Origin of the sequence: Salinimicrobium maris (assembly GCF_049680855.1) — a bacterium.
GTDB lineage: Bacteria > Bacteroidota > Bacteroidia > Flavobacteriales > Flavobacteriaceae > Salinimicrobium.
This window is the reverse complement of the sequence record NZ_JBMPGS010000004.1, coordinates 1-115,343: the sequence shown is the minus strand read 5'-3', so window position 1 is coordinate 115,343 and position 115,343 is coordinate 1. Positions and strand designations below refer to the sequence as shown.

The window sequence follows — 115,343 nt, the reverse complement described above, 5'->3', positions numbered from 1 at the left end:
TACATCGTATCCCCGCTGGGATGTTTCCATTCGTTGAAAAGCTCAAAACCGTATCTGCGATAGGCAAGGCTTATTCGTCTAATCCTGGTTTCGGCATAAATTGGCAACTGTAAATCCTGGGCGATCTCATAGAATCTATTTTTCATATGATAAGCAGTTTTGCCGTCATCACTTCCCCTTGAATCTGGAAGAATGCCCCAAAACCAGCAGTAAAGATAGTCTCCTTCACTGGGACGTTGGCTTTTAACATACTTCTGATTTTTCATGGCGCTTAAACCTTTAGTTATCCCGGTGACATTGATTGCCAGTTTCACGTCCATTATAAGATCCTTCCAGAAATTCTTGTCCTTGCTGTTGGTACGAAACAAAATAGCGATTCCTTTCCCGTCTTCAGAAGTAATTAAAGCATCCTTTTCAATGGCTTTTTCTACCATATAGGTGGCTAAATAGCGGAAACGCTGCTCCTTTTTATGGTCATCTTTCACGATCTCCATGGAAGTGGGAATTTCCTGGAGTAACGTGGAAACGTTCTCTATAATTTGTTGCTTGTCCACAATCGGTAATAATTTGGCGAAAGATAAAAAAAAATAGTTTCCTGTAAGCTATAGTTAATGCAGAGTGGCCGAAAATATGATATTGAGCCACCTTTATTTGTCATCAAAAAAATATGAAAAATCCACTTTTAGAAGAAAGGTTTTTTATTTTTGTTTTTACTGAAAATAAGGAAGATAAACAGAATAATATGAACAAAAATTTATTTGCATTATTGGTTCTAATGAGCTTTTTCAATACCAATGCACAATTCTCGCAGGAACAAGTAGATTCCTTATCCCTTAGAAATTTGTACGACATGTCTTTGCTGAATGGGAAAAGCTATAGCTGGCTGGATCATCTTTCTAATGAAATTGGTGGAAGGCTGTCGGGCTCTGTAGACGCCGAAAGAGCAGTGCAATATACGAAAGCCGAACTTGAAAAGCTGGGGTTGGATAAGGTTTGGCTGCAACCCGTAATGGTTCCAAAATGGACGCGGGGTCAGGCCGAATATGCTTATGTGCAAACAGAAGGCAATACGAATACTGTAAACATTGTAGCTTTGGGAGGTTCGGTAGCTACACCCGCAACAGGTTTACGTGCACAGGTGATAGAAGTGAAGGGGCTTGAGGATCTTAAGAATTACGGAAAGGAGCAGATAGAAGGAAAGATTGTTTTCTATAATCGCCCAATGCGGCCTGAATTGATTCATACTTTTCAGGCTTATGGAGGCTGTGTGGACCAACGTTATTCCGGAGCCGAGGAAGCTGCAAAATACGGTGCTGCCGGAGTGATTGTGCGTTCATTATCACATAAAATAGATGAGTATCCTCATACGGGTTCTATGAGTTATGGAGATTTGACTAATGAACAAAAAATACCTGCGGCAGCTATAAGTACGAAAGATGCAGATTATTTAAGCAGTATGCTGAAACTCGATAAAGACTTGCAGTTTTACTATAAAATGAGCTGTAAAAACTATCCCGATGTACAGTCGCACAATGTTATTGGAGAAATAACCGGAAGCGAATTTCCGAATGAGATTATCGTAGTTGGGGGGCATCTTGATTCGTGGGATCTAGGTGATGGGGCACACGACGATGGAGCGGGAGTGGTGCAGTCTATGGAAGTATTGCGTTTATTTAAAGAAACTGGAATACGTCCAAAACGAACACTAAGAGTCGTTCTTTTTATGAATGAAGAAAATGGACTTCGCGGCGGAAACAAATATGCAGAGGTTGCTAAAATCAATGGTGAAAACCACATTTTTGCGCTGGAAAGCGATTCGGGTGGTTTCACCCCTCGAGGATTCTCTTTTGATGCTACAGATGCCCAGTTTGAACAGGTAGAGCGCTGGAAATCGCTTTTTGAACCTTATCTTATTCATTATTTTGCGCAGGGAGGAAGTGGTGCAGACATTGGGCCTTTAAAAAATGGAACCACTGTACTTGCAGGTCTGCGACCAGATTCTCAGCGCTATTTTGATTACCACCATGCCGCGACCGATACTTTTGAGGCGGTGAACAAACGTGAACTTGAACTTGGCGCTGCTACCATGGCTTCACTGGTTTACCTGGTAGACAAGTATGGCTTTAACTCCATTGCAATGGAGCAGCCGTTAAAGGATTAGGATCCTTTCGCAAGATAGCCTGTTTAGAATCTGCACATTTAAAAAAGCTGAAGTTTGTCTGAGTTTTATAGACAAATTTCAGCTTTTGTTTTATAGCTTTTTTCCAATTACTCCTCTAATTATCTTTCTATCTTTGCGAGCTTAATTTTGAAACGTGCGACTAACAGCCTACACAAAAGAATTTGGAACAAACCTGCAGCTGGCATACCCGGTAATGCTCGGGCAGCTGGGGCATGTACTGGTAGGCCTGGCAGATAACCTCATGGTGGGCCAGCTGGGTGCTGCACCTTTAGCTGCAGTTTCTTTGGGGAATACTTTGGTTTTTATAGCATTATCTCTGGGAATAGGATTTTCTTTTGCGATTACCCCTTTGGTTGCAGAAGCCGATGGCGCCGGAAATATTGAGCAGGGAAAAAGCTATTTTCACCATGGGATCATGATGTGTACCATAAATGGCATTCTTCTGTTTCTGTTGCTATTGTTTGCCAAACCTGTGCTCTATTTTCTTAATCAACCGCCAGAGGTGGTGGAGCTTGCCATTCCGTATCTCGAGATTGTAGCCTTTTCTATGATTCCGTTGATGATATTTCAGGCATACAAGCAGTTTGCAGATGGTTTGTCTCAAACAAAATATGCGATGTATGCTACCATTCTTGCGAACGCAGTAAATGTTCTGTTTAACTATCTCCTTATCTACGGAATATGGATTTTTCCACGTCTGGAGCTGGAAGGAGCTGCCCTGGGAACCCTCATTTCTAGATTTTTCATGTTGTGGTTCGTGTGGGAGATAATGAGACGAAAGAAAAAATTTAGAAAATATTTCCAGTGGTCCAGAAAAAAAATGCTGCAGCCTGAAGTCTTTAAAAGGCTGTTTTTGCTTGGCTTTCCTACAGCCCTTCAAATGTTGTTTGAAGTTGCTATTTTTACGGCTACCGTATTTCTCGCAGGTACTTTGGGAACAAATCCGCAGGCCGCGAACCAAATTGCGCTCAACCTCGCTTCCATGACTTTTATGATCGCCGTGGGACTGGGAGTTACAGCCACAATTCGGGTAGGAAATCAAAAGGGGAGTGCTAATTATCATGCCCTTCGGCGTATTGCGTTTTCAACCTTTCTACTGGTGTTTATTATAGAAGCCGTTTTTGCAGTGGCTTTCATCCTTTTAAAAGATTGGCTGCCAACCTTCTATATTGATAACGCCGAGGTAATTATGCTGGCTTCACAATTATTAATTGTAGCAGCACTGTTTCAGCTAAGTGATGGTCTTCAGGTTGTTATCTTGGGAGCGTTAAGAGGTCTTCAGGATGTGAAGATCCCAACGGTGATATGCTTTATCTCTTACTGGATCATTGCCTTTCCGGTTTCATGGTACTTTGGTAAAGCCGAAGTTCTTGGAAGTATGGGGATTTGGCTGGGACTTTTGGCAGGCCTTACTGCTTCGGCATTAATGTTGTATCTTCGATTTCGGTATTTAAGTAAAAAACTATTGCTTCAGGCACATCCTGAACTTCATAATAAAAACTAATTTCAATGGAATTTCCAAAGTTTCTTCTGGGGGATAATACAGATTATCCAGATGCTATTTTTGTAATTCATACAGAGTTTCCCAGGTTCATCATTAATCTGGAAAACGACGAAGTAGAATGGCTCGAGGATTTCGATGCTTCCGATGAAAAAGAACTTTCATCCGAAGCTGAAGGTTTGATCCAGCAGGCGAACGAATTCTACGATAGGGAAGTTTCCCGGTACGAAGAATAACAGCTTTCAGCATGGAGCAGATTTTAGAACTTGATCACGAACTTTTTCTTTTCTTAAATAACCTGGGATCTCCGGCCTGGGATGCTTTCTGGAACTTCATTACCAATAAGTGGTCATCAATTCCACTTTATGCGGTGCTGCTATATTTGATTTACAGGAGCTTTGGTTTAAAGGGAATGGCTGTCACACTTGTATTAGTAGCGGGATTGATTAGCATTACAGACCAATTGGCAAATGTTTTTAAAGCTGGTTTTGAAAGAGCACGACCCTGTAGACAGGAAGGCGTCATGGAATATGCACGTTTTGTGGCGGTAAGGTGCGGCAAATATGGTTATTTTTCGGCGCATGCAGCCAGCTCGGCGGCGCTAACCATGTTCCTTGGTTTTGCGATGAAGACCAATTATCCAAAATTACTTTATTTTTTGATGGTTTGGGCGCTTATGGTTGCTTACAGCAGGATTTATGTGGGTGTGCATTATCCGCTGGATATTTTTACCGGATTTTTAATTGGAGGCGGCTTCGGATTTTTGTTCTATAAGCTTCACGCTTTTATTCTGGAAAAGTATTTTAATCATTCAGGTGCGTAAAATGGCATTTTCAACACATTTTTTTGCTGAAGTTTTAGGTTAAGCTAAGCAAATATTTTGCTGCGGAAAAAGGAGTGGTTTCATTATTCTCTACCGCCTTCATTTGTAACTGCAGTTCCTTTTTAATTTCAGGATTGTTATAAAAACGGTTCTTGAGATGCTCATTGATGGTCTGCTGTAACCAAAATTTATTCTGCTCCTGGCGCCGAATGTAGAAATGTTGGTTTTTCTCTACAGAAGTACGAAATTCCTCTACCATTTGCCAGATTTCTTCAATCCCTTCCTCATGAAGTGCGCTGCATAAAGAAACTTTTGGTCGCCACCCACTTGTTTTTGCAGGATAAAGGTGCAATGCCCTTCGGAATTCAGATTTTGCTTTTTCAGCCGGTTTTCTGTTTTCACCGTCGGCTTTATTAATAACGATGGCATCGGCCATTTCAATGATTCCACGTTTTATTCCCTGCAGTTCATCGCCTGCTCCGGCAAGTTTGAGTAGTAGGAAAAAGTCGGTCATGCTGTGCACCGTTGTTTCACTCTGTCCTACTCCCACCGTTTCTATGAGCAGCGTGTCAAAGCCTGCAGCCTCGCATAAAATGATGGTTTCCCGCGTCTTTTTTGCCACTCCGCCAAGAGAATCACCGGAAGGGGAGGGACGAATGAAAGCATTTTCATGATTCACCAGGGTTTCCATTCGGGTTTTGTCGCCCAGAATACTCCCGCCCGAAATTGTACTTGTAGGATCTACTGCAAGCACCGCTACCTTTTTGCCATTGTTGGCGAGGTAATTTCCAAAAGCTTCAATAAAAGTGCTTTTTCCCACTCCGGGTACACCCGTAATTCCTATTCTAATGGATTTATTAGCATATGGCAGGCATTTCTCCACTAGTTCTCCTGCTTTTTCCTGGTGGTTGGGCTGGTTACTTTCCACCAAAGTTATGGCTCTGCTTAATGCCGCCTGATCCTTCTTCAGGATCTTCTGAAAAAGCTGTTCCACAGTAGTTGCTTTTTTGCGAGATTTTTTAATTCTGCTAGCCGAGGCCGCACTCACATTAGAGCGTGAATTACCGCTTTCAGATTGTTTTAAAGGCGATTTGCTGACCAATGGGAAAAACTTTTTTAGGTGAAAATGTAATTCGTATATTGAAGTACTAAATTAATAAAATAAAAATTCATTATGAAGACATTGTATACTGCAAGCGCAACCACCGCAGGTGGCCGTTCGGGGCACGTAAAAAGTGACGACGGGGTTCTTGATCTGGAGTTGAGCATTCCCAAGGAAATGGGGGGTGCCGGAGGTAATAAAACCAATCCGGAACAACTTTTTGCAGCGGGATATTCTGCTTGCTATGGCAGTGCTTTACAAGCAGTCGCCAAAGAAAGAAAGGTAGATCTGGGAGATTTTACTGTGACAGCTGAAGTTTCTATAGGTAAGACTGAAGAAGACGATTTTCAGCTTAGCGTGGTTCTTGACACTTATATTCCCGGAGTAGATGTGGAGACAGGAGAAGAACTGGTGAATGCCGCGCATGAAGTGTGTCCTTATTCAAGGGCGACTCGTGATAATATTGATGTTACACTAAATTTAATGTTAGACGAAGACGAAGAAGAGTAGTTGGTTGAACTTTCTTCAATAAAAAAGCACCTTTTAAGGTGCTTTTTTTATACCATTTTGGCTAGACATCATTTTAAATTTATTTCCGGACCTCATGTTTTGAAATTAAAAAATTAGAGTTTGTTTTATTCTTCCTTTATTTTCCAAATTCAGATTTAAAAAAAGGCTTGTAAAATGCCATTTTGGAGACTACATTTGAGCAAAAATTTCAGCATGCATTCTTCCGGATTTTCAGATTATCTTTCTTCTTTAACTACAGACTTCACGCCTGTACTTGATATCAAGTATAAAGCCGAAGATTATGTTTCCATAGATCTTTCTAAAACCAGCGATGAATTGGTGAAGACAGATATTTCTTCTTCCGAAGATTTTTCAGAATATATGGAGGAATTTCTACAGAAAAGAGGTGCAAAAGCGGCTTTTGGAGGATATAATGAAACGAGGGATTTATACCGCCGCAGTGTCCTGTTCACGGCTTCTCCTGAAAAGGATCTTAACAGGAACATACATTTGGGAGTAGATCTTTGGGCACCGCATGGAACCGCCGTTCTTGCGGTTCTTGATGGAAAGGTACATAGTTTTCAGGATAATAAGGCTTTTGGAGATTATGGACCTACCATTATTCTTGAACATGCCGTTGAAAACCAGACATTTTATAGTCTTTACGGACACCTAAGCCGAAGATCATTAGATGAATTAGTCGTAGGACAGATTTTCAAAAAAGGAGAAAAAATAGCTGAACTTGGGGAACCCCTTGAAAATGGAGATTACGCACCGCATTTACATTTTCAGCTTATTAAGGATCTTCAGGGGAGAAGCGGGGATTATCCAGGAGTGGCCTGTCGCAGGGAGATAGAGTCTTACCTTAAAAATTGTCCTAACCCCAATCTTCTGTTAAAATTTTCTAGCTAGAAATAGATTCGGGCATCATGGTTTGAGAGGCCTCGATTATTGGGATAGAGATTACTGTCATATCCCAGGCTAAAATCATTTCAATAAGCTCGTTGGTCTCCTGGAAATATATGCTGAATTGTTCAATGGAAGATCCAGGTTCTTCAACCGGTACTTCAATGGTGAGAACATCATGCTCGGGCAGGCGCGAAGGGACTTTATCAAGAGTAATTCCCCATGGATACATTTCAGAATTAAAGATTACTTTCCACGAATCTTCACCTGGAATCGTCCACAGCGTATATTTTCCGGCAGGTAAGAACGAGCCGTCTACCATAATATTTTCATTGGTTTGAAAAGTAGTTGCTTCATTTGCGCCCGTTCGCCACACCTCCCCGTAAGGTACGAGGCCGCCGAAAATCTCCCGGTTCTTCTTATATGGGCGGTTGTAGAAAACTTCCATTTGCAAGTCGTCCTGCTGATAGGCCACGGTATCTTCGGGACTGTAAGATTTAGTCTGAAGTCTCTGCAGGTAATAACCGGCAAGAACCACAAGGCAAAGCACACCGGTACCAAAAATAATGCGTTTCAGATTTTTCTTCATACCTCTTAAATAACAAAAGTTGTGCCGTCAAAAAAAAGCACCATTTTGGATTAAATGGTGCTTTTCTTGAATATCGAAATAAGGGCTCTATATCGCTTTCAGTTTTCTTACTTTTGGCTCTTTATTAGGCTCTAGTCCTTTAATAGAAGTGCGAAATTTCTCAGCTTCCCCGAGGCTTTTTAGTATCACCAGGCGTTGCTTCTTTAAAATTTGAAGTACCTCTTTAGGGAAACGGGTATCGCTAAGAATTTCTTCATATAATTTCAGATTCTCTTCATCTTTTGAGGTACATTTTTTAAGTAACTTCAACGGGCGCGTTTTTGTAAGTGCTTTCTTCTCCTGCCTCCAATCTCTGTCGAGGTTTCCTTTTTGAACCCACTGCTTTTTAGGCTCAATTCCCGCCTGTACCAGTTGTTCTGAGATTTCATGGCTAAATCTATTACGGTTCACGGTTTCATGATTGAAAAACCGCTTAAGATTAACCTCTTGTACATCTTCACTGGCATTGTAGTACAAACGTTCAGCTTCAAAACTGTCTTCCAGAAGCCAGTTCAATTTTTTAAACTTTGAGTAACGATCTTCCATAACTTTTAAATTAATTCTAATAACAAGATAAAAACCAGTATTTTAATGTGTTTAGAAGTTCTTGTTAATATTTGATTTTTTAATATTATTTTGCCACTTCTTTAAGAAGAAAGTCAATTTATTAAGAAATAGGTGATGTGGGAATCTTCTTTCTCCGCGAGTTTGAAGGACACTTCTGAGAAAAAATTGAAAAATGAGAATGTTTTGCAACATCTATTATTTTCTCTCGTCTTTATAGTAGACATCAACCAAAACAATGAAATGTGTTACAGCATAAGTTAATCGAAGAATGTAAAGAGAACAGCCGAAGGGCCCAGTTTAAGCTTTACAACCAATACTGCGAAGGGATGTTTTGCGTAGCCCGCAGATTTTTACATGATCCTTTTGAAGCTGAAGATGCTATGCAGGAGGCTTTTGTGAAAGCATTTAAAAAACTGCATCAGTTCAATGGCGAAGTTACTTTTGGAGCCTGGCTTAAAAGAATTGTGATTAACAAATGCATTGATAAGTTAAAATCAAAGAAACTGGAATTGCTCGCGCTTAATGAACAAGTCATGGCCACAGTAGAGGATGAAGAAGACTGGACGGTTGAAAACGACGTTGGGATCAAAGAAGTAAAAGCTGCCATTGAGGACCTACCGGAGAAATATAAATATCCGTTGATGTTGTTTTTGGTAGAAGGTTATGATCACGAAGAAATTTCAGAAATATTAAATATCAGTCAGGTGGCGTCAAGAACGCTGGTGCACAGAGGAAAGAAAAAATTACAGCAAGAACTTAAAAAATTGAGAAATGTCACAGGATCTTAGAGAAATGTTCAGGAATGAAGAGGAGCTAACTTCAGACAGGCTCCAAAAAGGGCATCAAAAAAGATTTGAAGCCAAATTAGACAAAGCTTTGCCGAAGGAAAATCCCGGCAGGAAATATCTATTCCTTAAGATAGCGGCAGTACTAGTGGTGGCCGTTGGAGTTGGATTCATTTTCTTTTCGCCTCAGGCTTTGAACCCAGGTATTGAAAACCAGGTAGTAGAAAATCCGGTTGAAGGAAGTATAGAAGAAAATTCGGAAGAGCCGGTTTCAGAAAAATTTCTGGTGAGTGATGTTTCTCCGGAATATAAGAAGATCGAGAACTATTATTTGGCAAATCTCAATTTTGAATTGTCTAAGCTTGAAGTTACTGATGAAAATAAAGCCTTGCTTGATTCTTTTATGAAGCAGCTGGCCGAACTGGAAAAGGAATATCAACGATTGAATAATGAATTTAGTGAAATAGGTGCCAATGAGCAAACCATTGAAGCTTTGATTGGAAACCTACAGCTTAGGCTGGAATTAATGTACAAATTAAAGAACAAGATAAACGAAATTAAAAAATCTAAAAACGAACAATATGAAAACTATGAAGCTTAAAATTTTAATGTTGTTCTTGCTTAGTGGTACAGTCGTGGCGATTGCACAAACAGAAAAGCTTGAAAAAACATACAAGACCAATGCGGATGTGACATTAGAAGTAGATGCGAGTCATACGAATGTTGTGATAGAAAACTGGGATAGAAATGAGGTGCAAATAGAAGCTTTCCTGGAATCTGGACAGTCCGACAAGGAAACGACAAAAGCTTTGCTCGCAAACTGGAAGGTCCAGACTTCCGGAAACGCAGGGAAAGTCAGCATCACCTCTGGAGGGGGTGGAGGATTAAGTATGCCCCCAATAGATATAGCTGCATTAAACGGTTCTATGGCGAAGTTGCCAGAGATCATTGATCCTGTAATGGAAATGGTTGGACCTTTACTGGAAAGCATTTCTAACAATCCTCTTCCACCGGAATTTTACGAGAACATGAGCGAACTTCATTTTGATTATGAAGCTTATCAAAAAGGAGGAGAGAAGTACATGGAGGAATGGGAAAAGAAGATCGAAAAGAAATTCGGGAAAGAATTCGAAGTTTCTATGGAGAAATGGGCTTCTAATTTTGAAAAGGATACAGTGCTTTGGAAGAAGAACATTGAAGTGGAGATGGAAAAATGGGGAGAAGACTTTGGTAAAAGTATGGAAGCCTGGGGCGAGAGCTTTGGAAAAGAGATGGAAAAATGGGCAGAGCAGGTAGAAATGGAAGTAGAAGCCAAATATGATGATGGAGGAAACAGGGTGATTGTTTTGAATGATAAAATGTCCAAGGCTAAGAAAACCATTCGTGTGAAGGTGCCTGCCAATGCCAGATTAAACCTGGAAGTGCGACATGGAGAGGTGAAATTGAGTGGTAAAAACTCCAACGTCAAAGCTAATCTTTCTCACAGCCGGTTTTCTGCAAATACAATTACGGGAAAGCAAACCAATATTTCGGCAGCTTATACGCCGGTAACAGTAAAAACCTGGGAGTTTGGGGAGTTGAAAACATCCTATGTTCAAAGTTGCGACCTCGGAACTGTGAGAAGTTTAAAGATCACTTCAAATTCCAGCGATGTAAAGATTGGGGAGATCCTGGAAATAGGGATTATTTCCGGCACTTTTGGGGAGCTAAGGATAGATAAGGTTTCACCGAACTTCAATACCTTGGATATTACTCTGGAAAACAGTGATCTTATCCTTGATTTACCCGAAGTAGCCCTGAATTTCAGCTACACCGGTTCTCAAAGTGAAATTGATTATCCTGCTTCTATTAAAGCAAGGCCTGTAAAAAATTATGACACACAAACTATTAATGGATATCAAAAATCAAGAGATGGAAAAGGGAGTGTTTCAATAAAAGCCAGGTACAGCGATGTTCACATCAAATAATCTTCTGTTAAAATGCCCTTTTTGAATGGGCAGGTAAAAAATATCCGAAGTACTAATGCTTCGGATTTTTTTTTTATGCTGAATTTTAAAAACAGGTTCTGAAATTCCATCTTTTACATTTTAGGACATCTTTTCAAAATATTACCCTCGAAAAAGGCAAGAAAAGCAGTTAGGCTTTCAAGAGCAAAATTTCAAAATTATGATTTTTAATTAGTGCTTATTCGGGTTCATGAGGTTCCCGGCCTGTTTCCATCTCGATTTCGATCTCCACATTCACCTCTTTTTTCATAACCTTTCCCTTTGATCTCATCATGCCTGAGGAATTCGGGTGCAGGAATTTCCAGCTGTGCCCTGTACTTTCCTTTTTTTGGAATTTCGAAAAAGCATCAAGCTTTGCTTTTGCTGCTAAAGACCTGTTAAAATGAGCAGCCAAAAAAGTATTTTAGAGGCTTATTTCTCAAACATGTTTTCAAGATGTTAAAATTGTTTCAACAAGACATGTTTCAATTCTCTAAAAAATATTACTGAAGATATTTTCAAGACCATCCACAATTTTATCTATAAGGAGCAGTGCCTTTAACCTGGTGAGGATTCGGTTTCTTGCGCCGGAGAATAAGAGCAGCAATGGCTGCGGTAATAAGTCCTGTGACTGCCGCCCAAACCATGCTCTGCAAGATGTAGTTCTGAAGGTCGAAATAAGCTTCAGCTTCTTCCCGGTTCATTTCTCCTGCTTCTATAGAATATTCAATGACATTGCTAAAATAATGAGGGGATAAAATCTGACTAATCAACAGTTGCACAAAAGGTGAAAGGAGAACTACTCCAAACGTTAAAAATGCTCCAGATTTAAAGCCTTTGGGCCAGTCCATAAAACCGTCATAGTAATTTTTTCGTTTGTCAAAAAGTGCTAAGAGGTAAATACCAATAGCTACAATTCCGAAAAAGCTGGTGTAGAAGGAATGTTCTGCTATATTTTTATCGTGCAGGCCAAAATATTTTTCGCCCAGCATCCAAAGGATCATAGCGACAGAAAATATTATAGCCCATTTGATCTCAATACGGTACTTGTTCATTTTTTTAAAGTTGGTTCTTTAAAATTACTAAAAATTAAACTCTCCGGGGGAATTGAAATAAAAAGCCTGAAAAACAAATCTGTTTTTCAGGCTTTAAAACAATTACTTCAAGTTATTTATGACTACTCGTCAACCAATACCCAGTCTCCTTTGTCAAGAAGCGAAATGGCCTGTTTGTACTTCATACTTTTGTTTTCACCACTCATCACATTCTTAACCGTCACCTTGTCATTTCTTCCAATCTTTGGACGTTCACGAGTGATGGTTTCTGTAACCTGCGGGCGTGGCTGCTGGTTTTGAGAAGCAGCTCTGCTTTGTGCAGCACGTTCATCAAGGTTTGGAATTTCTTCCTTAGAAGTTTCCATAGCCTCTTTTTTTCTCTGCTCCCGGGCTTCATGAATCTGGCTCGTGTTTCGTGCAGGAAGTTCTCCTTTAAACAAGAATGAGATTACGTCTTTATTTACCTGGTCTAGCATTACCTTAAATAGTTCAAATGCTTCAAACTTATAGATCAATAATGGATCTTTTTGTTCATGAACTGCCAGCTGAACGCTTTGTTTTAGTTCATCCATCTTGCGTAGATGTGTTTTCCAGGCATCGTCAATGATTGCAAGCGTAATGTTCTTTTCAAAATCCTTTACGAGTTGTTTTCCTTCAGACTCATAGGCCTTTTCAAGATTGGTCACAACCTGCAGCGTTTTTGCGCCATCGGTAAACGGAACTGAAATTCGTTCAAAATTGTTATTCTGGTCTTCATAGACCTGCTTGATCACAGGGTACGCATCTGCTGCGTTCCTGTTCATTTTCTCATCATAATGCTTATAAGCAGCTCTATAGACCTCTCCGGCAATCTTCTGAGTATCCATCTTCTCAAATTCTTCCTGGGTAATAGGGGAACTCATGGAGAAATAGCGGATAAGCTCAAACTCGAAGTTTTTAAAGTCCATTGCCATTTTGTTCGTATCTGCAATATTTTCGGCAGTGTCAAACAGCATGTTCGCGATGTCTACTCTTAATCGGTCCCCAAAAAGAGCGTGATAACGTCGTTTATAAACTACTTCACGCTGGGCGTTCATGACATCATCATATTCCAGAAGGCGTTTACGAACTCCAAAGTTATTTTCTTCCACTTTTTTCTGAGCGCGTTCTATAGATTTTGAGATCATGGAATGCTGAATCACTTCTCCTTCTTCAAGACCCATACGATCCATAAGTTTTGCGATCTTTTCAGAACCAAATAAACGCATCAGGTTATCTTCCAGAGAGACGTAGAATTGAGAACTTCCGGGATCTCCCTGTCGTCCACTACGTCCTCTTAACTGCCTGTCAACCCTACGGGAATCATGGCGTTCTGTACCCACAATGGCAAGACCACCGGCTTTCTTCACCTCGGGGCTCAACTTAATATCTGTACCACGACCGGCCATATTGGTAGCAATGGTAACAATTCCGGCCTTACCGGCTTCCGCAACAATGTCGGCTTCTTTTTTATGAAGTTTCGCGTTCAAAACGTTATGCGGAACGTTTCTCAACTTCAGCATTCGGCTCAACAATTCCGAAATTTCAACAGAAGTGGTACCAATCAACACCGGTCTTCCTGCTCTCGAAAGCTTCGTAACGTCTTCAATAACCGCATTATATTTTTCGCGCTTGGTCTTGTAGACCATGTCTTCTTTATCCTGACGCGCGATTGGGCGGTTGGTAGGAATTTCTACCACATCAAGTTTGTAGATTTCCCAGAATTCCCCGGCTTCGGTCACGGCTGTACCTGTCATACCCGAAAGTTTGCGGTACATCCTGAAATAATTCTGAAGAGTAACGGTAGCAAAAGTCTGGGTTGCATCCTCGATCTTCACATTTTCCTTCGCTTCAATCGCCTGGTGCAATCCGTCGCTGTAACGACGACCTTCCATGATACGGCCGGTTTGCTCATCAACGATCTTCACCTTATTTTCCATTACCACATACTCAGTGTCTTTTTCAAAAAGCGTGTAGGCTTTTAATAACTGGCGCAGGGTATGTATTCTTTCACTTTTCACGCTGTATTCACGGAAAAGTTCTTCTTTCTTCTCTGCTTCCTCTTCTTTGGAAAGACCTTCTTTTTCGATCTTCGCGATTTCCATTCCAATTTCGGGCATCACGAAGAAATCGGGGTCATCTTTTCCGGAGAGATATTCAACTCCTCTGTCGGTAAGATCGATCTGGTTGTTTTTTTCTTCAATAACGAAATACAGGTCGGCATCAACCTTTGGCATTTCACGGTTGTTGTCCTGCATGTAGAAATTCTCAGTCTTCTGAAGCAACAACTTAATTCCTTCTTCACTCAAAAACTTGATAAGCGCCTTGTTTTTTGGAAGTCCGCGGTGCACCTGCAGCAGTTTAAAACCACCTTCTTTGGTGTCACCGGCAGCAATAAGTTTTTTCGCTTCAGCTAAAACTCCCGTAAGATGTTTTCTCTGAACTTCAACAATATTTGAAACTGCAGGTTTTAATTGATCAAATTCATGAACATTGCCTTTTGGAATAGGTCCCGAAATGATTAACGGAGTACGCGCATCATCAATCAATACAGAATCCACCTCATCTACAATTGCATAGTTATGTGGTTTTTGAACAAGATCATTCGGGGAATGGGACATGTTGTCGCGCAAGTAGTCAAACCCGAATTCATTATTGGTACCATAAGTAATATCTGCATTGTAAGCTTTTCGTCTTGCGGCAGAATTTGGCCTGTGGTAGTCAATACAATCTACCGTCATTCCGTGAAATTGGAAAATTGGCGCCATCCATGCGCTGTCCCTTTTTGCGAGATAGTCGTTGACTGTTACCAGGTGCACTCCATTTCCTGTAAGGGCATTAAGATACATTGGGAGGGTAGCTACTAAAGTTTTACCTTCCCCGGTTTGCATCTCTGCAATTTTTCCCTGGTGCATTGCGACCCCGCCAATAAGCTGAACATCGTAATGAATCATATCCCAAATGATAGGTTTTCCTGCGGCATCCCAGGAATTGTTCCAAATGGCATAATCGCCGTCAAGGTTCACGTAATCCTTCTCTGCGGAAAGTTCCCTGTCAAAAGAAGAAGCAGTAACTTTAAGTTGTGTGTTGTTAACGAAACGCCTGGCAGTTTCTTTAATGGTGGCAAAAGCCTCTGGAAGTATTTCGGCAAGAACGCCTTCAGAAATTTCGTAAGCCCTGTCTTTAAGAGCATCAATTTCGGCGTAAATTTCTTCTTTTCGGGTAATATCTTCAGATTCATCTGCTTCTGAAGTAAGAAGAGCAATCTGGTCATTTACCTCTTTAAGGGCATCTTGTATTTTAGCTTTGAAAATAATTGTTTTGGCGCGAAGTTCGTCGAGAGACAAAGCTTCAAAATCCTTTTCCAAAGACTTTATTTTTTCAACAATGGGTTGAATTTCCTTAATGTCTTTTTTGGATTTGTCACCAACAAAAACTTTTAAAACTGAATCTAAAAAACTCATAGTTTTTATTGTTTTAGTAGTTCAAATGTACGCAAAAAAAAAGCCTCACTTCTGAGACTTTTTTCTTCTATTTCTGTTTGTTTATCTTAATATTCATCCTCGTTCCAAAGATAATCTTCGTCTGTAGGATAATCTGGCCATATTTCCTCAATTGAATCATAGGAATCTCCTTCATCTTCGATTGCCTGAAGGTTCTCCACAACCTCAAGCGGAGCTCCCGTCCTGATGGCGTAATCAATTAACTCATCTTTTGTGGCGGGCCAAGGTGCATCGCTTAAGTAAGATGCTAATTCTAATGTCCAATACATCGGTTAATCGGTTTTGATTTTTTGCAAAAATAAATTTTTTGTTGAGATAGTCAAGAAAAAAATCTATTATTTATCAATATTTTAAAGAACGTTTTCTGAAACCTTAAATTATGGGAAGTTTAATGTTTTAGAAGAATGCCGGCTGGTGGAAGTTTTCAGGACCCTTTCTTCGGAATCCATTGAATTTCCCTGGCGTCTAAATCTTTAGACAACTTTCGTGCCAGCACAAAAAGATAGTCACTCAAGCGGTTCAAATACTGCAAAACCTTCTCATCAAAGGGTTCAAGTTCATGAAGAGCAGCAGCAAGACGCTCGGCGCGACGGCATACACAGCGGCTTATGTGACAGAATGACACAGCCTGGTGGCCGCCTGGAAGTACAAAATGTGTCATAGGAGGAAGCTCGTCATTCATTCTATCAATCTCCTGCTCCAAAAGATGTATATCTTCCACACTTATCTTTGGAATATCAAGGCGTTCCTTTCCGTTTTTTAAAAGGGCTTTTTCAGGGTCTGTTGCGAGAATAGCGCCAAGCGTAAATAAGCGATCCTGGATCTTGAGTAGAATTTGATGACTTTTTTCATCAATTTTCTGGTCCCGTAAAAGGCCAATGTGTGAATTAAGTTCATCCACAGTGCCGTAACTGTCAATCCTTATGTGGTGCTTTGGCACTCTTGTGCCGCCAAACAGTGCGGTAGTGCCTTTATCTCCTGTTCTTGTATATATTTTCAAGTGCTGCTGGTTTTACAATTTCTGAAATTACTCAAAAATGGCATTTTATGCCTTAATTTAGGAAAAAGCTAAAGTAAGGAAAAATTACAGGGTGCAAACTTCAGTTATTTCCGGGGATTGGTGCAGGTTTAAAAAAGTGCTTTAGAAACCTCATTTTTGAGAAGTATAGGTTATTAACTTTTTCAGAAAATCAAATTACTCTTTTACTCCTTTTTCCGCCAGATTTTGGAGTCTTATGCTGAAGATTTTCTCTCTTCCGAAGTTCCTTTTTTCTTCTTCTGCGGCTTCTAATCCAGAATGCAAACGAAAAACATAGGCAGATGAAGCCCAGGTATAGAAGAAATTCATTGGTAAGAAAATCAGTCATTTCACAAAAGAGTTTCTATAAAAATAATAAAACTCCTCAGAAAATCCTATTTCTGAATATAATTAAGTTATTATAATTCAGTTGATTAACTTTTGTGATCCTTGTCCTGTTTTCGATGTTCATAACGCTTTCTGAAACTCCTGTTCTTGCGCTCCCGGTTCTTTTTCGTACGGGCACGGTTCCAAAGGAAAAATCCCAGGAAAAGGATGATTAATCCCAGGTATAAAAGAAAATCATTGTCAAGAAAATCCAATTGAATGAGAATTTACTAGCTGTCTAATGCAGTCATTTTTTTTCTTTCGTCGCTTTCCACGATCCCATCGCGAAGCCTGATGATCCTGTGCGCGTGTTCGGCAATATCTTCTTCGTGCGTAACCAGGATCACCGTATTTCCTGCGGCATGAATGTCGTCAAAAAGATTCATGATCTCTACAGAGGTTTTGGAATCCAGATTTCCGGTAGGTTCATCTGCAAGGATAATGGAAGGATGATTTACCAATGCTCGTCCTACAGCCACCCTTTGGCGCTGTCCTCCAGAAAGCTGATTTGGTTTGTGATCCATTCGGTCGGCAAGACCTACATCTGTAAGTACCTTTTCGGCCCGGGCTTTTCGCTCGCTTTTCGTGGCGCCGGCATACACCATTGGTAAGGCAACGTTGTCTAAAGCTGTGGTTCTAGGCAGCAGGTTAAAGGTTTGAAAAACAAAGCCTATTTCCTTATTTCGGACTTCAGCCAGTTCATCGTCACTCATTTTACTCACGTCTTTTCCGTTGAGAATATATTCACCGGATGTTGGCGTGTCCAGGCAACCCATCAGGTTCATAAGCGTAGACTTCCCTGAACCAGAAGGTCCCATAAAAGCTACATATTCGCCTTTGTCAATATCAATATCAATGCCTTTTAAAACCTTTACGATTTCCTGCCCCAGGTGAAAATCACGGGTGATGTTGCGGATTTTTATAACGCTGCTCATAAATATTATTCAGGTTTACGATCAATATGTAAGACGCAATTTAAAAGGATTTGTTACAACTTCTGAAAAAGAGAATGAATTTAGAATTTTACACACTGCTCAACATTATAATAATCACACCATCACTCCCTCACATCGCCAATTCATTACACTCTAATCACAAAATGCTCTTTTCGCTGCTCTTTCCGGAAGAAAACGAATCCCTGGAAAAAGGTATCTATGGTTACGCTTACTTTTGGGTGTTCTATGATGGCAGACCAGGCTTCTTCCATTCCGCGGGACCAGTGGATATCATCGAAAATCACAACAGAATCATTATGTAGCACTGGCAATAGCTTTTCAAAATATGCGAGTGTGGCCTCTTTTTGGTGATTGCCATCTATAAAAACCATGTCAAAAAGGGGATTTTTATCAGCATTTTTGGTGATTTCCTCTAAAACGGGTTCAAATTTCCCGACTTTCAGGTTTATATTGTCTAGTTCAAATTGTTTAAAACCTTTCTCTGCCACTTTAGCAGTTTCAGGACAGCCCTCAATGGTGGTGAGCTTTACGTCATTTCCTGCCACCATAGAAACACTGCCAATTCCCACAGAAGTGCCCAATTCCAGCGCATTTTTGATATTTAAATAGCGCACCAGCCGGTTCATGAGGCGTCCGCGCTTTGGAGTAATGCCCGAATTCCACGCAATTGCTGCTATTTTTCGCTCATCTGAAGAAAAAACTTTGCTTCCAGCGCCAAAATCGGTGATATTGATGCTGTTTCGGTTTTGTAACATTTTTTTGCGGTAGTTCTCAATGACTTCGTAAGCTGCATGAGGCTTTTTATCGTAGAAGCATCTGGTAACAAGACCAAAAACAAAGGGAGAATGCACTCCATGCTGATTTTTGGATCTGTAAAGAAATCTTATGAAACTGAAAAATCGATACACAATTTAAAGTTTGAATTGCAGAAAAACAGGATTCTGAATATAGTCATTTCAGAATTACTCCCGAGAATGCCATTTTTGGAGTTTCAGCTAAATTTATTCTGCCTTTGCGCCAAGTTCGAACCACCTTTCAGTCTTTTCATCGATCTCATCAATGACCGATTGCAATTCTAATGACGTTTTATCAATCTCTTCGCCGCTGAGTTCCTGCAGGAATTTCTGCTGAATTTCCTCTTTTTTCTTCTCCAGGTTATGGATCTCTTTTTCCAGCCTGTTGTACTCTTTCTGCTCGTTATAATTTAATCCGGGAGAAGTTTTCGCTTCTTTTTTCAGGTCTTTCTTTTCTGTAGGAGTATCGGCTTTTTGCACAATTTCCGGAACTGTACTGGCTTCATATTCTCTATAGTCAGTATAGTTTCCGGGGAAGTCTTCTACTTCAGCATTTCCTCGGAACACAAAAAGGTGATCTACGATCTTATCCATAAAATACCTGTCGTGAGAAACCACCAGTAAATTTCCGGGGAAATCCAGGAGAAAGTTTTCAAGTACATTCAGGGTAACTATATCGAGGTCATTCGTAGGCTCATCGAGGATGAGAAAATTAGGATTCTGAATTAAGACAGTGCACAGGTAAAGTCGCTTTCGCTCCCCACCGCTCAGTTTTTCAACAAAATCGTATTGTTTCTTGCGGTCGAAAAGAAATCTTTCCAGCAGCTGTTGGGCAGAAATTTGCCGCCCTTTTTTCAGCGGAATGTAATCTCCAAACTCCCTAATGACATCAATCACCTTCTGGCCCTGCTTTATTTCAATTCCGCGCTGGGTGTAGTATCCAAATTTTACCGTTTCCCCGATCACAATTTTTCCGGAATCTGGCGGAATGCTACCGGTGAGAATGTTCAGAAAAGTGGATTTTCCGGTACCATTTTTTCCAATGATCCCAAGCCTGTCGCTCGGCTGGAAATTGTAATCAAATTTTTTCAGCAGTTGCTTGTCTTCAAAACTCTTGGAGATGTTGTGCATTTCTACAATTTTGTTCCCCATGCGCTCCATATTGATCTCCAGCTGTACCTGGTGATCGTTTCGGCGTTTGCTGGCGCGATCTTTTATCTCGTGAAAATCCTCAATCCTCGATTTGGATTTTGTGGTTCTTGCCTTGGGCTGCCGGCGCATCCAGTCCAGCTCTTTTTTAAAAAGCTGCTTTGCCTTATCGGTATTGGTTTGCTCCAGGGAAATCCGCTCCTCCTTTTTGTCGAGGTAATAGGAATAATTTCCTTTGTAAGTGTAGAGGTTACCATCTTCCAGCTCCACAATTTCATTACATACGCGTTCCAGGAAATACCGGTCATGCGTGACCATGAAAATGGTGAAATTCTCCTTTCTGAAGAATTCTTCCAGCCATTCAATCATATCGAGATCAAGGTGGTTGGTGGGCTCATCCATTATGATAAGGTTGGGCTTGTTAAGGATCATGGAGGCGAGGGCAAGCCGCTTTTTTTGTCCGCCACTAAGTTCGGCTACCTTTTTATCAAGATCTTCCAGTTTCAGTTTAAAAAGGATTTGCTTATAAGTGGTCTCAAAATCCCAGGCCTGGTGAACCTCCATCTGCTCAAATGCTTTCTGGTAAGCTTCGGCATCTTCAGGATTTAAAAGTGCCTTTTCATAACGTTCAATTACTTTCAGGATCTCATTGTCTGAAGCAAAAATAGTTTGTTCTACCGTTAATTTGGGATCCAGATTTGGTTCCTGCGGAAGAAAAGCAGTGGTAATATCTTTTCGGTACACCACGTTTCCCTCGTCCGGCGAATCGGCTCCGGAAAGGATATTCAGAAGGGAAGTTTTTCCTGTTCCGTTTTTGGCAACAAAGCCCACTTTTTGACCTTCATTAATTCCGAAGGAGATATTTGAGAACAATTCCCGCTCGCCATATGCTTTGGCTATATTTTCAACTGATAAGTAATTCACGCAATAGATCTTTTTGCAAAAGTAGCTTTTTTGATAATCAAATAAGAAGGAATGTTTTTTTTGAGTGAAGAAGTGAAGAAGTGAAGAAGTGATGGTGCGATGAAGTGACCTGTAATGGAGCAAAGGATCAATTACCTACTTTTCCCGACTCCTTTAGGGCTGAGGGAAATTGGGAAGAGAGAACTGAGACATACTTTTGATGTATCGGATCGTTAGAAGATATGTAGAAGTCAATAAGAAAATCCAATTTCTTTTCCCCGGCCCTAAAGGGAGGAAATTGTATTTTCCTTTGTAAGTTTAAGTAATATGAAGAAAAAGAATCCATATTATGATGAAAGCATGTGGAAAGGTGCTCCTTCTGATCATTTTGGTAGAGCAAAAAGACTGAGGGGGAATATGACGGAAGCTGAAATTCTCCTATGGGAAAAACTAATTGTAGGAGAGTTTCGGCAATTTAAGTTCAGGAGACAGCATCCTATACAACAATTTATTGTGGATTTTTATTCCCACAGATTGCAGCTTATTATAGAAGTGGACGGAGGTTATCATGAATTCGCGGAACGACAACAAAAGGATGAAGAACGGAGTGAACTGCTAAAATTCCAGGGATTAGAAATAATAAGGTTTGGCAATGATGAAATTTTGAGCAACTTGAGAGATGTACTTCAAATATTAAAGAAGAAGATACATAAAATAGATTCTACTGCTTTTCCCGACTCCCTTTAGGGTTGGGGGAAATCGGGAAAAGATGTGCCGGGAAGAGGATAACATACCCTTAACAGGAGACAATAATTCTCTAAATGTTTTGTTATTAAGCCACATGGCCTATATTTGTCTCATTCATAGTGTGGTCCCCTGGAAATGAACATAAAACCTCTTTTTGTAATACTTGTTTTGATTTGCGTTTCATCCTGTGTGCCTACAAAGCGCCTGAAGTACCTTCAGGAGAGCGAAACTGCCGTAGACAGTCTTATTAGTGTAGAACGTATTCAGAAGCCATACCGTATTCAAACCAATGACCTGCTGAGTATCAGAGTGAAAGCGCTGGACCAGGAACTGGTGGGAATGTTCAATCCAATTGGGGAAGAAAATCCAAATGCCACAGGGGAAGAAAGGATGTATTACGACGGCTTTTTGGTAGATGCTCATGGAAATATTCGGGTGCCTACTTTAGGAGAGGTCAACGTGCTTGGATATACAGTGGAAGAGGTGCGCGAAAAAATTGAAGATGCGCTGCTGGAGAATTATTTTACTGAAGAAGCTAATATTTTTGTTACTGTAAAACTTGCCGGAATCCGCTATACTACCATTGGAGAAATAGGTTCGGGAAGCCAGGTGATCTATAAAGAACAAGTGACGATCATGGAAGCCATTGCCAATGCAGGCGATATAACTGATTATGGCGATCGTACAGATGTGATCATTCTAAGGCAATATCCCGGCGGACAAAAACGCCACCACATTGACCTTACCAGCATAGATGCGGTGGATTCTCCCTATTATTACATTCAGCCGAATGATCTAATTATTGTAAATCCATTGCCGCAAAAAGCACTTGGACTGGGAACAACTGGGCTGGAAACCTTCAGGACAATTACAACGGTGCTGGCGTTTGTGTCTTCAGCAATTCTTTTAATTACCCGATAGCAGATGGAACATGAAAGCGATCACATATCAGATGTAGGTTCTACTTTTGATTTTAAAGGGTTTGTTCTAAAGGTCTTTAGTTACTGGCAACTCATCATACTTTCCGTAGGGATTAGTTTGGCGGTTGCGTATTACAACAATGTACGAAAGTTGCCGGTGTACCGGTTGGGAAATATGATCTCTATAAAAGACGATCAAAACCCCTTTTTTACGAGTAATACTAGCCTTACTTTTAACTGGGGAGGAACATCAGATAAGGTAAACACGGCAATTACCATTTTGCAGTCCCGAAGCCACAATGAAGAGGTGGTTGAGCGGTTGCAGTATTATATTGGCTACCAGGAAGACGGGGAATACCAGCGCGTGAATGCCTACGGAAAAACTCCTTTTAAAGTAGTGGCAGATACCTCTGCCTACCAGGCACTGGGGAAAACCTTTATCATCACCTTTACAGATCCTACCACCTTCAGGCTTTCTACAAATTTTAGTGGTGGAAGTGTGGGTGTTATGAATTACGATACCAAGGAAAGAGGAAGTGTGGTTGTGGAAGAAGGGGATTTTAGCAGGGAATTCCAGCTGAATGAACCCTTCAATTTGCCATTTTTCAGTGGTGTGCTGGAGCCAACGAGTCATGAACCGGTCATTGGGAAACCATTTTATGTGCAGTTCAAGAACTTTGATGGGGTTGTGGGCAGGTTTAAGAATATTTCGGTAAATACGCAATCGAGGGGAGCTTCGGTCATAAATCTTGCGCTCACAGGAGATAATAAAGCGGAAATTGTGGATTATCTCAATGGTTCGGTGAGAGTTCTTAGCGAAAATATGCTGGAGCGAAAGAACCTTTTTGCCACCAAAACCATTCGTTTTATTGACAGCAGCCTGGCGGTGAAATCAATGGAGCTGCAGAGTGTAGAAGATGAGCTGAATAACTTCAGAAATAAAAATGCCATTATTGACATTTCCGCGGAAAGCAGCCAGCTTAACAGCAAACTCGTAACTCTGGACGTTAGGCGCGAGGAAATCTCCAGGCAGCTTGCTTATTATGAAACCCTGCAGGACTATCTGCAAACCAGAACAGATTATTCCAACGTCCCCGCGCCTTCTGTAGCGGGAATTAATGAAGGAAGCATTGTTAGCGGAGTGGGAAGAATCATTTCTCTTGCTGAAGAACGTAAAAAATACCAGTATTCCCTTCAGGAAAATTCCCCAGTTTTCGCTGATATCGACCGGCAGATCAATGCGGTAAAATCCATACTGCTCGAAAATATGACTTCTTCGAAAGATTTACTTCGGAAGGAGTTGCAGGATATAAGACGGGACATTAGTATAGCCGAAAATGAGATTAGTAAACTTCCGCAGGAGGAGCAGGATCTGCTGAAGATTCAGAGAAAATATTCTTTGAGCGAGAAGACTTATAACATGTTCCTTGAAAAGCGAAGCGAAGCCGGACTCATAAAAGCGGCGAATGTAAGCGACGTGATGGTGATCGACACGGCAAAGGATACCGGTGGCGGGCAGATTGGGCCTAATACCCAGCTAAATTATGTAATGGCTTTGATGGTGGGCGGCGTGATTCCGCTGACATTCGTATTCCTATTGGTATTTCTAAATACCAATGTTCACAACGCTCAGGAAGTGACACGACTATCACCAATTCCGATTCTCGGAATGATAGGGAAGAGCCGGCTCGATACAAATCTGGCGGTTTTCAATAAGCCAAAATCAGCTATTGCTGAAGGTTTCCGGGGGTTAAGATCGAGTCTGCAGTTTATGTACAAGAAGCAGGGCGTCACGGGATCAAAAACTTTATTGATCACATCCTCTGTTTCGGGAGAAGGAAAAACCTTCTGCGCCATGAACCTGGCAACGGTTTTTGCCCTGAGTGAAAAGAAAACAGTGCTGATTGGTGCCGATTTACGAAAGCCAAAGATCTTTGATGATTTCAAGATCAACAATGATGTTGGAATGACCAACTATCTTATTGGGCAGGAACCTTTGGAGAATATTATTCAGACGAGCATGGTTCCGCATTTAGATGTAATTACCGCAGGCCCTATCCCGCCAAACCCTTCCGAATTGCTGATGAATGAACAGATGGAGGCCCTCATGGAGGAACTTAAGGAAAAGTACGATTATATTGTTATGGATACTCCGCCGGTAGGGGTGGTGGCAGATGCGCTCAACCTTGTAAAGTATGCAGATGCGACGCTGTACTTGATACGACAGGATTATACTAAACGCGGAATGCTGGACGTGATCAATGAAAAATATGCCAAGGGAGAGATCAAGAACATCAGTTTTGTTTTAAACCACTTCGTACATCATGCCAAGTACGGTTATGGCTACGGTTATGGTTACGGTTATGGTTACGGCTATTCCTATGGCCGCTACGGCACGGGCTATCATGAAAAAACCCCCACCAAAGGGCTTAAGAAATGGTGGAGGGAGATGAAGCGGAATTTTGAGTAAAGATATACGGTTGTTAGTTGTGCGTTGTGAGTCGTGAGTTTCTTGATTGGTGATATTTTATGTTGGCTTAATCTTTAGTTTTATATTCCCTACATTCTGAATTCCATTTCTTACTTTCATTAAGAAATTTTAATTCGCAACCAATGAAGAGTTATAAAGATCTTGATGTGTATAATTTAGCTTTTAAATATGCCATAGATGTACATAGGGTTTCATTAAAACTACCCAAATTCGAATTATACGAGCAGGGAAGTCAGCTGAGAAGATCTTCGAAAAGCATCAAGGACAATATAGTGGAAGGCTATGGAAGAAGAATATATAAACAGGATTTTTTAAAATTTCTCACATATGCACATGCTTCGCTATTAGAATGTCTGTCCCAGTTAGAAATGCTGGATACTTTATATGGCTTTCCAGAATTAAAAGAATTAAGGAGTAATTATGAATTTTTAGGAGGAAAGCTGTTTTCTTTCAGGCAGTACGTAGAAACGAAATGGAAATCTTGATGGTCACAACTCACAACTCACAACCCACAGTTCAGAACCCATATCCCAAATATCCACACTAAAACACCTGAAAAAAGCGGCTTACCACTCCCTCCCAATCAACTCCGGCAATTGCTTTTCAATTTCAGTTCCTAAAATACCCTTTTTGACACTCAGGTATTCTTGAATTTCTGCAGCAGAAAGATTATACGTTTCCTTTAATCCTTCAATGATGATCTTGAGGTAATGTTCATTGGGTGAATTTATTTCATCAGCAAGAAAATCCATATTTGTAAACGTGAAAATGGGATAACCTTCGTTAGTTCCCAAAAACATCAATTTACTGTACCAGGTTTCCTTTAAAAGGTCCAGTACACCGACTGTAATTGCCTGCTCAAAATTAATAGGCAGATCTCCTTCATGTTTTACTTCCTGTTTTACGAGTTCGATGAATTGTTCTACGCTGATGAGGTGCATTCGGCCGAGAGTGGTGAAACGCTTGTCAATTTTAGGTTTTATAAATGCAGCTCCGCCGCCGCTCCAGGTCCTGGATACCTTCGCGAAATAAAATTCTGCATTTATTCCTATCGGCTTACTGGCAATAGGAGCAGAGGTATCGGTACAACCTACATACGTGCGGTGGGCACCTCTTGGAGTTCCTCCGCTGATATAGCAGGAGAACCTTTCGTCAATTAAGTTTGAGCCGTAGCTGGCGCACCAGAGTTTGGTGAAGTTTTGTTTCATTTAGATTGTTTGTAGTTTTTTGTTTATTGTTCAGGGTTTTCTAATGATATGGAATAACGCAATTTTTAAGTATAATCCAATTGGAGAGCTTTTTATTAACTGAAACAGCAATGTGACCTGTCATTGCGAATTCCGCAGGGGTGTGGCAATCTGTTGTTGGCTAGTCCCCTAACATGATCGTAACTTGCCACAGCAGATTGCGTCATTCGTCCAGAGGGCTCCCTCACAATAATGTTATCACAAGGATGTTTTGCAATGACACTTCACGATAAAAAAATACAAACAAATAACATTTCACTTGCAACACGGGACCGACAACCCACAACCGAAAACCGAAAACTTAGAACTGAGAGAAGCGATAACAACAAACCATAAACACCAGACAACAAATAGAAAAAATCCCTTACCTTCGCACTTTTAAATCCCAAATTATAAACTGTTGAGCGTGAGCGAAACAAACGAAGACTGGCTCTACGAGATTACCCCTAAACGAAAGCTGATCGACCTAAATTTTAAGGAGATCTGGCGCTACCGGGATTTGCTGGTACTGTTTGTGAAGCGGGATATAGTCACTGTTTATAAACAGACTATTTTGGGACCGTTATGGTATTTCATTCAGCCGCTTTTTACCTCGGTTATTTTCACTTTGGTTTTCAATAATATTGCAAATATCCCTACCGGAACTGTTCCCCCTTTCCTGTTTAACCTCGCAGGCATCACGGCCTGGAATTATTTTAGTCAGTGTCTTACCGGGACTTCCAATACCTTTAGGGGAAATGCAGGTTTGTTCGGAAAAGTATATTTCCCCCGCGTGATCATGCCGCTGAGTACCACCATTTCCAATTTATTGAAACTGGGAATTCAATTGTTGATCTTTATTGGGTTCTATGGTTATTTTACCCTGTTTCGTGGTTTTGAAATCTCCCCCAATGCTAATATCGTACTTTTTCCAGTTTATTTATTGATGATGGCTTTAATGGGACTTGGGCTGGGGATGATCATATCTGCCTTTACAACAAAGTACCGGGATTTGACGGTGTTGGTAGGTTTCGCAACCTCTCTGCTGATATACATCTCGGCAGTTCCATATCCGTTAAGTGAGGCTGTAATGCAGCTGGGGGATTATGGATGGGTAGTGGAGTACAACCCGCTGACTTATATCATCGAAGGATTTAGATATATGCTCCTGGATACTGGGGTTTTCTCCTGGACTAGTTTCGGGGTTACGTTTTTAATTTCAATAGTTTTGTTTCTGGTAGGATTGGTTATTTTTAACAGGACAGAGAAGACGTTTATTGATACGGTGTAATTTAGTTGTGGTAATTATGGATCAGATTATTAGATTTTTAAAAAAAAGATATTCTTGGATTTTAAAAACAAAAACGTCTTTAAATTATGAAATGTATGGTAATAAAAACTATGAGAAATATGTTGTCATAAGTAGATCAAGGACCGGTTCCACATGGTTAATGACTCTTTTAAGATATCATCCTAATATAATCTGTGAAGGTGAGCTTTTTAAACAGTTGAAAGGAAAAAGCTGCGTTCGAATCTGGAATGATTTTTTTTATAAAAAGCCAAAGAAAATTGAGCAGGTTGGATTCAAATTATTCTATAATCATCCTTATGATCAAGATCAGGCTGTTTGGGATCTTATTGAAGCAGATAAAGATATAAGGATCATACATTTGGTACGAAGAAACTATTTGCGATCATATTTATCTGAAAAAATTGGAGAAAAAACAAAAAAGTGGACTGAGAGTATTCATAAACCCGACAGATTGTCGATCGACGATAAAAAAGTTTCTTTAGATTATAAAGAATGTCAAAAAGTATTTGAGAGGACGCAGAAATATGAAATAAATACAAGGGAAAGATTTCGAGATCATAATTTTATTGAAGTAGCCTATGAAGATTTGCAGGAGAACAAAGAAGAAGTTCTTTCTAGAATTTTCGGGTTTTTAGAAGTTTCATTCATAGTAGAAGAGGTTCCTAACAAAAAGCAGAATCCGGAGAAGGTTTCTAACTTGTTAATAAACTATAAGGAATTAAAGGCGCAGTTATCTAAAACCCAATGGAGCAATTTTTTTATAGAAAAGTAGATTCAGCTATAGAGTATTTTTCTAAGTTCTAATAAAATTGATATTATCCAATGAGCGTTATATTAAAAGCTGAAAATATATCCAAACAATACCGCCTTGGCACTGTAGGTACAGGTACTTTAAGCCATGATCTTAACCGGTGGTGGCACCAGGTGAGGGGGAAGGAAGATCCTTATTTAAAGGTAGGTGCGTCAAATGACAGTTCCGCCAAAGCTACAGAAGATTATGTCTGGGCTTTGCGGGACATCAATTTTGAAGTAAAACAAGGGGAGGTTTTAGGTATAATTGGCAAAAATGGTGCGGGAAAATCTACTTTGTTAAAAATTTTATCCCGTGTGACTGGGCCAACCACCGGAAGTATAAAAACTAAAGGGCGCATTGCTTCCCTTTTAGAAGTAGGAACAGGTTTTCATGGCGAACTTACCGGCAGGGAAAACATTTTTATGAATGGCGCGGTGTTGGGAATGACTAAAGCAGAAATCAAAAGTAAATTAGATGAAATCATTGCTTTTTCTGGTTGTGAAAGGTACATTGACACCCCAGTTAAACGCTATAGCAGCGGGATGACTGTTCGGCTAGGTTTTGCCGTAGCCGCACATCTGGAGCCTGAAATATTAGTGGTAGATGAGGTATTGGCAGTGGGCGATGCCGAGTTCCAGAAAAAAGCCATAGGGAAGATGCAGGATCTTTCTGCTGGCGAAGGGAGAACAGTTTTGTTTGTAAGTCATAATATGGCGAGTGTTAGTAGCTTATGTTCATGTGGAATAGTACTTGAGGATGGCCAAACTGTATTCAGGGGTGGTGTTAGGGATTCTATTGGCTTTTATCTTAATAATAAAAATCACTATTTGAAGGAAATAAATTTCTATGATTTAGATAAGCAAAAAGGTATTTGTAAGGTAGAATTTCTTGGTAAAGATAATGTACCGGCAAATGTTGTCGTAGTAGGACAGGAAGTAAGGATTAAAATGGGGTATAAAAATCCCGGAGGAAGTAATACAGTTCTTTCTATTGCTTTTTATGATTATCATGAGAATTTTCTTTTTGCCTGTAGAAGTGATGTTGTAAATAAAAAATACTCTCCTAATTGTGGAGAAGGTTTATTAGTTATACATAAATGGCCCCTGAGTACTGGCATCTATACTTATAATACCGGCATGCTAGAAGCGAATATAATGATCGAAAATTTAAAGGATGTTGGAAGGCTTACAGTAGAAAATGGTGATTTTTATGGTTCCGGAAAATTGCCGGCTCCTAGTAAAAGAGGATTTTATACAAATTTTGAATGGCTATAAAAAGTTTTGAATCTTTTTTATATCGTTTAAAGAAAAAAATCACTTTTTTCTTTAAACCCTCATATAGAAGAAAAAGAAGAGAGAAAATTATATTTGTTTTAAGCACTGGAAGATGTGGATCTACAAGTATTACAAAAATGTTCAATCAAAACCCTCGGTTTATAGCATTTCATGAAGTGATTCCAGAGTTGATTGGATTAAGCACAAAACTGGCTGAAAATCCTGATTCCAAAGATGAAATTTTCTCTGAATTAAAAAGAATATTTCGAAAAAAAAAATGGGACGGAAAGAAAGGGCAGGTAGTTGTACATTCCGATCACAGGATGTGGAATTTGGTTGAATTCCTATCTGATTATTTTCCAAACTCTTCTTTTATACATCTAATGCGCAATCCGCATGATTGCGTTCAATCATTTTTGCCTAGAGGCTGGTATACTGAAAATGATATTAAAGGAGAAAAGAATATTTTCGGGAAATATAGATTACAGGGAGATAAAATTGGGGCAATGTCTTCTAAAATGTGGGAAAGTTACTCCCGTTTAGAAAAGTGTACGTGGTACTGGAATTATGTAAACACGTATATTGAAAATGAATTAAAAGATATAGAAGAAGAACGTGTTCAGGTAATTAAGCTAGAGAATTTGCAAAAAGAAATGAATGAAAAAATAGGAATTAAGCACGATATTGAATCTGAATTTAATTTTTGTAATATAATAACTAATCAAGGTAGTGGTATTGAAGGTTTGTTTGAATCTGAAAAAGTATCAATGGCTCTTCGAAAATTTGAAGCTGAATTTTATTCCAAATATTATAGTAATGATTAGGAAATTAAAAAAGGAAATAAAACGATTTGTTGATGCAAGAGTAAATTTGATTAAAGATCAACAACGAAAAAATCAGCAAACTCATTTTAATTACAGTCAACTTTCACAGCTTTTTAGTGAGGATAGTTTTATTCCATTTTCAGCATGGGCCATTTCTCCAAACACGATTTTACATGTTCTAAATGACATTAGTATTAATCAAAGGAAAGGAATCGTTGAATTTGGTGCCGGAGCGTCGACTTTTTATATTGCAAAATTACTTAAGGTGCTGGAAATTGATGCCGTTTTTTTTTCGGTGGAATCGGATGAAAAATGGGCGAAAGAAATACGGAGGCATTTGGAGCTGTATCAACTTGAAAATTATGTAAAAATTGTTTATGCACCTTTGGAAGAAGTGACGGCTGATCTTTCCTACAAGGAGCAAAAGATATGGTATTGTAAAAACATTTTGCAAGAGGAATTTCAATCTTTGACTTATATTGATCTTGTTCTTGTTGATGGCCCTTTTGGTGGAAGCACGCCTTATGCTAGATATTCAGCTATTCCATTTCTACAAAAAAAGTTGCCTGAAGATTGTTCCATCTATCTAGATGATGTCAACCGTCCTCACGAAGAGGAAATAGCAAAAGAATGGAAGCTTATGCTCAAAAGTGATTCTCGTTATATCGATCGATATGTTGTTCTATCCAAAGCACAAAAGTTTGATGTTACCCCCTTCCATTTAGAAAGTTTACCTTTATAACAATTTCAAAGTATATTCTTTTGGATTTAGTTTCTATAATAATTCCCACCTATAATCGTGCTCATTTAATTGGTGAGACTTTGGATTCTGTTTTGGCGCAGACTTATGCTAACTGGGAATGTATAGTGGTAGATGATGGTTCTACGGACACCACTAAGGAGCTTTTAGAGAGGTACTGCAAAAGAGACAAAAGATTTAGATACTATCTTCGCCCAACAAATAGACCTAAAGGAGCAAATGCTTGTCGGAATTATGGGCTCGAAATGAGTAAAGGAGCTTATGTGAATTGGTTTGATAGTGATGATTTAATGACCACTGATCACATCGGTACAAAAGTAATGGCCATAGAAAATTCCCATAAAGATTTTGTGGTTGCGCAAATGGCTAATTTCAATAATGGTACAGTCAATCAGGTTAAATACAAAATTAGAGAACATGGAATTTCTGCAGAAAATTTTATTTTAAGAACAATTCTGTGGTATACCTGTGATATAATTATTCGCAGATCAATAGCTGAAAAAATTTCTTTCAATGAAACAATAATGTTCTGGCAAGATTATAATTATTTCTGCAAGATGCTGCTTTTGACTAATAATGGAATATTTCTGGAAAAGGTTTTGACATACCGGAGAATCCATTCTGATTCCATGACAGCTTCGCAAGAATTAAGAACAAAACGATTAATTCATTTATCATATCTTACGTTTATCGAGATTGATGGATATATATCAGAAACAGTTAGAAAGGAATTGGTTAGAAATCTGATGAATCTTTCTTTTTCCCTTTCGAAAAATCGAGAAAAGAATAAATTTAAAAAGGAAATTCAAAAAATTGTCGTAGAAAATTTTGGAAATACCTCTCATTTATGGTTTTTGGCGGCTCTAAATGCCGCTTATCTTTTTCAGAAAGGAGAGTTCTTTCTTGAATGGTCCAAAAGGAAAGAACATTAGTGGTTATGTAAGTAATTGTTTATCTATTTCATTTAAAATTTCCTCATCCCAATTAAGATCAAATTTTCTGGCAAATAGGTGTGACCTAGAAGCTTCCTGTAATTCCCCGAAATCTTCTAGCTTAAAAGTGACTGGTAATGGACCAGAAGGTCTTTCCCAGTTGACATAAGTAACAGATCTTTCTATTTGAAAATCTTCGTTATTCTTCAAGTACATTAGGATACTATGGAAAAAGATTTCATCAGGTACCAAAGTGTATTTGTGATATTCTAAAAAATCAGTATGTGTATCATGAAAATTTAAGATTTTGTTAACCACCGCAGTAGGTAAAGCCCACCATTGCCCCCCTCCGAAAGGTTCAAGTATTGATGGGAATTTCCTGTTTTTAAAAATTCTGAAAAATTCAGTCCATCTACCAGATTTTCTTAGAAAATTGAGTTTCCCAAGTGTTGCAACAGTATAAAATTCCCTGTGATATATGGAAGGCAGAATCAAAAAGTGTTTACGCTCTGAAGATTTATTTATTTTATACTTATTCAAGCGTAATAATCCACCATTTTCCCATTTGGGATGTGGTATTTTAAATGTACTTATAAAACATTTTCCATAATTTTTTTTAAAAAAAATATTAATGTTCTGGTTGCTCACAATGGGATAATCCTGTGCGCTCAAAAGAATGCAGTATCCATTTTTTTTATCTTTGGATACCTGCTTCATGAGCTCTATGGTAGCTGTGACCATACTAACATCTCCCCAAATTACATTTTCTCTTTGATGAACAAATTTTACATTTTGATAAGTGCTAAGTAATTCTTCAAAAGGTAGTTGATCAGATTTCCTATCGATATGGATATAAAAATATACCTCTGACCCATGCAGTCGTACAATTAGTCGCCATAACTGTTCGGGACTGTTGTGGGCTAGAACTAAATAATTTAGATGCATAGGCTACGATAAATTTTAGAATCAATGTTGTCTCCTTATAATAAATGATGCTTTTAGCTAAACTATGTTTATAATTGTATCAGAATTATAACCTTGAAACTCTTGCTAAATTTAACATACTAAACACAAAAAGCTATAGAACAGTGGCAATAATTTAAAAAAATGGATTTTAAAAATAAAAATATCTTGTTGATTCTACATGCTGGTGTTCTTGGTGGGGCGGAGAGACAAGGATTAGGGCTGGGGAGAATATTAGTGGAGAAATATTCTTGTAATGTTTATCTGTTGTTGACTCATTCAGAGAAAATGTCTGATGAGTTTAAAGAATTTGCAGAAAAATGTCATATCCAAGATATTTTCCACTTCGGTGAACCCTATATTGTTTTAAGACAAGAGTTTAGTTTCAAAAATCTCAAGCGTTTGGTGTGGTCCTCAAAATATTTATTAAGAATGAGAAAGGGCTTACTTCCATATAAAATAGATTTAATTTTTCCCTTTCTAAATTTTCCTAGTAAGATAGCTTTTTATTTATATAAATTACTTCCCACGGCTAAATTTACTTTTTGGCATCAATTGGGTCTGGATGTGTTTAAAGACGATGTTTTTGAGAAATTGGCGGCAAAATATACCCCCGGTGTTATAGCGAATGCTCCAAACGGTATTGAGCTTTTTCGCGAAGCGCATAAGTTAGAGGACAAAAGAGCCTTTGTTCTGCCTCAATTTCTTACAATGAAATATAAATATTTTTCTAGGGAAGAAACACGGCAAAAATATCATATCACTCAGGATTCCGTTGTGATAGGAATGGTATCCCATTATCGCCCAGATAAGAAACACGAATTATTGTTGCAGGCATTTCTTGAATTAACCGAAAATTTTCCAAACATTAATTTAATTTTTCTTGGGTACAAGGATGCGAATCCGGTTACTCTTGAAAAATATGAGAGAATTTTGAAAAGAATTAATAGCCAAAAATTACAAAGTAAGGTTCTTGTTTTATCTGGAAAGCCGGTGGAGGAAATTCTTTCTATAATGGACATAGGTGTGTTAGTTTCAGAAATTGAAGGTACACCGAATGTAGTAATGGAATATATGTTGTACGAATTGCCGATTATTGCATCTAGACATCCCGGTTGTGTCGCTTTACTTGATAATTCGCCTTTTTTAATAGAGAATAATATTATTGAACTGAAAAAAGGTTTAGCAACCTTAATTGCATCTAAGAATTTGAGGAAAAAGGAAGGAATGAAAAATAAGGAAATAATTAACCGCTATACACCAGAAAATTACATGAATGAATTCAATAAAATAATGAATGCTTTGATTGATGGATAATTCTCCAAATATTTCTATAATTCTTCCTGTATTTAATGGAGAAAAATTTTTAGAAGAAGCCATTGTAAGTTGCTTGAGTCAGACCTATGGAAATTTTGAATTTCTTATTATTGACGATTGTTCTACCGACTCATCAATAAAGATTGCCGAAAAATATGAAAGGTTAGACGACCGTATCAGAATTATAAAAAATTCTTTGAATTTGAAGTTACCAGCAAGCTTGAATATAGGGCATAAATTGGCAAAAGGTAATTTTTTATTGTGGACTTCTGATGATAATCGGCTTAAGCCCTTTTTCTTAGAAAAAATTTTAAATGCAATAGTAGAAAAGAAAGTAGATATTGCTTACTGCAATTATGATATAATTTATGAAAGTGGTACATTGAAAAGAGAGCATAAAACTGGACCAATTTCTCACCTTATTTTCGGGAATACTGTAGGTTCAGCCTTCATTTATAATAAAAATGTATTTCAGAAATTAAAGGGTTATGATGAGAATTTACATACAATTGAAGATTACGATTTCTGGATACGCGCTGCTGTAAATTTTAAATTTTTTCATTTGGATGAAAACTTATATGAATACAGAATACATGAGCAAAGTTTAACATCCAACACTCTACAAAATGAGCATGGTTTGATCAATTTAAATGTGAAAGGAAATGAGGTTTTTAAAAAACTTCAATTACTTCTCCATTGGCAGCCGGAAACTACTTTCTTTTTAACCAATTCACCAAGGAATGAAATCTTTAAATTTTTTAAAGCGAACAATCGAACAATTCTTGCTGATGTGAAAAAGTTTAAATTAAGGATTTCAGAAAATATGGATGCAGAAAGTACAGATAAATTATACTTTTTATTACGGCAAAATTTAAAATCAACAACAGCAAAACTGGATTTGCAATTATTACTATGGATTTTATTAAATCATCCTAAAATATTTTTTCAGAAAAACTTTAGTAGAAAAGAAACTCTGAAGTTAATTTTTCGCTTTATTTAAATTAAATGAGACAAAACCCAAAGATCGCAATACTTCTTGCTACATTTAATCGTGCTCATCTAATAGAAGAAACCTTAGACTCTATAATAGCTCAAACCTATGTTAACTGGGAATGTATTATTGTAGATGATTATTCCATAGACAACACAGCCGAAATTGTTGAAGAATATATTCAAAAAGACTCTCGATTTTCTTATTATTTAAAGACTAAAAACTATAAAAAAGGACTTTCAGGAACCAGAAATTATGGTCTTGATATTGCCCAAGCACGGAGAGCAGAATATATCCAATTTTTTGACGACGACGATATAATGCACACAAGAAAACTAGAGTTGCAAATTTCTCCTTTTTTGATAAATGATCAACTAGATTTTACTGTTTGTCAGTACTTAGGATTTACGGAATTGAGAGATATTAATTTTGAATTTCCTACTGATATTCCTATTGAATCAAAAAAATTGGCAGTGGATTTTCTTTTTTCGAGAATACGTATCAATTCAGCGGGTCCTTTGTTCAAATTTAAATTGTTCTTGAATCACAGGTTTGATGAAGAACTGCATTACGCGGAAGAGAGAGAGCTATTCTTGAGGATTTTTTTTAAAGAAAAGCCTAATTATCAGGCTATTAAAAAGAGTTTATTCTTTTATCGTAATCATCCAATATCTATTACGGCACGGAAAGATAAGGAAGCGGAAAAAATAGGCACAAATATAGTAGTTCTTCGTAAACTGTGGGATTTTTTATCTCAGAATGAATTATTGAATAAGAACGTTATTTCATTTTTTCTACGAAATTTTTTGTTTCAATATCGTGACAAGGAATATATAAATAAGATTAGCTTATATATTTCGGGAACAAGAGAATTAAACTTTTTTCAAAAAATTAAACTAAAGACAATTATTAAATTCCATGCATATTATACCAAAGTCATATATAAACTGTTGTTGTTTTAAAAGGATTAAAAATAATTTGTTATGAGAATTGGTGTAAATCCGGAAAAATCAAAATCTGAAAAAAACTTTAAGTATTATCATCGTATTATTATTCCTGTTTATATTCCAAATGACGAAGAACCATATTATATAAAGAGTTTAGATGTTTTTGATGCTTGTCTTAATTCTTTATTCAGAACTATTAATTTTAGAACAACAGCTGTAACTATTATAAACAATGCTTCATTTCCAAAGGCAGGAAAGATCATAGAGAAATATCGGCAAAAGAATCAAATAGATAAAGTTATAAATTACGACAAAAATCGGGGTAAGGTCTATGCAGTGGTAAGCGAGGCCAAAGCTTCTTATGAACCTTTTATTACTATAGCTGATGCGGATGTGTTGTTTTTTAGTGGATGGGAAACAGCAGTTTTTGAAATCTTCAATGAATTTCCCAGCGCTGGTGTTGTTTCACCCGTACCCTTACAAAATTTAGCCTTCAATAAAAACTATTCAGTTTTTTTTGATAATTTTTTGCTTAATAGAATTAAACACGATAAAATAGTTTTAGATAAAGACTGTGAATTATTTCTAAGCGGAATGGGCAATACAGCTCTTTTAAAAAGAAACAACCGAAAATTTTCCTGGAAAGAAAAGCAGTATTTCTTGAAGAAAAAAATGTCAGCTGTAATTGGAGCCGGACATTTTGTGGCTACATACCGGAAGGAAATTTTTAATAAAGACCAGCCGTTTCCTGTTTGGAAATTTGAAAACGGCTTCGAAGATACTTATTTAGATGAGCCTGCTGACAAACTGGGTTGGTACCGTTTATCAACTCCTTCCACTTTTGCTTACCATATGGGAAATGAGATAGACGATTTTGCAGCGAATATTTGCTTCGAAAACAATCGAAAATTAAAAGTAAAACTAGTGTCGAATATAAAAACACCTTCAAAATCTAAAATGCCCTACTGGTTGAAAAGTTATTTTTTTAGAGCACTAAAAAGAATTAAAAAGTTGTAACTAATGTATCTCACAAGGATAAAAAAAAGTCTAAAAAAAATTCTGGTAACGAAGGGGAATGAACATTTCGGTAATTGTAATTATGGGAAATTCGTAGTTATAACACGTTCCAGAACAGGTTCAAACATGTTGATAAAGCTTATTTCATCGCATCGAAGTATCCAAGCTTATGGGGAATTATTTAATCAGACAAAAGATAAAAATTGTGAAAAAATATGGACCCATACTTTCTCAAAGAGATTGAATTATGTGAAATTCGTGGGTTTTAAAATATTTTATGACCATCCTTTAGGCAGTGATGATAAAACAGTATGGGACTTTATCAAATCGGATAGAAGTATTAAAATCATACACCTTAAAAGAGAAAATGTTATCAGATCACAGTTATCTCTATTAATCGCCCATAAAACTCAAACCTGGGGAGTTACACCTACAATGAAAGACACGCCTATTGATCAGAAAAAAATTGCTGTGAATATTGAAGAATTTCTTAAAGATATAAGAAAAACGAAATTATGGGAAAAAGATACAGCTTTAATATTTTCTGAACATCCTTATATGGAGGTTATGTATAAAGACATTATTACAGACAAAGATAAAACCATGGAAAAAATTTTTAAATTTCTAGAGGTTCCCGATCAAAAAACAACTAGCGATTTAAGAAAACAAAACCCGGAAGAAATTAGAGATTTGGTATACAACTACAATGAGCTAGAAAGTGCGCTTCGTAATACAGAGTTCTATCATCTACTCAAGGAATAAGAGCCTTAGTATTTTTGAACACTAAAAAATAGATTTGAAAAAACTCCTCCTCTGTTTTGGCACCCGCCCTGAAGCCATAAAAATGGCGCCGGTAATCCATGAACTTAAGAAGCAGGAAATTGCTTTTAAAGTTTGTGTAACTGCGCAGCATCGTGAAATGCTGGACCAGGTTTTGGATTTCTTTGAAATAACTCCCGATTATGATCTGGATTTAATGAGAGCCGGTCAAACCCTCAATGGTTTAAGTGCATCTATTTTTACCGGAATAGATAAGGTATTTGATGATTGGCTTCGACAGGCTCAACCTGACAGTAATACTCAGTTTGGCGTGGTGCTGGTGCATGGAGACACTACTACAGCATCTATGATTGCCCAGGCAACATTTCACAGGCAGATAAAAGTTGGACATGTGGAGGCGGGGTTACGCACCTATAACAAAACCTCCCCATTTCCAGAAGAGATCAACCGTCAGCTGATAAGTAGAATTGCAGATGTTCATTTTACTCCCACAGAGAAAGCAAGTTCTAACCTTTTAAAAGAAGGAATTCCGGTAGAGCGAATAGCATTGACGGGGAACACGGTGGTGGATTCATTGCACTGGGCTGCAGAGAAACTGGCAGGAAAAAAGCTCAGTCAGGAAATTTTTGGATTAAAGGCTTTATTAAATAATGACAATAAGCTGGTTCTTGTTACCGGACACCGCCGAGAGAATTTTGGGGAAGGTCTGGAAGAGATAGGAGAAGCCCTGCTCAAATTATCAAATCGAACAGACTTGGAGATTCTTTACCCGGTGCATCTTAATCCCAATGTTAAGGATCCGGTGCAAAAGAGGTTGGGGAATAAACCTAACATTCATTTAGTTTCACCAGTCGCTTATCCCACAATGCTATGGTTAATGCAAAGAGCTGTAGTGATTATTTCGGATTCTGGTGGGGTTCAGGAAGAAGCACCGGCTTTTGGAACACCAGTCTTGGTGACCCGCGAATATTCTGAACGAATGGAAGGAGTGGAAGCCGGATTTTCTGTGCTTGTAGGGACGAACAGACAAAAAATTGTGGAGGAAGCAACTCGTTTGCTAAACAATCCTCCTGACCTAAGTAATAGGCAAAATCCTTATGGAGATGGAAAAGCGGCGGAGAGGATTGTACAATTTTTGAAAGGTTTATGAAAAGTATGAGGATTGCTTCAGTCGCCAAAAAGGCTCCTTCGCAAAGACCACGGCCTAAATCCAGGTGAAAGGGAATACTTCAGTCGCGAAAATGCTCCTTCGCTATGATCGAACGCGAATTCAGGTGAAAGGGATCGCTTCAGTCGCGAAAAAGCTCCTTCGCAAAAACTCACAACCCACAACTGAGAACTGAGGTAATTCACTTTAAATCTTTATTTTCGCTTTAAACTCAGTAAAAGTGCCCCGAAAAAAGAAAATCCTTGTAGTTGCTGAATCCATTAATGTGGAGGACAGTAGCGGTTCTAAAGCCAACGTGGCGCTGATCCTGAATTTAAAAGAAGCCGGATTTGAGGTGTTGGTTTATCATTATACGCGAAAAGAAATTCAACTGCCGGGAATACAATGTATTGCCATAAAAGAAAAAAGATCGAATGCAGTTTTCCTCTTGAGCAGGCTTCAGCGAAAACTTCAGCATGGATTGAAGATAAACTTGGCGAAACATCTGGAACCGAAATTTGGCTTTTCGTTTACTTTTTTTAATGATGTAAGAAGTATGGCGGCAGCTTTAAGAAAGGAGAAAGATTTTAGGCCGGATATCGTTTTGACTCTAAGTAAAGGCGCTAGTTTCAGACCTCACTATGCTTTACTGAATACTCCAAATCTTCACGAAAAATGGATGGCTTATATTCATGATCCATACCCTTTTCACTATTATCCTAAACCATATATTTGGTCGGAACCCGGTTATGAACAGAAGATCAAATTTTTTGATCAGGTTTCACGGCAGTGTCGTTGGACCGCTTTTCCGAGTCAGCTGCTAAAGGAATGGATGGAAGGGTTTTATCCTGCTTTTATAGAGAAAGGTGTAGTGATTCCACATCAGATGAGGGAAGAAAATGAGCCGGTGGAGGTATCGGCGTATTTTGATACTGAAAAATTTAATTTATTACACGCAGGAAACCTTATGAAACAAAGGAATCCATTTCCTTTAATACAGGCTTTTCAAAATTTTCTGAGAAAACATCCGGATGCTGCTTCTGAGATCTGTTTACTACTAGTGGGTAGTGCGTCTTATCATATTTCAACTTTAAAAAAGAAAGAACAGAAAATAGAACAACTCGTGGTGAGTGATGGTTATATTCCATATGACCTTGTTCTTAAAATGCAGAAAAAAGCCTCTGCAAATATTATATTAGAGTCGGCTGGTGAAGTGAGTCCTTTTCTGCCGGGAAAATTTCCGCATTGTGTTGCTGCTAATAAACCAATCTTCCATCTGGGGCCGGAGAAAAGCGAAGTGAGAAGATTACTGGGATCCAACTATAAGTATTATGCTGAAGCTGATGATGTGGAAATGATATCTGCAAAACTGGAAAAGCTATATGAAAAATGGAAGGCTGATCCTGAATCTCTAAAGTTAAACAGGGAAGATCTGATTTCGTATCTTTCCATAGATTATTTAAAGAAGGAAATAGATAACCTTATTTAAATAGATGGAGGCTTCAGTATTAATTGTTTCTAAAAACAGGTCAGCAGAACTTCACAAAACACTTGAAGTACTTCAGGAATATCTTAATTTTAAATGTCATGAAATCTTAGTTTTTCTCGACGGGTGTACAGACGATTCAGAAAAGCTCATAGACCTTCATCCTGAGGTGAAGTGGGAGATTTCAGAAGAAAATTTAGGAGCATCAAAAGCCAGGAGCATTCTTTATCAAAAAGCACAGGGAAAGGTTTTCTTTGGTTTTGATGATGATGCCCACCCTTTACAGCATGATTTTATAAAAATATCCAATAAGATTTTTACTGAAAATAGCTGTGTAGGTATTATCGCATTTAAAGAAGTTAAAGGAATATTCGAATCTGATGACGACATTCCTGAGGAGGTGCAAATAAAGAAGGATTATCTTGTAAAGGATTTCCTGGGCTGCGGATTTGCCATAAAAAAGGAGGTATATGAAAAAACCCGTGGATTCCCCGAATGGATTGATATATATGGGGAAGAAGTATGTCTAGCGATGGAGACCTTGGAATTGGGATATGATATTTTATATACACATCAAGTCGTGGTAAATCATCGCACGCAGAAACAAAAGAAAAATACGGGGGGAGCAAACTATTTCCGGTTCGGGAAACAACTAAAAAATACAGCTTTTTTTTATTTAGTATATTATCCTTTTCCGTTATTGCTAAAAAAAATCTTTAGGTTATATTTTTTGAACTTTAAGAAGTATGGGACGAAGGATAAGAGGTTTCTTAAAGAATATACAAGAGCGGCTTATTCAAATATCTATCATTTAAGAAACGTCCTAAAACACAGAAGACCGGTTTCAAAAAAAACGATTGATACATTTAATAGTCTTTCTAATCCTACTTATTAATTACAACTAATCTGAAAAAAGCGATTAACATAACTATAATCCCGGCCCGCGGCGGCTCCAAAAGACTTCCGGGAAAAAATATGTTGCCATTAGGTGGTAAACCCTTAATTGTTCATAGTATTAATTATGCCAAGGCCAATACGCACATTTCAGATCGTATAATTGTTTCAACAGATGATCCCTTTATAAAAGATGTTGCTAAAAGCCAGGGAGTGGAAGTGATAGAACGGCCTGCCCATTTAAGTGATGATAATGCCACCACTGTTTCGGCTTTAAAGGACGTGCTGGAAAACATACAGGAGGAGGTGGAAAATGTGCTTTTGCTACAGCCAACTAATCCCTTACGGCCACAGCGTCTAATGTCAGAAGCTTTTAAGGAATTTGAAGATAGAAATTGCGACAGTCTGATGACTGTTACCCGGAGCTTTCAAAAGTTTGGTAAAATAGAAAACAACCGGTTTTTACCGTTCAATTATCAACCGGGACAGCGCAGTCAGGACCTTTACCCGCTCTATTATGAAAACGGGTTGTTATATATTACAAAAGCATCTTTAATATTAAATGAAAAAATATTAGGGAAAAATAATTTTCCTTTTATTGTGGATCATCCTTTTGCTGAAGTTGATATCGACTTTAAAAAAGATCTTGAATACGCCGAATTCCTGTTGGAAAGAAGAAAAAAGAAATCAGAATAAAATGAAGCCATTCATAGAAATAGCAGGAAGAAAGATTGGAATGGATTATCCTCCTTTGGTGATTGCTGAAATAGGGATCAACCATGAAGGTTCTTTAGAGGTCGCAAAGGAGATGGTTGATGCGGCCAAACGTGCAGGGGCTGAAATGGTAAAGCATCAAACACACATAGTGGAAGATGAAATGTCAGCAGCGGCGAAAAAGGTTATTCCCGGAAATGCAGATGTCTCAATCTATGAAATTATGGAGCGTTGTGCTTTAGATGAAGCAGATGAGTTGAATTTGAAGCAGTATGTAGAAGAAAACGAAATGATTTTTATCTCCACTCCGTTTTCAAGGGCAGCTGCCAATAGATTGCAAAAGTTTGATGTTCCCGCTTTTAAAATTGGAAGCGGGGAATGTAATAATTATCCCCTGTTGGAACACATAGCATCTTTTGGAAAACCGGTAATTTTAAGCACCGGAATGAACAGTATCTCCAGCGTGCAAAAAGCAGCTGCAATTTTTGATGCAGCAAATGTACCTGTAGCGTTATTACATACCACAAATTTATATCCAACTCCGGTTCAACTGGTCAGATTAGGTGCGATGACACAACTTCATGAAGCTTTTCCGGACAAAGTTTTTGGACTCTCAGACCATACGCTGAACAACAATTCCTGTCTTGCAGCAGTAGCATTGGGCGCTTCTATCCTCGAAAGGCATTTTACCGATCATATGCAGCGAACAGGTCCCGATATTACCTGTAGCATGGATGAACAGGCCTGCCGGGAATTGATAAAAAATTCGGCAGAAATTGCACTTATGCGTGGAGGTGAAAAAAAACCGGCTGCGGAAGAAAAAGTGACTATAGATTTTGCCTTTGCTACTGTCTGTACCATAGCATCAGTGAAAAAAGGAGAAGTTTTTACAGAAGAAAACATTTGGGTGAAACGGCCGGGCAACGGTGAGATCCTTGCAGAAAATTTCAAAGAACTTCTTGGTAAAAAAGCTGCGGCAGATATAGGTGATGATGTTCAATTAAGCTGGAAAGACATTGCTGCTTTCTAGTTCTTTCTCTCCGGAAATGTCTTTAATAAGGAAACCCATTACACAAACAATGAAACAAATTGCTTTCTTAACTGGTACCAGGGCAGATTTTGGTAAAATAAAATCCTTATTTCAAATTCTGCAGGACCATCAGAATTTTGAAGCACATATTTTTGTTACAGGAATGCATCTCATAGAGAAATATGGTTATACGCTTTATGAAATCGAAAAATGCCGGTTTAAAAATATCCATGAATTCAGTAATGAAACCTCTGAAGCCACAATGGATCTCACGTTGGCTAAAACCATAGAAGGTTTTTCTGCTTATGTGAAAGACCTGCAACCAGATCTTATTGTCATTCAAGGGGATAGGGTGGAGGCACTGGCCGGGGCCATTGTTGGGTCTTTAAATAATATTCTGGTAGCACATATTGAAGGAGGGGAAGTTTCGGGTACTGTTGATGAACTGATCCGTCATTCTATTAGTAAGTTAAGTCACGTGCATTTTGTTTCGAATGAAACCGCGGAAAACCGACTGGTGCAAATGGGAGAACTCAAAGAATCCATTTATAATATTGGTTCTCCCGATGTGGATATCATGTTTTCAGAAAATCTTTCCACCCTGGAAGAAGTGAAGAGGTATTATGAGATTCCTTTTGAGGAATATGCGGTAGCCATGTTCCACCCTGTCACCACAGAATATGATAAAATGCCGAAGTATGCAAAGAATTTTGGAGATGCATTGTTGGCAGATAATAATAATTATGTAGTGGTTTATCCCAACAATGATCTGGGGAGTGAATTAATTTTGAAGGAGTACGAACGGCTAAAGGATAATGACAGATTTATAATTTTTCCCTCGATACGATTTGAATACTTCTTGGTGCTTTTAAAAAATGCTCAATTCATAATCGGCAATTCCAGTGCAGGTATTCGTGAGGCTCCCTATTATGGAATACCAACTATAAACATAGGCACCCGTCAGGAAAACAGGGCGATGCACACGCATATAATTAATACCTCGTATATGCAGAAAGATATCCTGAACGCCTTAAAAGCACCTCATCCAATTACCGAAAAGTACATTCCGGCTTTTGGTACCGGTAAGAGTGATGAAAAATTCCTGGAGTCCCTAAACTCATCAGAGTTTTGGAGTATTAATCATCAAAAGCAGTTTCGGGATATATGATATTCTCCCGTATCTTCTATAATTCACTGTTAGCAGAATAACTGTTGATTTCTTTTATTTTTGCAGTTAATCTATGTTTCTTTATATATGCGGAACAATCAAAGAACGAATAGAACTCTGGGGCTGGTTATCACAGACGGAGTCGGTTACAGAAACTTCTGTTTAAGCGATTTTATTAAAGAAGCATCTCTCAGGTTTGAAAAAATCGTCATTTACTCCGGATTACCTGCATCAGTTTTTAATTTACAAAACTTCCAAAATATAAAGGTTGTGGAACTTCCAGTTTTTTTGGAGCCTTTTATAACCTGGTTCTGGCGAAAGTTTAAAGAAGTGGCACATTTGCAGTTACACAAAAAGTTCTTCGGAATCAACGATAGTTTAGGGGCAAATAAAAGCACAAGTAGTTCAAATAGAGGAAAGGCTACGAGACTGATTTATAGAATAACGCGAAATTTTAATTCTGAAAAGTTTATCAGGTTTCTTGAGAAGAAACAATTGAATTCCCTCGAAAATCATCAGGTTTCCAGGAAATGTATAGAATTTTTAGAGGCCGATCCACCAGATTTTTTATTCTTTACACATCAACGTCCTCCTTACGTAGTCCCAATGGTGTTTGCCGCAAATAAGCTAAATATCAAAACAGGTTCTTTTATTTTTAGCTGGGATAATCTATCCTCTAAGGGCAGAATGGCAGCGCCCTTTGATTTCTTCCTGGTGTGGAGTGAATTGATGAAACGCGAATTACTATATTTCTATCCCAAAACTTCCAGTAATAAAGTGAGGGTAGTTGGTACTCCACAATTTGAACCTTATGTAATGTCGGAGTATGAAACGGAGAAATCTGTATTTTTTAAAAAGCATGAATTGTCATCAGACAAGAAGACTATCTGTTACAGTTGTGGGGATATTTCAACCAGCAGGAATGATGAGCTTTATGTAGAAATTATAGCTACTGCTATTGCAGAGGGAAAAATTTCTGAACCTGTAAACCTTTTAGTACGGACGTCCCCTGCGGAAGAACCTGAAAGGTTTAGCTTTTTAAAGGATAAGTTTCCTTTTATTCGATGGAACTATCCCGACTGGTTTATTTCTAGAAAAGATCATCCTGAACCCTGGTCACAAAGAGTACCTTCAGAAAGTGATTTGGTAGATTTAAAAGGCGTTTTGAATTACTCTGATTTGAGCATTAATATGTGTTCGACGATGAGCCTGGATTTTATGTTATTTGATAAACCTGTCATTAATCCTGTTTTCGGTAATGAACAAAATGGTTTATACAATGATCAGCGATTTTTAAATTATGCCCATTATGAAAAAGTAGTGCAAAGTGGCGCTGTAGCAATAGTTAAAAATGAAGAGGAACTGCTTCGGGAAATTAACTTCAGTCTGAAAAATCCCGACGCCCGACTTAAAGAACAAAAGGAACTACTAAAGCTACAAATAGGAGAACCGCTCAAAGAAACCAGTCAAAGAATTGCTGAAACTTTAAAACAATTTTCAGGGGCTTGAGCAACCGAAAACACATAGCGGTAGTTTGCAACTACGAATTAAAGCTTGACAGGATTGGGGGTATGGATCGATTCTTTAAAGCTTACAATGAGGAGTTGGTTCAAAAAGGGCATAAGCTGACCTGGTTTTTTTCCGGGGGAGAGAGATTTGATTTTTATTCAGGTTTTGATCTTCATCTGGCGGGACAGCAGGAATCTGTGGAGGTTTTTACATTAAATTTCCTGAAGGAAAATGAAGGTTTTGATATTGTAGTCACTCATTTTCTGGCGCTTTGTACTTCGTTTTTTAAAGAAATAAAAAAGAAGAATCAGCCTTACATTCTTGCGGTAGACCATAATCCGCGTCCGCTGCATGGTTTTCCGTTGAAAAAGCGGATAAAGAATAAGCTGAAAGGCAGGTTCTATTCCAAAAATATCGACTGTTTTGTGGGAGTATCCCAATATACCGCCGATTGTATCCTTCAGGATTACGGCAGTAATCTCAGAAATAAGACGAAGGTTGTTTATAATGGAATTGACACTTCAGTGTATCTTAAACGAGCAGAGGAGAACCGGGGGAAATTTATTGTGGCTTCACATTTAAGAGAGTCCAAAGGCATTCAGGATTTGATAGAAGCTGTAAAATCTTTACCGGAAGCAACCCGGAACCTTTTAGAAATAGACATTTTTGGGGAAGGGCCTATGGAAAAGGATTTAAAAGAAATGGTGTCGGCATATAACCTGCAAGAGCAGTTCAAATTTAGAGGAAGCAGCCCAAAACTGCCGGAGCTTTTCAGGAACTATTTTTATATGCTGCAACCCACGTATATGGAATGTTTTAGCTTATCTATCCTGGAAAGCCTGGCAGCGAATGTGCCGGTGATCACCACTCCGGTAGGGGGGAATCCAGAGATAATTTCCCATGGAAAAAACGGATTTATTTTTGAGACAGGAAATATCGAAGAATTAAGAAAGCTACTGCAAAAGGTGATAACCGGGAAAATAATTGTTTCTCAGGATGTCAGTCGGTTAATTGAGAGGGAGTACAGCCTGGATCAAATGGTGGTAAATCATATAAAGCTGCTTCCATGCACATAGGTTTTTTAACTCCGGAATATCCACATCCCAGGGTGCTTTCTTCCGCCGGGATCGGTACCAGTATTCGTAATTCGGCTGCTGCGATGGTTGGGGAAGGAGTAGCTGTTTCCGTCTTTGTTTATGGGCAGAAAGAAGATGCTGTGTTTTCTGAAAATGGTATTAAATTCCATTTGATCCGGCAACAAAAATTCCGTCTTGGCGGTTGGTTTTTATACCGAAAATTTCTTCAAAATTACCTGAACAAATTTATAACAACAGATAAAATAGAAGCCATTGAAGCACCTGACTGGACGGGAATTACTGCTTTTATGAAGCTGCGTTGCCCCTTGGTGATTAGGATGCATGGCAGTGATGTCTATTTTTGTAAACTGGAGGGGCGGTCACAGAAAAGGAAGAATTTTTGGTTTGAAAAAGAGGCTTTACAAAGTGCAGACCGGCTTTTGTCGGTTAGTAAATTCACGGCAAATCAGACTGCTGACATTTTTAAACTGCAGAAAAACGTCGCTGTCATACCAAATTCTGTGGATACGGATTATTTTAATCCGTCCCCGAAAGTCACGGAACCTGATACCCTGCTTTACTTCGGAAGCTTGATCAGGAAAAAAGGCGTACTGGAGCTGGCAGAGATATTCAACAAGGTGGTCGAGCAAAAACCTGAAGTTAAATTGTTGCTCCTGGGGAAAGATGTAAAGGATATTCTTGAAAACAAATCTACATTAGAGCTTTTCCAACAAAAATTATCTCCCGGAGCAAAGAAACAGGTACAGTATATTCCCGGAGTGGCTTATGAAAAAATCAGGGAATACATAGATTCCGCAGCTGTTATCGTTCTGCCAAGTTTTGCCGAAGCCCTTCCCATGTCCTGGCTGGAAGCCATGGCTATGGAGAAAGCCATGGTAACTTCAAATATAGGCTGGGCAAAAGAAGTTATGGTTGATGGCGAAACAGGTTTTACTGAAGATCCTACCAATCATGCCGCCTATGCTGAAAAAATACTAAGATTTCTAAATAATCCTGACCTGGCACAACAAATGGGAAAAGCTGCACGTGAGCAGGTGGTAAGGAAGTTTTCTACAGAAGTAGTAGTGGAGCAGAATATTAAACTTTATGAAGAGGTACTGGGGAAATGATCTCAATCCAGAGACGTCATTGCGAGGGCGAAGCCCGACGCAATCTCATGAGGTGAGCTGTACACATGGTTGCGATTTCCCCACAACAGATTGCAGCGCTTCGTTTTACTCCGCTCGCAATACCGGTATGCTACGGTCATTTAAATTCAAAAACCGACCCCATCCGACAAATCCTTCCACTCAGGATTCATCTCATTAATTAGTTTCTCTTTCCTCGCCCTATTACCTGCTTTTAATTTCTTTTCATAAGCAATGGCTTCCCTGATGTCAGTGAACTCCTGGTAATAAACTAAATGCTCGCAATTGTACTTTGAGGAGAAACCTTTGTAGAACTTCGTTTTATGCTGATAAATCCTGCGTAATAGATTTGAAGTGACACCCGTGTATAGGACGGTCTTGTTTTTATTGGTCATTATGTATACATGACTAAGCTTCATAATTAAATTTATGTTTTTTTATCGTCATTGCGAAGGGAGCCCCAAAGGGCGACTGAAGCAATCTCATGAAGCAGGTCAGAATTGTGTCCATAGCTCAATTTCATGCGATTGCCACGCTCCGTTTCACTCGCTCGCAATGACAGCTCCCTCTCCAAAGGAGAGGGCGGGGGAGAGGAAAAAATACTACATTTGCCCAAACTCATTCCTCCTTTGAAAATACTTGTCCATCAAAATGCCAAAATCCCTTTAAAAGTTATTTCTTCTAATCCTGAAGAAGTACATCCTACAAGTAAAACCTCCACAGAGGCGTTTTGGGAATTAGCAGAAAAATTTCCTGATGAGATCATCGGCTGGTGTGAAGAGGGTTTACTGGGGAATTTGGAAATGGACCATTGGGAAGGGATCTTTTATCATAATTTAATAATGGCTTCCTATGCTGTTAAAACAACCTTTCTTCCCGCCGGTATAGGTTATGTAGACGAACTGCCTTTCATTAATGTTAAAAGAAACGTCTCTTACGGAACCTGGTTAATGAGCAGTGATGTTGGTGGAATAAAAGGGGGAATTCTATTGAAATTCAGGCAGTTATTCAGGGATGAGAAGGATTTTAATTTCCTGCTGAATTCCATTGCTAAGATCGGGCAACAGAATGGCCTGCTTTGTTATAGTGAGCCGGGATTGGTGCGTTCTTCTGAAAATGCTACTCTGGAAAGCAGAGCAAGTCAGTATGATTTATTCAGGTTTGTTTATCAGCATTATACTACTGCCTGGACATCTGTTTTACTTTTGTGCTTGGTTGTTTATGAAAGGTCATTCCCTCTCTTAGCTTACTTAAAGAGCTTTTTTCATCCCAAGATTTTCCGAAGATCGATTAATTTATCGGGTTTAATGAATCCTTCCCGGAAGAGTATTTCTACTTCAGAAACTATTGATGTGATCATTCCCACCATGGGAAGAGCTCAATATTTATACGATGTTTTAAAAGATTTTTCAGCTCAGACACATCTCCCGAAGAAAATCATCTTAATAGAGCAGAATGCCGATCCTGAAGCCGTTTCTGAACTGGATTTTATAAAGGATGAAAAATGGCCCTTTGAATTAGCACATCATTTTATCCATCGTACCGGTGCCTGTAATGCCAGAAATATTGCTTTGGAAAAGGTTACTTCAGAATATGTATTCTTTGCAGATGATGATATACGGTTCAGTAGAAATCTTTTGAAAGATATCATTTCTGAAATTAATAAATACCATCTATGTGCGGTAAATATGAACTGCAAACAACCAGGCGAAGAGACAGTCTTTGGTAAAATTAAACAATGGGGGAGTTTTGGTTCGGGTACCAGTTTTGTAAGATCTTTATATGCGAAAAAATGCCAGTTTTCAGAAGTATTTGAACATGGCCATGGGGAGGATGCAGATTTTGGAATGCAATTAAGAAAGGTGGGATGTGATATAATTTATCATCCGAACCTGGAAATCCAGCATTTAAAAGCTCCCCTGGGAGGTTTCCGGCAAAAACCTGAGCTAGAATGGGAAAAGGAATGCCCGTTACCAAAACCTTCACCCACTGTTATGGCGTATGCACTTAGAAATTATACTCCACAGCAAATCAGGGGATATAAGGCGTCGTTATTTCTGAAGTTCTATCCACGGCAGAAAATCAAGAATCCCTTTTCTTATATTTCTTCCATGAATAAAAGATGGGAAAAAAGTAAAATCTGGGCGGAAAGGCTAATAAAACAGGGAAACGATTTTTAGAACTTCCACACAGCGTAACTACATCTTCTGACGGCGAAAACGTTTAGTTTTTGGGAACAAACCTATATCTTTACCCCGATGAAATCTAGCTTAATTATTTGCACCTATCAACGTCCCGAACCGCTTAAAAAGTTACTGGATTCCGTAGAGCTCCAAACAATTCTGCCAGATCAAATTTTGATTATAGACGGTTCAGAGGATGACCGGACAAGAACCCTGGTTTATGAAAATTCTTTCACTAATCTGGAATATTATACGGTGGAGGAAAATGACCGCGGACTAACTCGGCAACGAAACTTTGGAGTGAGAAAACTACAGCCTGATGCAGAAGTAGCTTTTTTCCTGGATGATGATACAATATTACATCCTGATTATTTCAAAGAAATTTTGACTACCTACGAAGAATATCCTGAGGCACTGGGTGTTTCCGGTCATATCATAAATGAACAGGAATGGCAACAGGTTCCGGAAGGTTATCAACCCACAGAATCAGAATTTGTTTATGATAATTGGAAAAGGATCGAAGGCTCCAGATTCAGTTTGAGGAGAAAATTCGGACTTTCTCCAAATGTGCCTCCGGGTTTTATGCCGGACTTCTCTCACGGCTATTCTACCGGTTTTTTACCGCCCAGTGGTAAGACGTACGAAGTGGAAATGCTCATGGGCGGTATCGCAAGCTACAAAACAGAAGTGTTTGAAAAATTACAGTTTTCATCCTATTTTGAAGGTTATGGACTTTATGAGGATGCCGATTTTGCCCTTAGAGCTTCAAAAATGGGAAAATTGTATGTGAACACAGCAGCGAAAGTTGAGCATCATCATGCTGCGGAAGGAAGACCGAATAAATTTAAGTATGGTAAAATGGTCGTTAGAAATGGCTGGTATGTATGGCGGGTGAAAAATCCCCATCCAACCTGGTTGGCCAGGACCAAATGGAATGCCACTTCTTTTTTGCTCACTGTAATAAGACTTTCCAATGTCGTAAATACAAGAAAAAGAAAAGAAGCTTTAACTGAAGCCTCAGGACGGATTGCAGGATGGATAAGTCTAATTTTCAATAAACCGAAATTTAATGAATAAAATTTGGTCAAATGAGATTCTCGTAAGGACCAAAAGAATTTTAGAATTGTATTAGTTTGAAAACCATCTTCCTTTCCTTTACCATTGCAAAAACTTCTGTTTCCGATTACTTCATCGAACTGGCTAATAAATTATCAGAAGAATTTAAGGTGGTTATCATTACTGATAGTGTAAAGGATCATCAGCCTTCAATATCACCGGGAATAGAGATCTTCAAATGGCCGTCAAGACGACCAACAGTTTGGAAAGATTTTAAATTTCTAATTGAGAAGGTGAAAGAATACCGGCCGGAAATGATGATCTCCATGTTTGGGTCCATCAATATTTTTTTACTGGTAGGTTATTTCATGGGGGTAAAACACCGGCTTCCCTGGAGCCGAACGATTTCTACCCAGTTCAATACGAAAAAATCCCTGCTGCTCCGGAAAAAGATTCTCTATAGGTTAGCTACGAAAGTCATCGCAAATTCCAACGCTACTAAAAAAGATATGATTGATAATTTTGGCGTAAGAGCAGAAAAGATTGAAGTTTTTTATAACGCTGTGAAGGAGTACGCTATAGAAAATCCCGGATTACAGAGGGACAAAATTCTTTATGTTGGTAATATGTGGTCTTCTAAAGGAGTTGATACGCTTTTGGAAGCCATGCCTGCAGTATTGGAGGTGTATCCTGAAATAAAACTTTCTCTTATTGGAGGTTCCCTCAAAGGGAGCAGGATAAAGCAACTTCAAAAGAAGTCTGCCGAACTAAAAATAGCTGCAAATGTCACATTTTTAGGTAGTCAGTCCAAGGAGAGGGTACTGAATGAATTTGCGGGTGCATATCTTGCCGTGGTCCCTTCCATAGTAGAGGCTTTTGGATTTGTGGTTATTGAAAGTTTTTCGGTGAAAACCCCCGTGATTGGTGCTAACACCTCCGGAATTGCGGAGATCATTAGAAATGGTAAAGACGGATTCCTGTTTCAGCCTGGAAATCCTGTTGATCTTTCATCAAAAATTCTGAAGTTATTGCAAAATGAAGAGCTTCGGGAAGAATTCAGTCAAAATTGTTATGAACGATTTAGAGATGAATTTGAAGTAGGCTGCGCCACCACTATTGTGCGTGAAAAATTAAAAAATATTTTAGCCTCAAAGGATTAATGCATTGGTAAATAAATGAGTAAAAAATTATTATTTGTTGGTTTGCTAATTTTGGGAATAGCTTTGTTGTTGATCTTTCATACACGGTATCCTTTCGTTACTCCTGCTGTGGGTCCATGGTCTGTTGGATATCAGAAATCATCAAATCCTCTCGAAATACAAAAAGTAAATCCCGAAAATATAATTACTTATGAATTCATTGATAGTTTATTACCTGAACCTATAGACTATATAGCAGATCCTTTTTTTATAAAAGAAAAAGATACATTTTATATTTTCGTAGAAATTAAAGGAAGGGGAAATGCCAACATAGCTTTACTGACTTCCCCCAACGGGAAAAAATATAATTACCAGGGAATCGTGTTAGATGAACCTTTTCATCTTTCCTATCCGCAGGTTTTTAAACATAAAGGAGCGCTTTATATGCTTCCGGAAACGAAAGGTTCCAACAATGTCTTACTTTACAAAGCAGCAAATTTTCCCTATTCCTGGAGCATAAGTGATACTCTGGTAAAAGATATTTCCTTAAAAGATCCTTCCCTCTTGCTGAGTGAGGATTTGAACCTCATAGTGGCTGTAGATGATGCGACAAAACAATACATGTTTACGGCAGATTCACTTACCGGAAATTGGAAGGAATTGGAAAAATACAGGCAGAACTGGGGAAATGAAACAAGGCCGGGAGGACGCTTTTTTAATATTAATAAGACATGGTATCTTCCTCTGCAAAACATGTCGGCAGATTATGGAACCGGAATTTCTATTTACGCGTTGAAAACCAATGGGCAGGAATTGGATCTTGCTCTGGAAAAAAAATTATTTTTAGGTCCACAACCTGAAATAAAATGGTTTAACAGGGGAATGCATCATTTGGATATTCAGCAAGTTGATGGGGAATATTATATGGTCTATGATGGAGATCAACATCTCGACAATAAAAAGGAATGGCAGTTCAAAAGAACTTTAAAGTTAAACTGGATTGACTTTTATAATTTTCTCATGCGCTAAAACAGGAAATGAGGTTTACTATCATCACATATTTGGAACATAAACAGGAGGAAGATATTTTCTACTCCTATGCTCCCTATATCCGGGAAATGAATCTCTGGCTAAAGCATGTAGATGAGGTGGAGGTGGTGGCTCCTTTATTAAATTCACCTGTTAAATCTACTGAACTGGCTTATGCTTCAAAAAGGCTGTTTTTTACCAAAATTCCAGCTATTAATTTGCTTTCTGCAAGATATGCTTTCCTGGCCTTTTTAAAGTTGCCAAAAATAATTCTGAAGGTATTCAAGGCAATGAAACGCAGCGATCATATTCATCTGCGTTGTCCCGGAAATATTGGGTTAATCGCCTGTTTTGTGCAGATCTTCTTTCCAAAGAAACCAAAAACAGCAAAATATGCCGGAAACTGGGATCCGGAAGCAAAGCAGCCCTGGAGCTACAACCTTCAAAAATGGCTTCTTAAAAATACATTTTTGACCCGAAACATGCAGGTATTAGTATACGGTGACTGGCCGCATCAGTCCAGGAATATCAAACCTTTCTTTACGGCTTCTTTTTCCGAAAAGGAGAAACAGGAAGTGCTGGAAAAGAATTTTGAAGCTCCTTTTACTTTTTTGTTCGTCGGAAATTTGGTAAAGGGGAAGCATCCATTGCAGGCAATACAACTGGTTCAACAGATCAACAAAGAATTAGATTTGAGCTTTGAACCTCGAAATATAATATTAGAAATATACGGTGACGGACCTGAAATGAAAATGCTCAAAGCTTATTGTAAAGCTGAAAACATTGAGCAGCTCATAGTTTTTAAAGGAAGCAGGCCGCTGGAAGAAGTGAAAAAAGCATACCAAAAAGCACATTTTTTAATATTACCTTCCCAATCTGAAGGATGGCCTAAAGCAGTGGCAGAAGCCATGTTCTTTGGTTGTATTCCTGTCTCCACACCGGTGAGTTGTGTGCCCTGGATGCTTGACTACGGAAACAGAGGCATCTTACTTTCAGATCAAGCAAATGGCCAACAGCGAATGGTTAACGGCTCGAAAGAGTGGCCAGTGGCTCTTACCAGGATAGTAGAAATAATGAAGGATGCTGCAGAAATGAAAAGAATGTCTGAAGCAGCTAAGCAGTGGAGCCAGCAGTATACATTGGAAAGGTTTGAAGAAGCTATTAAAGAGGTGCTGAGAAAGGTATAGATTTCCATTTAGTCTCACGTCATGCTGAACTTGTTTCAGCATCTTATGAACTTGGTTTTTAACGTGCAGCCCTAAAATAAATTCAGGTGATGCTATAAAACAAAAACAAAAAATGCGTGTTCTTCAACTAATCGATAGCTTACTCCCCGGCGGTGCAGAACGTATGGCGGTTTCTTATGCCAATGCCCTTAACGGCAGAATAGATGCTTCCTTTTTATGTTGTACACGAATGGAGGGAATGCTCCAAAAAAAGCTCGATCCGGAAGTAGGTTATCTTTTTCTAGAGAAGAAGTCTACGCTGGATTCAAAGTCATTTTTCAGATTGAGGAAATTCATTGAAGAAAACCGAATAGATTTGATTCAGGCGCACAGCAGTTCATTTTTCCTGGCTGTATTGGTGAAATTATCACTGCCAAAAGTGAAACTGATATGGCACGACCATTACGGAAGGGATTTGGACACCAGGAAGCCCGGGATTCTAAAGCAAGCTTCCAGGTATTTCGACGGCATCATATCAGTAAACGCTCATTTAAAAGAATGGGCGGTAGATAATTTGTATTCTGAAGAAGTAAAATATGTAAAGAATTTTCTTCCGGAGCCAGCTTCAGAAAAAGCCGATACAGAGAATCTGAAAGGACAGGCCGGTTTTAATATCATTTGCCTGGCAAACCTCCGGCCTCAGAAAGATCATCTCAATTTACTTATGGCTTTCAGTTTACTTTCTGAAAGAGAGATTAACCTGCATCTCATCGGAAAGGATGAAAAAGATGATTATTCAAGGAGTATCAAAAAATTTTTGCAGGAGAATGATTTGGAGAAAAGGGTGTTCCTTTACGGCTCCCGGGAAAATGTGGAGGATTTACTTAAAAAGGCCGATCTTGCCGTACTTTCTTCTGCTTCTGAAGGATTACCCGTCGCTTTGTTGGAATATGGCCTTGCCGGTTTACCTGTAATATGCACTCGTGTAGGAGAATGCGAAGCAGTGATAGGTGAAAATGGTATTCTTGTATCACCTCATGATCCAAAGGAATTGGCAGACGCTATATCATATTATATAGATTTCGAACAAAAAAAACGTGCTGATGCCAGTAACTTTCAGCGTGAAGTAAGAAAAGCCTACTCCGAAGACACCGTAATTCCTGATGTACTGGAATTCATGAAATACATTGTTGAAAAACAGAAAAAGAATTAGGAATAAAGGGGAAACCATTTTTAACTCCAAACTCAGGTGGCGATTTTAAACTTTTAGCTATTATTGCATCTGGAAATGAGAGGTTAAGGGTTTGGCCCGATACTACATTTCTACCTCAAATTATAAGTGTCTACTACACATTAAGAATCTAACCCACATACAGTACTTGCAGTTACTGCTGTTACATTTTGTAATGGCTTTAATTGTTTACATGTATCGCCCTGCTTCACAATTTCTTTTGCTTGGTGTAATTGTGTTTTTCCTTTTTTACGTGATCATTAGGAATAACAGGAACAATGAAGCTTTAATGGCCGCGGCCTATATTGCCGGAGCAGAAGTTTTCTTCAGAATGACTGGTGGAATGGTTTTTTATGAAACCGGAAAATATTCAGTCATCCTTTTCCTGGTTATAGGAATGTTTTATAAAGGTTCTTCTATAAAATCTGTTCCCTTCTGGATATATTTACTAATTCTCATCCCCGGAATAGTGGTAGCCTCTCAAACCCTGAGTTATGAGGTAGTGTTCCGAAAGGCTGTGGCCTTTAATCTAAGTGGTCCGGTATGTTTAGGAGTTTCCGCGCTTTACTGCTATTATAAAAAAGTTTCCGCCGTGCAGTTCAATTACATTTTGATGCTGCTACTGTTACCGCTGGTTAGCAACATGATTTACCTGTTTCTTTACACTCCAGATCTCGGAGAAGCACTCATGAGCGGGACCAATTCAAATTATGCTACTTCGGGCGGCTATGGCCCTAACCAGATTTCTACAGTAATGGGAATGGGTGCTCTACTGCTTAGTACTCGCTTATTCGTCATCAAAAACAGGCTCATAAATATTATAGACCTTGTTCTTTTTGGATTAATGAGCTACAGGGCGGTAATTACCTTTTCAAGAGGAGGTGTTTTGACTGCTTTGATTTGTATTGTTTGCTTTTTGGCAATTCTTTATTATAAACAAACCGGCAGAGAAAAATCAAGAACACTGCGAAAGCTAGGACTTATGTTTGCTGCAGCAGTGGGAACGTGGTTGTTTATTTCTATTGCTACCCAGGGACTTATTAATTATAGATATTCAAATCGAAATGCGGCAGGAGAACTGGAGGAGGATATTACAACGGGAAGGGCGGAGTTAATCGTGACTGAGTTACAGGGGTTTTATCATAATCCTGTAATAGGAGTAGGCGTTGGTAAGGCGAAGGAATACAGGGAGGAAGAAACCGGGATCGAAACAGCCTCCCACAACGAGATCAGTCGGTTATTGTCAGAACATGGATTATTAGGTCTATTAGCCATTCTAATTCTTATATTTGTTCCTTTGCTGTTTTGGCTTAAATTTAAAAACAATTATTATTTTCTGGCTTTTGTGGCTTTCTGGTTTTTAACTGTAAACCATTCTGCCATGCGTATAGCCTTACCCGGACTAGTATATGGGCTGGCACTTTTATATATAGTTGATGAAAAAAAGAATCTTATACATAGGTAACAATCTTACAAATTCTACTTTTACTGCTACCTATATTTCTTTTTTTAGCGAGGTATTGAAAAAAGAAGGGCACGAGGTAAAAACCGCCTCGGGAAAAGACAATAAACTCTTGCGCCTGGCCGATATGCTAAATCTGATTTGGCAAAACAGGAAATCTACAGATGTTGTATTGATCGATACCTATGGAGCACAGAATTTTTATTACGCCTATAGTGCCGCAAAATTGTGCCGGCAACTGCAATTGCCTTATATTCCAATTCTGCATGGCGGGAATTTGCCCGGGCGGCTGGAAACTTCCAAAAGAAAAAGTCGCGATCTTTTCGGAAATGCAAAAGTTAACATAGCACCATCTCATTTTTTGTTCAATATTTTTAAAGCTGAAGGTTTTGAAAACCTGAAAATAATCCCGAATTCTATCAATCTTAAAACTTTTCCCTTCCGGAAAAGAGAAAAGTTTGAACCTAAACTTCTCTGGGTTCGTAGATTTCAGGAAAGATATAACCCTATGCTGTCTTTAAAAGTATTTCAGAAACTAAGGGAAAAATATCCTGAAGCTGAATTATGTATGGTGGGTCCGGAGAAAGATGGCTCCCTGGAAGCCTGCCGGGAATATGCTGAGAAATATGATCTGCCCGTGAAATTCACCGGTAAATTGAGAAAGAAAGATTGGGCCACAATAGCAGCCGATTATGACTTTTTCCTGAATTCCACAAATATTGATAACACTCCTATCAGTGTCATAGAAGCTATGGCTTTGGGCCTTCCGGTAATTTCTACAGATGTTGACGGGATGCCTTATCTTATTGAGAATGGCAAAAATGGAGTTTTGGTTCCTGCAGAAGACATAGATGCTATGCTCAAGGGTCTAACAGATCTTTTGGAGAATCAGGATAAAGCCCGACAGATTTCCCTTGCTGCCTATGAAAAAGTCAAGGAGTTTGATTGGGATAAAATAAGGCATCAATGGAACGAACTTCTGTCGGAAGTTTGAAAAATGCCGGAATCTTAGCCTTTTAAAATTGACAACTGTTCTTTACATAGGAAATCAACTTTTAGCCCGCGGTGGTTCCCCAACTTCCATAGACATTTTGGCGCCCTTACTGCAAAGGGAAGGCCTAATAGTAAAGACAGTGTCTTCCAGAAAAAATAAATTACTTCGATTGATGGAAATGCTGCACCTGGTGAGAAGAAATGCAGGTACTGCAGATTATGTCTTAATTGATGTCTACAGCACCACCAATTTCTGGTACGCCTATGCAGTTGCATTATTATGCCAGCAACAACAGCTTAAATATATTCCTATTCTGCATGGCGGGAATTTACCGGCACGCTTAAAAAAATCCACTAAGGCTTGTAATCGTATTTTTCGTAAAGCTTATCTAATTGTTTCTCCTTCCCTTTATCTTAAAGAAATTTTTGAAAAAGAAGGTTATACAAATATAAAGTACATCCCTAACAGCATCACCTTGGAACAGTATGAGTTTAAGAGGCGAAAAACAATACGGCCACGGCTTTTATGGGTTAGGGCTTTTGCTCAAATTTATAATCCAATGCTGGCCCTAAACGTTCTTGATTTAGTACTGAAAAAATATCCCGAAGCTGAACTTTGCATGGTTGGACCGGATAAAGACGGGACATCAGAAACCTGCCGACATTATGCGGAAAGGAAAAATTTACCGGTGAAATTTACAGGAAAATTGTCTAAAAATGAATGGATATCACTGGCAGCCGACTATGACATTTTCCTGAATACCACCGATGTTGATAATACTCCGGTGAGCGTAATCGAAGCTATGGCACTCGGTCTTCCGGTAGTTTCAACAAATGTCGGAGGAATTCCATATTTGATCGACCAAAATAAAGAGGGGCTGCTGGTTCCTCCTAACAATTCCGAAGAAATGGCTGCTGCTGTTTTCGAGTTAATTGAGAAGCCTGAAAAAGCAGAAGAAATGTCACGGGCGGCAAGAAAAAAGGTGGAAGCTTTTGACTGGGAGCTGGTAAAAAAGAAATGGAAAGACATCTTAATTTAAAGATTACCAGGTAGTGTTTCTAATTGTTGCTCTTTCTAGTTTTTTAAGAAGCAACTTATTTATAGTCAGGTTTTAGCATCTTTCTTGACAAGAAAAATTCTTTAAAAAATTATGTGGAATACCTTCATTCGAAAGTTCTCTTCTCTATATTTGCACGCGTAAAAGTTTTTCATGCCCCGAAAACAGAACATTCATTTTGAAATCTCTGAGAGAAAGGTCCTGCTCCGCATCTTTGATGTGGTTTGGGTACTATTCACTCTTTATCTCGTGGGTATTTTTTCCCAATTTGAGTATTTTAGTATCAATTCAAATTTTTGGAGCTGGGGCTTTGTGCTGGCCTTATATCTTACGGTTTTCTCAAGTGTATTTGAACTTTACGATCTTCAGAAGGCAAGTAAGTTTGATACGGTGCTCAAAAATGTCATTTTGACGACCTCTGTAACTGTACTCTTTTTCCTGCTTACTCCCTTTTTTACGCCGGTGTTGCCGGAGAATCGAATGCAAATTATTTATTTCTATTTTGCAATTGTCTTTGCCCTGCTGCTCTGGCGTTTCTCTTATATCGCCCTGGTTTCTTCGCCACGTTTTTATAAGAGGGTATTGTTAATCAATAATTCGTATGATGTAGATGTCATTGCCCAGCAATTAAGGAAATCTGATCCACATTATCATATCGTGGGGTACATGAATTTTGGCGGTTCCTCAGGTGAAGTAGGTGCTTTCTCTGGATTGAGGCGTTTTTCCAACCATAATCTGCAAGCTGTCATAAAGGAAAATGCGATTACCGAAATCCTGATTTCCGGGGATCACACGCCATCAAGTATCAATGAAGAACTGTTGGAACTGCTCAAAAAAGGCTTTCCGGTAAAAGATTATTACGAGGTGTATGAGGAGAAAACCAATCGTATTCCCGTGCAGCATATCGAAAAGGATTTTTACAAATTCTTTTACTTCAGCCGCATAAATGACAATAAATTCTACCTTTTTCTTCATCGCTGTTTTGACGTGATCGTTTCCCTCTTTGGAATGATGATAGGAGCTTTTTTAATTCCTTTTATTCTCGTCGGAAATTTCTTCGGAAATAAAGGAACGTTGTTTTACAGGCAGGAAAGGATAGGGAAGAACGGCAACATCTTTAATATTCTGAAGTTTAGAACCATGAGGTATGATGCCGAACTGAACGGGGCGCAGTGGGCAGAAAAAAATGATATACGTGTCACTAGATTTGGAAAATTCTTGAGAAGGACCCGGCTGGATGAATTTCCGCAGTTCTATAACATTTTTAAAGGTGAAATGAGCCTTATTGGTCCGCGACCGGAACGTCCTGTTTTTGTGGAAGAATTAACCGGAATAATCCCATTTTACGATACCCGTCACAGCATCAAACCGGGACTTACAGGTTGGGCGCAGGTAATGGCCGAATATGGTAACAGCCATGGGGATAGTCTTGAAAAATTGCAGTACGACCTTTATTATATTAAACACCGAAATATCTTTCTTGACATAAATATACTGGTAAAAACCCTGAGCACCATTATTTTCTTTAGGGGACAGTAATTTTAGGGAGCAGTTTTCAGTGAGCAGTCCTTCAGTCTTTAGCGCAACTATATTTTTCTTGTTCGTTTCCATTTTACCATGGCAAACAGAAAGATAAATAGGGCAAGAAACTGACTGATGCGGGCAATGTAATCGCCATGTTTTGTGTAAAAGGTGAGTCTGTCATTAACACTTATTTGACCTCTCAACGCGCCCTGTTCTTCGTATCCAAGGGACGCTGTAATCTCTCCCTTTTCATTAATAAAAGCAGAAATACCCGTATTCGCACTTCTTGCAATGGCTCTCCTGTTTTCCACAGCGCGTAGTTTCGCGTAGCTTAAATGCTGTTTGTGACCTTGTGTATCACCCCACCAGGCGTCGTTGGTGATGATTGCCAGGAAACCTGCACCATTTTGAACATAACCGGTCACAAAATCCCCGTAAACAGATTCATAACAAATGATGGGTGCAACAAGTTCTCCATTGTTCAGCTTGAAAACACCTCGGTCTGGCTGCGTAGTCTTCATGGCCACAGTTCCGCCGAGGTCTATCATGACGTTTCCTAAGACTGGCTTTAAAACTTCCTGATAGGGGAAATTTTCAACGCCTACCACCAGTTTTGATTTATGGTAAAAATGTACCGAATCCTGGGCGGTGACCATAAAGGCAGAATTATAATCGTCATACCAGTCATTGGGGCCAATCTGGTTACTTTGGCCGGTAACAAGAGCAGGATCGCCAAAACGATCATACATGGAAATACCACTCAGAAATGCCATTTTTGGATGATTATTCACAAATTGCCTTGTAAAAAAATTAGCTTCGGAACGTTCAAATTTCTTCAGAATAGTTCCGTCTGCAAAGACAGTTTCCGGAGCGACTACGATTTGAGTATTTTCGGAAATATTTTCTTCTGCCAGTTCGGTAAGAAGCTCTCCAATGCGGGTGTCATTGGTATTGTATTTTTCGGTATAAGGATTCACATTTGGCTGTAGCACGAGGGCTTCAATGGTTTCTTCGCTTTCCGAATAATTATAAAGAACTACGTAGGAAATAATGATGGGAAGGACGATCAATAATCCACTTTTTAAGAATCCTCTGTAAAGAATATTTCTTTCGCGATGCTTCTTGTAAAGCATGAGCATCTTGAAAAGCGAAATGTTCACCAGCCATACCCAGAGTGTACCACCAAAAGTACCGGTAAATTCATACCATTGTACCCAATTAATAGCTTCGGAAAATCCATTTCCAAGGTTTAGCCAGGGCCATGAAAATTCCCAGTTGAGGTGTAGGTACTCAAAAACGATCCATAATGAAACCAGGAAAGTTGAAGCGGCACCAAAATAAGTCCTTTTTGCTACGAGGTGATAAATGAGAAACACGAGGCTCATCAAGAGGGAATTTGCCAGGATGGCGAAAATCCCACCAAAAGCTGTGGAATAATAGAGCCAGTAAGTAGTTACCAGGTTCCAGATGAAAAAACTCAGGTAAGACAATCCAAAGATCTTCCATTTTCTATTGTGGACCTGGTCCAGCCGAATGTGAGCTTCAGCATAAAGCAACGGAACAAAAGCAAAAAACAACAGGAGCGGGAAGCCATAAGTAGGCCAGCCTAGTGCCAGCAAAATTCCTGAAAGAAGTGCGTAAAAGATATATTTCATAATGCAGTCTTGCTTCAAATTTAGGAAACTCTGTCGTTTTGCTACAGGTAAATTCTGAAATGTTATATTTCTCTCTCGATTTTTCAAATAATGGCATTGAAATGCCTCTTGAAAACCCTGTAGCAATCCTGAAACAGAAAAGATTTTTACTATTTTTACCAAAAACCCAACCAAATGAGCATGAAAAGGCATATCCCAAATTTTATTACTCTTCTTAACCTTTTCGCAGGAAGTATTGCAGTAATTTTTGCCGTACAGGGAAATCTTGTAATGGCAGCTCTTTTTGTAGGTTTGGGTATTTTCTTCGACTTTTTTGACGGATTAGCCGCCAGAGCGCTGAACGTGAAGAGTGAATTGGGGCTTCAACTTGATTCCCTGGCAGATATGGTGACCAGTGGGGTAGTGCCGGGAATTGTAATGTTTCAGCTGCTTATAAAAGCTTTACCGGGAGATTCGGCTGCGCCTAAAGACTGGTCTGTTGGTGAAGATTTACTGGTATGGGATTTTCATTATGCTGCACTTTTCGGGTTGTTGATTACGCTTGGTTCAGGATACAGGCTAGCGAAATTTAACATAGACGAGCGCCAAAGCGATTCCTTTATCGGCCTACCCACTCCGGCAAACGCGCTGTTGATCTTAAGTCTGCCATTAATTCTTATTTTTCAGCCGCAGCCAGATGTAATAGCAGTAATCCTGAACGAATGGTTTCTTATAGGGCTAACCATTTTTAGTTGCATCATGTTAAATGCCGAAGTGCCACTTTTCGCATTAAAATTCTCTACCTGGAGTTTTAAAGAAAATAAACTGCGTTACCTTTTTCTGCTGTTTTGCCTGATTGTACTCTATTTTTTCCAGTTTATAGCAATTCCTGTCATTATAATTAGTTACATTTTGCTCTCTATAATAACCACCTCTGGAAATTCTGAAAAGGAGATGGAAATACGGCAGTAAGCAACTACTGATGAAGCTCTTAGAAAAGCTTTTCAGAATCACATTTTTGACGAACTGAAATTAAGAATTGAACAGCTTTTTCTTCCGAAGTTCAAAATTTTGTCCCAGATACACTTTTCGAACCATTTCGTCTTCGGCAAGTTCTTCAGGTTTTCCGGCTTTAAGAATACGTCCTTCAAACATAAGATAGGTCCTGTCTGTAATAGCGAGCGTTTCCTGGACGTTATGATCTGTGATGAGAATACCTATGTTTTTGTCCTTTAACTGCGCCACAATGCGTTGAATATCCTCCACCGCCACGGGATCAACCCCGGCAAAAGGTTCGTCAAGCAAAATGAAATTAGGATCGGTGGCGAGGGCACGGGCGATTTCGGTTCTTCTACGTTCCCCACCGCTCAAAAGATCTCCGCGATTCTTTCTAATATGGCCAAGGCTGAACTCCTCAATGAGAGATTCCATTTTCATTTGGCGTTCTTTTTTAGAGAGATCGGTGAGTTCAAGAACGCTCATGATGTTGTCTTCAATGCTGAGTTTTCTAAAAACCGAAGCTTCCTGCGCCAGGTAGCCAATACCATATTGAGCCCGCTTGTACATGGGAAATTTTGTAATATTCTCACGATCTAAAAATATCCTTCCTCCGTTTGGTTTTATGAGACCTACGATCATATAAAAAGAAGTGGTCTTTCCTGCACCGTTGGGCCCCAGCAGCCCAACAATCTCTCCCTGGTTTACCTCAAGCGAAATTCCTTTCACTACTTCTCTTCCTTTATATGACTTAACCAGACTGTCGGCTCTTAATTTCATGTGAGATATTTCATTTTAGATCTTAATCTTGAGAATGAAAACAAAGAATAGAAATTTCTTGATCTTATTTTAAACTAAACCTAGATTTTCTCTTCTTCAAATTCTGTTCCTATTCTTCGGCTCGAGAAGATTTTTCCAGCTCCTCCCAGTATTCATAAGCTCTTCTTAAATGTGGAATTACGATGGTACCACCAATAAGTGTTCCTATGCTAAGGGTTTCCATAACTTCAGCCTTACTCACTCCTTCCTTGTAGCTTGATTCCAGGTGATATCTTACGCAATCGTCACATCGCAAAACTGTAGAGGCTACAAGCCCTAAAAGCTCTTTTGTCTTCACATCCAGAGCACCGGGAGCAAATGCATTTGTGTCTAGATTAAATATTCTTTTTATGATCTTATTATTGTCGCCTAAGATCTTGTCGTTCATCTTTTGGCGGTACTCATTAAATTCTTCTACCTGGTTTTTCATCGTTTTTGTTGTTTCAATTTTCTTGCTTCATTCCGTGTGACGATTTTCGAAATAATAATGCTTATTTCATAAAGTACCAGTACGGGAATGGCTACTATTATCTGACTTAAAATATCTGGTGGCGTAATAATTGCTGCAATAATTAATACGATCACCAAAGCGTATTTTCTGTACTTCTTCAGGAAATCGGGAGTTACCAGCCCTATTTTTGTTAAGAAGTAAATAATGATTGGAAGTTCAAAAATAAGTCCCGAAGCTACTACCGAAGATCGCACCAGGCTTATATAACTTCCTATGTCAAATTCATTTAAAACCTGCTCACTTACCTGATACCTTCCGAGGAAATTAATGGAGAGTGGCGTGATCATATAATAACCAAATAAGACTCCCAGAAAGAACAAAATGGAAGAAATAAAGATGAATCCGCGGGCAGTATTACGCTCATTGGTGTACATGGCTGGGGAAATGAACTTCCAGAATTCGTAGATCACGTAAGGAAAGGAGATGATGAAACCTGCTGTGATTGAAGTCCAGATATGAGCTGAAAATTGCCCTCCCATCGTTCTACTCTGTATGCTGAAAGGCATTTCGCCGTCAAAACAGAATCCTCCTTCCAGACCTACAAATGAGGAGAGCCGGCAAAGCACATTGTAAGTTAAAAAGTCTGCTCTACTGGGGCCAAACAGGAGAACATCAAAAATGAAACCTTTGGCAAGAAAGGCGATGAAGCCGGCAATGACCACTGCAAGGCAGGCTCTTATTAAATGCCACCTTAAATCTTCCAGGTGATCCAAAAATGACATTTCCTGGGGGTTTTTCAGTTGCTTTGCCATTTATAAAATTCCTTCTCTAATTAAATTGTGTAAATGAACGACTCCCGAGTAAACGCCGTCTTCCGTAGCCAGTAATTGTGATATCTTATTCTCCTCCAGCACGTCAAGGGCATCAACAGCCATGGCATCATGAGAAATAGTTTTAGGTGAAACGCTCATTATATCTCTGGCCGTTAGGTTTGAAATATTAGTACTCTTAAACAACATTCTTCGAATATCACCATCTGTTATAATACCAATGATTTTGTCATTTTCAAGAACTGCTGTCACACCAAGCATTTTCTCAGAAATCTCGATAATAACCTGTGGAACCGGAGTGTTGGGATTCACCATTGGCTTCTGGTTTTGTACAGTTATATCGCTCACTCTTAGGTACAGTTTCTTGCCCAAAGCGCCGCCGGGATGATATTTTGCAAAATCCCTGCTGGAGAAACCTCTCAGGTCTAGCAGGCAAACAGCCAATGCGTCACCAAGAACAAGTTGCGCTGTGGTACTTGTTGTAGGAGCAAGATTATTGGGACAGGCTTCTTTTTCTACATAAGAATTGATCACGTAGTCTGCCTGTTGTGCCAGAAAAGATTCCTGGCTCCCGGTAATAGCGATAAGAATATTGTTGAAATTCTTAATAAGCGGAACAAGCACTTTTATTTCGGGAGTATTACCGCTTTTTGAAATGCAAATGACGATATCGTCTTCCTGGATGGTCCCTAAATCGCCGTGAATAGCATCAGCGGCATGCATGAAGACAGCAGGTGTGCCAGTTGAATTCAGTGTAGCTACTATTTTAGTAGCAATTGCTGCACTTTTGCCTATTCCTGTGATAATAACCCTACCTTTGGAATTGAAGATTGCTTCTACAGCCTGGGCAAAATTTTGGTCTAATAATTGCTCTAAATTTGTAATCGCTTTCGCTTCAGTTAAAATGGTTTCTCCGGCAACGGAAAGGATTTTTTCTTGAGGTGTCAAATTTGTAGAATTATGAATTGCATGTACTAAAGATTAATGTATCTTTAATTATGCAAATGTATGTAAAATTGTAACACAATTGAATGACTTCGCAGGAAATCAATTTACACGAACAGCTTAAAAAATACTTTGGTTTTAGCCAGTTTAAAGGGCTTCAGGAAGAAGTAATTACCAGTATAGTAAACGATCATAATACCTTTGTGGTTATGCCTACAGGAGGTGGGAAATCGCTCTGCTATCAACTCCCGGCCTTGATCAAGGAAGGGACTGCAATTGTCGTTTCTCCTCTCATTGCCTTGATGAAAAATCAGGTGGATGCGATTCGCGGAATTTCTTCGGAAAATGGCATTGCGCACGTTTTGAATTCTTCTTTGAACAAAACGGAAGTAAAACAGGTAAAAGAGGATATCACCAACGGAATTACCAAACTTCTATATGTAGCCCCCGAATCACTTACCAAAGAAGAGAATGTTGAATTTCTAAGGTCCGTAAAAATATCTTTTTTGGCTATAGATGAGGCACATTGTATTAGTGAATGGGGCCATGACTTTAGACCCGAATATCGAAATCTGCGTCACATTGTAAAGAGGATCGGTGATGATATCCCAATTATAGGACTTACAGCTACTGCGACCCCAAAAGTGCAGGAAGATATTCTTAAAAATCTCGGCATTACCGATGCCAATACTTTTAAGGCCTCTTTTAACCGCCCCAATCTTTATTATGAAATTCGTCCAAAGACGAAGAATGTTGATGCTGATATAATCAGGTTTGTGAAACAGAATCCGGGTAAAACGGGAATTATATATTGCCTTAGCAGGAAAAGAGTGGAAGAGCTTGCGCAAACTCTCCAGGTAAATGGGATTTCTGCGGTTCCATATCACGCCGGGCTCGATGCAAAAACACGTTCGAAACATCAGGATATGTTTTTAATGGAAGATGTGGACGTGGTAGTTGCCACGATTGCCTTCGGGATGGGAATTGATAAACCCGATGTTCGGTTTGTAATTCACCATGATATTCCAAAGAGTATTGAGAGCTATTATCAGGAAACCGGTAGAGCCGGCCGCGATGGTGGTGAAGGTCACTGTCTTGCCTACTACTCTTATAAAGATATTGAGAAACTGGAGAAGTTCATGAGCGGCAAACCCGTTGCCGAACAGGAAATAGGCCATGCCCTGCTACAGGAAGTGGTGGCTTTTGCTGAAACATCGGTCTCCCGAAGAAAGTTCATCCTGCATTATTTTGGGGAAGAATTTGATGAAAAAACCGGTGAAGGCGCTAGTATGGATGATAATGTTCGTAATCCGAAGAAAAAGCGTGAAGCGAAAGAGGAAGTAGAATTACTTTTAAGAACGGTAAAAGAAACAAATCAGCTCTACAAATCTAAGGAGGTAGTTAATACGCTGGTTGGAAAATCTAATGCACTTATAAAATCCCACAGGACAGATGAGCATGAATTGTTCGGAAAGGGTAGTAACAGAGATTCAAAGTATTGGATGGCTCTGTTGCGGCAGGTGCTCGTGGCAGGTCTTTTGAAAAAAGATATAGAAACATATGGTGTTGTGAAAGTCACTGAACAGGGACAGGCTTTCCTCCGATCTCCGGAATCTTTTATGATGACCGAAGATCACATTTATGAATCTGGAGCTGCAGATGGTATTGTAACTGCATCAAAAAATGGCGGGGCAGGAATAGATGAAACTCTTGTGAAAATGTTGAAGGAGCTTCGGAAAAAAGAAGCGAAGAAACTAGGAGTTCCTCCATTTGTAGTTTTTCAAGATCCATCTATTGACGACATGGCGCTTAAATATCCAGTAACCCTTGAAGAGCTAGGAAATATACATGGGGTAGGAGAGGGCAAAGCCAAAAAATACGGAAAAGAATTTGTAGCCCTAATCAACCGATATGTAGAGGACAACGATATCACTCGTCCCGATGACCTGGTGGTGAAAACGACCGGTGCAAATAGCGGACTAAAACTTTACATCATCCAAAACGTAGATAGAAAACTTCCGCTAGACGATATTGCAGCAGCCAAAGGAATGGAAATGAATGATTTCATAAAGGAAATGGAAGCTATTGTATACAGCGGAACAAAGCTTAACATTACTTACTGGGTGGACGAAATACTGGACGAAGATCAGCAGGAAGAGATCCATGACTATTTTATAGATGCCGAAAATGACAAAATTGAAGCTGCTTTAGAAGAATTTGATGGTGACTACGATGAAGAAGAACTAAGGCTTTACCGAATCAAATTCATTAGTGAAGTCGCGAATTAATTTTATTACAAATGGTGTACAGTAGTATATCTGAAAATGACAATTTAGAGCCGGATTTTATCCGGCTCTTTTGTTCTAGGACAAGCGATAGTTGACGTTAAACCTGCTAAAACCTACAGCCTAAAACCTATCGCCTACAGCCTCCAGAATGACATTTTACAATACTTAACCTAATCTTACAATAATTAAATATCAGCTTTCTTATCTTTGTATTTTAACTTAAAAAATAATCATGAGCGACGGATTATACGCAAAATTTAACACCTCAAAAGGGGAAATAAAGGTAAAACTGGAATTCGAAAAAGCACCGGGCACAGTCGGGAACTTCGTAGGTCTTGCCGAAGGGAACCTGGAAAATGAAGCAATTCCGCAGGGGAAACCTTATTACGACGGACTTAAATTTCACAGGGTAATTCCAGATTTTATGATCCAGGGAGGAGACCCTAAAGGGACCGGAGTAGGCGGGCCAGGATACCAATTTGAGGATGAAATTCATCCCGATCTTAAACACGACCGCCCGGGAATTCTTTCTATGGCAAATGCCGGTCCTGGAACCAACGGAAGCCAGTTCTTCATTACTCATGCCGAAACTCCATGGCTTGATGGCAAGCATACTGTTTTTGGACAGGTAGTGGAAGGTCAGGAAATCGTGGATGCAATCAAGCAGGGTGACCGTATTGAAAGCCTTGAAATCATTAGGGAAGGTGAGGCAGCTAAAAATTTTAATGCCGTAGAATCTTTCCGTCAGTTCAACGGTGCGAAAGAAGAGCGTGAGGCTGCAGCCAAAAAACAACAGGAGGAATTAATGGGCGAACTGGCGCAGGGTTTTGAAAAAACCAGCAGCGGACTTCGTTATAAATTCATTTCAGAAGGGGATGGTGAAAAAGCTGAAAAAGGTCAGACTGTTTCTGTACATTATAAAGGAATGCTCGCAGACGGTACCGTTTTTGACTCCTCCTACAAAAGAAAGGAACCTATAGAATTTCCTCTTGGTAAAGGTCATGTGATCCAGGGCTGGGATGAAGGTATCCAGTTATTGAAAGTGGGTGATAAAGCACGTTTTGTGATCCCGTCGCATTTGGGCTACGGAAGCAGAGGCGCTGGCGGAGTGATCCCACCAGATGCTACTTTGGTCTTTGATGTAGAATTAATGGGTGTGAAGTAGAACCCTTTGTATTGATTAAAAAGAAAAACCTCACAGTATCCAACTGTGAGGTTTTTCTTTTTTCAGAAGTCTCTGAAATGACACTTTTCCTCTTTATTCTCTAAATCCTTTCGGAAAAATCTTACTGGCTTCATTGCCTCCGGAAGAAGTTCCTTTTTCCGAATTTGCGTTGGATTCTTTTCCTTCATTGCCTTCAGGCTGCGGAGTCATTCTAAGGTAAGGTTTAACTTCCTGGAATCCCTTTGAAAAAAGATCTTTTGCCTCCTCGTTAGTTACCGCCGGACTTATTACTACGTCTTCGCCATGTTTCCAATTAGCCGGGGTGGCCACTTTCCTGTAAGCTGTAAGCTGCAGGGAATCAATAACTCTTAAGAGTTCATCAAAATTTCTACCGGTACTTGCGGGATAGGTGATCATTAATTTGATCGTCTTATCTGGTGCGATCACGTACACAGATCGTACGGTGAGCGTATTATCTGCATTTGGATGGATCATATCATACAGGTTCGCGATCTTTTTATCCTCATCGGCAATAATGGGAAAATTCACGGTGGTGTTCTGAGTTTCGTTGATGTCCTCAATCCATCCCTTGTGGGATTCCACTCCGTCAACACTTAAGGCCATCACTTTCGTATTACGTTTCTCAAATTCATCTTTATATTTCGCAACAGCTCCAAGTTCTGTAGTGCAAACCGGTGTATAATCTGCCGGGTGCGAAAATAAAATTCCCCAGCCATCTCCTAAATAGTTGTAAAAATTAATTTTCCCTTCAGATGTCATTGCATCGAAATCGGGTGCTTTGTCTCCTAGTCTCAAACTCATAGTCCTGATTTTTAGTATTAAAGACTCTAAAGTTACTAAATAGAAATCTTACTTAAGATGTAAAGCAATCATAAAATATGATGATGGAATAGGATTTCTTTTCCTGAATTTCATTTTATTCAACATTAGAAGACTAGAATGAATTAGCGGTACTTCCATTTAATTCCACAGCCTACACTGGGTTTTTGTGGTTCGGGAATCTTTCGGTTGTTCAAAATGGCATCCAGCGCTTCTCTTAATTCCCTGCCATTAACAGGAATGCCATTTCCGGGGCGGGAATTGTCCAGCTGCCCGTGATACACCAATTTTAGATCTGCATCAAAAAGAAAAAAATCCGGGGTGCAGGCCGCTTTATAATTAATTGCAGTGATTTGTGTGCGGTCGTAAAGGTAAGGGAACGTGAAATTATGTTTCCGGGCAAATTGCCACATGAGGTCTGGGTGGTCCTGCGGATATTCATTTACATCATTGCTGCTTATGGCTACAAACCCGAAACCCAGCACCCTGTAATCGTTAGCAATCCTTACTATTTCATCGGCAACGTGTTTTACAAAAGGACAATGATTGCAAATAAACATAACCACAGTGCCTTTTTCACCTTTTACATCCTGAAGTGAATACAGGTTTGCGGTCACCGCATCGGGCAATTGGAAATCTGGAGCTTTTGTGCCCAGCGGCACATCATTGGAACGTGTTTCGGCCATTAGTTATTTTTCTTTACAAACCTGAAAATACGAAATTACCCTAGAATCTATAAAATTATTACCTTGTTAAAGCTAAAACAAGAAACCTGTGAACATTGAACCATTGGTTTTCTTGGGAGTTATTACATTTTATGCTGACTCCTCTTAGGAAGGTTTCCCTGGTAATTTTTTACGATTGCATGGGTGGGGCATTTTTGTGTGCATAAATTAGAAGGCAAGAAACCATCATTTTTGAAAAATATCCAGTGTTATTAATTGGGCCCGCATGGGTCATCAAATAATTTATTCAAATAATGGAGATCAATTGGAATGACTTTGAAAAAGTAGAAATGCGGGTGGGAACGGTTTTGGAAGTCAACGATTTTCCGGAAGCCAGAAATCCGGCTTATCAACTTAAAATAAATTTTGGTCCCGAAATTGGCCTTCGAAAAACTTCTGCTCAAATCACAAAAAGGTATTCAAAAGAAGATCTTTTGGGCCGACAAGTGGTTGCGGTAGTGAATTTTCCGAAGAAGCAAATTGCCAATTTTATGAGTGAATGTCTAATTTTAGGTGCTGTTGGGCCTAAAAATGACATCGTACTTCTAAATCCTGATTTTAAAGTAGAGAACGGCTTAAGGGTTGGATAAAATTTTTCTAAAATGCAGTGCAAAAACATCATTTTTGGTGCACTTATATTTACGATCGTTTCCTGTAACTTCGAATCTGAAATGAAAGAAAACATACAGGTACAGGGACATCGCGGCGACCGGGGAAATTTTCCTGAAAACTCCATTCCTGCATTTCTAAGTGCTGTTGAGAAAGGGGTGGACGTGCTGGAGCTGGACGTGGTGATCTCAAAAGATAAAAAAGTTGTGGTCTCTCATGAGCCCTTTATGGCTTCGGAATATATGTTGATGCCCAACGGCAACAGGATATCCAAAAATGAAGAAAAGTCATTCAATTTTTATCACATGTCCTATGATAGCATCAGGAAATTTGATGCGGGTAGTGGGGAAAATAAGCGCTTTGTAAATCAAAAAAAGATAAAAACGTATAAACCCTTGCTTTCAGAAGTTTTTGAAAGGGTTGAAAATTATATTGTAGCGCAGGAACTTGACCCGGTTTCCTACAACATCGAAATTAAATCAGGTTTTGGGAATTATGAGATTTTTCAACCTTTACCCGAAGAGTTTGTAGAGCTGTTGATGAAGGTGGTGCAAAATCATGATATGGAAGACAAAATTGTGGTCCAAAGTTTTGATCCTACACCTTTAACTATTCTTCGGAAAAAATATCCAGCAATTCCTCTTGCATTTTTGGTGGAAAAAGGAACACCGGAAGAAAACCTTCAAAAATTGAACTTTCAACCCGAAATCTACAGTCCGTATTTCAGGCTATTGACGGACAGGGAAAGTGTGTGTGAAATTCAGAAAAAGGGAATGCAGGTGATTCCGTGGACGGTGAACAGCAAAAAAGAGATCAATAGAATGATAGGTTTTGAAGTAGACGGCATCATTAGCGATTATCCTGAAAGAGTGATTTCTCTTTTGAAGCAAAGTAAGCGGATACAGGAATTGTAAAATTCTATGGTTAGACCTTTTCCGAAGCTTAGGTGTCAAAAATGAGGTTTCCTAAGCACATTTTTGGAAGTTAAGCCCACTAAATATTCCGAATAAAAAAGAGGATTTGATGCGTTACCAAATCCTCTTGAAAAATGCCCTTTTACAAAGGTATCTTCTTACTTACATTTCATCTCCAAAGAAGATGGCGTTCATCAATAGCTTATTAGTACCATACCAGAAAGCTCTGAAGTTGGTGTTATCTGTAAAAAGTATTACGTTTCCTCGTCCAAAACCGTCATGAACGAAAGGCACTGTCCCCGCGATTGAATCGAGGTTTGGTTTGCTAATGTATCCGCTTAAAAGAGGATTTTCGGTGTACTTTATCGGGTTGTTATAGCTTTGTTCATTTGGTTCAATGAACAGGGTTGTGTTACGAAAAAGTGCAATTTCATCATCTTTATATCCAAAACTTATTGGGTGTGAACGATCTAATTTAGCTTGAAAAATTGCACCACCAATTCCCTGTGCACCTCTAAAATCTCTTTGGAGTTCAAAAGGTACATCCTTTGCCACCAAATCATTTTCCCGGAATTCGAGATCAAGAAATTCATTCCTGTCAAACCAATTGGCAGCATTTCTATAGCCAATAAGTGTTCCTCCGGCTCTTGTCCATTGCTTCAGGTTTTCAACATCTCTATCTTCCAATGCACTTCCCCAGCTGTTTGGCAGGATGATATCTGTATACCTGCTTAAATCGGTACGGGAAAGATTTTTCACATCCAGCTTGGTGATGATCATATCGTATCGCTGATCGAAAAGATGCCATATCTCTCCGGCATCATAAGAGGTAATTCCTTCACCAACTAGAAGGGCAACTTTTTGAGGTTCAATGGCTCTAAAATTATTGCTCCCTAGGCTCATTCCGCGGGTAAGGCCTGTAGTTACGCCATTAACGGAAATATTTACCTCTTCAGAAATTTCTTTCATAAAGTCAAACATTTCCTGTTCGTTTAGCTTTTGATTCTGCAGTGGGATCATGACTGTACCATAATCAAACTGTTTTCCTTCGGCTTCAAAAGGCTGCATGGAAACCTTGGCTCTTAATCCTTTTTCAAGGATCTTGTTGAGGGCTTTTGGTGCTTCGTAAGAATTCCAGTCCAGAAGATATGCGTAACTACTCTTTTTGGGAGTGTTTACGGCAGGTAATTCCAGATTTTCTATTGCAGGGCCTGCATTTTTAAGGGATGCTTTTTCTGTGAAATCAACATTGAACGCGAGCGGAAAGCTCCAGGCAGAAATGTCATAAAAAAGACTGTCTGCAAACTCGGTGCGGCGTTCAAACATTCCCTTGATCAATCGTTGCTGGCGCTGATTCTTTGGGACGATATAACTGCTTCCCGGTTCAAAGCTTTCTCCGTTTTCCTGAAAAGCTTCCTTTACTTCGTGGACCTCAATTTTGTGACGTTTTAAAATTTCTGCAAGGTGATAAGCTGAAGCGGCATCTTTTGAGTTACCGAAGGCGTAGGCGCCACGCTCTGCATCATTGCGGGCATTTTGATAGAAATTACGCTGATAATTCAGCAGTTTTTCCCTCATGTTCTGAGCTGCTTCCAGGGTGGAAAGTGCTGCAGTAAATTGATTCCTGATGGTGAATGGAAAGGTAAGTACCCCGTTGTCTGTTTCCTGTGCGTGGCCTCTGGAACTTCCCTGCTCAAATAGAATTCCTATACTTCCATTAATATCTGGAAAGGTAGAACCTTTACCATAGTAAAAATCGTCATAATTTTCTTCGGTATAATAAAAAGAACCAATTTCGTCAAAAGCAGCAGCATGGTATGTACCAATTTCTTTTGTGAGCTCCTGGTTAAGTTGGGGAGTTAAAGGATGGGTTCTTTCGGGAATTCCAGGTTGAAAGAAAAATGAGGAGTTAGAACCCATTTCGTGATGGTCTGTAAGGATGTTGGGGTACCAATTATGAAAAGTTTCAAGCCTTACTTTAGATTCTGCCAGCTGTACAGGAAGCCAGTCCCGGTTCATATCAAACCAGTAATGGTTGGTCCTGCCGCCCGGCCATACTTCATCGTATTCCCTGTCCTGAGGATCGGTATTGATGTGTTTGCTTCTGTTCGTGTTTGCCCAATAAGCAAAACGTTGTAAACCGTCTGGGTTAAAGGCAGGATCAAAGAGAATGATAGTATTGTTGAGCAATTCTTCTATTTCTTGCCCTTCAGCAGCTGCAAGATAATACGCAGCAAGGATCGCAGCATTAGAACCGCTAGGTTCATTTCCATGAATTGAAAAACCCTGATTCACAACAATTGGCATTTCCTGAATATCAAGAGAATCTGCTCCTTCAAAAGTAAGAGCAACATGCCTTTTTCGAATTTCTTCCAGGTTTTGATGATTCTCTTCCGAAGTGATAGTAAGAAGGATCAAAGGCCTTTTTTCGTAAGTGGAACCGCGATTTTCTATGCTTATTCTTGGAGAAGCCTCTGCCAGGGCTCTCATATAATTCACAAGCTTGTCGTGAGAAGCATGCCATTCGCCGGGAATAAATCCTAAAACATCCTGTGGTTTGGGGATTTCCTGGTTGTAAGTGATATCCTGGGGCAGGTAATAGGAAAGATCGAGATCGTCAAATTCCTGTTGTGCACAAAGGTTTGTGGTAAGGAGCAAACCAAGGGCAATAAAAAGGTTGCGCATAGTTGATTGTTTTTAAATTATAATAAAAAAAACCGTCCAGATTTCTCAGGACGGTTTTACGTTAAAGCTAAAGATTTTAGATATCTTCAAAACTAATATCGGTGAAGGTTGAAGCTGCACCTGTGGAGACAGGCTCTGCACCAGCTTCTTCATATTCTTTCTTAAAATTCTTTTGATGGCGTTCACTTATTACTTCCTCTCCTTTTTCTTCAAGGATATAATCTGTCATTTCCTGTAGGATTTCGGTAAAGCCTGCAAAATCTTCTTTATATAAGTAGATCTTGTGCTTTTTGTAGTGAAAAGATCCGTCGTCATTGGTAAACTTTTTACTTTCGGTGATGGTAAGGTAGTAATCTTTTGCTTTTGTAGCCCTTACATCGAAGAAATAAGTTCGTCTCCCGGCTCTCAACACTTTTGAGAAAATCTCTTCTTTTTCAATCGTTCCATTGTCGCTCATAATCAAATAATCTTTTACGGTTTGTAAATCATTGGACCAAAAATCTAAAAAAAATTAACATTCCGCAACAAATTTTTACATTTCTTTTTCATCTCTTTGTTTCAGCCATAGTTCTTTATAGTAGCCGTCATGGTTAACCAAATCCTGATGTGTGCCAGACTGTACAATGGCTCCATCTTCTAAAATGATGATTTTATCGGCATTTTTAGCTGAAGAAATTCGATGACTTACAATGATCGTCGTTTTATCCTGGGAGATTTTGTGAAGATTGTTTAAGATTTCTTCTTCCGTTTCGGTGTCTACGGCTGAAAGACAATCGTCAAATAATAAGATCTTTGGATCATGAATAATGGCTCTAGCGATAGAAACCCGCTGTTTTTGTCCACCGGAAAGGGTGATTCCCCTTTCCCCAAGAATTGTATCATAACCTTTACTGAACCCTACAATATTCTTATGTACAGCGGCATTTTTGGCTGCCTCCACAACTTCTTCATCGGTTGCGTCCTTTTTTCCGAATTTGATGTTGCTTTTTATGGAGTCACTAAACAAGAATGCATCCTGCGGTACGTAACCAATGCTGTTTCGAAGTTCCTTAAGATTCATACTTTCAATGGGTTTTCCATCTATTGTGATTTCACCTTGTGTTACATCATACAATCGCCCAATTAATTCCAGAATCGTTGATTTACCAGAACCCGTTTTACCAATAATTGCAAGAGTTTCCCCGCTTTCCACGGCAAATGATACTGCTTTTAAAGCGGTAATATTAGTGTCTTCATAAGTAAAAGTGACATCTTTAAAGGCAATTGCTCCCTGCACGTTTTCAGGAGTTGAAGTTGGGTTTTGTATTTGAGGTTTTTCTTTTAAAAATTCGTTGATACGTCTTTGTGAAGCTTCCGCCTGTTGTACGATAGAAGTAACCCATCCTACTGTTGCAACAGGCCAGGTAAGCATGTTTACGTAAAGTAGGAATTCAACGATTATCCCCAGGTTCGCAATCTGCCCGTCAATATATCGCTGTCCTCCAATATAGATCACCAGTACGTTGCTCGCCCCAATTAACAGAACCATAAGAGGAAAAAAGAACGCCTGTACTTTAACAAGATCAATGTTCTTTTCTTTATTTTCATTTGAAAGTGTCACAAAGGAGGAGTTTGTTTGCGGTTCGAGTCCGTAGGATTTAATTACAGAGATTCCGCTGAAACTCTCCTGGGTGAAGGTGTTAAGTTTTGAAAGGTATTGTTGTACGATCGTACTCCTGTGATTAATTGCAACACTCAGTTTATAAATGGCAAAAGAAAGAATTGGAAGAGGAGCGATGGCATAAAGAGTAAGAACGGGCGCCTGGGTAAACATATAAGGGATCACTACAATAAATAAAATACCTGTCTGTACACTGTACATAATAGCCGGTCCTAGATACATCCTAACTTTAGATACATCTTCACTAATACGGTTCATGAGATCTCCCGTTCTGTTTTTCTTATAGAAATTTAGGGAGAGGTCCTGGTACTTTTGAAAAACTTCATTTTTGAGATCAAATTCAATATGTCGGGAAACGACAATAAACGTTTGTCTCATTAGAAATGTAAAGAAAGCCGCCACCAGAGTTGCCCCTAAAATGAGCAGGATATTCTGGATAAGTTCAGAACGAACTGCTGCTTTCGAAACAGTTTCGCCATTTACATAAGCCTCAATGGCATTGGTGCTTTCTCTTATAAGCCGCGGCGTTACAAGGGCAAAAACCCGTGCTACAATGGTAATGAACAGGCCTAAAATGAGATGCCACTTATATTTTAAAAAATATTTATTTACATGCTTAAGTTCTTTCATAGTAGATATAACGGGATCTTAAATTCGAATTTGTCAAATAAAGAAGGTAATGTGTGATTGAGTTTGAAATATTCTTTACTTTTGCCCTCCGATTTTAGGTAATTAAAAATTCTAATTTAATTAGTATGACAGTTGATGTTGTTAAGGCAGATGACCTTAAAAAATCCGCGCCGGTCTTTGGACAGTTGTCATTTGACGACCATGAACAGGTCGTTTTTTGCAATGACAAAGATACAGGATTAAAGGCAATTATTGGAATCCATAATACAGTTTTAGGTCCTGCCCTGGGTGGTACCAGAATGTGGAATTATGAGAATGAATGGGATGCTTTGAATGATGTTTTACGATTATCCCGGGGAATGACCTTTAAAAGTGCCATTACTGGCCTTAATTTAGGAGGAGGTAAAGCCGTGATTTTAGGTGATGCCAAAACTCAAAAAACTCCGGCATTAATGCGCAGGTTTGGAGAGTTTGTTCATTCTCTTAGCGGGAAATATATTACTGCGGAAGACGTAGGAATGGAAACTTCAGATATGGACCTTGTTCGTGAGGTAACGCCGTTTGTAACGGGAATTTCTGAAGATAGGGGAGGTGCAGGAAATCCTTCTCCTATTACCGCATATGGGGTTTTCATGGGAATGAAAGCTGCTGCATATTACAAGTTTGGAAACGACCATTTAGAAGGGAAAAAAATCCTTGTTCAGGGAATTGGGCATGTTGGAGAAGCTTTGGTGGAACACCTAACGCACGAAGGAGCCGAGATATATATTAGTGATATTAACGAGGAGCGATTGAATTTTGTGAGTTCACGCTATGGCGCAAAAATATTCGAAGGTGCAGATGTGTACAATGCAGATGTAGATATTTATGCACCCTGTGCTTTGGGAGCAACCGTGAATGATGAAGCCCTGGAGAGGCTTAAAGCAAAAGTAATTGCCGGGGCAGCCAACAATCAGCTGGCAGATGAGCTGAAACATGGCACCGAATTAAGAAATAAAGGAATTGTTTATGCACCCGATTTCTTAATTAATGCTGGGGGGATTATAAATGTTTATGCAGAACTGGAAGGTTACGACAAGAAAGAAATTTGCAGAAAAACAGAGAACATTTATAATACCACGTTAGAGATCTTCAAAAAGGCAGATTCCGCAGATATTTCTACACATGCCGCTGCTTTACAAATTGCAAAACAGCGAATTGAAGACAGAAAAAAACTCCAATAAAGTCAGGGGAGTTTTTAATTTAATAGTATTTTTGCAGGGCGAAAGAAATCATCTTTCGCCCTACTAATTTTTAAAAGTTCTTTTACACCTATGTTGACCAGAAGACATATTAGAGTTAAAGTAATGCAGTCGCTTTACGCGTATTCCCAGAGCAAAAATGACAATATGATTTCAGAAGAGAAATTTCTTCTGAAGAGTATGAACGAAATGTACGACCTCTACCTATTGCTTTTGGATTTGATGGTGGAGATAAAGAACCAGTCTGAAGGATATCTTGAAAAGTCCCAGCAAAAACACCTTCCAACCCAGGAAGATATTGATCCCAATAGAAAATTTGTTGAAAACCAGGTCCTTCAAAAGCTTGAAAACCACAGCAGTCTTCAAAATGCGCTGGAGGCCCGAAAGCTCAATAATTGGAAAAATGATGATGAATATGTGAGCATCCTCTTTAATGAAATAAAAGAGAGTGATGTTTATGAGGAGTATATGTCTACCCGAACGTCAGACTTTAAAGCGGATAAAAATTTTGTGCTCCACATTTTCAAAGAGATCATAGCTCCCAATGAAAAATTGTATGATTATCTGGAAGACAAGAAAATCACCTGGCTGGATGATCTTCCGCTTGTGAATACCGCTATTGTAAAAATGCTTCAGAAGTTAAAGGAAGGTGGTAATGAGCAGGCGCTCACAAAACTTTTCAAAAATGACGAGGACAAGGAATTTGCAATTCAGCTTTTTAGAAAAACTTTGCTAAATGATGAGATGCTTTCCGCAGAAATGGAAGGGAAGACACCAAACTGGGATAAAGACAGGATTGCAGATCTTGATACGATTCTCATTAAAATGGCCATTTGCGAGTTTATGAAATTTCCATCTATTCCGGTAAAGGTTACTATCAATGAATATCTGGAAATAGCGAAGGAATACAGCACCCCGAAAAGCAGCGTTTTCATCAACGGGATTCTCGATAAATTATCGAAAGAGTACAAGGAAAACGGGAAGCTTAATAAAATGGGACGCGGACTCATGTAATCAATAAAATTTCTTAATTTTACCTTCTATAACTATAAATTAAAAATCATGAAAAAAGGAATGCTTTTATTAGCGGTTTTTGCTGCGATGGCTTTTACTTCCTGTAAAGAAGATGCAGCCAACAAGGTCAAGGCAGAAAATGTAGAGGAAGCTGCAGAGCGTGATGCGCAGGCAGTAGTTTATCCTGAAATAAGCTTTGAGGAAAATGAACACGATTTTGGTACCATTGAACAAGGTACACCAGTAGAACATACTTTTACCTTTACTAATACGGGGAACGCACCGCTCGTAATTACAAACGCGAAAAGTACTTGTGGTTGTACCGTTCCTACATGGACAAAAGAACCTATTGCACCGGGAGAAACCGGCGAAATGCTTGTGAAATTTAACGGAAGTGGTCAAAACCAGGTTAGTAAAACAGTTACTCTTACTGCTAATACAGAAAGCGGTACAGAAAAAATTAAAATTAAAGCTTTTGTAACTCCAAAAGGAGAGCAGTCTTAAGAGACAAAAAGCAAGAAATTACCATATGGATCAAATAGCACAGTTTGCACCAATTATTTTAATGTTTGTAGTGGTGTATTTTTTTATGATACGCCCCCAAATGAAGCGTGCAAAGCAGGAAAAACAATTCGCGTCTGAACTTAAAAAAGGCGACAGGATTGTAACCAAAAGCGGAATGCACGGTAAAATAATTGACTTTAGTGAAAAACAAAATGCGGTTATCATTGAAACCGGAGCAGGAAAAATAACTTTTGACAGGTCTTCTGTTTCTATGGAAATGAGTCAGAAATTAAATGCGCCGGTAAAGGAGAAGAAATAATTTCCTGAAGTTTCAAAAAAGGTAAAAAAGGCTGTTCTTTTAAGAGCAGCCTTTTTACTTTTTATACTTGTCATGAAGCCCACTGCCCTCAAGGATCATTGGAATTATTTTATCAAGCCGGTTTTTTTTGGTTGCTTCCCTTTTAGCTTCTGAAATATATAAAGCGTATTCTTTCTGCTTTCCTGGTGATAATTGTTCAAAAGCTTTTCTAACGTCTTCCTGGTCATCGAAAACTGCTTTTAACTCGGCAGGAATTTCTGCCTTTTTAGCCTTAGGAACAGATTTAATTTCTTTTCCATTCTTTTCATTTTGAATAGCTTCCAGAATGTAAGGTCTTATTTTCTTTACATCAACTTCTTGGTTGTTTTCGAACCTAATTTGGCGCATGAACTGTGTTTTACCTTCCTGTGCATTTTGAAGCAGCTCTGTGTTTTCTGCTAGTAAAGCACCTTTGAAAAACCACAGGGCAAAGTGGTTTTTAAAGGCAGCAAGGTTCATCACATTTTTATTATTGTGCATATATACCGGTGCTCCCCATTTGATCGTCTCCTCCAGGCCTTCTGAAAGTAAAAGGTCGCGTAAGATCTCAAGCTGTTTTTGCCATTTTTGATGCTTGATTATATATGCCTCAACTGATGATACTGCCATAATCCTGAAGATATAAATGATCCCGGTTGTAATAACCGGGATCAAAAAATGTTATTTCTTGTCATATTTTTCAGCAGTAAGTTCGGTAATCTTTACAATTACTTCTACTGCCTTTTGCATACTTTCAACAGGCACATACTCATATTTTCCATGGAAGTTGTGTCCGCCGGCGAAAATATTAGGACAGGGAAGCCCCATGAAACTTAGCTGTGCACCGTCGGTTCCGCCACGAATGGGTTTCAGGATTGGTTCTATAGCTACGGCTTCCATGGCCATTCTTGCAATCTCTACAATATGTTTTACAGGTTCTACTTTCTCGCGCATGTTGAAGTATTGATCTTCAATTTTAATCTCAATCACTTCTTTTTCATGCTGGGAATTGATCTCCGCCACTAGGTCCTGCATCATTTCCTTGCGGGCTTCAAAATGGTTCCTGTCATGATCTCTAATGATGTACTGTAATTTCGTTTCTTCCACATCACCTTCAATATTTGAAAGATGAAAGAAACCCTGCCGATCTTCGGTATGTTCCGGGGTTTCCAGGCGTGGCAGAGAATTGATAAAATCCTGTGCAATGTACATGCTGTTCACCATCTTGTCTTTTGCATATCCAGGATGTACGCTTTTACCTTTGACAGTTACCACTGCGCCGGCCGCATTAAAATTCTCGAATTCGAGTTCGCCAATCTGGCTACCGTCCATCGTGTAAGCCCATTCTGCACCAAATTTTTTCACATCAAATTTATGTGCTCCCCTGCCAATTTCTTCATCTGGTGTAAAACCGACTTTTATTGGCCCGTGCTTAATTTCGGGGTGGGCGATGAGATATTTCATGGCGGTCATAATCTCAGTAATTCCTGCTTTATCATCGGCTCCTAATAGAGTATTTCCGTCGGTAGTTATAAGTGTTTGTCCCTTGTAAAGCAAAAGGTCTTCAAAATAAGAAGGTGACAAAATAATGTCTTTTTCTTTGTTCAGAATGATATCTTCACCGTCATAATTTTCAATGATCTGCGGATTCACATTGGTTCCTGAAAAATCTGGCGTGGTATCGAAATGAGCAATAAATCCTATGGCGGGTACTTCATGCGAAACATTGGAAGGTAAAGTTGCCATGATGTAGGCATGCTCATCAATGCTCACATCCTCCAGCCCCATTTCCTGTAGTTCCTCTGCAAGTTTGTTGGCTAAATCCCATTGTTTCTCTGTGCTGGGAGTAGATTTGCTGTTGGGGTCGCTTTGTGTATCTATGGTCACGTAGCTTATAAAGCGGTCAATTATTTCTTGTTTATTGGTCATTTCATAGTTTTTTCCAAAATTACTTATATCATTGTCGGCTTCAAAACCTTTTAGGTTTTCAGCGGTTATTTTTTTGATTTCAGTTAATTTTGCGCAAACACTTCATTATGTACAAATCTTTCCTGCGTCCGCTTCTTTTCAAAATGGATCCTGAAGAAGTTCATCATTTTAGTTTTAATTCTCTGCGCCGGCTTCAAAAAATTCCGGGGATGAAGAATTTTTTCCGAAGTAGATTTCTTCTTGAGGACCCAAGGCTCCAAAAAGAGGTTTTTGGACTACAATTTAAAAATCCTGTAGGATTGGCCGCCGGTTTTGACAAGGATGCAAAGTTGTACAATGAACTTTCAAATTTGGGATTCGGCTTTATTGAAATCGGAACGCTCACGCCAAAGCCACAGCCGGGAAATGAAAAGAAGCGCCTTTTTAGATTAAAAGAAGATGAGGCCATTGTAAACCGAATGGGTTTTAATAATGGCGGTGTAGAAGCTGCAGTAGAACGGCTGAAGAAGAATAAGAATGTCTTAATTGGCGGAAATATAGGCAAGAATAAAACTACTCCAAATGAGAAGGCGGTAGACGATTATTTGATTTGTTTCGATGCGATTTTTGATTATGTAGATTATTTTGTCGTCAATGTAAGTTCGCCAAACACCCCGAATTTGAGGGAGCTTCAGGATAAAGAACCGCTTACCAATTTACTGAAGACTCTTCAGGAAGAAGATAACAAGAAAGCCTCACCTAAACCAATTCTTCTGAAAATTGCACCCGATTTGACCGATGCACAGCTTCTGGATATCATAGATATTGTAAAGGAAACGCAAATTGCCGGAGTGATTGCCACAAATACTACCATTTCCAGAGAAGGACTTACTTCTGAAAATAAAAAGGAAACCGGCGGACTCAGCGGGAAACCTTTAAAAAGCCGTTCTACGGAAGTCATTCGGTTTTTATCTCAAAAAAGCGGAAATGCCTTTCCAATAATTGGGGTGGGAGGAATTCATTCCGCCGATGATGCGCTGGAAAAGTTGGAAGCAGGAGCAAGTTTGGTGCAGCTCTACACCGGTTTTATTTATGAAGGTCCGGCGCTTATAAAAAAAATAAATAAAGCTATTTTGGGGCAGGATATTAACAAATAAGAAGTTGACAGAACAGCTTTTACCATTTTTAACGGCTTCCATTCTTCTAACGCTTTCCCCGGGCCCCAATATAATTTTTGTACTGGTGCAGGGAATGGCGAATGGCAAAAAACACGGCATCGTCACTTCAGCGGGGCTCGTTACGGGCATCCTCATTCATACCTCTCTCGTGGCTTTTGGAATTTCGGCGATCATTCGTGCTTCGGAAATGACATTTATAATCATTAAAATTCTCGGAGCTTTGTATTTGTTTTATCTCGCTTTCATTGTCTGGAAAAGTGAGGCAGATATAACTTACACCACCCAAAATGTGCATCAAAAATCCCTTTTTTCGCTGTTCAGGCAGGGATTTCTTATGAACGTACTCAACCCGAAAGTCACCATTTTCTTTTTAGCCTTTTTCCCCGGCTTTTTGTGGGAACCGGAGGGAAATACAGTGCTTCAATTTTATTTTCTGGGAGGGCTTTTTATGCTTCAGGCCTTTATGATCTTTTCAGGTGTAGCTGTTTTGGCCGGCAAAATATCTAAATACCTTCAGAAGCATCCGTCTTCAGGCGTTGTTTTAAAATGGGTGCAGATCGTTGTTTTCATGGGAATAGGAATATTGATACTCCTTTAATTCTGAAGAAGAAATCCTGATTATAAACCTTTTAAAGTTTTTCGTTTCTTTACTCGCAAATCCCTGTTTTTCGGGTTTCAAAATACCTTAATAAAACCCTATATTTGAAGCTATGGGGAAAGTGAAAATAATCGAATGTCCGCGGGATGCCATGCAGGGCATCAGGGATTTTATTCCAACCGAGAAAAAAGTGCAGTACATTCAGTCTTTATTGCGCTGCGGATTTGACACCATTGACTTCGGAAGTTTTGTTTCCCCAAAGGCCATTCCTCAAATGGCAGATACGGCCGCGGTTTTAGCGAAGCTGGATCTTTCAAAAACTCAAAGTAAATTGCTGGCTATTGTCGCCAATACGAGAGGCGCACAGGACGCCGCCAAACATCCTGAAATTCGATACCTGGGGTACCCTTTTTCAATATCTGAAAACTTCCAGATGCGGAATACTCATAAAACCATTGCCGAATCTGTAGAAACTTTGAATGAGATCCTGGGGATCGCAAATGAGTCGGGCAAAGAAGTGGTGGCTTACTTGTCTATGGGCTTTGGGAATCCCTATGGTGACCCGTGGGATGTGGAAATTGTAGGGGAGTGGACAGAGAAACTGTCGGGAATGGGAGTAAAGATTTTGTCGCTTTCAGACACCATTGGCAGTTCCACACCAGATATTATTACTTATCTTTTTTCTAATCTAATTCCGAAGTATCCAAAAATAGAGTTTGGGGCACACCTTCATACGACCCCTATGAAGTGGCATGAAAAAGTGGATGCGGCATATGGAGCGGGTTGCAGGAGATTTGATGGTGCCATCCAGGGGTTTGGTGGCTGCCCAATGGCGAAAGATGAACTTACCGGCAATATGCCTACAGAAAAAATGTTGTCATATTTCACCTCCAAAAAGGCAGATACTAATGTGAAAATGATGAGCTTCGAATCTTCTCATAATGAGGCAACAAAAATATTTTCAGCATATCATTAAAAAAGGTGTTTTTTGAACCAATTTCTTTACGGGTTCATCGTCCCGCAATGGGCTGCCACAGCGTAGAAATATTTTCATTCGCAGTTATTTATCAGAATAATTCCCGCTTCTCTCGAAAAGAACGTATATTTGCATGCAATTAAATCTTAATTGCTATGACTGCACACGAATCCAAGATTGTGGGGGAAGGACTAACCTACGACGACGTACTTTTAGTTCCGGCTTTTTCTGAAGTTTTACCCCGAGAGGTCAATATCCAGACCAAATTCACCCGTAACATTACCATCAATGTTCCCATTGTCTCTGCTGCGATGGATACGGTTACCGAGAGTAGAATGGCTATTGCCATGGCTCGCGAAGGAGGTATTGGAGTGCTTCACAAGAACATGAGCATAGAAGAACAGGCCCTTAAGGTGCGAAAAGTGAAGCGTGCCGAGAGTGGTATGATCATAGATCCCATTACTCTTCCTGTAACAGCCAAAGTACGTGATGCAAAAGCACAGATGCAGGAACATAGCATTGGCGGGATTCCCATTGTGGATGACGAAGGAAAATTGCTGGGAATCGTCACTAACCGCGATCTTAGGTTCGAGAAGAACAATGAGCGGCCAATTTCTGAAGTAATGACTTCTGAAAATTTAGTGACAGTGGCAGAAGGAACTTCTCTTGAGGATGCTGAAGGAATTCTGCAGGAAAACAAGATTGAGAAACTTCCGGTAGTAAATGCTGAAGATAAATTAGTGGGGCTTATTACTTTTAGAGATATTACCAAACTTACTCAAAAACCCATAGCAAATAAAGATACTTACGGACGACTTCGTGTAGCTGCCGCTCTTGGGGTTACCGGAGATGTCGTGGAGAGAGCGGAAGCACTTGTAAAAGCCGGGGTGGATGCCGTGGTAATTGATACTGCACACGGTCATACCCGTGGGGTGGTGAATGCATTAAAAGAAGTGAAAAATAAATTTCCAGATCTCCAGGTGATTGTAGGAAACATTGCCACTGCCGAAGCAGCTAAATATTTGGTAGATGCAGGAGCCGATGCCGTAAAAGTGGGAATTGGTCCCGGTTCTATCTGTACCACAAGAGTTGTGGCAGGAGTTGGTTTTCCGCAGTTTAGTGCTGTTCTGGAAGTTTCAGCGGCTATTAAAGGCAGCGGAGTTCCTGTAATTGCAGATGGGGGGATTAGATATACAGGAGATATTCCAAAAGCGATTGCAGCAGGTGCAGATTGCGTGATGCTGGGATCTTTGCTGGCTGGAACAAAAGAATCGCCGGGTGAAACCATTATTTATGAAGGTAGAAAATTTAAATCCTACCGCGGCATGGGATCTGTGGAGGCCATGAAAAAGGGATCTAAAGACCGCTATTTTCAGGATGTGGAAGATGATATCAAAAAACTCGTTCCCGAAGGAATTGTAGGAAGAGTGCCTTATAAAGGGGATCTTTTTGAAAGCATTCACCAATTTGTAGGTGGCCTGCGTGCCGGAATGGGATACTGTGGAGCTAAAGACATTGAGACCCTTAAAGAAACCGGGAAATTTGTAAAAATTACTTCTTCCGGAATTCACGAAAGCCATCCACACGATGTGACGATTACGAAGGAATCTCCAAATTATAGCCGATAAGATTAGAATTTATAAAACATAAAATAGCCGGCAATTTGCCGGCTATTTTCATATAACATAGTAATAAAGGGTTCCAAAAATGGCATTTACTGCGTCACTTCTATCCCTAATTTTTTAAGTACTTTTTCGGTAATATCAAAACCTTCTGCCGAAAATGCCAGGGCATTGCCTCCCACGTGAAGGATTTGACTAAAACTTTCTTCCTGTACAACTTCCAGCATGGCTACATTAATTTTTTGGTATAATGGCTCTGTGAGCTCATTCCTTTTCATTTGAATCATAAGGGCTGCTTTTTGACGAAAGCCTTTAATCTCATTTTCCAAACCTATAATTTCATTTTCCTTTGCCTGTTTCTCTTCTTGCGCAAGGCTGGTGTTATTCGCCTGGTAATCCTTTACCAGTATTTCATACTTTGCAATAGAATCCTGAAGGTTTTTCTGAAGTTCGTCATTGTATGATTTAAGACCTTCGTTTACCTGGTTCATCTCGGGCATTTTAGAAATGATGTATTCGACGTCAATGGTTCCAACTTTAGATTGTGCGAAAGAGGAAAAACTTAGAAGTGCAAAACTGATTAGTAGAACAAATTTTTTCATGAATATGTGTTAATTTTTGACAAATATAATTTTATCTATCAATTATGCGGCCAAAATGCCAAAAATCAGCAAAAGATCTATTCTTCATATATTTTTCCGCGATGCGGCTTTAATTCATCCCGAACTTTTGGCATTGTAGATCTGGATACTACCATATATGCGATGTGGTGCATTTCGCTTAGCTCCTCTGCACCCACTTTAGGAGAAAATATCTTTTCTTGTTGTATATATTCCTTTAAATGGATTGCGTGATGTTCTGCAGTACGTTTTCCTTCAGGACCTTTAAAATCCCAAATTAATTTCAGTAACTCTTCTTTTGTGTCCATAAATTTTTCTTCGAAGATAATTTGTTTTTACCTAATCATTCAAAAATGGTATTAAATGGCACGTTTTTTTCAATGACGGGATAATTAAATGAAGCTGTTTTCGTTAAGGTTAACAGTTGGTAAACATAGCAGAATTCTTATTTTTGCCGAAATAGTAAATACTCAAAATTAAATTTGAAATCTGGAGCAGGCATATTTGTTGGAATCCTTTTAGTACTTTTCATAACCGGCTGTAGCTACTTGGAAAAAACTGAAGAGAAGGATGTCGTAGCCAAAGTGAACAATTCTTACCTGTACAAGGAGGATATTTCAGCTTTAGTTTCAGAAAATACTTCGGAAGAGGATAGTGCGCTCATCGTGTCTAATTATATTAATCGTTGGGCGACTCAGCATTTGCTGCTTGACAGGGCAAAGGTCAACCTCACTGTGGAGCAGCAGAATGAATTTGATAAACTGGTGAGCAATTACAGAAATGAATTATATGCCAAGGCTTATACGGATGCTATCATTTCAAGGCAGCTTGATACCACGGTAACTTTTGAAGAAGCCGCAAGATATTATGAGCAGAATGGAGAGAATTTTAAGCTTAATGAAGATTTGGTAAAGCTGCGCTATGTGAGTCTTACTCCTAATCATAATAATCTTGAAAGCATTAAAACCCATTTTAGAAGGTTCAACGAGGAAGATAAACAGGCATTGCTTGATATAGCCATACAATTCAATTCTTATTCCCTGAATGATTCTGTGTGGGTGCAAACGAAACAGGTTTATGATAAGATAAGGCCTTTGTCGCCAGAGAACAGCTCCGTATTGCTAAAAAAACAGGATTTCATGCAGCTTGAAGATTCATTAGGAGTATATTTGGTATCTGTGAAAGATGTAAAATTGCGTAACGAACAAGCACCATTGGAATATACGTTACCCAATATAAAGCAAATTTTGCTCAACAAACGAAAGCTGGAATTAATAAAGAAATTAGAAAAAGATATAACTCAGGATGCAATTAAAAATGATCAATTTGAAATATACAATTAAGCAATTAGGATTTCTCTTTTTAATGGGAACTTTTTGTAATTCGGCCTTTGCACAGGTGGTGGTGACAGATAGTACTGCTATTCAGGAAAGCCCTGCTGTAGCAGCATTAGATAATGATGCCCAGCAGGCAGAGCGATTCAAAGTGGACGGTGTTGCGGCTGTAGTGGGGGATTATGTGGTGCTGGAAAGTGATGTAGACAAGATGTTCCTGGACCTTCAAAGCCAGGGAGCCTCTTTAAAAGATGTGACAGAATGTAACCTCGCCGGCCAAATCATGGAGAACAAGCTTTATGCGCATCATGCTATCCAGGACAGTCTTGTGGTATCTGATGCTGAAGTAAGTGCGCAGGTAGATCAACAACTTGCTTATATGACGCAACAGGTAGGTTCACTTGAAAAGGTTCTGGAATTCTACAAAAAGGATAATGAAGCTGAATTTAGAACAGAACTTTTTGAGATCAATAAAGAAAATATGCTTGCTTCCAAAATGCAGCGTCAAATAGTAGATGCGGTGGAAGTGACTCCCGAAGAAGTGCGTACTTTTTTTAAGAACATTGCTGAAGATGAACGACCTAGATTTGGAACCGAAGTAGAACTTGCTCAAATCGTTGTTAAACCTGAAATTCCTCAAAGCGAAAAACAAAAGATTATCGACCGCCTAAAGGAGATGAGAGCAGATGTTGTTGAGAACGGTGCAAGCTTTAATACCAAAGCCGTGCTTTATTCTCAGGATACTCATTCAAAAGCTTCGGGAGGGAAAATCTCATTGTCCCGCCAGGATCCTTATGTGAAAGAATTTAAGGACGCTGCTTTTTCACTTCAGGAAGGTGAGGTTAGTCAGCCTTTCGAGACCGTGTTTGGATTCCATATTTTAACGGTAGATAAGATCCGGGGGCAGCAGGTAGATGTAAGGCATATTCTTTTAATTCCCGATGTTACTGAAGAAACGAAAACTGCAGCTCGTGAAGAAATAGATAATGTAAGGGAAAAAATAGTAGCAGGTGAATTAGATTTTGCTGCAGCTGCAAGAGAGGTTTCAGATGAAACTGAAACTAGGGAGAGCGGCGGACAACTAATTAACCCTACTACTGGTGATACACGTTTTGAATTGACTAAAATCGACCCTGTGCTATACAGCCAGGTTTCCGACCTTGAAGAAGGAGAAGTTTCTCTTGTTTTGACAGATCAGGATGAAACCGGAAGGCCTATCTACAAAATCATAACCGTAACAGATCGTTTTGAAGAGCACATTGCAGATTATGCACAGGATTATAACAAGATCAAAGAGCTTGCGCTTAGGGATAAGCAGTTAAAGGCGATTGAAAAATGGCAAAAAGAGAAAATTGAAACCACCTATATTAAGGTGAATGGAGAATATAGGGACTGTGAGTTTAGTGGTAACTGGCTAAAAAAATAATTCTACATGTCAGATGTTGCAGCGGTAGAAAACCTGGTAAAGAAAAGTTCTGCACTTAAGCAGGAAATTGCCCGCGTTATTGTTGGGCAGGAAAAGGTAATTGATGAAATACTTCTTTCCATCTTTTCTGGAGGGCATTCGCTGCTGGTAGGTGTGCCTGGGTTGGCAAAAACTTTGATGGTAAACACCATTGCACGGGCACTGGGTCTGGATTTTAAAAGAATTCAATTCACGCCAGATTTGATGCCGAGCGACATATTGGGTTCTGAAATTTTAGACGAAAACAGGCATTTCAAATTTTTGAAGGGACCTATTTTTAGCAATATTATTCTTGCAGATGAAATTAACCGGACTCCGCCAAAGACACAGGCTGCACTTCTTGAAGCTATGCAGGAGCGTGCAGTCACGGTAGCCGGCCATCATTATAAATTGAACGCTCCTTATTTTGTACTTGCCACACAAAACCCAATAGAGCAGGAGGGAACATATCCCTTGCCCGAGGCTCAGCTTGATCGGTTTATGTTTTCTATTAAATTGGACTATCCCTCCTTTGAGGAAGAAGTGGAAGTGGTGAAAAGTACCACTTCAGACAGGAAAGTAACGATTAATCCTCTTTTTACTGCACAGGAAATAGTAGATTTTCAGCAGTTGATTCGGCGTATTCCCGTTGCCGATAATGTTATTGAGTATGCGGTGAACCTAATTGGAAAAACCCGTCCTGCCGGTGATCTTGCACCGCAATTAGTTAAAGAATACGTTGAATGGGGTGCAGGTCCTCGAGCTTCTCAAAATGTAGTGCTGGCAGCAAAAGCAAATGCAGCAATTAATGGAAAATTTTCACCCGATATTGAAGACGTACAAAAAGTAGCCTTCGGGATTTTACGTCACAGGATAATCAAAAACTACAAAGCCGAAGCTGAAGGTATTTCTGAAGAACAAATTATTCAAAAACTGTTTTGAGGAATAATCTATTTTAAGATGTCCTATCGAAATCTGAAAGTTCTTCAAACAGTACAGTCAAAAATGACATTCTGAAGGAGTTTTTTTCAATGATTTTGAAGGGAATCTTTGCGCGTTCCAGAAGCTATAATATTTGTTTTCTTATTTAGTTTTGGTCTAAATTTCCTGAAATAGAAGCTTTTTCCGAATTTTAAAGAGCCTTAGCCAACTTGGGATTATCAAATTCTTAATTTCATGTCTTCAGAATGAATACTGCCTAATTTTTAGCGATAAAATTTAATAAATATTGAATTATTGTTATCTAAAATTGAGTTTCAAAGCAAATTTTTAAATACGGTGGAATTTCGTAATTTTGCAATACTTTTTTAGAACATTAAAACTTCACAAAATGGCATACGATATTGATATGATTAAAAAGGTGTATAGCCAGATAGCTGAACGTGTGGATAAAGCGCGGGAAGTGACTGGAAAGCCTTTGACCCTTTCTGAAAAAATTCTTTATTCTCATTTATGGGATGGCAATCCTTCTCAGGGATTCACCAGAGGAAAAGACTACGTGGAATTTTCTCCAGACAGGATTGCCTGCCAGGATGCTACAGCGCAAATGGCGTTGCTTCAGTTCATGCAGGCAGGAAAAAAACAAGCGGCCGTGCCAACGACTGTTCACTGTGATCACTTGATTCAGGCTAAACTGGGAGCGCAATTTGATTTACCGAGTGCGAAAAAATCCAGTGATGAAGTTTTTGACTTTCTGGAATCTGTATCTAATAAATATGGAATTGGGTTCTGGAAACCTGGAGCAGGAATTATTCACCAGGTAGTATTAGAGAATTACGCATTTCCTGGCGGAATGATGATTGGTACAGATTCTCACACTGTGAATGCAGGAGGATTAGGAATGGTTGCCATTGGAGTTGGTGGTGCCGATGCGGTTGATGTAATGGCAGGTATGCCCTGGGAACTAAAATTCCCAAAGTTGATAGGAGTAAAGTTATCCGGAAAACTTTCCGGGTGGACTGCGCCTAAAGATGTTATTCTTAAAGTTGCGGGAATCCTTACCGTAAAAGGTGGAACCGGTGCCATTATTGAATACTTTGGAGAAGGAGCACGATCTATGAGTGCGACCGGAAAAGGAACCATTTGTAATATGGGAGCTGAGGTAGGAGCTACAACTTCTACTTTTGGGTATGATGAATCTATGGAGTGTTACCTTAAGGCAACCAACCGTGCAGATGTGGCTGAGGCTGCAAATGAAGTTCGGGAATACCTTACGGGTGATGACGAGGTTTATGCAAATCCTGAGCAGTATTTTGACGAGGTGATTGAGATCAACCTTTCTGAATTGAAACCACATCTTAACGGTCCATTCACACCAGATCTTGCTACTCCTATTACCGAAATGGGTAAAAAAGCAAAAGAAAACGACTGGCCAATAAATGTTGACTGGGGCTTGATTGGTTCCTGTACAAACTCTTCTTATGAAGATCTAACCCGCGCGGCATCTATAGCCAAACAGGCGGTTGCCAAAAAAGTAAAAGCGAAATCTGACTTCGGAATTAATCCGGGATCTGAAACTATACGATATACTGCAGAAAGAGACGGATTACTTCAGATTTTTGAAGATCTTGATGCCACTATATTTACAAATGCCTGTGGACCATGTATTGGCCAGTGGGACCGAAGTGACCGAAAAGGAGAAGAAAAAAACACGATTGTTCACTCCTTTAACCGAAACTTCTCCAAGCGTGCCGATGGAAATCCAAATACACATGCCTTTGTAGGATCTCCAGAAATGGTTGCTGCAATTGCCATTTCAGGAAGATTGGATTTTGATCCTACGACAGATACGTTGATGAATGAAGATGGAGAAGAAGTAAGACTGGACGAGCCAACCGGATTGGAATTGCCACCAAAAGGATTTGATGTGGAAGATCCTGGATATTTGGCACCAACAGAAGATGGTTCTTCAGTAAAAGTGAAAGTAAATCCTCAATCTGAAAGACTTCAGTTACTGGAGCCTTTCGAGCCCTGGGATGGTAAAAATCTCACGGGAGCAAAACTCTTGATCAAGGCATTTGGAAAATGTACTACAGACCATATTTCTATGGCGGGGCCTTGGCTACGTTTTAGAGGGCACTTGGATAACATTTCAAACAACTGTCTTATTGGGGCGGTAAATGCCTTTAATATGAAAACTAATTTCGTAAAAAGTCAAATTACTGGAGAATATGATGCAGTACCGGCTACACAACGAAAATACAAAGCAGCCGGGATTCCAACTGTGGTAGTAGGGGATCATAATTATGGGGAAGGTTCTTCAAGAGAACATGCCGCTATGGAGCCTCGTCACCTGGGTGTGAAAGTAGTGCTGGTAAAATCTTTTGCGAGAATTCACGAAACAAACCTTAAGAAACAGGGGATGTTAGGAATTACTTTTGAGAATGAGAATGATTATGACCTTATCCAGGAAGATGATACTTTCAATTTCGTAGATCTTGAAAGTTTTGCTCCAGATAAGCCTTTGACTATCGAGATCGTACATGCTGATGGTTCTAAAGATGTAATTAATGCGATTCACACTTACAATCAGCCACAAATTGAATGGTTTAAAGAAGGATCTGCCTTAAATCTTATTAAGAAGCAGAACGCAGCTTAAGAGTTAACAGTTACTAATTTTATAAAAGCTCCTTTTTAGGAGCTTTTTTTATATACAATATTGAAAGATAATTTCAAACCTGCCTGTATTGTAGCGTAATGGATAATTCATGGGCGCAAGTTTTAATGTAAATTTAACAGATGATTAACTAAGGCTTTCCGATGATATTATTATTAGTTATATTGAGTTTGGTTGTTGTTTTTTAGGACGACTTTTGTTACCGGTTAAGTATATAAGCCCGAAATGCAGCAGCAACCATGGAGTATAAAATAGAAATAGCTAAAAGGTTAAAAGAACTACGGAAAAGAAAAAAGTTTTCGCAGGCATACGTAGCTCAAAATTCATTCATATCACAGGCAGCTTATTCTTTAATTGAAAATTCACAAAATGGAATCATTGCGGAGCATATCATTCGATTAAGTCAGTTATATAAGGTCACTACAGATTACATTTTAAGAGGGGATAGTATGCTTCTAAAGATATCTTCGGCGAATGGTTTTATTCCGCTGGTGAACAAGGAGGCTCACGCCGGATTCGTGGAGAATATTGATGACCTTGATTTTCTTGACAACCTGGATTGGTTTAAAATTCCCGGAGTAAATCCTGCTCATGAACAGAAGCTTTTTGAAGTGGATGGAGAAAGTATGATGTCCACACTTTTACCTGGTGATATCCTCATCTGCCAACAATATAATCAATTTGATAAACTTTTAGATGGCACCTTAGCATTATTGGTAACTTCGAAGGAAATTGTGGTGAAACGTTTGCGTGTGGAGAATAATTCTGATGATTTTTTAATTCTCGTGAGTGATAATCCTAATGAAGAAGAAGGAGCTGTAAAACTTAAAAAATCTCAAATAAAACAAGCTTTTGTGGTTAAAGGAAAAATCACAAGTATATTACTGCCATATCAAAATTTTACTTCCCAGAAAAAGATCGATACCATGGAAGAAGCAATTGAATTTTTAAAAAAGGAATTATATAAAGTCACAAAAAAACTCAACGCCCTGGGCAATTGAGTTTTTAAGCAACTATAAAGTTAGATGAGGAGACTCCGGTTTTTCAACCGAAGTTTGTTACAAGTAATTTTTGCCCCCCAGTAAAAATTACTTTACATCTCTCTCATCTATTTTGGTAATGACTCAAGATTTCTTTTCTGTTGTAGAAGTATATCTACTGTAGTAGAAGAGATATTCTGATTGTATAAGGTTTCGTAATATAATTTTATATTTTCATGTTCTTTTTCATAGCAAACGGCCCAATCTGTATTGGTAAAGGTATTTCTTGCCAGGTATTCCAGTTTTAGGAACATGGGTAAATACTCAATCACTGTGCTGGCTATCCTGGATTCCTTAATGGCATTCTTTATATTGAAAAGATGACCTCTTAGTTCCAGTTTGATTTTTTCTCTAAGGCGAATTAGGCGATCTACATTTGCTGCCAATTCCTTTTCTTCTGTGGGAATATCATAATATAAGACATAGTACATCTGTAACAAGTGATCGTTGGAAAGATCAAGTCGAAGGAGTTGGGAGTATAATTGAAAACGCATATTTACTGATTTGGTGCCTAATTCTCTTGTCAAATCTATATAAAAATCCTTCTTCTTGTACCTTCAAAAAATTGATTAACAGAACTTTAATAATAGTAGAAATTACCTTGTAGGAACCGGTAAAAAATTAAGTGATGTAAAGTCATAAAAAAACGATAATCAATAAATCGATTAACCGTTGTTCGTGAAAATGTAGGAAAAGTTAATGTTTCTATTAACAGAAAATTAAGAATAAAATAGAAAATATAACTGGAAGTGAAAAAGTGCCCAGAGCGGGACTTGAACCCGCACGCCCTAATGGACACATGGCCCTCAACCATGCCTGTCTACCAATTCCAGCACCTGGGCCTGTAATTATGAGGAGATCATTTTCCGGAAGATCCGGGGAAAAATGATGTTCTAGTAAAAAGATTAGAACTTTTTTAGTGATCTGGCTGGGGCTCGAACCCAGGACCCTCTCCTTAAAAGGGAGATGCTCTACCAACTGAGCTACCAGATCTTTTTTTCTGCCATTGGGCATCAACCCGTGGCTTTGTTATTCTATAAAATGAAGAACTTTTTTAGTGATCTGGCTGGGGCTCGAACCCAGGACCCTCTCCTTAAAAGGGAGATGCTCTACCAACTGAGCTACCAGATCTTTTTTTCTGCCATTGGGCATCAACCCGTGGCTTTGTTATTCTATAAAATGAAGAACTTTTTTAGTGATCTGGCTGGGGCTCGAACCCAGGACCCTCTCCTTAAAAGGGAGATGCTCTACCAACTGAGCTACCAGATCTTGTTTGTTGCACTTTTGCTAATGCGGGTGCAAATATACTATCATTAATTTATTTTTCAAGAAGAAAATGCCATAAATTTGCGCAAGAATTTTACGAGCCGTTAAAACCGGTTCAAAATCATGTATTTAGAGTATGAAAATTATTTTATTAGGTTATATGGGATCGGGAAAATCGAGTGTTGGGAGATCTCTTGCTGCAAAACTAGATATAAAATTCCTTGATCTTGACGAAGAAATCGTTTCCGCGGAAAATAAGAGCATTTCTGCCATTTTTGAGGACTCTGGAGAGATTTACTTCCGGAAAGCTGAAAACGCTGTTTTAAAGCGGTTATTGAGCTCCAAAGAATCTTTCGTGCTTTCTCTTGGTGGTGGTACACCCTGCTATGCTAATAATCTTGAAATGATTCTTCAGGATGAGCATGTGAAGTCCTTATATTTAAAAACTTCCCTGGAAACCCTTCGTGAGCGTCTTTGGGAGGAGCGTGATACAAGGCCTCTTATTTCTCATCTGGAGTCCAGCGAGGCGCTGGAAGATTTTATTCGGAAACACCTTTTCGAAAGAACGTACTACTACAACCAAAGCGAATTTACCGTAACTACAGATGGTAAAAATGTGCAGGAAATTTCATCGGAAGTATTTTCCCTTCTAAACTAGTTCCACACGATCTTCACCTTTTTTAAACTCAACTTTCACAGTTTCATTGAGAGAAGTGGAAAGGGAGATTCCTTTAAAATCGGCTTTTACCGGGAACTTTTTATGGCTTCTGTCCACCAGCACAGCAGTTCTAAACTGCTTTAGCTGTACATTTAGAAAATGCCGTACTCCATAAATCAAAGTAGTGCCGGAGTTTAAAACGTCATCTACCAGGACAATAGATTCATTTTCGTACACTTCGGGAGCAAGAGAAGTTTTAATTTCCTGTAAAGGATCCTTTTTGTTGATCTTTACTTCACATAGCTTTACTTCAATAGGGGAAATTTCTTCTAAGGCCGTTTTTAGCTTATTTGCGAGTTCAAATCCGTTTTTAGCAATTCCTGCAAGAATAATGTAATTTTCATCTACATTAGATTCATAAATTTGATAAGCAATGCGCTTTATTTTATAATTGATCTGCGTGTGATCCAGTATTAATACAGATGATTTGTTCATGAAGTTCCTTTTTTCAAATGTAAGCTCTTTAATAGTATAGTAGATTAGTATTGTAGGTTATTCCTCTGGCTTGGCTTCCTTATTTGAATCCTCCTGCGGCGATTCGAACCAGTCATCAATATCCCGACGATCTTTTTTTGTAGGCCTTCCAGTTCCCTTTTTACGATAATAATCCCGGGAATACTTCAGCAACTCCAGCTTTTCAAATTCTTCTTTTGGAGTGACATCTGTAATATAAAGATTTACCAGCTTGGCTCCAACTCTACTGGGCGGAAGATCGAGAACTTCTATTTCGTAATTGATCTGGTTTTTCCGAATGGTCAGTCTGTCTGTAGGATAAACCTCCCTGGAAGGCTTGACTCCGGCACCGTTTACTTTTACTTTTCCCTGCTTACATGCTTCGGTGGCAATGCTTCTTGTTTTGAAATATCGCACACACCATAAAAATTTATCAACTCTCATATTTTCCCGCTAAAACTACAATGATTTCATAAAGCAAAAATACAAGATTATTGTATCTTGCGGCCCTAAAATACATATTGATGAGGTTGAATAAAATTTTGTTGGCAGGTTTTTTTATGACTGCCTTTTTGGTTGCCTGTGATAATGATGATGATTCTGGGACAGATCCGATTCCTGAAAGGGATCGAGGGGAACAGGAAGTAGAAGACAGGGAAGCTTTGGAGGAGTATCTTAGTACGCATTTCTACAATTATGAAGATTTTGAAAATCCTTCCGAAGATTTTGATAATGTAATTCGCATAGATACTATAAACGAAGCCAATGCCGATAAAACACCGCTGTCTGAATCTAATCTTTTGGAAGAAATAACAGTGAGCAGGGATGACGTAGATTATACAATTTATGTTTTGAAAGTTCGTGAAGGAGAAGGGGAAAAGCCCACTTTTGCTGATTCTACTTTTGTTACTTACCGTGGCCAGTTACTGGATCGTACCTTGTTCGATAATGCAGTAACTCCCGTATGGTTTGATCTGACTCGAGTGGTACCCGGATTTTCTCAGGGAGTAAGTGAATTTAGAGGAGCTTCAAGCTATGAAGTTAATCCAGATAATTCTGTTACCTGGAGTAATGATTACGGGATAGGAGCTGTATTTATGCCATCGGGACTTGGTTATTTTTCCACTCGTCAGGGTGTAATATCGCCATATAGCCCTTTAGTGTTTACGTTTAAGCTGTATCTGGTGAATGAAGCCGATCATGACAACGACGGTATTCCTTCCTACATGGAGGATGTGAATAATGATGAGAATATCGCAAATGATGATACAGACGAAGATCTTTATCCAAACTATATTGATGAAGATGATGATGGTGACTTTATTCCTACAAGAGAAGAAATCATTATAAATGAAGAGACCGGGGAAATTACTTTTCCTGATAGTGACAATGATGGTACGCCAGATTATTTAGACGGTGATGTTTAATGATCATTTCTAAAATAGAATAAGAAAAGCCCCTTTTTGGGGCTTTTTTCATTTTCTGAAGAGAGGATTTTAAAGGTTGAGCGAAAGACTCACAATGAACTGGTTAGGACGTGAATCCAACCGGACGTATTCTTCGCCGCCAATCATCCTGGCCACTTCTGCCTGGTTTTCGCTCAGGGCCTGCTCGTAACGAACATCTACTCCCAGGCTTCCCAATTGCACGCCAACACCAAACTGCGCACCTACTGTAAATTCATTTTCCATATCTTCTAGGCTAAGCCCTGCAAAATCGTTGTCTAGATAATACTGGAAACTTGGACCTGCAAAGACATTTAATGGGCCAAGAATTTGCACACCTACCATTACCGGAAGGTTTAACGTAGTTACATCAAAATCCTCTGATTCATTTTTGTACTCGTAAGAACTTTTCGCTGTGGTATAGACAAGTTCAGGTTTTAAAAAAACAGGACCAAGATTTGCGCGGTAGAAAATCCCGAAGTGATAACCTGTTTTTCTATCGGCTTTTTCTTCAAGAATGTTCTCTCCCGTCTCTGTAAGATCAGAATATTCAATTTTTCCATTATCAGAATAATTTAGTCCGCCTTTTACTCCAAAGCCACTTTGGGCAAAGGCAGAGGTGCCGGCGATTAGCATAAAAATAAACAGTCCTTTTTTCATAATTACAATTTTAAGTGAGTTCTTTTAAAACGGTTTTCTATAGCTTTTATTTCTGAAAATAGAAAGCCCTTCAAAAATGCCATTTTTGAAGGGCTTTATTTCAAAATATTTTCGAATTGCGGAAGAAACTATTTTCGTTTTGTCGCTTTTTCTGAAGCGCGTACGATTGCGGCGGCATTTAAACCGTATTTCTCCATAAGTTGCTCAGGAACACCGCTTTCTCCAAAGGTATCCTGTGTTGCAACGAACTCCTGGGGAGTAGGAAGGTGCTGCGCAAGGGTGCGTGCCACACTTTCTCCCAGTCCGCCAAGGTAATTGTGCTCTTCAGCAGTTACAACGCAGCCGGTTTTCTTTACAGAGTCTAAAATAGCTTTTTCGTCCAGTGGTTTGATGGTGTGAATATTAATCACTTCAGCTGAAATTCCTTTTTCTTCAAGTTCTTCGGCTGCCTGTAAAGCTTCCCAAACCAGGTGTCCTGTAGCAATAATGGTTACATCATTACCTTCAGTAAGCTGAACAGCTTTGCCAATTTCGAACTTTTGATCTTCAGGAGTGAAATTCGCAACTTTTGGTCTTCCGAAGCGCAGGTAAACCGGGCCTTTATGCTCGGCTACGGCAATAGTTGCCGCTTTCGTCTGGTTGTAATCACAGGTGTTGATCACCGTCATTCCAGGCAACATTTTCATCAAGCCAATATCTTCAAGGATCTGGTGAGTTGCCCCGTCTTCCCCAAGAGTAAGCCCCGCGTGAGAAGCACATATCTTCACATTCTTGCCTGAATAAGCCACAGACTGGCGAATCTGGTCATAAACCCTCCCGGTGGAAAAGTTCGCGAAAGTTCCTGTAAAAGGAATTTTTCCTCCAATAGTCATACCGGCGGCAATCCCAATCATATTTGCTTCGGCAATACCAACCTGGAAAAATCTCTCGGGATGGTTCTTTTTGAAGTCTCCCAATTTTAGAGAACCTGTAAGATCGGCACAAAGCGCGACGACATTTTCATTGGTTTTACCCAATTCGTCCATACCGGCACCAAATCCCGAGCGGGTGTCTTTATTTCCTGTATTTGTATATTTTTTCATTTCTAAGCTTTTGTTGTTCCGCGGCGGCGGAAATCTCATATTTATTGGTACTGAATGATTCTGAAATTCTTCAGAAAAGATCTAGTAATCTCCTAAAGTTTCAGGGTTTTGGGCGAGTGCTTTTTCCAGCTGCTCATCATTTGGAGCAACGCCGTGCCATGCATGCGTGCCCATCATGAAATCAACACCGTGGCCCATAACGGTGGTAAGTAAGATGCAAACGGGTTTTCCTTTTCCGGTTCTGCTTTTAGCTTCCTTTAGTCCATCAATAACGGCCGAAATATTGTTTCCTTCTTTTACTTCAAGAACGTCCCAGCCAAAAGCTTCAAATTTTGCCTTTAGGCTTCCCATTGGCAGAACATCGTCTGTACACCCGTCAATTTGCTGACTGTTTAAATCTACAGTCGCAATGATGTTATCTACTTTGTTCCCGGCAGCATACATGATCGCTTCCCAGTTTTGTCCTTCCTGCAGTTCTCCATCGCCGTGCAGGGTATATACCAGGTGCTTGTCACCATTCAATTTTTTGGCATTGGCAGCACCAATCCCTACAGAGAGTCCCTGTCCCAATGAACCCGATGCAATTCTTACTCCGGGTAAACCTTCATGAGTGGTTGGATGTCCTTGTAATCGTGAATCAATTAATCTAAAGGTGTTAAGCTCCTTTACCGGAAAATAGCCACTTCTCGCAAGTACGCTGTAAAATACGGGAGAAATATGTCCGTTTGATAAGAAGAACAGGTCTTCATCTTTTCCATCCATATCAAAGCCTTCTTTTCTGTCCATGATCTCCTGGTAGAGAACAGTAAAAAATTCGGTGCAGCCTAGAGATCCACCGGGATGTCCAGAATTTACTTTGTGTACCTGCCGTACAATGTCTCTTCGTACCTGTGTGGCAAAATTTTCTAGTTGTTGTGTGTTTGACATTTTCAGTTTATTAAATGTTGCGCAAAAATAAGATTTTAAAAAGGCCTTTTAAAATCTATATTTTGCCAGTTATTAACCATTTACCAAACAAAGCTAACAATTTAAGGTTTATATACTTCTGAAAATGCCGTTTTGTTAAGTATCTTTGCGGCCTTGAAAGAAACCTATGAAATTTGATTTATTAGCAACGGACGCCCAGAGTAGCGCCCGGGCAGGAACTATTACCACAGATCACGGAAAAATTGAAACTCCTATCTTCATGCCGGTTGGAACAGTGGCATCTGTAAAAGGAGTTCACCAAAAGGAACTTAAGGAAGAAGTTAATCCCGATATTATTTTAGGAAATACCTATCACCTGTACCTGCGACCGGGAACAGACATTCTGAAAAAAGCCGGCGGGTTGCATAAGTTTATGAACTGGGACCGCAATATTCTTACGGATAGCGGAGGTTACCAGGTTTATTCCTTATCACATAGAAGAAAAATAAAAGAGGAAGGGGTAAAATTCAAATCACATATTGACGGTTCTTACCATATTTTTACTCCCGAAAATGTGATGGAAATTCAGCGCGTTATAGGTGCAGATATTATCATGGCTTTTGATGAATGTACTCCTTATCCATGTGATTACAATTACGCAAAGAATTCTATGCATCGTACACATCGCTGGTTAGACCGTTGTATTTCACATCTGGAGAAGACTCCGTTGACTTATGGGCATCAGCAAACACTTTTCCCCATTGTTCAGGGAAGTACTTTCAAGGATCTTAGGAAACAATCTGCAGAATATATTGCGAATTCAGGTGCAGCGGGAAACGCCATCGGCGGACTTTCTGTAGGAGAGCCTGCGGAAGAAATGTACGCTATGACCGAGGTAGTTACGAATATACTTCCGAAGGAAAAGCCACGTTATCTTATGGGGGTAGGGACGCCCATCAATATTCTTGAAAATATCGCACTGGGAGTAGATATGTTTGATTGTGTAATGCCCACCAGAAACGCAAGAAACGGAATGCTTTTTACTGCACATGGAACCATAAACATCAAGAATAAGAAATGGGAAGAAGATTTTTCACCTATAGATGAAATGGGACATACCTTCGTAGACAGTTACTATACAAAAGCATATGTGCGGCATTTATTTACGGTGAATGAGATGCTTGGCAAGCAAATTGCTACCATTCATAACCTTGGCTTCTACCTGTGGTTGGTTCGTGAGGCCAGAAAACATATCTTAGCCGGAGATTTTGCCAGCTGGAAAAATATGATGGTTAATCAAATGAACAAACGCCTGTAACTTGAAGATTCTCGACTGGTACATACTTAAAAGATACCTGGGTACATTCGCTTTGATGTTGTTGTTGTTCATTCCTATAGGAATAACAGTAAACCTGGCCGAAAAGATCGACAAGATCCTGGCGAACGAAGTTCCGTTGATCGAAGTGGTGAAATACTACATAGATTTTACAGTGTATTTTGCAAATTTGCTGTTTCCGCTGTTCTTGTTTTTATCAGTGATCTGGTTTACTTCCAAACTTGCGCAAAACACCGAGATTATTGCATTTTTGAGTAGCGGGGTTTCCTTCTGGAGATTTTTAAGGCCTTATCTTATAGGTGCAACTATTGTATGCGTTGGGGCGCTCATACTTGGAATGTTTTTAGCACCCACTGCCAGTAAAGGTTTTAATGAATTTAAATATACATACCTTAAAAAGGGAAGCGAAGTTCAGGAAACCAGCGATGTGTACCGGCAAATCAATGACGACGAATTTATTTACGCCTCGCATTTTCGGCCCAGTACAAATTCTGCCAGAAACTTCACTCTGGAACATTTTGAAGGAAATGAACTTAAGTTCAAGATTAGTGCATCTACACTTCAGTACAGTGAGGAGGATTCCATTTACACTTTGGTAAATTATAATAAACGCATTATAGGGGAGCGTGGAGATAATCTCATTTCCGAAACTCGTAAAGACACCGTTCTGCCGTTTGATTTTGATGAACTCACGCCGGTGTCTTACATGGCTGAAACTCTTAATTATAATGAACTGGCAGATTTTATTGATCAGGAAAAAAGAAGGGGATCAGGAAATATTAATCGGTACAAAGTAGTGGCCTACAAGAGATGGAGTTTACCTGTTTCGGCATACATTCTTACTGTAATCGCAGTGGCTGTTTCGTCCATGAAAAGACGTGGTGGAATGGGGGTGAACCTTGCTTTAGGTATTACGCTGGCCTTTGTTTTCATCTTTATGGATAAGGTGTTTGGAACAATTGCTGAACAAAGTACTTTTTCCCCACTTCTTGCAGTTTGGTTCCCTAATATGCTTTTTGGGGTGCTGGCTGTTTACCTTCTATATAATGCAAAACGATAAGCTGAAGAGCTACCTGCATTTTCACCTCATTGTCTTTATTTGGGGTTTTACTGCTGTACTCGGCGCTCTTATTAGCATTGAAGCTGTACCGCTGGTATGGTACAGGATGTTAACGGCGAGTGTTTTGATCTTTTTCTGGATTCTTTGGAAAAAGAAAAAATTTCGGCTTTCCCGAAAGACTTTAAGAATTCTGGTAATTGCCGGTGTAGTGATCGCCCTGCACTGGCTCACTTTTTTTGGAGCCATAAAAGCTTCAAATGTGTCCATTACTCTGGGCATGCTTTCCACAGGAGCTTTTTTTACATCTATCATGGAGCCCATCTTTTATAAAAGAAAGGTGATATGGTATGAAATTCTATTCGGAATTGTGGTAATGTTGGGGCTTTATATCATTTTTCAGGTGGAAACCGAATATCTCTCCGGAATTATCCTGGCTTTAATTTCTGCATTTCTTTCCGCAGTTTTTGCTCTTATAAATGGAAAACTAGCCCAAAAGGAAGATGCGACAGTCATTTCCTTTTATGAACTTTTTACCGGCGCCCTTGCTATAACGCTGTACTTACTGATCATTACCTTTACCGGAGACTCAAAAAGTGGATTTTCGGCAGCATTTTTTGAAATATCTCCTGCAGATATCTGGTATCTTTTTATTTTAGCTTCGGTATGTACAGCCTATGCATTTATTGCTGCCGTAGCGGTAATGAAGCATTTGAGTCCTTACACCGTGATGTTGACCACCAACCTGGAACCTGTTTATGGCATTCTGCTGGCCTTTTTGATTTTTGGAAGTGAAGAGAAAATGGACCCGGGATTTTATTATGGTGCTTTAATAATCCTAAGTACCGTGATCCTGAACGGAATACTTAAAACCCGAAGAAAAATAAAACGCAATAAGAAAGCTTCCCTCTAAAGTTTCTTATATTTGTGAGCTAATTTTAAACAAACCCATAGCCTGTTATGGAATATTTAGACTTTGAATTACCTATTAAAGAACTGGAAGAACAGTATCAAAAAGCTTGTGCAATAGGCGAAGAGAGCGATGTGGATGTTACGGCCACCTGCAGGCAAATTGAGAAAAGATTAAACGCTACAAAAAAGGAAATATACAAGAACCTTACTGCCTGGCAACGGGTGCAGTTGTCGCGTCATCCTAACCGCCCCTACACATTAGATTATATAAAAGCCATTTGCGGCGATACATTTTTGGAACTTCACGGTGATAGAAATGTAAAAGATGACAAGGCGATGATTGGCGGACTTGGAAAAATTGGTGACCAAAGTTATATGTTCGTTGGTCAGCAAAAAGGTTACAATACAAAGACCAGGCAGTATCGCAATTTTGGAATGGCAAATCCCGAAGGATATAGAAAAGCCTTGCGGTTAATGAAATCTGCTGAAAAATTCAATATACCTGTTGTTACTTTCATAGACACACCTGGAGCTTATCCCGGGCTGGAAGCCGAAGAACGTGGCCAGGGTGAAGCTATTGCGAGGAATATTCTTGAAATGACCCGCTTAAAAGTGCCTATTATAGTTGTTATTATTGGAGAAGGTGCCAGCGGTGGAGCTTTAGGAATTGGAGTAGGAGATAAGGTGCTTATGCTTGAAAATACGTGGTATTCGGTTATTTCTCCGGAATCCTGTTCTTCAATTTTGTGGAGAAGCTGGGAATTTAAGGAAAAAGCTGCAGATGCTCTTAAACTTACCGCCAAGGATATGAAAAAGCAGCGGCTTATAGATGAGATCGTAAAAGAACCTCTTGGGGGGGCTCATAGCGACCGGGAGCAAACTTTTGAAACGGTAAAAGATGCCATTTCGTCTTCGTATGATGAGTATAGAAACTTATCACCAGAAGAATTAGTGAAAAAGAGAATGGAAAAATATTCTTCAATGGGAGTTTTCAAAGGTTAATCCCTTTAAACTTACCTCAAGCCAAAATCCGGAGTTGCTGCTTCGGATTTTTTTAGCCTTTATAAACACATATATTAACTTATTAACAGTTAAAATGTTCATAACCTGTGAATTAAGTCGGGTAGTGTGCAACCGACTCTTCTGAGCATTTTTCTGTACATTCGCTTCATGGAAAACGTCAAATCCCCACAACGAAAAAATTACGGTCAAGGAAATGTAATAAACCTTGAAAAAGGAAAAATACCCCCACAAGCTGTTGATTTAGAAGAGGTTGTGTTGGGGGCAATGATGATTGATAAAAAGGGTGTTGATGAAATTATTGATATTCTTCATCCCGATGTTTTTTATAAAAGTGCTCACCAGTACATTTTTGAAGCCATTCATAAGCTCTTCGAAAACTCTGAACCAGTTGACTTATTAACCGTTTCAACACAATTACGTAAGGATCAGAAACTGGAGCAGGTAGGTGGTGATTTTTATCTTGTTCAGCTCACGCAAAAAGTGTCTTCTTCAGCACATATTGAGTTTCATGCACGCATCATTCTTCAGAAGTATATTCAACGAAGTCTTATAAAGATTTCCAACGAAATTATTGAAGAGTCTTACGATGAAACCACCGATGTTTTTGACCTTTTAGACACTGCTGAGTCAAAATTATATGAGGTAACGCAGGGAAACATCAAACGTTCTTCAGAAACCGCACAGGACCTGGTAATGCAGGCGAAGAAAAGAATTCAGGAGATTTCGAATAAAGAAGGGCTAAGTGGAATACCCTCGGGCTTTGATAAACTCGATAAACTTACTTCCGGTTGGCAGCCGAGTGACCTTGTTATTGTTGCAGCTCGTCCTGGTATGGGTAAAACCGCATTAACCTTGTCTATGGCGAGAAATATTGCGGTAGGCCAGAATATTCCCGTAGCTTTTTTCTCCCTGGAGATGTCCTCGGTGCAGTTGATTACCCGTTTAATTTCTTCTGAAACCGGACTATCTTCAGAAAAACTGAGAACAGGAAATCTTGAGAAACATGAGTGGGAACAGTTAAATGTTAAGGTAAAAGGGCTTGAAAAAGCACCTTTGTTTATTGATGATACGCCTTCACTTTCTATCTTTGACTTACGTGCGAAGGCAAGGCGTCTTGCTTCCCAACATGGTATTAAACTTATTGTAATTGATTATCTTCAGCTAATGACGGCCGGCGGTAGCCAGAAAGGAGGAAACCGGGAGCAGGAAATTTCTACTATTTCGAGAAACCTTAAGGCACTGGCAAAAGAACTTGGTGTTCCGGTAATTGCACTTTCGCAGCTGTCCCGTGCGGTAGAAACCCGTGGAGGCAGTAAAAGACCCTTGTTAAGTGACCTTCGGGAATCTGGAGCGATTGAGCAGGATGCCGATATTGTTTCATTTATTTATCGTCCCGAGTATTACAAAATTGATGAGTGGGATGATGAAGAAAGAACTCCCACCGAAGGACAGGCAGAATTTATCGTTGCAAAACACCGTAACGGTGGTTTAGAGAATATTAGGCTGAAATTTATTGGGCATCTTGGTAAATTCGATAACTTAGATGACTTTGATTCGCCTTTCGAGTTCCATTCAAAAATGAATGATGATGATTCTGGTGACGGATTTAAACCCGGCAATTTCCCAAGTGCCGACGAAGCTTTTGGAAGTTCGATGAATGATAACCTCAATGATGACGCAGACGACGACGTGCCTTTCTAAAAAACTGAAACAAAAATGCCATTTTGGAGGTGCTATGCATCTTCATGAAGACCATATTTTACATAAGAACAACAAGGAGAAAAGATCCAGACGCCAGTTTAGGTGGGGATTTTTTCTCCTTTTCTTTTTACTGTTCTCTTTAAAATCCTTTTCCGCTCAAATCTTGATCCCCATGGATGCAGAGACACAGCAGGACCATTTAAAAGCCTACGGAATTACCTACTGGATGCTTGAAAAAGGAATTAAATCTCAGTGGTTACTTAACTATCGGGGCGGCTCTTTTCTTTTTCCCGATTCCGAAGAACTGAGAAGGGAATGCCAGGTGAGAGGAGTTTCTTTTGAAGTTTTGAGCGACCAGAAGACCCAGGAGATCCGCGAGGAAGTTCAAAGTCCGTCGCGTAATATGGAAGCGGTGGTTCTGGAAAAAGCGCCAAAAATAGCCGTTTATTCACCTCAGGGGAACAAACCCTGGGATGATGCGGTAACGATGGTACTTACCTACGCCGAAATTCCCTATGAAACTATTTACGATGAGGAAGTTCTAAATGATGCTTTGTTGTTGTACGATTGGCTGCATTTGCATCACGAAGATTTTACCGGCCAATACGGTAAATTCTATCGCAGTTATCGAACTGCACCCTGGTATATTGAAGATAAAAAAGCTGCGGAGTCTCTGGCGGCAGAAATGGGATATTCGAAGGTTTCTGAAGAAAAACTTGCTGTAGCTTTGAAAATTAGGGATTATGTGGCAGGCGGCGGATTCATGTTCGCCATGTGCAGTGCCACCGATAGTTTTGATATAGCACTTTCCGCCGAGGATGTGGACATCGCAGAACCTATGTTTGACGGCGATCCCAGTGAACCCGATTACCAAAGCAAGATTGATTACAGCAACACATTTGCCTTTACAGATTTTACGCTGGAACGGGACCCAATGGTCTATGAGTTTTCCTCTATAGACATGACTGCAAAACGTCGCGTTCCGGCGGAATCAGATTATTTCACTCTCATGGAATTTTCTGCAAAATGGGATCCTATTCCAGCGATGCTCACTCAAAATCATACAACTCTTGTCAAAGGTTTTATGGGTCAAACTACAGCTTATGATCCTTCAGAAATTAAACCTACCGTACTTGTCATGGGGGAGAACAAGCTGAATGGCGAAGCAAGATATATCCACGGAATTAAAGGCAACGGATTTTTCACCTTTTATGGAGGGCATGATCCTGAAGATTATCAGCATAGAATAGGAGATCCCAAGACAGAATTGGAACTGCATCCTACTTCTCCCGGTTATCGGCTTATTTTGAATAACGTTTTATTTCCCGCAGCTAAGAAGAAAAAGCAGAAAACCTGAAAAATTTTTACATTCTAAATTCCCAAATTCTAAAATTTTCACCTCTCTCTTCTATGAATATCGACAGTCATCAGCATTTCTGGAACTACGATCCTGCAAAATATTCCTGGATCAATGATTCCATGCACAAAATTAAAAAAGATTTTTTGCCCTCAGATCTTGCACCTGTACTTCAGAAAAATGGTATTGGCGGTACTGTTGCGGTAGAAGCTTTTCATTCGGAAAAGGAAACGGAATTTCTTTTAGATCTTGCTTCCGAATTTCCTTTTATAAAAGCTGTGGTTGGATGGGTAGATTTATATTCAGAAAATGTGGGGTCGCGCCTGAAAATGTTTTCGAAAAATCCCGTTTTTAAAGGGGTAAGGCACACCGTATATGATGAAAAAGGTGAATTTTTGACCGAAAATTTATTTCAGAAGGGAATTGCAGCTCTTGGAAAATTTGGATTAACGTACGATTTACTCATTTTTGAACATCAACTACCAGGTGCCATAGAATTAATGAAAAAGTTTCCGAAGCAAAGGTTTGTTTTAGACCATATGGCAAAACCTAGGATTTCTCCTGATGGTCCTTCCGAAGAATGGACAAGCAACATCAGGACACTTGCTGAAAATAAAAATGTTTTTTGTAAAGTATCCGGACTTGTGACTGAAACTCCCGGATTTCACAGGGAAATAAGAGATTTTATACCCTTTTTGGATGTTGTTGTTGATGCATTTGGAGAAGATCGGTTAATGTTCGGGTCAGATTGGCCTGTGTGCCTCTCTGCAGCCGATTATGAAGATACCATGGCTATTGTAAGAGACTATTTTGCAGCTTATGGCGAGGAAAGTATGCGCAAGCTATTGGGAGGAAATGCGGCACGCTGCTACCGGATTCCAGTTTAAGGTGTCGCAAAAAAATGCTTCAGAAATACGCTTTTTGACGCTCCTGGTACTCCGTAATTTTATATTTTATGTAAAAAAGTAGATTTTTATGGATAAGATTTTTCAGAAAGAAATAAAATTAGCCTCTAAGACACGCGGATTTCATTTAGTGACAGAGGAGATTGTTCGGCAATTCCCGGAAATTTCAGAAATTAAAGTAGGAATGTTTCAGGTTTTTATAAAACATACTTCCGCAGGTTTGACCATTAATGAAAATGCAGATCCCACGGTGCGCGAGGATTTCGAAAGCCAAATGAATGAAATGGTTCCGGAGAATCAGCCTTATTATAAACACACTTTGGAAGGGCCCGATGATATGCCGGCGCATATTAAAGCTTCTTTAATGGGAAGTTCTGTACAAATTCCTATTACTAAGGGTCGTCTTAATCTAGGGACGTGGCAGGGAATTTACCTTTGCGAACATCGTAACCTCGGCGGAAATAGGAAACTGGTTTTGACAGCTTTCGGAAGTTAACTCGTAACAATTGAACAAAAAAAATCCGGTTCCCAAAGAAACCGGATTTAATAAGTGAGATAACTGTTGGTATTTATTTTACTTTTTCAACGATAGCTTTAAACGCTTCCGGGTGGTTCATCGCTAAATCGGCTAAAACCTTACGGTTTAGTTCAATTCCGCTAACTTTTACTTTACCCATAAACTGCGAATAAGACATCCCGTGCATACGTGCACCTGCGTTGATACGCATGATCCATAGGGAACGGAAGTTTCTTTTCTTGGTTTTACGGTCTCTGTAAGCATATAACATTGCTTTTTCAACCGCGTTTTTAGCTACTGTCCAAACGTTTTTCCGACGTCCAAAGTAACCTTTTGCTTGCTTAAGAACCTTTTTTCTTCTGGCTCTTTTAGCAACTGAATTTACTGATCTTGGCATATTTTGAAATTTTTTTGTAGCAGGCGGCCGGTAACCGGCACTTTTAAATTAGAAAAGATTTTAGATAATGATCTCAAATCTCTTTTCTAACTGGCCCAACTCCAGGGTTTTTAAATTTGTTAAACCATCAAAGGTTCAATTACTTTAAACGTAATTGAAGTTTGATATTAGTCTCATCGGCTTCATGCACCAAAGTACTGTGCGTCAGAGCAAGCTTTTGTTTCTTCGTCTTCTTTGTTAAGATGTGACTTTTAAACGCATGCTTTCTTTTTATTTTACCGGTACCGGTAAGCTTGAAACGCTTTTTGGCACTGGATTTTGTTTTCATTTTAGGCATTGTGTCCTTGTTTAATAATTATCTCACTTATTATTGTAGATCTAAAAATGCTTTGAAAAAGCACATTTTTAGATGTTATTTTGATTTCTTAGGAGAGATGAACATGGTCATTCGCTTTCCTTCTAGCTTAGGCATTTGTTCAACTTTACCCAATTCTTCTAAATCTTGCGCCAATCGTAACAAGAGAATCTCTCCCTGTTCCTTGAACACAATAGATCTACCTTTGAAAAACACATATGCCTTTAATTTAGCACCTTCTTTCAGGAATTTTTCCCCGTGCTTTTTCTTAAATTCATAATCGTGATCATCGGTATTTGGACCAAATCGAATTTCCTTTACAACTACCTTCGTTGCCTTTGCTTTTAAGGCTTTGTCTCTCTTCTTTTGTTCATAGAGAAATTTCTTGTAGTCCATCACTTTTGCTACAGGAGGATTGGCATTTGGTGAAATCTCCACCAGGTCCAGTTCCTGTTCTTCGGCAATGGCTAAAGCTTTTTTGGTTGGGTAAACACCCATTTCGACATTATCACCTACCAGGCGAACTTCTTCCGCACGAATTTTCCCGTTAATTCTATGCGGGTCTTCCTTGATTTCTCTAAGAGGTCTCCTTGATCTTTTTCTTCGTATTGCTATGGCTATATAATTTTAGTTAGACTTCAAATGTTCTTAATGTCTTATTGATTTCATCATCTATAAGACTGGCAAATTCTTCAATAGGCATGGTGCCTATATCGCCTTGCCCATGTTTACGTACAGAAACCGTACCGTCTTTTTCCTCCTGTTCACCAACGATGATCATATAAGGAAATTTGTTGACTTCGGCTTCCCTAATCTTCTTGCCAACTGTTTCATTTCTATTATCGCTTACGGCGCGAATTTCGTGATTTTCCAGCAAAGTTAAAACTTTTTGGCCGTATTTCTCATATTTCTCACTGAGGGAGAGAATAATAACCTGTTCGGGCATTAACCAAAGTGGGAAATTACCCCCGGTATTTTCAAGTAGCACAGCCACAAATCTTTCCATGCTGCCAAAAGGTGCACGGTGAATCATGACAGGCCGGTGTGTCTCATTGTCACTTCCTTTATAAGTAAGGTCAAATCTTTCTGGTAAATTGTAATCCACCTGAATGGTTCCGAGCTGCCAGCTTCTGCCTAAAGCATCCTTTACCATGAAGTCAAGTTTGGGTCCGTAGAAGGCTGCTTCCCCTTTTTCAATGACGTAATTCAGGTTCTTTTCATTTGCGGCTGTTATAATCGCGTTTTCAGCTTTTTCCCAAACGTGGTCACTTCCTATGTATTTAGATTTATTTTCAGGATCTCTTAAAGATACCTGAGCAGTAAAATCTTTAAATCCGAGAGAATCGAATACATATAAAGTAAGGTCAATTACTTTTTTGAATTCATCTCCAAGTTGATCTGGAGTACAGAAAATATGAGCATCATCTTGCGTAAAACCACGAACCCTTGTTAAACCGTGAAGTTCACCACTTTGTTCGTAGCGGTAAACAGTTCCAAATTCAGCAAAGCGCTTCGGAAGATCTTTATAGCTCCAGGGAGAAGCATTGTATATTTCGCAGTGGTGTGGACAGTTCATTGGTTTCAGGAGAAACTCCTCTCCTTCATTGGGAGTATGAATTGGCTGAAAACTATCTTCTCCATACTTCGCATAGTGTCCGGAGGTTACATATAATTCCTTATGACCAATATGCGGGGTGACGACCATTTCATATCCGGCTTTTTTCTGTGCAGCCTTCAGGAAATTCTCAAGGCGTTCGCGAAGGGCGGCACCTTTAGGTAACCATAGAGGGAGTCCCTGTCCCACTTTCTGTGAGAAAGTGAAAAGCTGAAGCTCTTTGCCTAATTTTCTATGGTCTCTTTTCTTTGCCTCTTCCAGAAGCTCCAGGTATTCTTTAAGATCTTTCTGCTTCGGAAAAGAGACTCCGTAGACCCTCGTCAATTGAGGCTTTGTTTCATCTCCTCGCCAGTAAGCTCCGGCAACGCTCATTAGCTTAACTGCTTTAATGACTCCTGTATTAGGAATATGGCCTCCGCGGCATAAATCTGTAAAGGTGTCATGATCACAAAAAGTAATAGTGCCGTCTTCCAGATTTTCTATAAGTTCTACCTTAAATTCGTTTCCTTCTCTTTGGTAATAGCCCAAGGCTTCTTCCTTTGGGACAGACCGCATGTTGAAATCATGTTTTCCGCGGGAGATCTCGAGCATCTTATTTTCGATCTTCTTGAAATCATTTTCAGATATTTTATGCTCACCAAAATCTACATCATAGTAAAACCCATTTTCTATGGCTGGTCCTATGGTAAGTTTTGCTCCTGGATACAATTCCTGGATGGCCTGTGCCATAACATGGGAAGAGGAGTGCCAAAATGCCTTTTTTCCCTCTTTATCGTTCCAGGTATATAATGTAAGATTACCATCTGTATATAAGGAAGTGGTGGATTCTACAATAGTATCATTAAATTTTGCGGAAAGAACATTTCTTGCCAGTCCTTCACTAATGCTTTTCGCTACCTCTATAGGAGTAACTCCTTTTTCAAATTCTTTAATACTGCCGTCGGGCAAAGTAATCTTAATCATGTTAAATATATTAGGTTGCAAAGATAAGAGGATAATAGGTGCTGTACAATACTATTATATATATGTATTTTGATTTTGGCGTTGCTTTTTCCTGCTTTGGCGGGAAAAATGCCGGGCTTTACGCTTGTAGTCCCGAAAAAGATCGGGAGCTACCGCTTCAATCCCTAACGCAGGAGTTCTATGGGCTAGAGTGTTTGTAATATTTGAAGCTTTCGAATGGGTGAAAATATTAGCATTCCAAAAAAAATTTGAAATCTCCTCTTTTTGAATATTCATGTTTCCAGGAGTTTAGCGGTTGAGGAGATTACTTTCCTAAGAAAAACCAAAAATTTATGCTTTTGGTTCTTGCAGAATTAAAAAACGGGTGTATATTTGCACCCGCTTTGAGAAACAACAAAGGCATAAGCTAAACGTTGTGAGCTCAGCAGGGGCGGAGGTTTAAAGCGAAAAAGTTCTCTGAAAAATACTTGAAATTTGTTTTGGAAGTTAAGAGAAAAGGGTTGTAAGTTTGCAACCGCTTAGCAAAGCAGGAAAGAGGAGGTTTTGGTTCTCTTTTTAAATACTGCTTTACGCAGCAGCGTTCTTTTAAAGTTTCAAAAAAAAGATGAAAATTTCTTTTGGATTGTAAAGAATAAAGGTTGTAAATTTGCAAGCTCGTTCTTTACGGGAAGCTTGAAAAAATAAGCTTCTAAAAAAAATAAATTTTTTCTTGCAGGTTTTAAAATAGGTTGTATATTTGCAGCCGCTTAGAACAAGAGCAAGGTTCTTTAAAAAGTATTGAAAAGAAATCCCGGGTAGGGTAGTATTATAGAGAGGTTCGACTCCTTTTATTTCAGCAACGAAACCATGATTGAGTGGGAGTTCATTGACATATTGAATTGACAGCGCGTATTATGTTAGCAATAACATGATGCAAATAATAAGAATTAAGACTAGAAGATACGTTTTGAGCTTCGGTTTTAGAGATAAAACC

112 protein-coding genes and 4 tRNA genes (1 of these 116 running past the window's edge) are annotated in these 115,343 nt (G+C 39.3%); 71 read left to right on the top strand and 45 right to left on the bottom strand.

The window, feature by feature from the left end; genetic code table 11:
• Positions 1–554, bottom strand: the 5' portion of a protein-coding gene (locus tag ACOV1Q_RS12820; RefSeq protein ID WP_424494798.1) for a hypothetical protein. It extends 37 nt beyond the left edge of the window; 554 of the gene's 591 nt are visible here — the first part of the coding sequence; it begins with the start codon at positions 552–554; its stop codon lies off the left edge, out of view.
• A 188-nt stretch (positions 555–742) separates the two neighbouring features.
• Here ACOV1Q_RS12820 and ACOV1Q_RS12815 point away from each other — a divergent pair, with 188 nt between their 5' ends.
• From ACOV1Q_RS12815 to ACOV1Q_RS12800, 4 genes are all read left to right on the top strand, one after another.
• Positions 743–2,161, top strand: coding sequence for a M20/M25/M40 family metallo-hydrolase (locus tag ACOV1Q_RS12815; RefSeq protein ID WP_424494797.1), 1,419 nt, complete (start codon positions 743–745; stop codon positions 2,159–2,161).
• A gap of 154 nt (positions 2,162–2,315) precedes the next feature.
• Positions 2,316–3,686 carry an MATE family efflux transporter gene (locus ACOV1Q_RS12810; protein WP_424494796.1) on the top strand — a complete coding sequence of 457 codons (1,371 nt, stop codon included), beginning with the start codon at positions 2,316–2,318 and terminating at the stop codon, positions 3,684–3,686.
• A 5-nt stretch (positions 3,687–3,691) separates the two neighbouring features.
• Entirely contained in the window at positions 3,692–3,919 is a 228-nt protein-coding gene (locus tag ACOV1Q_RS12805; protein WP_424494795.1) for a DUF8828 family protein, read from the top strand.
• 11 nt (positions 3,920–3,930) lie between these two features.
• Complete coding sequence (locus tag ACOV1Q_RS12800; RefSeq protein WP_424494794.1) at positions 3,931–4,506, top strand: phosphatase PAP2 family protein; 576 nt, start codon at positions 3,931–3,933, stop codon at positions 4,504–4,506.
• 34 nt (positions 4,507–4,540) lie between these two features.
• Here ACOV1Q_RS12800 and meaB read toward each other — a convergent pair whose 3' ends face one another.
• Positions 4,541–5,608 carry a methylmalonyl Co-A mutase-associated GTPase MeaB gene (gene meaB / locus ACOV1Q_RS12795; RefSeq protein WP_424494793.1) on the bottom strand — a complete coding sequence of 356 codons (1,068 nt, stop codon included), beginning with the start codon at positions 5,606–5,608 and terminating at the stop codon, positions 4,541–4,543.
• A gap of 72 nt (positions 5,609–5,680) precedes the next feature.
• Here meaB and ACOV1Q_RS12790 point away from each other — a divergent pair, with 72 nt between their 5' ends.
• Both ACOV1Q_RS12790 and ACOV1Q_RS12785 read left to right on the top strand, forming a co-directional pair.
• Positions 5,681–6,118 (top strand): organic hydroperoxide resistance protein, encoded by a 438-nt coding sequence (locus ACOV1Q_RS12790; RefSeq protein ID WP_424494792.1) that lies wholly within the window; start codon positions 5,681–5,683, stop codon positions 6,116–6,118.
• Between the two features lie 213 nt (positions 6,119–6,331).
• A complete protein-coding gene (locus ACOV1Q_RS12785) occupies positions 6,332–7,030 on the top strand; it encodes a peptidoglycan DD-metalloendopeptidase family protein (RefSeq protein WP_424494791.1) in 699 nt (232 codons plus the stop codon).
• Here the strand turns inward: ACOV1Q_RS12785 and ACOV1Q_RS12780 are convergent.
• Positions 7,023–7,613, bottom strand: a complete 591-nt coding sequence (locus ACOV1Q_RS12780; RefSeq protein ID WP_424494790.1) for a DUF2911 domain-containing protein — start codon at positions 7,611–7,613, stop codon at positions 7,023–7,025. The two genes, ACOV1Q_RS12785 and ACOV1Q_RS12780, sit on opposite strands and share 8 nt — an antisense overlap.
• Before the next feature lie 87 nt (positions 7,614–7,700).
• Positions 7,701–8,198, bottom strand: coding sequence for a DUF2383 domain-containing protein (locus ACOV1Q_RS12775; RefSeq protein ID WP_424494789.1), 498 nt, complete (start codon positions 8,196–8,198; stop codon positions 7,701–7,703).
• A 263-nt stretch (positions 8,199–8,461) separates the two neighbouring features.
• Between ACOV1Q_RS12775 and ACOV1Q_RS12770 the strand changes: the two genes are divergently transcribed.
• The 3 genes from ACOV1Q_RS12770 to ACOV1Q_RS12760 are packed head-to-tail and all read left to right on the top strand — an operon-like array spanning position 8,462 to position 10,971.
• On the top strand, positions 8,462–9,007 hold the full coding sequence (locus tag ACOV1Q_RS12770; protein ID WP_424494788.1) for an RNA polymerase sigma factor: 546 nt from the start codon (positions 8,462–8,464) through the stop codon (positions 9,005–9,007).
• Positions 8,991–9,605 carry a hypothetical protein gene (locus ACOV1Q_RS12765; RefSeq protein ID WP_424494787.1) on the top strand — a complete coding sequence of 205 codons (615 nt, stop codon included), beginning with the start codon at positions 8,991–8,993 and terminating at the stop codon, positions 9,603–9,605. Before ACOV1Q_RS12770 ends, ACOV1Q_RS12765 begins: the two co-directional genes overlap by 17 nt.
• Positions 9,586–10,971, top strand: coding sequence for a hypothetical protein (locus ACOV1Q_RS12760; RefSeq protein ID WP_424494786.1), 1,386 nt, complete (start codon positions 9,586–9,588; stop codon positions 10,969–10,971). The genes ACOV1Q_RS12765 and ACOV1Q_RS12760 overlap by 20 nt, the downstream gene beginning before the upstream one ends.
• Positions 10,972–11,188: 217 nt before the next feature.
• On the opposite strand, the gene ACOV1Q_RS12755 is transcribed toward ACOV1Q_RS12760, so the two are convergent.
• The 9 genes from ACOV1Q_RS12755 to ACOV1Q_RS12715 form a co-directional block, all read right to left on the bottom strand.
• Positions 11,189–11,404 (bottom strand): hypothetical protein, encoded by a 216-nt coding sequence (locus ACOV1Q_RS12755; RefSeq protein WP_424494785.1) that lies wholly within the window; start codon positions 11,402–11,404, stop codon positions 11,189–11,191.
• 121 nt (positions 11,405–11,525) lie between these two features.
• Positions 11,526–12,044: a DUF4199 domain-containing protein gene (locus tag ACOV1Q_RS12750; RefSeq protein WP_424494784.1), complete on the bottom strand. Its 519-nt coding sequence runs from the start codon at positions 12,042–12,044 to the stop codon at positions 11,526–11,528.
• Between the two features lie 122 nt (positions 12,045–12,166).
• Positions 12,167–15,526, bottom strand: coding sequence for a preprotein translocase subunit SecA (secA, locus tag ACOV1Q_RS12745; protein WP_424494783.1), 3,360 nt, complete (start codon positions 15,524–15,526; stop codon positions 12,167–12,169).
• Positions 15,527–15,612: 86 nt separating this feature from the next.
• Positions 15,613–15,834: a DUF2795 domain-containing protein gene (locus tag ACOV1Q_RS12740; RefSeq protein ID WP_008272287.1), complete on the bottom strand. Its 222-nt coding sequence runs from the start codon at positions 15,832–15,834 to the stop codon at positions 15,613–15,615.
• A gap of 155 nt (positions 15,835–15,989) precedes the next feature.
• Positions 15,990–16,565, bottom strand: coding sequence for a cob(I)yrinic acid a,c-diamide adenosyltransferase (locus tag ACOV1Q_RS12735; protein WP_424494782.1), 576 nt, complete (start codon positions 16,563–16,565; stop codon positions 15,990–15,992).
• A 452-nt stretch (positions 16,566–17,017) separates the two neighbouring features.
• Entirely contained in the window at positions 17,018–17,185 is a 168-nt protein-coding gene (locus tag ACOV1Q_RS12730) for a hypothetical protein (protein WP_424494781.1), read from the bottom strand.
• Positions 17,186–17,200: 15 nt separating this feature from the next.
• Positions 17,201–17,905 carry an ABC transporter ATP-binding protein gene (locus tag ACOV1Q_RS12725; RefSeq protein WP_424494780.1) on the bottom strand — a complete coding sequence of 235 codons (705 nt, stop codon included), beginning with the start codon at positions 17,903–17,905 and terminating at the stop codon, positions 17,201–17,203.
• A gap of 146 nt (positions 17,906–18,051) precedes the next feature.
• Entirely contained in the window at positions 18,052–18,777 is a 726-nt protein-coding gene (locus tag ACOV1Q_RS12720) for an O-methyltransferase (RefSeq protein WP_424494779.1), read from the bottom strand.
• 150 nt (positions 18,778–18,927) lie between these two features.
• Complete coding sequence (locus ACOV1Q_RS12715; protein ID WP_424494778.1) at positions 18,928–20,793, bottom strand: ABC-F family ATP-binding cassette domain-containing protein; 1,866 nt, start codon at positions 20,791–20,793, stop codon at positions 18,928–18,930.
• Between the two features lie 306 nt (positions 20,794–21,099).
• Here ACOV1Q_RS12715 and ACOV1Q_RS12710 point away from each other — a divergent pair, with 306 nt between their 5' ends.
• The 4 genes from ACOV1Q_RS12710 (at position 21,100) to ACOV1Q_RS12695 (ending at position 25,415) form a co-directional block, all read left to right on the top strand.
• Entirely contained in the window at positions 21,100–21,519 is a 420-nt protein-coding gene (locus ACOV1Q_RS12710; RefSeq protein WP_424494777.1) for an endonuclease domain-containing protein, read from the top strand.
• Between the two features lie 135 nt (positions 21,520–21,654).
• Complete coding sequence (locus ACOV1Q_RS12705) at positions 21,655–22,440, top strand: polysaccharide biosynthesis/export family protein (protein ID WP_424494776.1); 786 nt, start codon at positions 21,655–21,657, stop codon at positions 22,438–22,440.
• Between the two features lie 3 nt (positions 22,441–22,443).
• Entirely contained in the window at positions 22,444–24,909 is a 2,466-nt protein-coding gene (locus ACOV1Q_RS12700) for a GumC family protein (RefSeq protein ID WP_424494775.1), read from the top strand.
• Positions 24,910–25,052: 143 nt separating this feature from the next.
• Positions 25,053–25,415, top strand: coding sequence for a four helix bundle protein (locus tag ACOV1Q_RS12695; RefSeq protein WP_424494774.1), 363 nt, complete (start codon positions 25,053–25,055; stop codon positions 25,413–25,415).
• An 81-nt stretch (positions 25,416–25,496) separates the two neighbouring features.
• Here ACOV1Q_RS12695 and ACOV1Q_RS12690 read toward each other — a convergent pair whose 3' ends face one another.
• Positions 25,497–26,138 (bottom strand): hypothetical protein, encoded by a 642-nt coding sequence (locus ACOV1Q_RS12690; RefSeq protein WP_424494773.1) that lies wholly within the window; start codon positions 26,136–26,138, stop codon positions 25,497–25,499.
• Positions 26,139–26,583: 445 nt separating this feature from the next.
• Here ACOV1Q_RS12690 and ACOV1Q_RS12685 point away from each other — a divergent pair, with 445 nt between their 5' ends.
• From ACOV1Q_RS12685 to ACOV1Q_RS12660, 6 genes are read left to right on the top strand one after another with little or no spacing between them, the layout of a single operon-like run.
• Positions 26,584–27,447 (top strand): ABC transporter permease, encoded by an 864-nt coding sequence (locus ACOV1Q_RS12685; RefSeq protein ID WP_424494772.1) that lies wholly within the window; start codon positions 26,584–26,586, stop codon positions 27,445–27,447.
• A 16-nt stretch (positions 27,448–27,463) separates the two neighbouring features.
• Positions 27,464–28,240 (top strand): sulfotransferase, encoded by a 777-nt coding sequence (locus ACOV1Q_RS12680; RefSeq protein WP_424494771.1) that lies wholly within the window; start codon positions 27,464–27,466, stop codon positions 28,238–28,240.
• Positions 28,241–28,290: 50 nt separating this feature from the next.
• Entirely contained in the window at positions 28,291–29,535 is a 1,245-nt protein-coding gene (locus ACOV1Q_RS12675; protein WP_424494770.1) for an ABC transporter ATP-binding protein, read from the top strand.
• The gene (locus tag ACOV1Q_RS12670; RefSeq protein WP_424494769.1) at positions 29,526–30,359 is read left to right on the top strand and encodes a sulfotransferase; all 834 of its coding nucleotides are present in this window, start codon (positions 29,526–29,528) and stop codon (positions 30,357–30,359) included. The genes ACOV1Q_RS12675 and ACOV1Q_RS12670 overlap by 10 nt, the downstream gene beginning before the upstream one ends.
• Complete coding sequence (locus ACOV1Q_RS12665; RefSeq protein ID WP_424494768.1) at positions 30,352–31,101, top strand: class I SAM-dependent methyltransferase; 750 nt, start codon at positions 30,352–30,354, stop codon at positions 31,099–31,101. Before ACOV1Q_RS12670 ends, ACOV1Q_RS12665 begins: the two co-directional genes overlap by 8 nt.
• 20 nt (positions 31,102–31,121) lie before the next feature.
• Entirely contained in the window at positions 31,122–32,051 is a 930-nt protein-coding gene (locus tag ACOV1Q_RS12660) for a glycosyltransferase family 2 protein (RefSeq protein WP_424494767.1), read from the top strand.
• A 3-nt stretch (positions 32,052–32,054) separates the two neighbouring features.
• Here the strand turns inward: ACOV1Q_RS12660 and ACOV1Q_RS12655 are convergent, their stop codons facing one another.
• Positions 32,055–32,996, bottom strand: coding sequence for a beta-1,6-N-acetylglucosaminyltransferase (locus tag ACOV1Q_RS12655; RefSeq protein ID WP_424494766.1), 942 nt, complete (start codon positions 32,994–32,996; stop codon positions 32,055–32,057).
• Between the two features lie 162 nt (positions 32,997–33,158).
• On the opposite strand from ACOV1Q_RS12655, the gene ACOV1Q_RS12650 reads away from it, so the two are divergent.
• The 14 genes from ACOV1Q_RS12650 to ACOV1Q_RS12585 all read left to right on the top strand — a co-directional run bounded on the left by ACOV1Q_RS12650 (position 33,159) and on the right by ACOV1Q_RS12585 (position 48,220).
• A complete protein-coding gene (locus ACOV1Q_RS12650; RefSeq protein WP_424494765.1) occupies positions 33,159–34,331 on the top strand; it encodes a glycosyltransferase in 1,173 nt (390 codons plus the stop codon).
• Positions 34,324–35,331: a glycosyltransferase gene (locus tag ACOV1Q_RS12645; RefSeq protein ID WP_424494764.1), complete on the top strand. Its 1,008-nt coding sequence runs from the start codon at positions 34,324–34,326 to the stop codon at positions 35,329–35,331. The genes ACOV1Q_RS12650 and ACOV1Q_RS12645 overlap by 8 nt, the downstream gene beginning before the upstream one ends.
• A gap of 5 nt (positions 35,332–35,336) precedes the next feature.
• Positions 35,337–36,284 (top strand): glycosyltransferase family 2 protein, encoded by a 948-nt coding sequence (locus ACOV1Q_RS12640; RefSeq protein ID WP_424494763.1) that lies wholly within the window; start codon positions 35,337–35,339, stop codon positions 36,282–36,284.
• 21 nt (positions 36,285–36,305) lie between these two features.
• Positions 36,306–37,286, top strand: a complete 981-nt coding sequence (locus ACOV1Q_RS12635) for a glycosyltransferase family A protein (protein WP_424494762.1) — start codon at positions 36,306–36,308, stop codon at positions 37,284–37,286.
• Between the two features lie 3 nt (positions 37,287–37,289).
• A complete protein-coding gene (locus ACOV1Q_RS12630) occupies positions 37,290–38,048 on the top strand; it encodes a sulfotransferase domain-containing protein (RefSeq protein WP_424494761.1) in 759 nt (252 codons plus the stop codon).
• A gap of 34 nt (positions 38,049–38,082) precedes the next feature.
• Positions 38,083–39,216, top strand: a complete 1,134-nt coding sequence (gene wecB, locus ACOV1Q_RS12625; RefSeq protein ID WP_424494760.1) for a non-hydrolyzing UDP-N-acetylglucosamine 2-epimerase — start codon at positions 38,083–38,085, stop codon at positions 39,214–39,216.
• A 238-nt stretch (positions 39,217–39,454) separates the two neighbouring features.
• A complete protein-coding gene (locus ACOV1Q_RS12620; RefSeq protein WP_424494759.1) occupies positions 39,455–40,702 on the top strand; it encodes a glycosyltransferase family protein in 1,248 nt (415 codons plus the stop codon).
• Between the two features lie 4 nt (positions 40,703–40,706).
• On the top strand, positions 40,707–41,594 hold the full coding sequence (locus tag ACOV1Q_RS12615; RefSeq protein ID WP_424494758.1) for a glycosyltransferase family 2 protein: 888 nt from the start codon (positions 40,707–40,709) through the stop codon (positions 41,592–41,594).
• Positions 41,594–42,289: an acylneuraminate cytidylyltransferase family protein gene (locus ACOV1Q_RS12610; protein WP_424494951.1), complete on the top strand. Its 696-nt coding sequence runs from the start codon at positions 41,594–41,596 to the stop codon at positions 42,287–42,289. The genes ACOV1Q_RS12615 and ACOV1Q_RS12610 overlap by 1 nt, the downstream gene beginning before the upstream one ends.
• A gap of 1 nt (position 42,290) precedes the next feature.
• Complete coding sequence (locus ACOV1Q_RS12605) at positions 42,291–43,337, top strand: N-acetylneuraminate synthase family protein (protein ID WP_424494757.1); 1,047 nt, start codon at positions 42,291–42,293, stop codon at positions 43,335–43,337.
• A gap of 49 nt (positions 43,338–43,386) precedes the next feature.
• Positions 43,387–44,505: a UDP-N-acetylglucosamine 2-epimerase gene (gene neuC, locus ACOV1Q_RS12600; RefSeq protein WP_424494756.1), complete on the top strand. Its 1,119-nt coding sequence runs from the start codon at positions 43,387–43,389 to the stop codon at positions 44,503–44,505.
• A 270-nt stretch (positions 44,506–44,775) separates the two neighbouring features.
• Complete coding sequence (locus tag ACOV1Q_RS12595) at positions 44,776–46,014, top strand: hypothetical protein (RefSeq protein WP_424494755.1); 1,239 nt, start codon at positions 44,776–44,778, stop codon at positions 46,012–46,014.
• The gene (locus ACOV1Q_RS12590; RefSeq protein WP_424494754.1) at positions 46,011–47,090 is read left to right on the top strand and encodes a glycosyltransferase family 4 protein; all 1,080 of its coding nucleotides are present in this window, start codon (positions 46,011–46,013) and stop codon (positions 47,088–47,090) included. Before ACOV1Q_RS12595 ends, ACOV1Q_RS12590 begins: the two co-directional genes overlap by 4 nt.
• Positions 47,081–48,220: a glycosyltransferase family 4 protein gene (locus ACOV1Q_RS12585; RefSeq protein ID WP_424494753.1), complete on the top strand. Its 1,140-nt coding sequence runs from the start codon at positions 47,081–47,083 to the stop codon at positions 48,218–48,220. The genes ACOV1Q_RS12590 and ACOV1Q_RS12585 overlap by 10 nt, the downstream gene beginning before the upstream one ends.
• 146 nt (positions 48,221–48,366) lie before the next feature.
• Here the strand turns inward: ACOV1Q_RS12585 and ACOV1Q_RS12580 are convergent, their stop codons facing one another.
• Entirely contained in the window at positions 48,367–48,657 is a 291-nt protein-coding gene (locus ACOV1Q_RS12580) for a GIY-YIG nuclease family protein (protein WP_424494752.1), read from the bottom strand.
• Between the two features lie 108 nt (positions 48,658–48,765).
• Here ACOV1Q_RS12580 and ACOV1Q_RS12575 point away from each other — a divergent pair, with 108 nt between their 5' ends.
• From ACOV1Q_RS12575 to ACOV1Q_RS12530, 10 genes are all read left to right on the top strand, one after another.
• Positions 48,766–50,418, top strand: coding sequence for a glycosyltransferase family 2 protein (locus ACOV1Q_RS12575; protein ID WP_424494751.1), 1,653 nt, complete (start codon positions 48,766–48,768; stop codon positions 50,416–50,418).
• 78 nt (positions 50,419–50,496) lie between these two features.
• Positions 50,497–51,498, top strand: coding sequence for a glycosyltransferase family 2 protein (locus ACOV1Q_RS12570; protein WP_424494750.1), 1,002 nt, complete (start codon positions 50,497–50,499; stop codon positions 51,496–51,498).
• A gap of 56 nt (positions 51,499–51,554) precedes the next feature.
• Positions 51,555–52,637 carry a glycosyltransferase family 4 protein gene (locus ACOV1Q_RS12565; RefSeq protein ID WP_424494749.1) on the top strand — a complete coding sequence of 361 codons (1,083 nt, stop codon included), beginning with the start codon at positions 51,555–51,557 and terminating at the stop codon, positions 52,635–52,637.
• Between the two features lie 15 nt (positions 52,638–52,652).
• Positions 52,653–53,645: a glucosamine inositolphosphorylceramide transferase family protein gene (locus ACOV1Q_RS12560; protein ID WP_424494748.1), complete on the top strand. Its 993-nt coding sequence runs from the start codon at positions 52,653–52,655 to the stop codon at positions 53,643–53,645.
• 8 nt (positions 53,646–53,653) lie between these two features.
• On the top strand, positions 53,654–54,832 hold the full coding sequence (locus tag ACOV1Q_RS12555; RefSeq protein ID WP_424494747.1) for a glycosyltransferase family 4 protein: 1,179 nt from the start codon (positions 53,654–53,656) through the stop codon (positions 54,830–54,832).
• A gap of 112 nt (positions 54,833–54,944) precedes the next feature.
• Positions 54,945–56,024 carry a glycosyltransferase gene (locus ACOV1Q_RS12550; protein WP_424494746.1) on the top strand — a complete coding sequence of 360 codons (1,080 nt, stop codon included), beginning with the start codon at positions 54,945–54,947 and terminating at the stop codon, positions 56,022–56,024.
• A gap of 193 nt (positions 56,025–56,217) precedes the next feature.
• Positions 56,218–57,507: an O-antigen ligase family protein gene (locus ACOV1Q_RS12545; RefSeq protein WP_424494745.1), complete on the top strand. Its 1,290-nt coding sequence runs from the start codon at positions 56,218–56,220 to the stop codon at positions 57,505–57,507.
• Complete coding sequence (locus ACOV1Q_RS12540) at positions 57,479–58,498, top strand: glycosyltransferase family 4 protein (RefSeq protein WP_424494744.1); 1,020 nt, start codon at positions 57,479–57,481, stop codon at positions 58,496–58,498. Before ACOV1Q_RS12545 ends, ACOV1Q_RS12540 begins: the two co-directional genes overlap by 29 nt.
• Positions 58,499–58,526: 28 nt before the next feature.
• A complete protein-coding gene (locus tag ACOV1Q_RS12535) occupies positions 58,527–59,537 on the top strand; it encodes a glycosyltransferase family 4 protein (RefSeq protein WP_424494743.1) in 1,011 nt (336 codons plus the stop codon).
• Between the two features lie 171 nt (positions 59,538–59,708).
• A complete protein-coding gene (locus ACOV1Q_RS12530; protein WP_424494742.1) occupies positions 59,709–61,094 on the top strand; it encodes a sugar transferase in 1,386 nt (461 codons plus the stop codon).
• A gap of 47 nt (positions 61,095–61,141) precedes the next feature.
• Here the strand turns inward: ACOV1Q_RS12530 and lnt are convergent, their stop codons facing one another.
• Positions 61,142–62,734, bottom strand: coding sequence for an apolipoprotein N-acyltransferase (lnt, locus tag ACOV1Q_RS12525; protein WP_424494741.1), 1,593 nt, complete (start codon positions 62,732–62,734; stop codon positions 61,142–61,144).
• Between the two features lie 174 nt (positions 62,735–62,908).
• Between lnt and ACOV1Q_RS12520 the strand changes: the two genes are divergently transcribed.
• Entirely contained in the window at positions 62,909–63,685 is a 777-nt protein-coding gene (locus tag ACOV1Q_RS12520; protein WP_424494740.1) for a CDP-alcohol phosphatidyltransferase family protein, read from the top strand.
• A 60-nt stretch (positions 63,686–63,745) separates the two neighbouring features.
• Here ACOV1Q_RS12520 and lptB read toward each other — a convergent pair whose 3' ends face one another.
• The 4 genes from lptB to ACOV1Q_RS12500 form a co-directional block, all read right to left on the bottom strand.
• Positions 63,746–64,489, bottom strand: coding sequence for an LPS export ABC transporter ATP-binding protein (gene lptB, locus ACOV1Q_RS12515; RefSeq protein ID WP_424494739.1), 744 nt, complete (start codon positions 64,487–64,489; stop codon positions 63,746–63,748).
• A gap of 109 nt (positions 64,490–64,598) precedes the next feature.
• The gene (locus tag ACOV1Q_RS12510; RefSeq protein ID WP_424494738.1) at positions 64,599–64,958 is read right to left on the bottom strand and encodes a carboxymuconolactone decarboxylase family protein; all 360 of its coding nucleotides are present in this window, start codon (positions 64,956–64,958) and stop codon (positions 64,599–64,601) included.
• A complete protein-coding gene (gene tatC / locus ACOV1Q_RS12505; protein ID WP_424494737.1) occupies positions 64,955–65,761 on the bottom strand; it encodes a twin-arginine translocase subunit TatC in 807 nt (268 codons plus the stop codon). The genes ACOV1Q_RS12510 and tatC overlap by 4 nt, the downstream gene beginning before the upstream one ends.
• Before the next feature lie 30 nt (positions 65,762–65,791).
• Entirely contained in the window at positions 65,792–66,757 is a 966-nt protein-coding gene (locus ACOV1Q_RS12500; RefSeq protein WP_424494736.1) for a KpsF/GutQ family sugar-phosphate isomerase, read from the bottom strand.
• Positions 66,758–66,840: 83 nt separating this feature from the next.
• Here ACOV1Q_RS12500 and ACOV1Q_RS12495 point away from each other — a divergent pair, with 83 nt between their 5' ends.
• Together ACOV1Q_RS12495 and ACOV1Q_RS12490 are read left to right on the top strand one after the other, a co-directional pair.
• Positions 66,841–69,042, top strand: a complete 2,202-nt coding sequence (locus ACOV1Q_RS12495; RefSeq protein WP_424494735.1) for a RecQ family ATP-dependent DNA helicase — start codon at positions 66,841–66,843, stop codon at positions 69,040–69,042.
• A 232-nt stretch (positions 69,043–69,274) separates the two neighbouring features.
• Complete coding sequence (locus tag ACOV1Q_RS12490; RefSeq protein WP_424494734.1) at positions 69,275–70,207, top strand: peptidylprolyl isomerase; 933 nt, start codon at positions 69,275–69,277, stop codon at positions 70,205–70,207.
• A 93-nt stretch (positions 70,208–70,300) separates the two neighbouring features.
• Here ACOV1Q_RS12490 and ACOV1Q_RS12485 read toward each other — a convergent pair whose 3' ends face one another.
• Entirely contained in the window at positions 70,301–71,029 is a 729-nt protein-coding gene (locus tag ACOV1Q_RS12485; RefSeq protein ID WP_424494733.1) for a peroxiredoxin, read from the bottom strand.
• Between the two features lie 143 nt (positions 71,030–71,172).
• The gene (locus ACOV1Q_RS12480) at positions 71,173–71,733 is read right to left on the bottom strand and encodes a thioredoxin family protein (protein ID WP_424494732.1); all 561 of its coding nucleotides are present in this window, start codon (positions 71,731–71,733) and stop codon (positions 71,173–71,175) included.
• 293 nt (positions 71,734–72,026) lie between these two features.
• Here ACOV1Q_RS12480 and ACOV1Q_RS12475 point away from each other — a divergent pair, with 293 nt between their 5' ends.
• Complete coding sequence (locus tag ACOV1Q_RS12475) at positions 72,027–72,362, top strand: tRNA-binding protein (protein ID WP_424494731.1); 336 nt, start codon at positions 72,027–72,029, stop codon at positions 72,360–72,362.
• A gap of 12 nt (positions 72,363–72,374) precedes the next feature.
• A complete protein-coding gene (locus tag ACOV1Q_RS12470; RefSeq protein WP_424494730.1) occupies positions 72,375–73,295 on the top strand; it encodes a glycerophosphodiester phosphodiesterase family protein in 921 nt (306 codons plus the stop codon).
• A gap of 162 nt (positions 73,296–73,457) precedes the next feature.
• On the opposite strand, the gene ACOV1Q_RS12465 is transcribed toward ACOV1Q_RS12470, so the two are convergent.
• The 3 genes from ACOV1Q_RS12465 to ACOV1Q_RS12455 all read right to left on the bottom strand — a co-directional run bounded on the left by ACOV1Q_RS12465 (position 73,458) and on the right by ACOV1Q_RS12455 (position 78,270).
• Positions 73,458–75,980, bottom strand: a complete 2,523-nt coding sequence (locus ACOV1Q_RS12465) for a M14 family zinc carboxypeptidase (protein WP_424494729.1) — start codon at positions 75,978–75,980, stop codon at positions 73,458–73,460.
• A gap of 76 nt (positions 75,981–76,056) precedes the next feature.
• Positions 76,057–76,437 (bottom strand): PUR family DNA/RNA-binding protein, encoded by a 381-nt coding sequence (locus tag ACOV1Q_RS12460; protein WP_424494728.1) that lies wholly within the window; start codon positions 76,435–76,437, stop codon positions 76,057–76,059.
• A gap of 75 nt (positions 76,438–76,512) precedes the next feature.
• Positions 76,513–78,270 carry an ABC transporter ATP-binding protein gene (locus tag ACOV1Q_RS12455; protein ID WP_424494727.1) on the bottom strand — a complete coding sequence of 586 codons (1,758 nt, stop codon included), beginning with the start codon at positions 78,268–78,270 and terminating at the stop codon, positions 76,513–76,515.
• A gap of 125 nt (positions 78,271–78,395) precedes the next feature.
• Here ACOV1Q_RS12455 and ACOV1Q_RS12450 point away from each other — a divergent pair, with 125 nt between their 5' ends.
• From ACOV1Q_RS12450 to yajC, 4 genes are all read left to right on the top strand, one after another.
• Positions 78,396–79,493, top strand: a complete 1,098-nt coding sequence (locus ACOV1Q_RS12450; protein ID WP_424494726.1) for a Glu/Leu/Phe/Val family dehydrogenase — start codon at positions 78,396–78,398, stop codon at positions 79,491–79,493.
• A 90-nt stretch (positions 79,494–79,583) separates the two neighbouring features.
• The gene (gene nusB / locus ACOV1Q_RS12445) at positions 79,584–80,525 is read left to right on the top strand and encodes a transcription antitermination factor NusB (RefSeq protein ID WP_424494725.1); all 942 of its coding nucleotides are present in this window, start codon (positions 79,584–79,586) and stop codon (positions 80,523–80,525) included.
• A gap of 48 nt (positions 80,526–80,573) precedes the next feature.
• The gene (locus ACOV1Q_RS12440; protein ID WP_424494724.1) at positions 80,574–81,029 is read left to right on the top strand and encodes a DUF1573 domain-containing protein; all 456 of its coding nucleotides are present in this window, start codon (positions 80,574–80,576) and stop codon (positions 81,027–81,029) included.
• A 25-nt stretch (positions 81,030–81,054) separates the two neighbouring features.
• The gene (gene yajC / locus ACOV1Q_RS12435; RefSeq protein WP_424494723.1) at positions 81,055–81,348 is read left to right on the top strand and encodes a preprotein translocase subunit YajC; all 294 of its coding nucleotides are present in this window, start codon (positions 81,055–81,057) and stop codon (positions 81,346–81,348) included.
• 54 nt (positions 81,349–81,402) lie between these two features.
• Here yajC and ACOV1Q_RS12430 read toward each other — a convergent pair whose 3' ends face one another.
• Together ACOV1Q_RS12430 and pepT are read right to left on the bottom strand one after the other, a co-directional pair.
• The gene (locus ACOV1Q_RS12430; protein WP_424494722.1) at positions 81,403–81,996 is read right to left on the bottom strand and encodes a YdeI/OmpD-associated family protein; all 594 of its coding nucleotides are present in this window, start codon (positions 81,994–81,996) and stop codon (positions 81,403–81,405) included.
• A 51-nt stretch (positions 81,997–82,047) separates the two neighbouring features.
• Entirely contained in the window at positions 82,048–83,295 is a 1,248-nt protein-coding gene (gene pepT / locus ACOV1Q_RS12425) for a peptidase T (RefSeq protein WP_424494721.1), read from the bottom strand.
• Between the two features lie 107 nt (positions 83,296–83,402).
• On the opposite strand from pepT, the gene ACOV1Q_RS12420 reads away from it, so the two are divergent.
• From ACOV1Q_RS12420 to guaB, 4 genes are all read left to right on the top strand, one after another.
• The gene (locus ACOV1Q_RS12420) at positions 83,403–84,431 is read left to right on the top strand and encodes a quinone-dependent dihydroorotate dehydrogenase (RefSeq protein WP_424494720.1); all 1,029 of its coding nucleotides are present in this window, start codon (positions 83,403–83,405) and stop codon (positions 84,429–84,431) included.
• A 4-nt stretch (positions 84,432–84,435) separates the two neighbouring features.
• Complete coding sequence (locus ACOV1Q_RS12415; protein ID WP_424494719.1) at positions 84,436–85,050, top strand: LysE family translocator; 615 nt, start codon at positions 84,436–84,438, stop codon at positions 85,048–85,050.
• 112 nt (positions 85,051–85,162) lie between these two features.
• Positions 85,163–86,026: a hydroxymethylglutaryl-CoA lyase gene (locus ACOV1Q_RS12410; RefSeq protein WP_424494718.1), complete on the top strand. Its 864-nt coding sequence runs from the start codon at positions 85,163–85,165 to the stop codon at positions 86,024–86,026.
• Between the two features lie 155 nt (positions 86,027–86,181).
• Complete coding sequence (gene guaB / locus ACOV1Q_RS12405) at positions 86,182–87,654, top strand: IMP dehydrogenase (RefSeq protein ID WP_424494717.1); 1,473 nt, start codon at positions 86,182–86,184, stop codon at positions 87,652–87,654.
• An 86-nt stretch (positions 87,655–87,740) separates the two neighbouring features.
• Here the strand turns inward: guaB and ACOV1Q_RS12400 are convergent, their stop codons facing one another.
• Together ACOV1Q_RS12400 and ACOV1Q_RS12395 are read right to left on the bottom strand one after the other, a co-directional pair.
• Positions 87,741–88,250 carry an OmpH/Skp family outer membrane protein gene (locus ACOV1Q_RS12400; protein ID WP_424494716.1) on the bottom strand — a complete coding sequence of 170 codons (510 nt, stop codon included), beginning with the start codon at positions 88,248–88,250 and terminating at the stop codon, positions 87,741–87,743.
• Between the two features lie 77 nt (positions 88,251–88,327).
• On the bottom strand, positions 88,328–88,576 hold the full coding sequence (locus ACOV1Q_RS12395) for a hypothetical protein (protein ID WP_424494715.1): 249 nt from the start codon (positions 88,574–88,576) through the stop codon (positions 88,328–88,330).
• A gap of 174 nt (positions 88,577–88,750) precedes the next feature.
• Here ACOV1Q_RS12395 and ACOV1Q_RS12390 point away from each other — a divergent pair, with 174 nt between their 5' ends.
• The 5 genes from ACOV1Q_RS12390 (at position 88,751) to ACOV1Q_RS12370 (ending at position 95,663) form a co-directional block, all read left to right on the top strand.
• The gene (locus tag ACOV1Q_RS12390) at positions 88,751–89,611 is read left to right on the top strand and encodes a peptidyl-prolyl cis-trans isomerase (protein ID WP_424494714.1); all 861 of its coding nucleotides are present in this window, start codon (positions 88,751–88,753) and stop codon (positions 89,609–89,611) included.
• Positions 89,574–91,028, top strand: a complete 1,455-nt coding sequence (locus ACOV1Q_RS12385) for a peptidylprolyl isomerase (protein WP_424494713.1) — start codon at positions 89,574–89,576, stop codon at positions 91,026–91,028. Before ACOV1Q_RS12390 ends, ACOV1Q_RS12385 begins: the two co-directional genes overlap by 38 nt.
• 6 nt (positions 91,029–91,034) lie before the next feature.
• Positions 91,035–91,988 carry an AAA family ATPase gene (locus ACOV1Q_RS12380; protein ID WP_424494712.1) on the top strand — a complete coding sequence of 318 codons (954 nt, stop codon included), beginning with the start codon at positions 91,035–91,037 and terminating at the stop codon, positions 91,986–91,988.
• A 388-nt stretch (positions 91,989–92,376) separates the two neighbouring features.
• Entirely contained in the window at positions 92,377–94,644 is a 2,268-nt protein-coding gene (locus ACOV1Q_RS12375; protein WP_424494711.1) for an aconitate hydratase, read from the top strand.
• A 257-nt stretch (positions 94,645–94,901) separates the two neighbouring features.
• Positions 94,902–95,663, top strand: a complete 762-nt coding sequence (locus ACOV1Q_RS12370; protein WP_424494710.1) for an XRE family transcriptional regulator — start codon at positions 94,902–94,904, stop codon at positions 95,661–95,663.
• Positions 95,664–95,770: 107 nt separating this feature from the next.
• Here ACOV1Q_RS12370 and ACOV1Q_RS12365 read toward each other — a convergent pair whose 3' ends face one another.
• The 5 genes from ACOV1Q_RS12365 to ACOV1Q_RS12345 all read right to left on the bottom strand — a co-directional run bounded on the left by ACOV1Q_RS12365 (position 95,771) and on the right by ACOV1Q_RS12345 (position 96,971).
• Positions 95,771–96,196 carry a hypothetical protein gene (locus ACOV1Q_RS12365; protein WP_424494709.1) on the bottom strand — a complete coding sequence of 142 codons (426 nt, stop codon included), beginning with the start codon at positions 96,194–96,196 and terminating at the stop codon, positions 95,771–95,773.
• A gap of 264 nt (positions 96,197–96,460) precedes the next feature.
• Positions 96,461–96,544, bottom strand: a tRNA-Leu gene (locus ACOV1Q_RS12360).
• A 78-nt stretch (positions 96,545–96,622) separates the two neighbouring features.
• Positions 96,623–96,695, bottom strand: a tRNA-Lys gene (locus ACOV1Q_RS12355).
• 65 nt (positions 96,696–96,760) lie between these two features.
• A tRNA-Lys gene (locus tag ACOV1Q_RS12350) sits at positions 96,761–96,833 on the bottom strand.
• A 65-nt stretch (positions 96,834–96,898) separates the two neighbouring features.
• Positions 96,899–96,971, bottom strand: a tRNA-Lys gene (locus ACOV1Q_RS12345).
• A gap of 133 nt (positions 96,972–97,104) precedes the next feature.
• Here ACOV1Q_RS12345 and ACOV1Q_RS12340 point away from each other — a divergent pair.
• Positions 97,105–97,626 (top strand): shikimate kinase, encoded by a 522-nt coding sequence (locus ACOV1Q_RS12340; RefSeq protein ID WP_424494708.1) that lies wholly within the window; start codon positions 97,105–97,107, stop codon positions 97,624–97,626.
• On the opposite strand, the gene ACOV1Q_RS12335 is transcribed toward ACOV1Q_RS12340, so the two are convergent.
• The gene (locus ACOV1Q_RS12335; protein ID WP_424494707.1) at positions 97,618–98,121 is read right to left on the bottom strand and encodes a phosphoribosyltransferase family protein; all 504 of its coding nucleotides are present in this window, start codon (positions 98,119–98,121) and stop codon (positions 97,618–97,620) included. The genes ACOV1Q_RS12340 and ACOV1Q_RS12335 overlap by 9 nt on opposite strands.
• A 57-nt stretch (positions 98,122–98,178) precedes the next feature.
• Positions 98,179–98,583, bottom strand: coding sequence for an RNA-binding S4 domain-containing protein (locus ACOV1Q_RS12330; RefSeq protein WP_424494706.1), 405 nt, complete (start codon positions 98,581–98,583; stop codon positions 98,179–98,181).
• Between the two features lie 80 nt (positions 98,584–98,663).
• On the opposite strand from ACOV1Q_RS12330, the gene ACOV1Q_RS12325 reads away from it, so the two are divergent.
• A complete protein-coding gene (locus ACOV1Q_RS12325; RefSeq protein WP_424494705.1) occupies positions 98,664–99,566 on the top strand; it encodes an FKBP-type peptidyl-prolyl cis-trans isomerase in 903 nt (300 codons plus the stop codon).
• 69 nt (positions 99,567–99,635) lie between these two features.
• Here ACOV1Q_RS12325 and ACOV1Q_RS12320 read toward each other — a convergent pair whose 3' ends face one another.
• The 3 genes from ACOV1Q_RS12320 to ACOV1Q_RS12310 all read right to left on the bottom strand — a co-directional run bounded on the left by ACOV1Q_RS12320 (position 99,636) and on the right by ACOV1Q_RS12310 (position 102,253).
• The gene (locus ACOV1Q_RS12320; RefSeq protein WP_424494704.1) at positions 99,636–100,244 is read right to left on the bottom strand and encodes an outer membrane beta-barrel protein; all 609 of its coding nucleotides are present in this window, start codon (positions 100,242–100,244) and stop codon (positions 99,636–99,638) included.
• A gap of 128 nt (positions 100,245–100,372) precedes the next feature.
• On the bottom strand, positions 100,373–101,326 hold the full coding sequence (locus ACOV1Q_RS12315; protein WP_424494703.1) for a transketolase family protein: 954 nt from the start codon (positions 101,324–101,326) through the stop codon (positions 100,373–100,375).
• An 81-nt stretch (positions 101,327–101,407) separates the two neighbouring features.
• Positions 101,408–102,253 carry a transketolase gene (locus ACOV1Q_RS12310; protein WP_424494702.1) on the bottom strand — a complete coding sequence of 282 codons (846 nt, stop codon included), beginning with the start codon at positions 102,251–102,253 and terminating at the stop codon, positions 101,408–101,410.
• A 166-nt stretch (positions 102,254–102,419) separates the two neighbouring features.
• Between ACOV1Q_RS12310 and tgt the strand changes: the two genes are divergently transcribed.
• From tgt to ACOV1Q_RS12270, 8 genes are all read left to right on the top strand, one after another.
• On the top strand, positions 102,420–103,550 hold the full coding sequence (tgt, locus tag ACOV1Q_RS12305) for a tRNA guanosine(34) transglycosylase Tgt (RefSeq protein ID WP_424494701.1): 1,131 nt from the start codon (positions 102,420–102,422) through the stop codon (positions 103,548–103,550).
• A 1-nt stretch (position 103,551) separates the two neighbouring features.
• Positions 103,552–104,628, top strand: coding sequence for an LptF/LptG family permease (locus ACOV1Q_RS12300; RefSeq protein WP_424494700.1), 1,077 nt, complete (start codon positions 103,552–103,554; stop codon positions 104,626–104,628).
• Positions 104,615–105,538: a DMT family transporter gene (locus tag ACOV1Q_RS12295; protein ID WP_424494699.1), complete on the top strand. Its 924-nt coding sequence runs from the start codon at positions 104,615–104,617 to the stop codon at positions 105,536–105,538. The genes ACOV1Q_RS12300 and ACOV1Q_RS12295 overlap by 14 nt, the downstream gene beginning before the upstream one ends.
• Positions 105,539–105,585: 47 nt before the next feature.
• Positions 105,586–106,539 (top strand): acetyl-CoA carboxylase carboxyltransferase subunit alpha, encoded by a 954-nt coding sequence (locus tag ACOV1Q_RS12290; RefSeq protein WP_424494698.1) that lies wholly within the window; start codon positions 105,586–105,588, stop codon positions 106,537–106,539.
• Positions 106,540–106,707: 168 nt separating this feature from the next.
• Entirely contained in the window at positions 106,708–108,261 is a 1,554-nt protein-coding gene (gene dnaB / locus ACOV1Q_RS12285) for a replicative DNA helicase (protein WP_424494697.1), read from the top strand.
• A gap of 172 nt (positions 108,262–108,433) precedes the next feature.
• Entirely contained in the window at positions 108,434–109,618 is a 1,185-nt protein-coding gene (locus tag ACOV1Q_RS12280; protein ID WP_424494696.1) for an asparagine synthetase B, read from the top strand.
• Between the two features lie 53 nt (positions 109,619–109,671).
• Positions 109,672–110,505: an amidohydrolase family protein gene (locus ACOV1Q_RS12275; RefSeq protein ID WP_424494695.1), complete on the top strand. Its 834-nt coding sequence runs from the start codon at positions 109,672–109,674 to the stop codon at positions 110,503–110,505.
• 88 nt (positions 110,506–110,593) lie between these two features.
• Complete coding sequence (locus tag ACOV1Q_RS12270; protein ID WP_424494694.1) at positions 110,594–111,019, top strand: secondary thiamine-phosphate synthase enzyme YjbQ; 426 nt, start codon at positions 110,594–110,596, stop codon at positions 111,017–111,019.
• 73 nt (positions 111,020–111,092) lie between these two features.
• On the opposite strand, the gene rplT is transcribed toward ACOV1Q_RS12270, so the two are convergent.
• From rplT to ACOV1Q_RS12245, 5 genes are all read right to left on the bottom strand, one after another.
• Positions 111,093–111,437: a 50S ribosomal protein L20 gene (gene rplT / locus ACOV1Q_RS12265; protein ID WP_424494693.1), complete on the bottom strand. Its 345-nt coding sequence runs from the start codon at positions 111,435–111,437 to the stop codon at positions 111,093–111,095.
• A gap of 139 nt (positions 111,438–111,576) precedes the next feature.
• On the bottom strand, positions 111,577–111,774 hold the full coding sequence (rpmI, locus tag ACOV1Q_RS12260) for a 50S ribosomal protein L35 (RefSeq protein ID WP_424494692.1): 198 nt from the start codon (positions 111,772–111,774) through the stop codon (positions 111,577–111,579).
• A 75-nt stretch (positions 111,775–111,849) separates the two neighbouring features.
• A complete protein-coding gene (gene infC, locus ACOV1Q_RS12255) occupies positions 111,850–112,365 on the bottom strand; it encodes a translation initiation factor IF-3 (protein WP_380740823.1) in 516 nt (171 codons plus the stop codon).
• A 58-nt stretch (positions 112,366–112,423) separates the two neighbouring features.
• On the bottom strand, positions 112,424–114,370 hold the full coding sequence (thrS, locus tag ACOV1Q_RS12250) for a threonine--tRNA ligase (RefSeq protein ID WP_424494691.1): 1,947 nt from the start codon (positions 114,368–114,370) through the stop codon (positions 112,424–112,426).
• A 54-nt stretch (positions 114,371–114,424) separates the two neighbouring features.
• Positions 114,425–114,646, bottom strand: a complete 222-nt coding sequence (locus ACOV1Q_RS12245) for a hypothetical protein (protein ID WP_424494690.1) — start codon at positions 114,644–114,646, stop codon at positions 114,425–114,427.
• Positions 114,647–115,343: the final 697 nt, after the last annotated feature.

Bases quoted from the DNA above. Each gene is read 5' to 3' on its own strand.
- ACOV1Q_RS12550 (WP_424494746.1), top strand. From the start codon at position 54,945: ATGCGTGTTCTTCAACTAATCGATAGCTTACTCCCCGGCGGTGCAGAA.
- ACOV1Q_RS12400 (WP_424494716.1), bottom strand. From the start codon at position 88,250: ATGAAAAAATTTGTTCTACTAATCAGTTTTGCACTTCTAAGTTTTTCC.
- ACOV1Q_RS12280 (WP_424494696.1), top strand. From the start codon at position 108,434: ATGGATGCAGAGACACAGCAGGACCATTTAAAAGCCTACGGAATTACC.
- ACOV1Q_RS12520 (WP_424494740.1), top strand. From the start codon at position 62,909: ATGAGCATGAAAAGGCATATCCCAAATTTTATTACTCTTCTTAACCTT.
- ACOV1Q_RS12635 (WP_424494762.1), top strand. From the start codon at position 36,306: ATGAGAATTGGTGTAAATCCGGAAAAATCAAAATCTGAAAAAAACTTT.
- ACOV1Q_RS12455 (WP_424494727.1), bottom strand. From the start codon at position 78,270: ATGAAAGAACTTAAGCATGTAAATAAATATTTTTTAAAATATAAGTGG.
- neuC (WP_424494756.1), top strand. From the start codon at position 43,387: ATGAAACAAATTGCTTTCTTAACTGGTACCAGGGCAGATTTTGGTAAA.
- lnt (WP_424494741.1), bottom strand. From the start codon at position 62,734: ATGAAATATATCTTTTACGCACTTCTTTCAGGAATTTTGCTGGCACTA.
- ACOV1Q_RS12790 (WP_424494792.1), top strand. From the start codon at position 5,681: ATGAAGACATTGTATACTGCAAGCGCAACCACCGCAGGTGGCCGTTCG.
- ACOV1Q_RS12380 (WP_424494712.1), top strand. From the start codon at position 91,035: ATGTCAGATGTTGCAGCGGTAGAAAACCTGGTAAAGAAAAGTTCTGCA.
- guaB (WP_424494717.1), top strand. From the start codon at position 86,182: ATGACTGCACACGAATCCAAGATTGTGGGGGAAGGACTAACCTACGAC.
- ACOV1Q_RS12270 (WP_424494694.1), top strand. From the start codon at position 110,594: ATGGATAAGATTTTTCAGAAAGAAATAAAATTAGCCTCTAAGACACGC.
- ACOV1Q_RS12800 (WP_424494794.1), top strand. From the start codon at position 3,931: ATGGAGCAGATTTTAGAACTTGATCACGAACTTTTTCTTTTCTTAAAT.
- nusB (WP_424494725.1), top strand. From the start codon at position 79,584: ATGTTGACCAGAAGACATATTAGAGTTAAAGTAATGCAGTCGCTTTAC.
- ACOV1Q_RS12460 (WP_424494728.1), bottom strand. From the start codon at position 76,437: ATGAGCGACAATGGAACGATTGAAAAAGAAGAGATTTTCTCAAAAGTG.
- ACOV1Q_RS12440 (WP_424494724.1), top strand. From the start codon at position 80,574: ATGAAAAAAGGAATGCTTTTATTAGCGGTTTTTGCTGCGATGGCTTTT.
- ACOV1Q_RS12765 (WP_424494787.1), top strand. From the start codon at position 8,991: ATGTCACAGGATCTTAGAGAAATGTTCAGGAATGAAGAGGAGCTAACT.
- ACOV1Q_RS12430 (WP_424494722.1), bottom strand. From the start codon at position 81,996: ATGGCAGTATCATCAGTTGAGGCATATATAATCAAGCATCAAAAATGG.
- ACOV1Q_RS12315 (WP_424494703.1), bottom strand. From the start codon at position 101,326: ATGAAAAAATATACAAATACAGGAAATAAAGACACCCGCTCGGGATTT.
- ACOV1Q_RS12275 (WP_424494695.1), top strand. From the start codon at position 109,672: ATGAATATCGACAGTCATCAGCATTTCTGGAACTACGATCCTGCAAAA.
- ACOV1Q_RS12555 (WP_424494747.1), top strand. From the start codon at position 53,654: ATGAGGTTTACTATCATCACATATTTGGAACATAAACAGGAGGAAGAT.
- ACOV1Q_RS12375 (WP_424494711.1), top strand. From the start codon at position 92,377: ATGGCATACGATATTGATATGATTAAAAAGGTGTATAGCCAGATAGCT.
- ACOV1Q_RS12560 (WP_424494748.1), top strand. From the start codon at position 52,653: ATGAGTAAAAAATTATTATTTGTTGGTTTGCTAATTTTGGGAATAGCT.
- ACOV1Q_RS12365 (WP_424494709.1), bottom strand. From the start codon at position 96,196: ATGCGTTTTCAATTATACTCCCAACTCCTTCGACTTGATCTTTCCAAC.
- ACOV1Q_RS12290 (WP_424494698.1), top strand. From the start codon at position 105,586: ATGGAATATTTAGACTTTGAATTACCTATTAAAGAACTGGAAGAACAG.
- ACOV1Q_RS12340 (WP_424494708.1), top strand. From the start codon at position 97,105: ATGAAAATTATTTTATTAGGTTATATGGGATCGGGAAAATCGAGTGTT.
- rplT (WP_424494693.1), bottom strand. From the start codon at position 111,437: ATGCCAAGATCAGTAAATTCAGTTGCTAAAAGAGCCAGAAGAAAAAAG.
- rpmI (WP_424494692.1), bottom strand. From the start codon at position 111,774: ATGCCTAAAATGAAAACAAAATCCAGTGCCAAAAAGCGTTTCAAGCTT.
- ACOV1Q_RS12530 (WP_424494742.1), top strand. From the start codon at position 59,709: ATGCCCCGAAAACAGAACATTCATTTTGAAATCTCTGAGAGAAAGGTC.
- ACOV1Q_RS12370 (WP_424494710.1), top strand. From the start codon at position 94,902: ATGGAGTATAAAATAGAAATAGCTAAAAGGTTAAAAGAACTACGGAAA.
- ACOV1Q_RS12670 (WP_424494769.1), top strand. From the start codon at position 29,526: ATGGCTATAAAAAGTTTTGAATCTTTTTTATATCGTTTAAAGAAAAAA.
- ACOV1Q_RS12325 (WP_424494705.1), top strand. From the start codon at position 98,664: ATGAGGTTGAATAAAATTTTGTTGGCAGGTTTTTTTATGACTGCCTTT.
- ACOV1Q_RS12630 (WP_424494761.1), top strand. From the start codon at position 37,290: ATGTATCTCACAAGGATAAAAAAAAGTCTAAAAAAAATTCTGGTAACG.
- ACOV1Q_RS12760 (WP_424494786.1), top strand. From the start codon at position 9,586: ATGAAAACTATGAAGCTTAAAATTTTAATGTTGTTCTTGCTTAGTGGT.
- ACOV1Q_RS12750 (WP_424494784.1), bottom strand. From the start codon at position 12,044: ATGAACAAGTACCGTATTGAGATCAAATGGGCTATAATATTTTCTGTC.
- ACOV1Q_RS12580 (WP_424494752.1), bottom strand. From the start codon at position 48,657: ATGAAGCTTAGTCATGTATACATAATGACCAATAAAAACAAGACCGTC.
- ACOV1Q_RS12495 (WP_424494735.1), top strand. From the start codon at position 66,841: ATGACTTCGCAGGAAATCAATTTACACGAACAGCTTAAAAAATACTTT.
- ACOV1Q_RS12690 (WP_424494773.1), bottom strand. From the start codon at position 26,138: ATGAAACAAAACTTCACCAAACTCTGGTGCGCCAGCTACGGCTCAAAC.
- ACOV1Q_RS12740 (WP_008272287.1), bottom strand. From the start codon at position 15,834: ATGTATTGGACATTAGAATTAGCATCTTACTTAAGCGATGCACCTTGG.
- ACOV1Q_RS12680 (WP_424494771.1), top strand. From the start codon at position 27,464: ATGGATCAGATTATTAGATTTTTAAAAAAAAGATATTCTTGGATTTTA.
- ACOV1Q_RS12615 (WP_424494758.1), top strand. From the start codon at position 40,707: ATGGAGGCTTCAGTATTAATTGTTTCTAAAAACAGGTCAGCAGAACTT.
- ACOV1Q_RS12385 (WP_424494713.1), top strand. From the start codon at position 89,574: ATGCAATTAAAAATGATCAATTTGAAATATACAATTAAGCAATTAGGA.
- ACOV1Q_RS12330 (WP_424494706.1), bottom strand. From the start codon at position 98,583: ATGAGAGTTGATAAATTTTTATGGTGTGTGCGATATTTCAAAACAAGA.
- ACOV1Q_RS12335 (WP_424494707.1), bottom strand. From the start codon at position 98,121: ATGAACAAATCATCTGTATTAATACTGGATCACACGCAGATCAATTAT.
- ACOV1Q_RS12650 (WP_424494765.1), top strand. From the start codon at position 33,159: ATGGATTTTAAAAATAAAAATATCTTGTTGATTCTACATGCTGGTGTT.
- tatC (WP_424494737.1), bottom strand. From the start codon at position 65,761: ATGTCATTTTTGGATCACCTGGAAGATTTAAGGTGGCATTTAATAAGA.
- secA (WP_424494783.1), bottom strand. From the start codon at position 15,526: ATGAGTTTTTTAGATTCAGTTTTAAAAGTTTTTGTTGGTGACAAATCC.
- pepT (WP_424494721.1), bottom strand. From the start codon at position 83,295: ATGACCAATAAACAAGAAATAATTGACCGCTTTATAAGCTACGTGACC.
- ACOV1Q_RS12480 (WP_424494732.1), bottom strand. From the start codon at position 71,733: ATGGCCGAAACACGTTCCAATGATGTGCCGCTGGGCACAAAAGCTCCA.
- ACOV1Q_RS12605 (WP_424494757.1), top strand. From the start codon at position 42,291: ATGAAGCCATTCATAGAAATAGCAGGAAGAAAGATTGGAATGGATTAT.
- ACOV1Q_RS12245 (WP_424494690.1), bottom strand. From the start codon at position 114,646: ATGAATATTCAAAAAGAGGAGATTTCAAATTTTTTTTGGAATGCTAAT.
- ACOV1Q_RS12545 (WP_424494745.1), top strand. From the start codon at position 56,218: ATGGCTTTAATTGTTTACATGTATCGCCCTGCTTCACAATTTCTTTTG.
- ACOV1Q_RS12310 (WP_424494702.1), bottom strand. From the start codon at position 102,253: ATGTCAAACACACAACAACTAGAAAATTTTGCCACACAGGTACGAAGA.
- lptB (WP_424494739.1), bottom strand. From the start codon at position 64,489: ATGAAATTAAGAGCCGACAGTCTGGTTAAGTCATATAAAGGAAGAGAA.
- ACOV1Q_RS12710 (WP_424494777.1), top strand. From the start codon at position 21,100: ATGAAGAAAAAGAATCCATATTATGATGAAAGCATGTGGAAAGGTGCT.
- ACOV1Q_RS12805 (WP_424494795.1), top strand. From the start codon at position 3,692: ATGGAATTTCCAAAGTTTCTTCTGGGGGATAATACAGATTATCCAGAT.
- ACOV1Q_RS12665 (WP_424494768.1), top strand. From the start codon at position 30,352: ATGATTAGGAAATTAAAAAAGGAAATAAAACGATTTGTTGATGCAAGA.
- ACOV1Q_RS12295 (WP_424494699.1), top strand. From the start codon at position 104,615: ATGCAAAACGATAAGCTGAAGAGCTACCTGCATTTTCACCTCATTGTC.
- ACOV1Q_RS12540 (WP_424494744.1), top strand. From the start codon at position 57,479: ATGAAAAAAAGAATCTTATACATAGGTAACAATCTTACAAATTCTACT.
- ACOV1Q_RS12705 (WP_424494776.1), top strand. From the start codon at position 21,655: ATGAACATAAAACCTCTTTTTGTAATACTTGTTTTGATTTGCGTTTCA.
- ACOV1Q_RS12470 (WP_424494730.1), top strand. From the start codon at position 72,375: ATGCAGTGCAAAAACATCATTTTTGGTGCACTTATATTTACGATCGTT.
- ACOV1Q_RS12420 (WP_424494720.1), top strand. From the start codon at position 83,403: ATGTACAAATCTTTCCTGCGTCCGCTTCTTTTCAAAATGGATCCTGAA.
- yajC (WP_424494723.1), top strand. From the start codon at position 81,055: ATGGATCAAATAGCACAGTTTGCACCAATTATTTTAATGTTTGTAGTG.
- ACOV1Q_RS12785 (WP_424494791.1), top strand. From the start codon at position 6,332: ATGCATTCTTCCGGATTTTCAGATTATCTTTCTTCTTTAACTACAGAC.
- ACOV1Q_RS12570 (WP_424494750.1), top strand. From the start codon at position 50,497: ATGAAATCTAGCTTAATTATTTGCACCTATCAACGTCCCGAACCGCTT.
- tgt (WP_424494701.1), top strand. From the start codon at position 102,420: ATGAAATTTGATTTATTAGCAACGGACGCCCAGAGTAGCGCCCGGGCA.
- ACOV1Q_RS12700 (WP_424494775.1), top strand. From the start codon at position 22,444: ATGGAACATGAAAGCGATCACATATCAGATGTAGGTTCTACTTTTGAT.
- ACOV1Q_RS12490 (WP_424494734.1), top strand. From the start codon at position 69,275: ATGAGCGACGGATTATACGCAAAATTTAACACCTCAAAAGGGGAAATA.
- ACOV1Q_RS12510 (WP_424494738.1), bottom strand. From the start codon at position 64,958: ATGAAAAACCAGGTAGAAGAATTTAATGAGTACCGCCAAAAGATGAAC.
- ACOV1Q_RS12725 (WP_424494780.1), bottom strand. From the start codon at position 17,905: ATGAGCAGCGTTATAAAAATCCGCAACATCACCCGTGATTTTCACCTG.
- ACOV1Q_RS12640 (WP_424494763.1), top strand. From the start codon at position 35,337: ATGAGACAAAACCCAAAGATCGCAATACTTCTTGCTACATTTAATCGT.
- ACOV1Q_RS12815 (WP_424494797.1), top strand. From the start codon at position 743: ATGAACAAAAATTTATTTGCATTATTGGTTCTAATGAGCTTTTTCAAT.
- thrS (WP_424494691.1), bottom strand. From the start codon at position 114,370: ATGATTAAGATTACTTTGCCCGACGGCAGTATTAAAGAATTTGAAAAA.
- ACOV1Q_RS12780 (WP_424494790.1), bottom strand. From the start codon at position 7,613: ATGAAGAAAAATCTGAAACGCATTATTTTTGGTACCGGTGTGCTTTGC.
- ACOV1Q_RS12465 (WP_424494729.1), bottom strand. From the start codon at position 75,980: ATGCGCAACCTTTTTATTGCCCTTGGTTTGCTCCTTACCACAAACCTT.
- ACOV1Q_RS12485 (WP_424494733.1), bottom strand. From the start codon at position 71,029: ATGAGTTTGAGACTAGGAGACAAAGCACCCGATTTCGATGCAATGACA.
- ACOV1Q_RS12585 (WP_424494753.1), top strand. From the start codon at position 47,081: ATGCACATAGGTTTTTTAACTCCGGAATATCCACATCCCAGGGTGCTT.
- ACOV1Q_RS12450 (WP_424494726.1), top strand. From the start codon at position 78,396: ATGACAGTTGATGTTGTTAAGGCAGATGACCTTAAAAAATCCGCGCCG.
- ACOV1Q_RS12655 (WP_424494766.1), bottom strand. From the start codon at position 32,996: ATGCATCTAAATTATTTAGTTCTAGCCCACAACAGTCCCGAACAGTTA.
- ACOV1Q_RS12320 (WP_424494704.1), bottom strand. From the start codon at position 100,244: ATGAAAAAAGGACTGTTTATTTTTATGCTAATCGCCGGCACCTCTGCC.
- ACOV1Q_RS12395 (WP_424494715.1), bottom strand. From the start codon at position 88,576: ATGGACACAAAAGAAGAGTTACTGAAATTAATTTGGGATTTTAAAGGT.
- ACOV1Q_RS12410 (WP_424494718.1), top strand. From the start codon at position 85,163: ATGGGGAAAGTGAAAATAATCGAATGTCCGCGGGATGCCATGCAGGGC.
- ACOV1Q_RS12475 (WP_424494731.1), top strand. From the start codon at position 72,027: ATGGAGATCAATTGGAATGACTTTGAAAAAGTAGAAATGCGGGTGGGA.
- ACOV1Q_RS12645 (WP_424494764.1), top strand. From the start codon at position 34,324: ATGGATAATTCTCCAAATATTTCTATAATTCTTCCTGTATTTAATGGA.
- ACOV1Q_RS12775 (WP_424494789.1), bottom strand. From the start codon at position 8,198: ATGGAAGATCGTTACTCAAAGTTTAAAAAATTGAACTGGCTTCTGGAA.
- dnaB (WP_424494697.1), top strand. From the start codon at position 106,708: ATGGAAAACGTCAAATCCCCACAACGAAAAAATTACGGTCAAGGAAAT.
- ACOV1Q_RS12675 (WP_424494770.1), top strand. From the start codon at position 28,291: ATGAGCGTTATATTAAAAGCTGAAAATATATCCAAACAATACCGCCTT.
- ACOV1Q_RS12695 (WP_424494774.1), top strand. From the start codon at position 25,053: ATGAAGAGTTATAAAGATCTTGATGTGTATAATTTAGCTTTTAAATAT.